The following is a 114,035-nucleotide window of genomic DNA, read 5'->3' as shown; positions in this document are numbered from 1 at the left end:
GTGTGGCTTGCCTGGTTGGCCTGGTTCTGCCTGTGCGCGGCGGCGGCGCGGCCGCTGCAACTGGGCGAACCCATCGCCCCACCGCAGCAGGCGCGGCAACTGATGCTGGCGGTGGATCTGTCCGGCAGCATGAGCGAGCCCGACATGACCCTGGGCGGGAGCGTGGTTGATCGTCTGACCGCGGCCAAGGCGGTGCTGGCCGACTTCCTCGATCGCCGCGACGGCGACCGCATCGGCCTGCTGGTGTTCGGCCAGCAGGCGTATGCGCTGACTCCGTTGACTGCGGATCTGGCCACGGTGCGCGACCAGTTGCGCGACAGCGTGGTCGGCCTGGCCGGGCGCGAGACCGCGCTGGGCGATGCGATCGCGTTGGCGGTCAAGCGCCTGCGCGAACAGAAGCAGGGCGAGCGGGTGCTGATCGTGCTCACCGATGGCGTCAACACCGCCGGCGTGCTCGATCCGCTGAAAGCCGCCGAACTGGCCAAGGCCGAACACGTGCGCGTGTACACCATCGCCTTCGGTGGCGATGGCGGTATGTCGCTGTTCGGTCTGCCGATTCCAGGCAGCGGCGGCGACGACCAGGTCGACGAGGACACGCTGCGCAAGATCGCGCAGGACACCGGCGGGCGCTTCTTCCGCGCCCGCGACACCGCCGAGCTGGCCTCGATCTATGCCGAACTGGACCGGCTCGAGCCGGTACGTTCGGCCGGTCCGGCGGTGCGGCCGCGGATCGAGCGCTACGCCTGGCCACTGGCCGCGGCGCTGGCGCTGGCGTTGCTGTCCTTCATCTGGCCCTGGAGGCGGCAATGACCCGCGCGATGGAGTTCCTCCAGGCATTGCACCTGTTGCGCCCCGAATGGCTGTGGGCGCTGCTGTTGCTGCCGTTGCTCGGCTGGAGATGGTGGCGCCGGCGGCGGCGCCATGACATCTGGCGGCGCACGGTGGACCCGCATCTGTTGCCGCATCTGCTCGCGCGTGGCGATGCCAAGGGCAGTGCTGGCCTGTTGCTGGGCGCGCTGGGCTATGCGCTGGCGGTGCTGGCGCTGGCCGGACCGAGCTGGCGCCAGGAACAGCAGCCGCTGTGGCAGGCGCGCACGCCGTTGGTGATCGCGCTGGATCTGTCCGCGCAGATCGACGCGCGCGACCTGCCGCCGTCGCGGCTGCTGCAGGCGCGGGCCAAGCTGGCGCGGCTGCTGCACGAGCGCGCCGGCGGCGAAGTGGCGCTGGTGGCCTACGCTGGCGAGCCGTACACGGTGGCGCCGCTGACCGACGATGCGGCGAACGTGGGCCTGTTCCTCGACGCGCTGTCGCCGCAGGTGATGCCGGTGGCGGGGCAGCGCACCGACCTGGCGATCGATTGGGCGGCGCAGTTGCTGCGCCAGGCCGGCTTCTCCCGCGGCGACATCCTGGTGCTCAGCGACCAGGCCGACGCGCAGGCGCAGCAGGCCGCGGCGCGCGCGGCCAGGCAGGGCTATCACGTGTCCGCGCTTGGGCTGGGCACGGCGCAGGGCGCGGCCTACCGCGACGACCAGGGTCGGCTGTCGCACGCGCAATTGGATGCGGGCGCGCTGCGCGCGCTGGCGGAAGCGGGCGCGGGCCGCTACGCGGCGTTGACGCCAGACGATACGGATCTGCGCGCGCTGGGCGTGCTGCGGCCGCAGGAAGCGGACGCCACGGCGGCCGACGAAAGCCATGGCCGCGTGTGGCTCGATCAAGGCTATTGGTTGCTGCCGCCGCTGATGCTGCTGGCCTTGCTCGCGTTCCGCCGTCGCGGTGGCGCCGCGGTGCTGCTGCTGGTGTTGGCGCCGCTGGCGATGCCGCTACCGGTGCATGCGCAGGCTCAGGCGCCAGCGCCAGCGCCGGCACCGGCACCTGGTCCTGTCGCAGGCGGGTGGTGGGAACGTGCCGACCAGGTCCGCCAGCAACGGCTCGATGCAGGCGTGCAGGCCTACCGCAAGGGCGATTTCGCCGCCGCGCAACAGCAGTTCGAAGGCATCGACAGCGACGCCGGCTGGTACAACCTCGGCAATGCGCTGGCACGGCAGGGCCGTTACGACGAGGCGATCGACGCCTACGACAAGGCGCTGAAACTGCATCCGCAGATGGCCGATGCGATCGCCAACCGCGCCGCGGTGGAGGCCGCGCGCAAGCGCCAGTCGTCGCAGGACTCCAAGTCCGGCCAGCAGGGCAAGGACGGCCAGCAGCAGAAGAGCGGGCAGTCGCAGAATGGCCAGCAACAGAACGGTCAACAGCAAAACGGTCAACAGCAGGCGGGTCAGCAGCAGAACGGCGCCCAGCAGAACCCGCAGCAGAAGAACCAGCAGCAAAACGGCCAGCAGCGCGACGGCCAGCAGGGACGCAATGGCGCCAAGGACGCGCGGCAGGCGCCGCCGAAGCCGGGCGATGCACAGGCGCAACAGCAGGCCGATGCGGCGCAGCGCCAGCAGATGCGGCAGGCGATGGCACAGCAGGGTGGCACCGACAAACAGGCCGCCGAGCGCGCCGCTGCCGCCGCGAACGAGACGCCGCAGCAACGCGAGCAGCGTCAGGCGGTAGAGGCGTGGCTACGGCGGGTGCCGGACGATCCGGGTAATCTGCTGCGCGCCAAATTCAGGCTGGAACACGAACGCAGGCAGCGGGAACAAGAGCCATGATCCACTTCAAGCGACTCGGCCAGGGGGCCCGCGCCTGCGCGGTGCTGATGGTGTTGGCCGCGCTGCTGCTGGCGCTGCCGGCGGCTGCCGCCACGCGCGCGTGGCTGGATCGCGACAACGTCGGCGCCGGCGAGGGCGTGACCCTCAACATCGAGACCGACCAGGCGGCGGCCACGCCGGACTACGCGCCGCTGCGCGCGGATTTCGCGCTCAGCAACGAGGTCAAGAGCCGGCAGATGCAGATCGTCAACGGCACGGTCTCGTCGAAGTCCTTGTTCGGGGTGATGCTGACGCCGCGCAGCACCGGCACGCTGGAGATTCCGTCGCTGCAGGTCGGCAACGAACGCACCGCGCCCTTGCGGCTGGAGGTGGCCGCGGCCAGTGCCGCCGCGCCGGCCACCGCCAATGCCGACGTGCCCGCGCAGGTGGGCAACGCCGACGTCTTCGTGCAGACCGTCGTCGACGACGCGCGGCCCTACGTGCAGCAAAGCGTGGGCGTGGTGGTGCGGCTGTATCTCGGCGTGCCGCTGAGCTCGGGCGAGCTGGACCTGGACGCGCCGGCCGGCGCGTCGCTGCAGCGCGTCGGCGACGACATCCAGAACCGCCGTCAGATCGACGGGCGCATGTACACGGTGGTCGAGCGGCACTACCTGCTGGTGCCCGAGCGCAGCGGCTCGCTGCTGTTGCCGGGCGCGCGTTTCAGCGGCCGCGGCCCCACCGGCTTCTTCGATGACTACTTCGGCCGCGGCGGCGAACTCAATGCGCGCGGTACCGCGCAGACCCTGCAGGTGCGCGCGCAGCCGGCCAATGCGCCGCAGCCGTGGCTGCCGCTGCACGAACTGCGCCTGCGCTACACCGCCACGCCGCAGCGTGCCAAGGCCGGCGAGGCTGCCGACATCGTGGTCGAGGCCACGGCAAGCGGCGCGACCCAGGCGCAGTTTCCCGAATTGCCCACGCCCAGTGTCGATGGCGCGCAGGTGTTCGCCGAGCCGCCGCAGGTGCAGGAACGCTTCGTCGATGGCGGGCCGCAGGTGACCGTCACCCGCCGTTACTCGATCGTGCCGCAGGCGGCCGGCCCGTTGCTGGTGCGTGGCCTGCGCATGCCCTGGTGGGACGTCGGCGCCGGCGCCGCGCGCGAGGCCAGCCTGCCGGACCTGACCCTGCAGGTGCAGCCCGGGCAGGGCGTGCCCGCGCCGGCCCCCGCCCCGGTCACCCCCGCGGCGCCGACGCTGAGCGTGGTTCCCGCTGACACTGCGGTGGCGCCGACGCATACCCTGCGGGGATGGCTCGCCTCGTCGCCGCTGTGGATGGCGCTGGCCGCGGGCTTTGCGGTGCTGTGGCTGGCGACCCTGGTCTGGGCCTGGCGCCGCTTGCGCCGTGCACGCGGCGTCGCAGCGCTGCCGGGCTCGGCGGCCAACGCTGCGCCGGGTGCGACATCGGCACCCGCGACGGCGCGCGCCGCATTGCCGGAATTGCGCAAGGCCCTGGACAGCGGCGGTCTGGACGAGGTTGCCGCGATCCTGTGCGCGCAGGCCGGCGTCGCCGACCTGGATACGGTGGTGCAGCGTCTGGACGATCCGGCGCAGCGCGACGCGGTGCTGCGCATGCAGCACGCACGCTGGGGCGGTGGCGGCGATGTGACCGGGGCGCGCGCCGCGATGCGCGCGGCGTTCGCGGCGGGGCCGCGCTGGCGCGTCGCCACGCGCGGGGCGGCGGAAGACGATCTGCCGCCGTTGTACCCGACCCGCAAGGCTTGAGCGGGGGCGTGCAGCCAGGCTCGATCTTGCGATCGCGGGATCGTGACTCGCCAGTCTTGGGTAGCGCCATCCGACGTTGCAGGTGAGACGCGGCAAGCCGATGCGCTCATCGCGCAGCCTGTGCCATCGTGTGATGGTCGATGTCTGCTCATGGTTTGTTAAGCTGAGCGCTCCTTTTCGCAAGGCGTACTCATGACCGACACCCCCGTGAAGGCCGAAACCGGCATGCCGTTGCATTGGAAAATGGCGATCGGCTTCGTCCTGGGGCTGGTGCTGGGGCTGGCGGTGCACATGAGCGTGGGCGGCGATGCGGCCTGGGTGCAGGCGCTGACCAAGTACCTCACCACGCCGTTCTCCAAGCTGTTCCTCAATCTGATCTTCATGCTGATCGTGCCGCTGCTGTTCTCGGCGCTGGTGATGGGCATTTCGGAGATGGGCGACATCCGCGCGCTCGGCCGGATCGGCTGGAAGACGCTGGGCTACACGGTGGTGCTGTCGGGTGTGGCGGTGCTGCTGGGTCTGGTGCTGGTGAACGTGCTCAAGCCGGGCATCGGCGTGGATCGCGAGCTGGCGCAGCAACTGCTGCAGCAGAACGTGGAGCGCACCGCGCAGATCGTCGACCAGAGCAAGCACCAGCCGCACGGCATGGACATGCTGCTGTCGATCGTGCCCGACAACGTGGTCGCTGCCGCGTCCAGCAACGGCGCGATCCTGTCGCTGATGTTCTTCGCGGTGATGTTCGGCGTGGGCATGGTGCTCAGCGAAGACGCCAAGGTGGCGACGCTGCGGCGCGGCATCGAAGGTGTGTTCGAGATCTCGATGACCCTGATCGGGCTGGTGATCCGCCTGGCGCCGTATGCGGTCGCCTGCTTCATGTTCAACCTGGCGGCGCTGTTCGGCTTCGAGCTGCTGGTGCGGCTGGGTGCCTACGTGGGCGTGGTGGTGCTGGCGCTGGGCCTGCACATGGTGGTGAGCTACGGCGTGGCGGTGCGCCTGGCCGGGCGCTCGCCGCTGTGGTTCTTCCGCGCCACCCGCGAGGCGACGGTGATGGCGTTTTCCACCGCGTCCAGCAACGCCACGCTGCCGACCGCGCTGCGCGTGGCCGACCAGATGGGGCTGCCGCACAAGGTCTCGCGTTTCGTGCTCACCGTCGGCGCCACCGCCAACCAGAACGGCACCGCGCTGTTCGAGGGCGTGACGGTGATCTTCCTGGCGCAGTTCTTCGGCGTGGAGCTGAGCATCGCGCAGCAGTGCATGGTGATGCTGGTCTGTATTCTCGGCGGCATCGGCACCGCCGGCGTGCCGTCCGGCTCGTTGCCGGTGGTGGCGCTGATCTGCGCGATGGTCGGGGTGGACCCGGTCGGCATCGGCATGATCCTGGGCGTCAACCATTTCCTGGACATGTGCCGTACCGCGCTGAACGTGACCGGCGACCTGGCCCTGACCACGATGGTGGCCAAGGGGGAGGATGGCGGGGATTCGGGAGTCGGGATTCGGGATTGATGAAGGCGGCAGCGTCGCGGCCTGAACCGGCCGCGCGTGAGAGCGGCCTCAGCCGCGATGGGCCTTGCGGTGAACGCCTGTCGCAGCTGAAGCCGCTCCTGCGCCATCTCAGGCGCCCAGCCGGTGACGCTACCAATCCCCAATCCCCGCCTGTGGGACAATAGTGGGCCCGACGCCACGCGCCCGCTTCCGACAGATCCCTCATGACGACGCCCACCCGCCGCGAACTCGCCAACGCGATCCGTTTCCTTGCCGCCGATGCGGTCGAGGCCGCCAATTCCGGCCATCCCGGCATGCCGATGGGCATGGCCGACATCGCCGAAGTGCTGTGGAACGACTTCCTCAGCCACAATCCGAACAACCCGCACTGGTTCAACCGCGACCGCTTCGTGCTGTCCAACGGCCACGGCTCGATGCTGCAGTACGCGCTGCTGCACCTGTCCGGCTACGACCTGCCGATCGAGGAACTCAAGCGCTTCCGCCAGCTTCACAGCAAGACCGCCGGCCACCCGGAGCGCAGCGAGACCCCCGGGGTGGAGACCACCACCGGTCCGCTCGGCCAAGGCTTCGCCAACGCGGTCGGTTTCGCGCTGGCCGAGAAGTTGCTGGCGCGGCGCTACAACCGCCCCGAGCACCAGATCGTCGACCACCGTACCTGGGTGTTCATGGGCGACGGCTGCATGATGGAGGGCGTGTCCCACGAGGCCGCGTCGCTGGCCGGCACCTGGGGCCTGGGCAAGCTGGTGGCGTTCTGGGACAACAACCATATCTCCATCGACGGCAACACCGCCGGCTGGTTCAGCGACAACACCCCGGCGCGGTTCGAGGCCTACGGCTGGCACGTGATCCGCGATGTCGACGGCCAGGATGCCGATGCGGTCAAGGCCGCGATCGAGGCGGCGATCGCCGAGAGCGAGAAGCCGACCCTGATCTGCTGCCGCACCACCATCGGCTTCGGTGCGCCGACCAAGGCCGGCAAGGAATCCTCGCACGGCGCCGCGCTGGGCAAGGAAGAGCTGGAGGGCGCGCGCAAGGCGCTGAACTGGCCGTACGCACCGTTCGAGATCCCGCAGGCGATCTACGACGGCTGGCGCGCCGGTGGTGCCGGCACGCTGCGCCAGGCCGAGTGGGAGCAGGCCTTCGACAAGTACGCCAAGCAGTACCCGGCCGAAGCCGCGGAACTGACCCGCCGTTCGCACGGCGAGCTGCCGGAAGACTTCCTCGCCCAGGCCGACGCCTACATCGCCAAGCAGGCCGCCGAAGGCCAGACCATCGCCTCGCGCAAGGCCTCGCAGATGGCGATCGAGGCGTTCGCGCCGCTGCTGCCGGAGCTGGTCGGCGGGTCGGCCGACCTGGCGCATTCCAACCTGACCCTGTGGAAGGCCAGCAAGTCGGTCGCCACGGATGATCCGAACGCCAACTACGTGTACTACGGCGTGCGCGAGTTCGGCATGACCGCCATCGCCAACGGCCTGGCGCTGCACGGCGGCTTCATTCCGTTCGACGCCACCTTCCTGGTGTTCAGCGACTATGCGCGCAACGGCGTGCGCATGAGCGCGCTGATCCCGGCGCATGCGATCCACGTCTACACCCACGACTCGATCGGCCTGGGCGAGGACGGCCCGACCCACCAGCCGGTGGAGCATCTGGCGTCGCTGCGCTACATCCCCAACAACGACGTGTGGCGCCCCTGCGACACGGTGGAGTCGGCGGTGAGCTGGAAGGCCGCGATCACCCGCAAGGACGGCCCGAGCTGCCTGGTGTTCAGCCGCCAGAACCTGCCGTTCCAGGCTCGCACTGAGGCGCAGATCAAGCTGATCGAGCGCGGCGGTTACGTGCTGGCCGATGCCGAGGGCGGCACGCCCGACGTGATCCTGATCGGCACCGGTTCGGAGGTGGGCCTGGCGGTGGAAGCCAAGCAGGCGCTGGATGCCGCGGGCCTGAAGACCCGCGTGGTGTCGATGCCCTGCACCGACGTGTTCGATCGCCAGGACGCCGCCTACCGCGAGTCGGTGCTGCCGTCGGCGGTGCGCAAGCGCGTGGCGGTGGAAGCCGGGGTCACCGCCTTCTGGCGCGCCTACGTGGGCCTGGACGGCGCCGTGGTCGGCATCGACAGCTTCGGCGCCTCGGCGCCGGCGAACGTGCTGTACAAGCACTTCCAGATCACCGCCGAGCATGTGGTGGCGGCGGCGAAGGCGCTGTAAGCCGAGAGCCACGATAGGGGACGAAAAAGGCCGGCGTATGCCGGCCTTTTTCTTGCCTGGATGGCGTGTGCCGTATGAGAGAGCGCGCATCTCGGAGGAGCGGCTTCAGCCGCGACCGAGGTTCCGTGTAACGCCCTACGCGGCTGATCCCCGAAAAGGGGACAAGAGCCGCTCCTACACGACGGTGTCGGTATCACGTGCATTGGCGATGCGATCAACCGCGCTTGCGCGGCTTGCTGCGGGATGTCGTCGGTTTGCCTGCGGCGCTGCCGGGGTGCTGCGGCTTCGCCAGTGCGCCGCCGTCGTGCAGTTGCTGCAGCCAGGATAGTGCATCGACGTAGGACAGGAAGTGCTGCAGGTAGCCGGGCGAGAGCGTGCGCATCAGCGCCAATGCGCGATGCACCAGCACGCCGGAGTTGAGCGGGCCGGCGTCGGCGGGGGCCGGTTGCAGCGACTGCCGCAATTGGCTGCGGCTGCGCAGTTCTGTCCACAGCCGGCGCGCGTCTTCGACCGCGGGCAGTTGCGGTGCGGTGAGTCGCGCCGCTGCGGTCGCTGCGGTGGGCAAGGGCGATGGTGCGGGGAGTTCTGTGTCGATGGCATCGGTCGCCGTGGGGGCTTCGTCGTTGGCCTCCAGGTTGGCGCCTTGGTCGTTGCCGGCGCGGATCGCAACCGCCGCGGCGCGGGACTGCGCCAGCAAGGCACCGAGCGGGCCTGGTTGCATCGCGCGCACCGCGGCGTCGGCCTCGGCATCGCCAGCACCTTGCGGCGCCGCGGCCAGCGCCGCGGCGTACGCGTCGAGCAACGCGGACAGCTTCTGCTCCAGCAGTTCCCGCGCCTTGCCCTGCTGCGCCTCGGTGCGGCGCGCCAGCGCTTCGAGGAAGCGGAAGCGCAGCGGGTCCAGCCGCTCGGCATGCTCAGCACGCCAGGCGGCGAGGCGATCGGTGGCGGCGATCCGATCAGGGCGCATGCGGTGTCGCGGCGCTCTTGCGCATGCGCGGCAGCGGCGCCATCTCCACGCGGCGGTTGCTGGCGCGTCCGGCCTCGTCCACGTTCGGCGCCACCGGCTGCTGCGCGCCGAAGGCGGCGGCGAAGACTGCATCGGCCGGTACGCCGGCCTCGATCAGCGCGCGGGTCACGGTCAATGCGCGCTCGGCCGACAGTTCCCAGTTGTCGGCGAACTGGCGATTGCTCTCGCGCACCTGGCGATCGTCGGTGAAGCCGCTGACCATCAGGATCTCGTCGCGCGCCTTGAGGTAGCCGGCTAGCGGCGCGGCCAGGCTCTTCAGCAGGTCGCGGCCTTCCGGCTGCAACTGGTCGGAGTTCAGCGCGAACAGCACGTTGCCGCGGATACCGATGCGGCCGTCGACCAAGGTCACCCGGCCGGCTGCCAGCGGTGCGGCCAGCGCCTGTTCCAGGGTCTTGCGCTGCTGCGCTTCACGCTGGCGCTGGCGCATCTCCGCATCCAGCTTGTTCGACAGCTGCAGTTGCACGCCGATCACGCCGATCAGGATCAGCACGAAGGCGCCGAGCAGTACCGACATCAGGTCGCCGAACACCGCCCAGACCGGGGCGCCGTTGTCGGCGTCCAGTTCCAGTTCGTCGCTCATGCCGCGTCGGCCTGGTCGGGCGCCTGGCGCGCGGCGAGCTGACGCAATTCCTCGGTGATCTGCTGCTGCGAGAGCATGCTCAGGTCGATCACCTCACGCGCCTGCGCCACGTAGTAGGCCAGTTGCTCGTCGCTGCGCGTCAGCGACTTGTCCAGCGCCTGCTCGATGCCCTGCAGGCGTTCCAGCAGGGCCATGTTGGATTCGCCGAAGGCCTGCACCGCGCCGGAGAACGCGTCGCCCAGGCTGACCACCTCGGTGACGCCGGCGACGACCTGCGCGGCAGCGTCGTCGAGCTTGCCGGTCTGGGCGTCGATCTGCTCGGTGAAGCGGCTGCCGACGCGCTCCAGCAGATCGGCCGACGTCGCGACCAGGGCGTCCACCGCGCTGCGCTGTTCGGTGGACGCGTGGTTGACCGCCTCCAGCAGGGTCTGCAGCGTGGCCAGCAGGCGGTTGCGCTCGTCGAGCATGGCGGTGTCGCGGACCATGCTGTCGGACAGCTTCTGGCGCAGTTCCGCGACCACGTCGGCCGCGGCCTTCGGCGCTTCCGAGGCCACCTGCACCAGCCGCTCGATCTCGGCGATGGTGTCGCGCGCCTGTGCCTGGCCCTGCTCGGACATCGCCGCCGCGGTTTCCTGCAGGGTGCTGCAGATCTCCTGCTGGCGCTGTGCGATGCGCTCGCCATGGTGCTCCCACTGTCCGCCGAGGGTCGCGGCCATGCTGGCGAAGCTGTCGGTCCAGGCACGCAGACGCGCCTGGTCGCGCGCTTCCAGTGCCTCCTGCAGGTCGGCATGGGCCTGCTGCAGCGTCTCGGCGAGGGCGGCGGCGCGCTGTTCCAGGCTGGCTGCGGCGGTATCCAACGCTTGCGCGTTGCGCGTGGCCAGGGCCTCGTTGACCTCGCGTTGCTGCGCCAGCGCCGCGCTCCATGCCTGTTGCACGGCCTCGACGGTGGCGTCCAGGCGGGTCGCCACGGTCTCCAGCGCCTGCGTCGTGTGCGTGGCGAGGGTGTCGTTGATCGCGCGCTGCTGTGCCATCGCAGCGTCCCAGCCCTGCTGTGCGGCCTCGGCGGTGGCGTCCAGCCGCGTCGCCACGGTGTCCAGTGCCTGCGCGTTGCGTGCGACCAGGGCCGCGTTGGCCTCGCGCTGCTGTTCCAGCGCCGTGCTCCAGGCTTGCTGGGCAGCTTCCGCGGTGGCATCCAGGCGGCTGGCCACCGTGTCCAGCGCCTGCGCCTGGCGCGCAGCGAGGCCGTCGTTCGCCTCGCGTTGTTGCGCCATCGCCTCGCTCCAGGCCTGCCTGGCGTCGTCGCTGGCGGCCTGCAGGCGTGCCGCGGTCGCCTCCACCAGGCTGGTGGCGCGCTGTTCCAGGCCGTCGCCGGCGCGTTGCAGCGCACTGCCTAGTTCCTGCAGCAGTGCGCCGTTGACGCGTTGCTGTTCGGCCAGCGCGCTGTCCCAGCGCTGCGTGGCCTGATCGGCGGCCTGGGCGAAGCCGCTGGCCAGGCCGTCCAGTTGCCGCTGCACTGCCTGGCCGACGCTGTCCTGCAGCGCGGCGGTCTCGCGTGCCACGCCGTCGAGCGTGCGTTGCACCACCGGCTCCAGCGCATCGCCGAACGCCCGCGCATGCGCGGCCACGCCGGCCTGCAGGGCGTGTTCGACCGCCCCGGCCAGGCGCGTGTAGGCGGCCTCGGTGCGGCTGTGGAAGGCGTCCTGGCTGCTGGCCAGGCGTTCGCCGCTGACCGCGCTGTGCTGTTCCAGCGCCGCCATCATCGTCTGCATGCGCTCGATCAGGCCGGGCATCAGCGTGGCCTGGGTCTGCAGCAGCTTGAAGGCCTCGTTGCGCTGGTAGGCCAACGAATGCGTGCGCAGCGCGGTCGCCGCGTGCAGGTCCAGGTGCTGCACCGCCTGCAGGCGCTCGCGCCGGCACAGCGCGGCGAGCAGGCCGAGCATCGCCGAGGCCGCGACGCCGGCGATGGAGGTGCCGAAGGCGAAGCCCAGGCCCTTCAGCGGCGCCGCCAGCGAGGCGCGGATGGCATTCAGATCGGTGGCGCTGTCCAGTGCCAGGCCGGTGCCGCGCAGGGTGGCCATCATGCCCAGGAAGGTGCCGAGCATGCCCAGCAGCACCAGCAGGCCGACCAGGTACGGGGTCAGCGCCGGCACCGGCAGGGCCGCGCGTTCGCCTTCGATGCGCAGGCGCACCGCGTTGCGCAGGCTCGGGTGCAGCCGTTGCAGCCAGCCGCCCAGGTCGTCGCGCGCGGCCTCGGCGTCGCTCAGCGCGGTGTGCAGGGTCGCCGTGGCCTGGCGGTAGCGGTACAGCTCGGCGATGCCGGCCAGGTAGCACAGGCCGATCAACGCGGCGAAGCTGGCGCCCAGCGGGTTGGAGCCGAGATAGCCGACGCCGATCCAGCAGACCACGGCGAGGCCGGCAAGGAACAGGACGGAATGGAGCAGGGTCTTGGGCATGAGGATCGGATCAACGGCTGCGAAGCGCGGCGAGCAGCGCTTCGATGGGATGGAAACGGACGTCCAGTTCGGCGCGCAGGACGCTGTGCAGGTCCTGGCGGAACAGGTCCAGCCAGGCCGCGTCGGACGGCGCCGGCGGAACGTCGGTGAGGGATGGATCGGGGGCGGGCGCGGCGGCCGCGCGCAGGCGCTGGAAATGCGCTTCCAGCAGGTTGGGCACCGTCGCCAGCAGGGTCTGCTCGCGCGGGCTCAGGGTCAGTTCCATCACCGCATCGACCTCGGCCAGCCGCGCCATCTCCGGCGAGAGCGGGACCAGGGCATCGCGCAGCAGGCCGCGCAGGCGCCCGGTCGCGGTCAGCATCGCGCGCTGCAGCGCCTGGTAGCGCTGGCGGAACGGCGCGTAGTCGATCGGTGCGTCGGGGTCGTGCTGGCGCTTGCCCACGGGCTTGCCGGTTTCCTTGGCGATGTCCAGGGCGATGCTCTCTTCCAGTGCAGCGCGCACGCGGCCGCATTCGGCCTCCAGGGCCGACGGTTCCGGCGCCCCGGGGGCATCTTCGGCAGGCTCGGGCAGTTTGCCGTCCAGCGCCCGCGACACCGCCACCGCGCGGTTCCAGTCGATCCATTGGCCGAGCCGGTCGGCCAGCGCGGGGCTGGACGCGGGCATCGGCGCATCGCTCAGGCGCGCCAGCAGGCGAATGAAGGCCGGGCCCGGGACGGGCGCCCGTGGAGGGGCTTTCGCCATGTGAGTGGTCAAAAACCCGCAATTTTACACGCGAATGACATCGGCTGCCCGGAGGCGGCCGATGCCGAACCGCGAGGAGACGCCAGCGACCTCAGCGCGCCTGGCGTTCGGTGCGAATGCGTTGCCTCATTTGCATTGCGGCTTGTTCATCTTGATGTCTTTCAGATCGGCAGCCGTATACAGCGCCGCGGGGCGGTTCGGGTCGTTCTGCATGTTCTGGTAGAGATTGGCCAGCGCCTGCAGATGGCCGTCTTCGCCGCTGCCGAAACGCTGCTGTTCCGAAGCCTTGGCGCCGTACAGGCCATTGCACAGCAGGGCTTTCCTGAAGATCTTCAGTACTTCAACGCGCGCATAGTAGGTCTGCAGGCGCTGTGCGGCGTCTTGCGGCTGGTGATTGATCTTCGCGTAGTTGCTGTTGCAACGCGGACCGAGGTCCATCGGATAGGCAGCGGCGATGCCCGCGCAACTGGCGACGGTGGCGGGCGGAGCGGCCAGCGCAGCAAAGGGCAGCAGTGTCGACAGCACGAGCAGAAGAGCGCGGAACGATGGGCGCATGTTCATCGAAGGGAATCCTTGGTCGCAATGGGATGGATGGTCGGCTTGCGCGCCATGCAGACATGGTCGTCGCGCAGCCACTGTCGCTGCGTGCCGATATGTGCGGGATCGGGAAATGTCCCTAGATGCCCGGGCCTTCAGCCCGAGGAAGCGCGATGCAGCTTGCGGAGGATTGCCGCACCCCTCGATGCTTCGGCGCCAGGAGTGGCCTCTGAGGGCGGGTCGCGGCGCTGGTGCATCCTGCCCAATGCCTTGCGTGCAGTCTGCACGCAAGGCACTCGCCGCAGCGGCGGAGGCAGGGCCGCGTCAGTAGGTATAGCTCAGCGTGAGCATGTACACGCGCCCGGTTTCCACGTAGGCGCCATCGGCACCGGGGTCGTAGGCCATGTAGCGGGTGGACTTGCCCTGGGTCTCGTAGAAGGTGGCCGAATTCAGCAGGTTCTTCGCGGCGATGCCGACGTCGATGCCGTGCGGCAGGTGGTAGGTGGCGGTGAAGTCCAGCGACTTGACCGGCTGCAGGTAGTAGTTGAGCCGGTCGCTGGTCAGGCCGAGCAGTTGCAGGCCGGTGTAGTTGTAGCTCAGGTCGGCGCGCAGACGGCTGTCGTCGTAGAACAGGTCCAGGTTGTAGATGCGCTCGGGCGCACGCGGCAGCCAGGTCTTTTCGGGCTGGTCGGCGCGCTTGCTGTCGGCGGAACTGTGTTGCAGGGTCAGGTTGGCGGCGATGCCGAAGTTGCCCCAGAACCCTGGCAAATCCTGCAGGCGCTTGCTGCCGGCCAGTTCCAGGCCGTACAGCGTCGCGGTGCCGCCGTTCTGCGGCATGGTCACCGGCACGCCGTCCTCGAAGGTGGTACCGGTCGGGACCAGGCCGCCGAGCGTGTTGTCGTTGCTGGTCGCCGACTGCGAGGTGTAGATGAAGCCGGTGATGCGCTTGTAGTAGGTCGAGGCGCTGAGCACGCCGCCGTTGCGGTCGTAAAACTCCGCGGACAGGTCGGCGTTGTCGGCCTTGCTCGGCTGCAGGTCGGGGTTGGGTTTGGAGATGCCGATGACCTTCTGGGTGGGGTCGACCGTGTACACGGTCTCGCCGGAGATCAGCCCGAACGCCGGGCGGCTGAAGCTGCGCCGCAGCGAGGCGCGGTAGACGGTCAGCTCGTCCGGACGATAGTTGAGGCTGATGCCCGGCAATACTTCGCCATAGCTGCGGCCGCTGCCGACGAAGCGGCCGTTGATGCCGTCGCCGTTCGATTGCCAGGCATCGGCGGAGTAGCGGGTCAGTTCGTAGCGCACGCCGGGCAGGAGGGTCACCGCGCCGACATGCAGCGTGGCCATCGCGTAGCCGGCGTAGATCGCCTCGGTACTGGAGGTGGTGTTGGCGTTGTAGTCGTTGGCGGTATAGATGCCGGCGCCATTGGGATCGTTGACGTACTTGTACGGCACCGCCTGCGCACGCACCCAGTCGCGGTCGAGGATCTTGAACGGGCCGGCGTAGTGGCCATCGAAGGCGGCGTAGGTGAGGCGGCCGGGCAGGGCGCTCAGCGGCGGGCCGCCGGCGTTGGGGAACACGTAGTTGCTGCCGCCGAAGTAGGGGCCGTTGTAGACGAAATTGCCGTCCTTGTGGAAGAACGGGTGATCGTAGGAGCCGCGGTCGGCGTGGTCGAGCGACAGGCCGGTCTTGACCTCGTCGAGCACGTCGCCGTCCACGCGGTAGCTGATGTCGGCATGCGCGCTGGCGCGGTTGTCGTGGCTGCCGGCATCGTGGCCCTGGGTCTTCCAGAACAGCGCCGAATCCAGGCTGTAGAAGAAGTTCTTCAGGGCCGGCGAACTCGGGCCGATGCTCGGATAGGTCGGGTCGCTCAGGTCGAACGCGAAGCTGCCCGGGGTGAAGCCGTACAGGCTCGCGGCGACGTAGTCCGGGCGGCTGCGCGTGCCGCGTCCGAAGGAACTGCCGTAATCGAAGCGCAGACGATCCAGCGTGGTCTGCCCGCCCAACTGCAGCGTGGCCAGGGTTTCCTTGATGTCGTGGGTGTTGAAGTAGCCGCCACGCACCGCGGTCGGCTGGTTGTTGACGGTTTCCAGGCGTGCGCTGGATTGGTCCTGCTGGCCGGTGACGTTGTAGCTGCCGTAGATGGCGCGCGCGAAAAGGGTGGTGTGCTCGCCCTGCCAGTCGAAGGCGAGGTTGCCGCCGTAGCGCTCGATCTGGCTGGTGTAGACGCTGTACTTGTAGCGGGCGCTGAGCAGCGGGCCGACATCGCGCAGATCCACTGCCTTGGCCTGCGCCGGATCCGCCGGGAAGTACGCGCTGTTGGGCGCCGGCGCCTGCGCCATGTTGTTGTTCTTGCCGTAGTAGGCCGAGGCATAGACGCCGAACGCGTGGTCGTCGCCGAAATTCCAGGCCAGCTCCTGTTGCAGCGTGCCGCCGGTGTGCTTGCCGCCGAGGTCGGAAGCGAGCGCGTTGAACTGGCCTTGCGCGGTGGTCTTGCCGTAGAAGTCGCCGTCGAAGTCGAACGCGCTGGGCGTGCGCATGTCGATCGCGCCGCCGATCGCGTCGCCCGGTAGGTCCGGGGTCGGCGACTTGGAGACCTTGACCGACTGGATGCCGAACGGCGCGAGCATGTTCAGCGAGATCGCGCGCGTGGACGAATCGGTCTCGGGCATGCCGAAGCCGTTGAGGCGGTAGCTGTTGTAGCTGGCATCCAGGCCGCGGATGCTGACGTAGGCGTTCTCGCCGGTGGTGGCCTGGCCCAGATGCATGTCGCTGTAGGCGGACAGCCCGGGCAGGTGCGCGACCACGTCGGCGATGCCGGCGGAGGGAATCGCGTCGATCTGCTGCTTGCTCATCACGCTGTTGACGCCGTTGGACAGGCGCTGTTCGTCCAGCGAACCCGGAGCGGTGGCCTGCGCGGCCTGGACGTTGACCGAGTCCAGGGTGGTGGTGCGTGCGCTGGCGTCAGCGGGATCGTCGGCGTCGCTGGCATGGGCGGCCGGCGAGAGCGCAAGCGCGAGGGCGATGGCACAGCACAGGGGGCGGGGGCGATGGATCGGGAGCATGGGGGTGGCTCGTTGGGGGAAACAGCGGTTGCGATCCGAAGTCCGGACACGCCGATGCCGGCGCGCGGATCGCCCAGGCCTTCCATTGCGTACGTGTGGGGCGTGGCCGCGACGTCGCGCGGCCAATGGCGTTCAGTGGCGCAGGTCGACGCCGTGGCAGTCGGCCTGCGGACGCTGCGGACGCTGCGGATTGCAGCGGGCGACGGCGTCGTCGGGGAAGCGCACCACGTAGCCGGAGGCGGCCGGTTCGTGATCGGGAAAGTCGGTGCTGAGCAGTTGCGCGCCGCTGGCGAGCATGGCGTCGCGTCGCGCAGTGTCGTTGCGCAGGGCTTCCTTGAGGTCCGCGTCGGTGCGGGTGCGCACCAGGTAGCCGGCCTTCACCAGCGTCGCGATCTCGTCGGCGCTGCCGTCGTTGCGCTCGACGAAGGCGGCGTCGTCGGCGCCGGGATCGGCATTGGTGAAGCACACGCGGCCGCGCAAGGACGGATGGCCGGCCAGGTAGGCCGGGCCGATCGAACGCTGGTCGAGCAGGAACACCACCTTGCCGCGCGCCGCGGAGAGCGCGGGCCAGCCCTGCGCGAGCACGGCGGCGTTGAGCGTGGCCGCGCTGCCGCGTACCTGGTCGGGGCTGATGTAGTCGTTCGCGGCGAACACCGAGCGCAGTTCGGCGTCCAGCGCGTCCAGCGCCTTGCCGTCGAACGGCTCCGGCTGCACCGTGGGGAAGGCCGCCGGCACGGTGGATTGCTTGGTTTCCAGCAGGATGAAGATCGGCAGATGCCCGGGGTGCCGTTGCGACCACGCCCGCACCTCACGCAGGCAGGCCAGCAGCGGCTGGCAGGTGCTGCGCTGGTCGAGGTCCTGGATGTGCATGACCTTGAAGCCCGGCCGCTGCATCACGCCCGGCGCGGCGATCGGCGGAGCCGGCGGCAGCCCGGCCTTGGCGAGCTGGTCGATCATCGCCGGGTGCGCGTAGCGTCCGCCCTTGGCGTCGGCGTAGATGTCTAGTTCGATCTGGCGCACGCCGTCGTCCAGTTGCTGCGTCAACGGCGGATGCCGGTAGTCCAGCACCGCGAACGTCGCTGGATCCAGGCGTTTCCACAGCGCCGCTTCGCTGGGCGCGAAGCCGGCGTGGTAGCTGTTGTGGCTGCCGATGTACTGCAGGTCGCCAAGCCTGGGTGCGGCGCACAGCGCAGATGGCAACAGCGCCAACACTGCCAGCAGGGCGCGCAGCGCAGCTGGCGCACTGCGGAGCTTCGACGACATCGGGACAGAACGTTGGGGGAACATCGTGGCCACGTTTGGTAACGATATCTCGACAGCATCCCGAGTGGAGTTGACGCGGGTGTTGCCAAATCGTGTCATGGCCGGCGGCGTGCCATGATCGTGCGCGATGTCCCATGCGTGCATGATCGTCGTCACGTTGTCGCGGCTGGTTTGGACAAGCACCGCCGGCGACGCGGTTTTGCTGCAACTCAGCGCGAAGTGTTGTCGTTATTGCGAGAGCGGCTCAGCCGCGACGGGTGTTTCCGATCGCGCGCGTTGCGGCTGTCGGCCCAGGGCACGTCGAGCCGCTTCTATACGTAAACCCTGCGTCGCCGGGTGGCTCCCTGCCGTTGCCGCGCGTGCGTCATTGCGGCGTGCGCGTGCGCTGCAGGGCGAATGCCAGCAACGTCGCGTCCAGCCGTTCGCCGAGGCTGCGCGGCGCGTCCAGCCCCATGCGCTGCATGCAGGCGGCATCCGCCGCGGGACGCGCCAGCACCGCGCTGGCCACCGTCTTCAGCTTGGCGCCGGTGCTGGCGGAGTGCTGCTGCAGCCAGGACAGGGCGCGCAGCAGGCGCTGCTCGACCTCGGTGAAATCGCTGCCCAGCGGATAGTCGGGCAGGGTGCCGTCGCGGCGGAACGGCGCCAGCGCGTCGCGCACGCGCGCAGCGTGATTGCGTTGCCAGTGCGTGGATGTTGCGAAGTCGGCGGCCAGCTTGCCGTTGGCCTTCGCCGTCTCCAGCAAGGCGGGTTGGGCCTGCACGTCGGCGATCCCGACCATCGCCGCGATGCAGTCCTCGTCGGTCAGGCCGCGCAGGTCGGCGATGCCGTACTCGTTGACGTAGAGGTCGCGCAGGTGCCGCGGAATGGTGGTGTGGCCGTAGTTCCAGCGTACGTTCGACTGCGTTGCGCCGGCATCGCTGCGGACGGCGCGGAACATCAGCACGCTGCGCGCGTCGTCCAGCGCGTGCGCCATGGACACGAAGTTGTACTGGCCGCCGACGCCGGACACCACGCGGCCATCGTCCAATGCATCGGACACCGCCGCGCCGAGCGCGGTGGCCATCATGCACGAGTTGAAGAAGCGCGCCTCGCGCCGCTGTACCCGGCGCAATGCCTCGTCGCCGTAGAGCTGGTTGATCTCGCTGATGCGGCGCATGCCGATCGCCGCGCGCGCCTGCGGATCCATGTCGCGCAGCCAGGCGTAGAACTCCGGCGAGCCCAGGTAGAACGCGCCCTGCAGGTATTCGCCCTCGCGCTCCAGGCGCCGCAGGTCCTGCGCATCGGCAGTGCCGTCGGCCACGCGCCGCAGCAGCGGCGCGTCGTCGAGCACCTTGCGCCGGATCACCCCGCACTGGACCAACTGCCTGAAGCCCTCGTTGAGCATCTCGCTGCAGCCGAACAGGCCGACCGCGAACGGCTCCAGGCCGCCGCATTCGCGTACCGCCGGATGCCGCTCCAGTTCCGGATCCAGCGCCGCCAGCACCTGCCGGTAGCGCGCGTTGTCGGTATGCCGCAGCACCAGCGCGTGGCACAGCGCATCGGCCAGGGTGCCGATGCCGATCTGCAGGGTGCCGCCGTCGCGCACCAGCGTGCTGGCGTACAGGCCGATGGCGTAATCGGCATCGGCGACCGGCTGCCGTGGCAGCCCGAACAGGCGCGGAGACGGCCCCGGCGGCGTCACCACCACGTCGAAGAAGCTCGGCTCCACCGCCGCGCAGCCGCCGATCCACGGCAACTGCGGATCGACTTCGGCCACCAGCAGCGGCCGCGGCAGGCCGCGCCGCTGCACTGCGGCCAGGGTGTCCTGGGTGATGTCGTTGTTGCACGAGAACGACAGCCGGGTGCCGTCGGGTTCGCGCGCCACCTTCTGCACGATCAGGTTCGGCGCACGCTGCGCCACCGCATCGGCGGCATGCGTGTAGTTGAGGCTGGTGTAGCTGCGCTGCGCCTGGGTCGAGCGCAGCAACGCGCCGGACTGCATGTAGAACTCTTCGACCTGGATGTGTGCCGGCAGCGCATCGCGCTGCATCGCCTGCACGTAGCGCAGGCGCGGGAAGTCCTCGCCGAAGTGGCGCTGCACGAACGGCCGCGCGAAACGGCCCTGCAGCCCGCCGCCGGGCGCCGGCGGATTGAGCGACAGCGCGGTGTAGATCTGCAGCGGCCGCGTCGGATCGTGTTCGATGCGCTCGTACAGCGCGTTGAGCAGGCGATGCGGTTTGCCCAGGCCCAGCGGTGCGCCCACGCGCAGCGGGCCGGTGATGCGCTGCAGGATCAGGTCGGCAGCGGCGTCGAGGTCGTCGAGGTGATCGGTCATCGGCATAGCTTAGAGGGTGTGCCGGCGATTGCGTCGATCGTGATGCGCGACCGATACGCGCGGTGCCGCGGCGTACGCGATTGGCGGCGACGACCTCCGGGCGTGGGGGCATGCCGATCGCCAGGGCATCGGTCGTTGCGCAAAAAACGCTTGACATGCGTTTTGTTTACGCGCGTAATCATTGAAAATTTACGGGCGTAAACGAAATGTCGATCAGCGATGCGGAAGCCGTGGTCATGGAGGTGCTGTGGGAGCGGCACCCGCTCAGCGCCGAGGAGGTGTTCGCCGCCTTGTCCGGGCATGGCGGCTGGGCCGAACCCACGGTCAAGACCCTGCTCAACCGCTTGCTCAACAAGGGCGCGATCCGCGCCGACAAACAAGGCCGCCGCTATCTGTACACGCCCCTGCTGCAGCGCGCGCAGTGGGTGCAGCAACAGAGCGAAGGCCTGCTCGACCGCCTGTTCGGCGGCCGTATCGCGCCGTTGGTGGCGCACTTCAGCGAACGCGGCAAGCTCAGCGATGCCGATATCGCCGAACTCAAACGACTGATCCAGGAGCTGGACGATGAGCATTGACGGGATCGTGAAGGACCTCGGGAGTACCGCGCTGGTCGTCAGCGTGGCCATCGCGGCGGTGCTGGCATTGCGCGTGCCGATGCGGCGCGCGTTCGGCGCCGGCATCGCCTACGCGCTATGGATCGCGGTGCCATTGGCGCTGCTGGCGGCACTGTTGCCCAGCGGCTGGCGTCCAGCGTTGCCGGCGGGCTTGGCGCTGGACATGCCGGCGGTGCTGGTCGGCGTGACACGGGCGCAGATGTCGGCAGGCGACGGCGTGTCGGCGAGCGGGCATGCCACGGTCTGGTTGCTGTCGTTGTGGCTGGCGGGTGCGCTGGCCTCGGCGGCCGTATTGTGGCGGCAGCAGCGCCGCTACCGGCGCAGCCTGGGTCGCTTGCAGCCTGGCGAGGATGGCGTGCTGGTCGCCGAGCATGCGCTGCATGGGCCGCTGGTGCTGGGTGCGTGGCGGCCGCAAGTGGTGGTGCCGATGGACTTCGCCGCGCGCTATCCGCCGCCGCAGGCGCAACTGGTGCTGGCGCACGAACGCATGCATATCGCCCGCGGCGACACCCGCAGCAATCTGCTGCTCGCCGTGCTGCGCTGCGTGTACTGGTTCAATCCGCTGCTGCACTGGGCCGCCACGCGTTTCCGGCTGGATCAGGAACTGGCCTGCGATGCCGCAGTGCTGGTTCGCCATCCCGGCACGCGCCGGCACTACGCCGAGGCGATGCTGCAGACCCAGTTGGACGCGTTGGCCTTGCCGGTGGGCTGCCATTGGCAGGCGGGCAGCGTCCTGTGCCAGCGCATTGCCTTGCTGCGGCGCCCGGCGGTGCGTGGTTGGCGGCGTCGTCTGGGCCTCGCGGCGGTGACGCTGGCCGCGTTGAGCGGGAGTGCGATGGCACTGGCGTTGCCAACTGGAACAGATGCCACGGGCGTGGCACGCGATCTTGCCGCGAGCGAGGTGGATGGCACGTCGGCACGATCGGTGCAGCAGGCGTCGGTGGTCGCCGCGCGGACCGGAGCGCAGCCTGCCACGGTGATCGACATGCCGCCCCCGAAATACCCGGATGAAGCGGTGCGTGCCGGCGTCTCCGGCAAGCTGGTCCTGCTGGTCGACGTGGATGCGCACGGGGCGCCGAGCGACGTGCGCGTGCTGGATCATGGCAGCGGTAGCGCAGTCTTGGATGCTGCCGCGGTTACCGCCGCCTGGAAGTGGCGCTTCTCGCCGGCGACTGCGCACGGACGCGCTGTGGCCAGCCGCGTGAAGATCCCGGTCGCGTTCGACGTGGAAATGTATCCCGAGGAGGCGCCGGCTGGCGTCGCCGATGCTGCGAACTACCGCTGGTATCGCCTGGGCGAGGATGCCGGCGACACTTTGGCGAGCTTGTGCGACAAGGTGTTCTCCGGCAAGGGCGGCGCCGCGCCGCTGTGCGGCATGGCGCGGACCGTGCGATGAGTGCGCACTTGCGGGCTGGCATGCTGCTGGCACTGGTCCTTTCCGGCTGCGCCAGCCACGTGCCGAAAGAGGCGCCGCAACCGACCCAGCGCATCGACTCGGTGGATCAGCGCATGTTGGAAACAGGATTCGGCGCGGCGCCCGGTGCGGCGGCGGTGCAGTCGTATCGGATGCAGCCGCAGGAAGTGTTCCGCATGCCGCAACCGCTGCAGGCGCCGACGCCGCAGTTGCCGACCGAGTCGCCGCGCCACACGCTGGCCCCGACCACGGTCTGCGTGCGGGTGATCCTGTCCGCGCAAGGCATTGTGGAGCGCAGCGCCCTGTTGAACGATCGCCCGGACTGCAGTGCGGGCGCGCAGCCGGAGATGGCCGATCTGCTGCAGGCGGTGCAGGACGCGGTCGCGCAGTGGCGCTTCGTGCCGGCGGCGATCTGCACCTATGCCGATCCGGCGCAGCGGCCGGCGCAGGACGGGCGCTGCGACGACGCGCAGTCGGTGCAGGAGGTGCCTGTGACGCTGGCCTACGCATTCACCTTCGAGGTCCGACAGGGCAAGGCCAGCGTGCAGTCGGGGCGCGTCGGCGGCGCGCGCTGAGCGCCGCGATCGCCGCGTGCGGTCTGCCTTGCCCGTTGCCGGGAACTACAGCATCTCCGGCTTGAACAGGCGCCGCCGCGAGATCTCCGCGCCTGACTGCATGAAGCGGCCGTCGCCCCGGTAGTGCAGGGTGCGCGGCCGCTTGGGCGAGGCGGCGACGTGCGCCTTGACCACCTCCCATACGAACAGGCCATGTTTGCCGATCTGGCTGCCGTCGTGCAGGCGGCATTCGAAGCTGGCGTAGCACTCGGCGATCAGCGGCGCCGCCACGTGCGTGGCGGGCACCGCGGTGAGGCCGAAGTGCGCGAACTTGTCCAGGTCCGCACCACTGGTATTGCCGATGCCGACCACGGTGTCGACCAGGTCGGCGGTGGGAAGGTTGATCACGCATTGCTTGCTGCGCCGGATCAGGTCGAAGCTGTGGTTGGCGCTGGAAATGCAGCAGGCGAGCAGCGAGGGCGAGAACTCCAGCACCATGTGCCAGCCCAGGGTCATCACGTCGCGCTGCTGCTTCCAGGCCGAACTGACCAGCACCACCGGGCCCGGCTCGAGGAAGCGGCGCACGTCCTGCGTGGGGAAGTCGAGCTTGCGGTAGCGGCGCATGCGCAGTCTGCCGTGGCGGGGCCTTCAGTCTCGCCGGCCCGGGTGAACGCGACGTCTGCGTCAGTCCAGCCGATGCACCGCGTCGGCGATGCGCGCTACTTCCTCGGCCTGGTGGCTGACGTAGAGCATCGGCAGGCGCACGTCGTCGCGCACGCGCTGCAGGTAGGGGATCAGTTCGCTGCGGCGGTCGGCGTCCAGCGCCGACAGCGGTTCGTCGAACAGCAGCAGCGACGGCTGCGACAGCAGTGCGCGGCCGATCGCCACGCGTTGCGCTTCGCCGCCGGAGAGCGTGTCGGGGCGCCGCTCCAGCAGCGCGCCGATGCCGAGCAACTCGACCACCGCGTCCAGTGCAAAGCGTGCCGGCTGGCCGCGGCCGTGGCGGCCGTAGCCGAGGTTGCGGCGCACGTCCATGTGCGGGAACAGGCGCGCGTCCTGGAACACGTAGCCGATGCCACGGCGATGCGCCGGCAGGTCGATGCCGGCAGCGCTGTCGTACAGCACCCGGCCATCGATGGCGATGCGCCCGCCGCGCGGCGGCAGCACCCCGGCGATGGCGTTGAGCAGGCTGGTCTTGCCGGCGCCGGACGGACCGACCAGGGCGACCACGCGCGCCCGTTCCTCGATGCGCACGTGGCGGGCGAAACGCCCACGCTGCAGGTGCAGGTCGATGCTCAGCATCGGTGTCGGCTCCGGGCGGTTGCGCGGCTCATGCGTCCACCTCGGTGCCGCGCTGGCGTCGCACCAGCCACTCGGAAGCCAGCAGCGCGCCCAGCGAGATCGCCAGCGCCACCGCCGCCAGCCGCCAGATGCCGGCTTCGGCGCCGGGCACCTGCAGCAGGCTGTAGATCGCCGAGGCCAGGGTCTGGGTCTGTCCGGGGATGTTGGAGACGAAGGTGATGGTGGCGCCGAACTCGCCCAGCGCCTTGGCGAAGCCGAGCACGCCGCCGGCGACCACGCCCGGCCATGCCAGCGGCAGGGTGATGGTGAAGAACACCCGCCATGGGCCTGCGCCGAGCGTGGCGGCGGCCGCTTCGAGGCGGCGGTCGGTGGATTCCAGGGCCAGGCGGATCGCCCGCACCATCAGCGGGAAGCCCATCACCGCGCTGGCCAGCGCCGCGCCGGTCCAGCGGAACGCGAACTGCACGCCTAGGTGCTCGAACAGCCAGCCGCCGATCGGCCCCTGCAGGCCAAACAGCTGCAGCAGCGCGTAGCCGGTGACGATCGGCGGCATCACCAGCGGCAGGTGCAGCAACGCGTCCAGCAACGATTTGCCGAAGAAGCGGCGCCGCGCCAGCAGCCAGCCGCAGGCCACCGCGAGCGGCAGGCTGGCCAGCGCCGCGACCAGCGCGACCTTGACGCTCAGCACGATCGCGGTCAGTTCCTGCGCAGTGAAGTCGAACAACGCCAGGCCTCAACGGGCGAGCGAGAAACCGTGGCGACGGAAGATCGCCTGCGCCGGCGGCGTGCCCAGCCAACGCACGAAATCGGCAGCGCTCTTCGCCTGCGCGCTAGCCCGCAGCGGCGCCACCGGATACACGATCGGCGCGTGGCTGTCGGCCGGAAAGGTCGCCACCACCCGCACCTTGGGCTCGGCCTGGGCGTCGGACCCGTAGACGATGCCCAGCGGCGCTTCGCCGCGCGCCACCAGCATCAGCGCGCTGCGCACGCTCTCGCTCTCGGCCAGGCGCGGCTGCACGCTGTCCCACTGACCCAGCGCCTGCAGTGCGGCGCGCGCGTACTTGCCGGCCGGCACACTGGCGGTCTGGCCGACCGCCAGGCGCCCCTGCGCGCCGAGCGCGGCGAGCAGCGCGCCGGGTTTGCGCAGGTCGACCTGGGCCTTGCTGGCGGCCGGCGCCACCAGCACCAGGGTGTTGCCGAGCAGGTCGCGGCGTAGTGCCGGATCGATCAACTTGCGCTGCTGCAGGTAGTCCATCCACTCCTGGTCGGCGGACACGAACACGTCCGCCGGCGCGCCCTGTTCCACCTGCCGGGCCAGCGTGGAGCTGGCGGCGTAGGACACCTGCACGGGGGTGCCGCTGGCGCGCTGGTAGGTGCTGGCGGCCTCGTCCAGCGATTCCTTGAGGCTGGCGGCGGCGAACACGGTCAGCGGCGTCTGCGCCGAGACCGGCGCGATCGCGGTGGCGACGATCAAGGTGCACAGGCACAGCAGGCGGCGCAGCGGTCGGGTCATGGGTCACTCCAGCGGGGGCAGGTAGGCGATGCGGCAGGGCGCGGCGGCGCACGCGTACGGTCGCGCAGCGCTGTCGCAACTCCGCATCCTAGCGCGCCGGCGGCGCGCTGCCTGCTCACGCCGCCGGCGGCGCCAGGTCGTCGGTGCGGCCGGCCTGGATGTTGGCGCGCACCGACGGCTGCATCAGCCGCGGCTCGGCCAGCGTCGCATCGCGCGCCTGGCGCAAGGCCACGAAGGCCGCTTCGTCGATGCCATCGCGCACATGGATGTTGCTGCGGCGCTGTTCGCCGATGCTGGTCTGGCAGGCCACCGCGCGGCCGCCTGCGCCGTAGTCGTGGCACACGAACACGCGCGTCGCCTCCGGCAGCGCGTACAGCCGCTGGATCGAACGGTACAGCGTGGCCGCGTCGCCGCCGGGGAAATCGCAGCGTGCGGTGCCGCTGTCGGGCATGAACAGCGAATCGCCCGGGAACAGCGCATCGCCGATCAGGTAGGCGACGCTGTCGCCGGTGTGGCCGGGCACGGCGATCACCTGCGCCTGCACATCACCGACCGCGAAGCGCTCGCCATCGGCGAACAGGTGATCGAAGCCGCAACGCGCCTGCGCGTCCGCGTCCAGGCCGAACTGTGGCGCGAAACGGGCGCGCACCTCGCGGATGCCGTCGCCGATCGCCAGCGTCGCCTGCGGCCATCGCTGCTTGAACCACTGCGCGGCGGAGACATGATCGGCGTGGGCGTGGGTCTCGAGAATCCAGCGCAGGTGCAGTCCGCGCGCGTCCAGGCACGCGGCCAACGCCTGCGCCGGTGCGTGGTCCAGTGCGCCGGTCTGCGGGTCGTAGCCCACCACCGGGTCGATCACCGCGGCGTCGTTGCCATCCTCGACCACGTAGCTCCAGGTGCCGGAACCGGCATGGTGGAAGGCGTGGACGTGCGGATGCTGGCTCATCGATCGCTCCGGGTGGCGGCAGGTGGCGCGGCGCTGCAGTAGATGCCGTGCAGCACCTCGAGGATGCGCTGCACCGGGCCGGGCACCAGCGAATAATAGATGGTCTGACCCTCGCGGCGGGTCTGCACCAGTCCATCCTCGCGCAGCAGCGCCAGGTGTTGCGACAGCGCCGACTGGCTGAGCTCCACACGTGCGTTGAGCTCGCCGACCGATTGCTCGTGGTCCACCAGCAGGCACAGCAGCAGCAGCCGCTTCTCGTTGCCGAGCGCTTTCAGCAAACGCGCCGCCTCGCTGGCGTGCGCGCGCATCGCGGCAGGGTCCAGGGCGGTTGCGGCGCGGCGCGGCATGGGCTCAGAAATCGACCGGGCCACCGGCCGCGGTCCAGCCCAGGAAGCCGCCGGTCAGCGAGCGCACCGCGGTGTAGCCTAGGTGCTGCAGGCTCAGTGCCGCCAGGGTGGAGCGGCCGCCGCTGGCGCAGTACAGCAGGATCGGCTGGTCGCGTCGGGCCAGCGCCGGATCGGCGTCGAGGCGGAATTCGAGGATGCCGCGCGGGATGTTGATGGCGTTGGGCAAATGGCCCATGGCGAACTCGCCGGGTTCGCGCACGTCGATGATCCACTCGCCGGGCAGCGGCGTGGCGGCGGCATCGGGGTGGACAGGGGTTTCGTGGATCTGCGCGCGCGCGCGGTCGACCAGGACTTGGGCGGAGGAGGCGGGCATTGGGGGTGCTCGGCGGGAAAGTGCGCCCATCATATCAGTTGACTCTAATATAAGAAAATTCTAATTTATCTCGCGGCCAGCCTCGGGCGGCCGCGCCCGATCTGCCGCGGTGGGGTGCCCACCGACGGCGCGGATGCGCCCTTTCCTCTGGAGTTCGATCATGCGTGTGCTTCGTTGGCCGATCCGCTGTGCCTGGCGTGCCGGACGGCTGCGCGGGACGCTTGCTGCACCTGCCGCTACGGCGGCCCGCGGCAACGGTCGTGCGCCCCTGGCGGGCGCGTTCGCGGCGCTGGCGATGCTGGCGCTCGCCGGCTGTCGGCATGACGCCGCCACGGTCGCGCCGCCGCCGTTGCCGGCGCTGGCGACCGTGCCGGTGGAGCCCGCGGCGATGGCATCGCGCTCCTGGGACGGCGTCGTGACCGCGGTGGAGTACGCCGATCTCAGCGCGCAGACCGGCGGGCGCGTGCGCAGCGTCGCGGTGGACGTGGGCGATCGGGTCGCCGCCGGCCAGGTGCTGCTGCAACTCAGCGCGGTGGAACAGCGCGCCGGCGTGACCAGCGCGCAGGCGCAAGTGCATGCCGCCACGGCCAGCGCCGACGAGGCCGAGGCCAGCTATCGCCGCTATGCGTCCCTGGCCGGGGCGCAATACGTGTCGCGCGCGCAATTGGACCAGGCCCGCGCCACCCGCGATGCGGCCAATGCCGCACGCGCTGCCGCCGCCGCGCAACTGGCGCAGGCGCAGCAGCCGGCCGACTACACCGTGGTGCGTGCGCCGTTCGCGGGCGTCATCAGTGCGCGCCAGGTGCAGCCGGGCGAGGCGGTGGCGGCCGGGCAGGCCTTGCTGTCGCTGTACGTGCCCGGCGCGCAGCGCATCGAGGTGCAGGTGCCGCAGTCGGATGCGGAAGCGGTCCGCAACGCGCCGCGCGCGCAGGTGCGATTGGACGATGGACGCCTCCTGCAGATTCCGCAGGTGACGGTGTTCCCCACCGCCGATCCGCGCAGCCACAGCGTGACGGTGCGGGTACCGTTGCCGGCGCTGCAACCGGCCCCGGCACCCGGTACCACGGCCAAGGTCGAGGTGCCGCTGGCTGCAGGCGATGCCGCGGAGGCGGCGCCGTTGCGCATTCCGCTGTCGGCGCTGCTGCAGCGGGGCGAACTCAGTGCGGCCTATGTGCTGGCCGACGGTCGGCTCAGCCTGCGGCAGCTGCGGATCGGTCAGCGCGATGCGCAGCGGGTGGAAGTGCTTGCCGGGCTGCGCGCGGGCGAGCGCGTGGCGCGCGATCCGGTCGCTGCCGGGCAGGCGCTGGCCGCGCAGCGGCGCGCGCTGGCGGAGCGTTGAGGTGGCCGCCGGTTTCGGGATGTCCGGTCGCCTGGCGGCGTTCTTCCAGGCCAATCCGCTGACGCCGGTGCTGGCCCTGCTCGGCCTGCTGCTCGGCCTGGCGGCGGTGGCGATCACCCCGCGCGAGGAAGAACCGCAGATCGACGTGACCATGGCCAACGTGTTCGTGTCGCTGCCGGGCGCCGATGCGCGCGAGGTCGAACAGCTGCTGAGCACGCCGCTGGAACAGAAGCTCGACGAGATCGAGGGCATCAAGCACGTGTACTCGGTGAGCCGCCCCGGGCAGGCGGTGTTGACCGTCGAATTCCAGGTCGGGGTGCCGCGGCAGACCGCGCTGGTGCGCCTGTACAACCAGGTGTATTCCAATCTGGACGTGCTGCCGACGCAGATGGGCGCCAGCGCGCCGCTGGTCAAGCCCAAGGGCATCGACGACGTGCCGGTGATGAGCGTGACCCTGTGGAGCGACGATCCGCAGCGCAGCGCCGCCGACCTAGGCGCGATCGCGCGCACCCTGGAGACCGACCTAAAGCGCCTGCCGGGAACGCGCGACATCTACAGCATCGGCGCGCCGCCGCGGGTGGTCACGGTGACGCTGGATCCGGCGCGGCTGGCCGCCTACGACCTCACCGTGGCCGACCTCGGCCAGGCGCTGCAGGGGGCGAACGTGGTGCGCCCGCTCGGCGACCGCATCGGCGGCGGCCGTGCGGTGCCGCTCAGTGCCGGGCGGTTCCTGGCCGATGCCGACGCCGTGCGCGAGCTCGTGATCGGCGTGCACGACGGCCGGCCGTTGCAGTTGCGCGATGTGGCACGGATCCAGGCCGGTGCCGACCTGCCCACGGCCTACGTGTGGTACGGCACGCCGCCCACGCGCGGCGGCCCGGCGCAGGGGCGCGCGCCGGCGGTGACCCTGGCCATCGCCAAGAAGCCGGGCAGCGACGCCTCGGCGCTCACCCGCGCGGTGAGCGCGCGCCTGCGGGCCTTGCGCGGCGAACTGCTGCCGCAGGGCGTGCATGCCGAGGTCACCCGCGACTACGGCGCCAGCGCGGCGGCCAAGGCCGCCAAGCTGATCCACAAGCTGGTGTTCGCCACCGCCTCGGTGGTGCTGCTGGTGCTGTTCGCGCTGGGCTGGCGCGAGGCCATCGTAGTCGGCAGCGCAGTGGTGCTGACCCTGGCGCTGACGCTGTTCGCCTCGTGGGCGATGGGCTTCACCCTCAATCGCGTGTCGCTGTTCGCGCTGATCTTCTCCATCGGCATCCTGGTCGACGATGCCATCGTGGTGGTGGAGAACATCCACCGCCATCTGCGCGCCGGCGGCAAGACCTTGCGCGAGGCGATTCCGCCGGCGGTGGACGAAGTCGGCGGCCCGACCATCCTCGCCACCTTCACCGTGATCGCGGCGCTGATGCCGATGGCATTCGTCAGCGGCCTGATGGGGCCGTACATGCGGCCGATCCCGATCAACGCCTCGGTCGGCATGCTGCTGTCGCTGGCGATCGCGCTGGTGGTGACGCCGTGGCTGGCGCTGAAGCTGCTGAAGCGGCACGTGCCGGCACGTGCCGGGCAGACGGTGACGGGGGGCGATGCGCCGCCGCGCCTGCAGCGCCTGTTCGCGCGCTTGCTGCACCCGTTCCTGGATCCGGGCCGCGGCGCGCGCCGGCGCGGCTGGCTGTTCGCCGGCATCGCGGCGCTGCTGCTGGCCGCGGTCGGCCTGGTCGGGCTGCAGTGGGTGGTGCTGAAGATGCTGCCGTTCGACGACAAATCGGAACTGCAGATCGTGGTCGACCTGCCCGAAGGCAGCACCCTGCAGGACACCGATGCGTTGCTGGTGGAGTTGGCCGGGGTGCTCGACCGCACGCCCGAGGTGCACGACTACCAGGGCTATGCCGGTACCTCGGCGCCGGTCAACTTCAATGGCCTGGTGCGGCAGTACTTCCTGCGCAGCGGCAACAACGTCGGCGACCTGCAGGTGAATCTGATCGACAAGCGCCAGCGCACGCGCCACAGCCATGCCATCGCCCGCGCGCTGCGGCCGCCGCTGGCGGCGATCGCACGCCGGCATGGCGCGTCGCTGAAGGTGGTGGAGCTGCCGCCGGGGCCGCCGGTGCTGTCACCGTTGGTGGCCGAGGTGTACGGGCCGGACTATCCGCGCAGCCGCCAGCTCGCCCTGGCGCTGGAGCGGCGCTTCCTGCGCACGCCGAACGTGGTCGATGTCGACACCAGCGTGGAGAGTGCCGCTACCCGCGAAACGCTGGTGGTCGACCGCGTGCGCGCCGCGCGCCTGGGCGTGAGCCAGGCGGCCATCGCCGATGCCCTGGCCACGGCGGTGCAGGGTCTGGACGTCACCTGGCTGCACGATGGCACGTCCAAGGTGGCACAGCCGGTGCGGTTGCGCCTGCCGGGCGCCGCGCAGGCCGCCAGCGCACGCCTGCTGGCGCTGCGCGTGCGCGGCGGCGATGGGCAACTGGTGCCGCTGTCGGAACTGGTCACGGTGCAGCGCCTGCCCTGGGACGACAGCATCGCGCATAAGGACCTGCGGCCGGTGGTGTACGTCACCGGCGACGAAGCCGGACGCCTGGACAGCCCGCTGTACGGCATGTTCGACCTGGTCGGGCAACTGCGCAGCCACCGGCTCGATGGGCAGACGCTGCAGCAGCATTTCATCGCGCCGCCGGTCGACACCGCCGACTTCGCGGTGAAATGGGACGGCGAATGGCAGATCACCTACGAGACCTTCCGCGACATGGGCATCGCCTACGCGGTGGGCCTGTTGCTGATCTATCTGCTGGTGGTGGCGCAGTTCCGCAGCTATCTGCTGCCGCTGGTGATCATGGCGCCGATTCCGCTGACGGTGATCGGGGTGATGCCGGGCCATGCCCTGCTCGGCGCGCAGTTCACCGCGACCAGCATGATCGGCATGATCGCCCTGGCCGGCATCATCGTGCGCAATTCGATCCTGCTGGTGGACTTCATCCGTCATGCCCTGGCGCAGGGGCGCAGCGCCGAGCAGGCGGTGATCGAGGCCTGTGCGGTGCGCGCACCGCCGATCGTGCTGACCGGCCTGGCGGCGATGCTCGGTGCGCTGTTCATCCTCGACGATCCGATCTTCAACGGGCTGGCGGTGGCGTTGCTGTTCGGCATCCTGGTCAGCACGGCGCTGACCCTGCTGGTCATCCCGTTGCTGTACTACCCGCTGGCACGGCGCGAAGCGGCGGCGTGAGCACGACACTGCGTCCACACGCCGTTACCGGTGCCGGCGTAGAGTCGGAAATCCTTTTCTGCGAAGTGGAGTTTCCACGATGCCCATCGGCGATCCGATCCGCGTCACCCTGGAGCAGGACACGGACTTCGCGTTCCGCATTCGCTTCGACGAAACCGCGCTGGAGCCCTGGCTGAGCGACGAAACCGCGCCACTGGGCCAGGAGCGCGGCCCCAATCCCACGCGCATCCTGCTGGCCGGCATCGCCAATTGCCTGGCGGCCAGCCTGCTGTTCGCGATGCGCAAATACAAGAACGATCCGGCCGGCGTGGTCGCGCACATCACCGCCACGCCGATGCGCAATCCGGAAGGGTTCTGGCGCATTCCGCAGGCCTCGGTGGAACTGCAGCTGCCCGGCGCCAACCAGGACTACGCGCAGCTGGAACGGATCCTGGCCCAGTTCGAGCGGTTCTGCGTGGTCACCCAGAGCGTGCGCCAGGGCATCGACGTGCAGGTCACGGTCAAGGATGCGCAAGGCACCGTGCTGCTGGGCGACAAGAGCATCGAGGCCGGCGCGTGACCGCGCCGCTGCATGTCGCCTGCCCACGCTGCGCCGCGCTCAACCGGGTGCCGGAGGCGAAACTGGCGGACGCGCCGCAATGCGGACGCTGCCATCGCGGCTTGTTCGACGCCACACCGGTCACGCTGACCGCCGAGACGTTTGCCGCGCACGCCGAACGCAGCGAGCTGCCGTTGCTGGTGGACGTCTGGGCGCCATGGTGCGGCCCATGCCGGACCATGGCCCCGCACTTCGCGGCCGCGGCCGCGCAGCTCGAGCCGCGGCTGCGCCTGGGCAAGCTGGACAGCGACGCGCAGCCGGCGTTGGCCGGGCGCTTCGGCATCCGCAGCATCCCGACGCTGCTACTGCTGCGGCAAGGTCGTGAGCTCGGCCGACACAGCGGCGCCATCGGCACCGCCGAGATCGTGCGCTGGGCGCGCGCGCAGTTGAATTCTGCGTAACGCTCTCGTCGGAGCGGCTTCAGCCGCGATGGGCTTGCCTGGGAAAGTCCATCGCGGCCGAAGCCGCTCCTGCACGGTGCGCCGGGCTTACTTGCCCAGCGCCGCGTTCAAGGTTGCCGCCAGGTCGGCACCGGCCTGGCGCAACTGCGCTTCGGCGACCGGGCGCCAGGTCGTCACGTAATCGGCCGGCAGCGTGGCACCGGGCGGATAGAAGCCCGGACGCAGCATGATCCTGCAGGAGGCCTCGGCCCACGCCGCGGCCGGTGGCGGCAGCGCGCTGCCCGCCGGCGAGGGCGCCGGCAACGGCTGCTTTTCCAGCTCGGCCAGGTAGGCCTGCTCGTCCAGCCCGCGGCTGCGCAGCAGGCCGCTGTCCCACAGCGAATGCAGATTGCTGCCCTTGCCCTCGAACTGGATCTGCACGGTGTTGGCACCCTTGTCGCGGGCGTAGCCGGCATGCAGCGGCTGCTGCACGTCGCCGGCGAAATGCACCACGAACTTCAGCGCCTGCGCGCGCGCGGCCTGCGGCTGGCTGCGGTCGGCGAGGATCGCGGCCTGGCGGCGCAGTGCCTCGACCGCGCAGTTGCCGTCCGGACAGTCGCGGGTCTGCTCGTAGTGGCAGTCGTTCTCGGCCAGGTTGACGTAGTGCCAGCGCGCGCTGCGCTTGCCCAGGTCGGGATCGTGTTCGCGGAGCTGGTCGGCCCAGTTGGCGACGCCGGCCAGGGTCGGGTCGGGTTCGCCCTGCAGCAGAGTGCGGACCTGCGCGCGGGCTTGCGGGGTGAGCTGGGTGTCGGCGAGATCGGCGACCAGGCGGTGACCCAGCGGGCCCCAGGCGAAGGCGGCGGACGGTGCGGCGGCGAGGGCCGCGGCGAGCGCGGTGCAAACGAAGGGAGAGATTTTCATGCGCCGATTCTAGCCGGCGCCGACGACGCGGCCATGACGCGCGTCAGGTCTGTTGCGTTGCCGCTCAGCACGGCGGACGCCGGTGCCAGACGGCGTCGCCGACCGCGCCGAGCCGCGTCCGAGGACACGACCCGGCTGCAGGCTCAGAAATACATCAGGTACGCGACGCCGTAGGTGACCGGATCGAGCTTGGCCTTGCCGAGCGTGCTGCCGTCCACTTTCACGTCGCTGCGCATGCCGGTCCAGCGCGCATCCACGCGGATCGCGCTGCGTTCGCCGACCGCGAAATCCACGCCGGCATGCAGCGCCGGACCAATGGTGTCCTTGAACTTCACGTCGTTGGACGAAAACGCGCCCTTGCCGTCGCTGCCGAGGAAGGCGGTGTAGTTGAGGCCGGCGCCGACGAACGGGGAGATGTCGCCGTTGCCGTTGAAGTGGTACTGCAGCGAGATGGTGGGCGAGAGCATCCAGGCGCTCCCGATGTCGCCGCCGCGGTCCACGCCGATCTTCTGCTGGCCGACCAGGCCCTGGATCTCCACGCCGAGGTTGCCGCGGAAGAAGTATTCGTAACTGAACGACACGGCCGGCGCGACGTCGGCGTCGAAGCGCTGGTCGCTGCCGCGCAGCGTGCCGTTGGACGACCCCGGCACCATGCCGTGCAGACCATAGCTGGTGGTGAAGTGGCCGGCCGACTGCGCCGCGGCGGGCAGGGCGATGCTGGCGAGGGCGGCGACGGCAAAGCGACGGAACAGGCGTGGCGGCATGGGAGACCCCGGTGGACGACGAGTGGGCGGATGCGAACCCCGTGTCGGCCCGGCGGGCACCGATCCACATCCGTGTGGCGCGTAGTCTGCCAGAGAAGCGCCGCGGACGCGCTGCGCACCGGCGAGGCCGCATATGCGGCCTCGCGGCGTCGATCCGGTACGGCCATGCTCCGGAATGGCGCCGCTGCGGCGAGCGGCGCCGATCCTGTTGCCGCCGGCGCCGCAGGTCGCAGCGGCGCCGGCGCCCGTCTCAGAACTTCATCACGTAGGCCAGGCCATACACCAGCGGATCGATGTGCGCGGTGCCCAGGTCGCTGCCGTTGACCTTGACCTTGCTGTCGATGTCGATCCAGCGCATGTCCACGCGCAGCGCCGACTTGTCGGTGAGCGCGATGTCCACGCCGGCATGTGCGGCCAGGCCCCAGGAGTCGTCCAGCTTGAGCTTGCTGCCGGCCAGCGCGCCGGTGGTCTTCTCGCTGAAGAAGGTGGTGTAGTTGAGGCCGGCGCCGACGAACGGCGAGACCTTGCCGGCGCTGTTGAAGTGGTACTGCAGCGACACCACCGGCGGCAGGTGCTTGGTGCTGCCGACCTTGCCCACGCCCTTGACGCTGATGTCGTGCTCGAACGGCAGCGCGGCCAGCACTTCCACGCCCAGGTTCTGGTGCACGAAGTACTCGAAGGTCACCGTCGGCCGGATGTTGCTGTCGATGCGCAGCGGCAGGGTGCCGCCGGCGAGCGTGCCGTTGTCGGACTTCGGGTTGACCTGGTGGGCGCCGATGCCGATGGTCCAGTCGCCTTGCGACTGCGCCAGCGCCGGCAGGGCGCACAGGGTCAGGGCGGCGGCCAGGCCGGCGAGCAGGAGGGGGGAGGTGGTGCGCATGGTGGAGTCTCGGTTGGGTGTGGGCGCAGTGTCCGGCGCGCCGCCCCATGCCGCCTTGATCCTGATCAAACCGGCGTGTCCGGCGTGGCGCGGCCGGCCTGCTAGAATGGGATTTCCCCTTCCATCCGCCGCGCCAGGCGCGGCCGCAGGAGCTACTGAAATGGCAATTAAGGTCGGCATCAACGGTTTCGGTCGCATCGGGCGCAACGTGCTGCGCTCGGCGGTGCAGAATTTCGGCAGCGACATCGAGATCGTCGCCATCAACGACCTGCTCGAGCCGGATTATCTGGCTTACATGCTGCAGTACGACTCCGTGCACGGCCGCTTCGAGGGCGAGGTGTCGGTCGACGGCGGGCACCTGCTGGTCAACGGCAAGAAGATCCGCCTGACCCAGGAACGCGATCCGGCCGCGCTGAAGTGGGGCGAGGTCGGCGTGGACGTGGTGATCGAGTCCACCGGCCTGTTCCTGACCAATGAAACCGCGCAGAAGCATCTGGACGCCGGCGCCAAGAAGGTGATCCTGTCGGCGCCGTCGAAGGACGACACGCCGATGTTCGTGTACGGCGTCAACGACAGCACCTACGCCGGCCAAGCCATCGTCTCCAACGCCAGCTGCACCACCAACTGCCTGGCGCCGCTGGCCAAGGTGATCAACGACAAGTGGGGCATCAAGCGCGGCCTGATGACCACCGTGCACGCGGCCACCGCCACCCAGAAGACCGTGGACGGGCCGAGCAACAAGGATTGGCGCGGCGGCCGCGGCATCCTGGAGAACATCATTCCGTCCAGCACCGGTGCGGCCAAGGCGGTCGGCGTGGTGATCCCGGAGTTGAACAAGAAGCTCACCGGCATGAGCTTCCGCGTGCCGACCTCGGACGTGTCTGTGGTCGACCTGACCGTGGAACTGGAGAAGCCGGCCACCTACGCCGAGATCTGTGCCGAGGTGAAGGCGCAGAGCGAAGGCGCGCTGAAGGGCATCCTCGGCTACACCGAAGACAAGGTGGTGGCTACCGATTTCCGCGGCGACGCGCGTACCTCGATCTTCGATGCCGATGCCGGCATCGCCCTGGACGGCACCTTCGTCAAGCTGGTGTCCTGGTACGACAACGAGTGGGGCTACTCCAACAAGTGCCTGGAAATGGTCAAGGTGGTGGCGAAGTAAGCCGCCTGGCGTCGTCCACAAAGAAAGCGCCTTGCGGCGCTTTTTTTGTGGGCGATGACGTGCCCGGATGGAATGGCGCAGGTCCTATGCCTGCCTGTTTCAGGGGACATGACAAGCTCCAGGTGTCGCACGCCGGCTTGCCGGACGGATCGTGCAAGTGCTTCCTGTCCCGGGTCGATGTTCGTGCGGTCGCGGCGGCACTGTTCAGGCTGGGGATCCGGATGGACTCAAGACCTGCCTGGCTTGAAGCCAATTCGATGCACTGCTATTGCCGGCATTGCTTCGCGAAAAGCTTCGGATAGTTCATTCTGGGATCGATGCTTTTCAGGGGAATGGGCGTGGTGTTTTCGATTTCCTTTCCATCGAGGCCGATAAGCCTTGCGTGACATTCCTTGTCGATCACCACAAGGCAGGTCTTGCCGAAGATGGATTTGTCTTTGACGAGCGTTGCGGATAGGTTGAAAAAAAGCCACGGACATTCGAATTCCGTCACGATCCTGCTGCCGTCCTCGTTGAGGATCGTCAGGCACGGCGGCTGATGATCGCGTACGGGCAGCGCAAGGCACAGAATTTTCTTGTCGATGTACTTCGGGTGTCTGGTCGAGGACTTGCCGAAATACGAGGGTTTCTGTCCTGCAATGTAATAAAAGTCCCCGTAGTTATTGCCTTTCCTGTCGATCAGTACATCGCATGCCTCATAGCGGTTGAAATACCAGTGCGAAGATATAAAAATGGGTTTATCCAGAATTCTGTGAGTGATTCCCATGCCTCGTTGTGAGAGGTCGAAACAGGTGTCTCCGCCGCCATGTCCCCAGGCCGTTTCAAAATCTACCAGCGGTTCTCCCTCGGCGGTATATAGCTGGAATACTTTGCGTGTGTAGTGATCGATGGGGTTTTCGTCGTCGCGAATCCAGATCGAAAAAAAGTGCTCCGCGCCGCGCACGCGATGAACAGAAAATGGTTCTTCCCGGTAAGGGCCTTCCCATAGTTCCCGGCGTTCGTTTCTAAGCGTGTCGTAGAGCTGGATGCTGACCTGGGACAAGGGATTGTCCTTGTCCTTGGCCACTTGCAGCAACAGTCGTTGCGGCGTTATGGGGACTGCATACAGGATGAGCTCGTCTTCAAGTAAGCGGACAAGGTTGCCGTTCCGAAAGGAGAAAATCGAGTTGGTAATGAATTTCCCTGAAAAATGGATTTCTATCCAGTAATCGATCTGACGGTTGAAATCCTTTTCCCACTTGTCCCAGTTGTAGGGGAAGTGGCTTCCATTCAAGTCGGCGAACGTCTTTTCGGGCGATTGGTAGACGATGTCTCCATTTCTTTCGATCAGGTATGTCTTGTTTTCTTCGCCGGCTGCGTAATACAGGCCAAGCTTTTCCAGCCAGAAGAAATAGAGGTCCGGGTACTTGTCCTGTAGCGTAAGGCAATCCATATCTGCTCGTTTTTTGAGTTGCAAATGGAGGGATGTTGGACGGTCATTGGCTGCGCATCGGCCTTGCGTGGCCAGTTTTCCGCCGTTTTCGTTGCGTCTTTATTGCTTTCCTCGACTTTCGCATGCAAGCCGGGGTGGTCGCTTGCCGCATCCATGATGATTGCATTGGTCCCAACGCGAGATCCACTCTTCATGGCCGGAGTGGTTCTGCGAGAGCCGATGGAGTCCTTGCGCCGTGTTTCAGGCCCACCAGCGCATGTCGTCACTGTGCTCGTGGGGTCGACACTGACCAGGGCCGGTTCGCTGAGGTGCGTGCGGCGACCTTGTCCAGGTGCTGGAGTGGTCTCGGCCATGCGACTGGCGGGATGCGTCTGTTCCCGTGCAGCGCTCGGCCCGTTCTGGCGCTGTCGCGTACACAGGTCGAGGCCACAACGCAAAAGGAGCGCTCACGCGCTCCTTTTGCGTTGTAGCGAGCCGCTGGCCCTGCCGCGGCGCGTCGGGTGCCGCAGGCTGGCTCGGCCTCGCGATTACAGCGCGTCGCGCGATTGGTTGCTTTCGGTCTGCTGGTAATCGGTGACCACGCCCTTGGCGTCGAATTCCACTTCCAGGTTATACGACTTGACGTTGCGTGCACCGACGCCGTGGTCCTGTGCCTCGTTGATCGCCTGGCCGGTGTAGAAACCCGGCAGCATGCGCTTGAGCACCGTCGTCGCGGTACCACGCACTTTTTCGCCGTGCGACTCGCCCGGGCTGTAGGTCCAGGACTTTTCGTAACCGCCTTCCTTTCCGGACGTCCTGTAGACGTGCTTTGGCTCGCCATAGATGGCGCGTACCTCTTCCTTGGTGGTCTTGCCGATGACGATGTTCTTCTTGACCGCATCGGCGGTGTAGAGATCCGGATTGTCGACCTTTTCGGCCAGGGCGGGAGCGGCGAAAGACCCGGCCAGCAGGGCCGAGATCAGCAGGGTGCGAAAGGGTTTCATGGTCATGTCCGTTTACCTGGGAAGTGGCGTCTGCAATCCAGAGTGCACCGGTCGCGTCGAGGCGATGCGTCGGGGCGGCATCAACGCGGCGCGACGAGCTTAGGCATGGCGAAATGACGCCGTCAATACAGTACGCACGGGCGTTCAGGCAGAGACGACGCCCTGCCGATGAGGTCGTCGCAGTCGTCGGCACACGGTCTGCGGGTGCCGCACAGGCGGCTGTGCTGATACCGCGCGCGGCAGCCTGTGATCCGCTGCCGCTTTTGCGGTGGGCGCCACTGCGTGCGGCTACAGTGCCTGCAGGATCAGCGAGTGCCAGCCGGTGCGGTACGTTTCGTAGCCGGGAGAGGCGGCGTGCGCGATGCAGTGCGGCCGGCCGTCGAGATCGATCAGCACGGCGCCGCGCGGCTGCTTGAACAAGGCGTCGCGGCCGTCGAAGTCGATCCGGTCCTGCAGCATGCGCCCGGCCGAGTCGGCCAGCACCCGGCCCTGCGCATCGACGATGCAGACGCGGCTGCGGCCCCATTCGGATTCGGACAGCGGCGTGCGCTGCACGATCGTCTGCGCCAGCGCGTCCCAGCGGAACACGATGCCCAGCACACCCAGCACGCGGCCATCGACGCGACCGCCGTCGCGCACCGTGCATGCGTACACCAGCACGCGCTCGCCGTCGGCCAGCGCACTGGCATGCACGTCCTGAAAGCCGAATTCCTCGCCGCTGCGCGTGCGCATCGCGTGTTCGAACCATGGCTGCGCGGAGACGTCGCTGCCGACCGAGCCGAACTGCCGCGGCCGGCCGTTGGCGCGGATGCGGCCATCGCTTCCGGCCAGGATCAGGTCGAAGTAGACCGTGTACGAATCCAGGATCTGGCCCATGCGCCGCGAGGCGTAGGCCAGCGCCTCGGCATCGCTGTCGGCACGCGCCGCGGCGACCACCGCCGCGTCGGTGGCCCACCAGCGCACGTCGCAACTGCGCTCGTAGAGGTTGCGGTCGATCAGGTCGATGTTGCTCAGGGCCAGCTCGCTGAGCCGCGTGCGACGCACGTCGTCCTGCAGGCGGTCCAGTGTCTGCCGCATCTCCGCGCTGGTGCGCGCGGCGACCTTGTCCAGGTCCTGGGTGGCCTCGGCCACGCGTCGCGACAGCCCGTCCATTTCCTGCGCGATCACGCTGAAGCCGCGTCCGGCGGCGCCGATCCGCGCCGACTCGATGCGCGCGTTCATGGAGATCATGTGGGTGGTGCGGTTGATCGCGTCGATCCCCTGCAGCGAGCGGCGCAACTGGCCGAGCAACTGGTCGGACAAGCCGATGGCGGCGCGAATATGGTCATCGATCCCCGCGTCGGCGGGGTGGACGGGTAGGTTCATTCATGCTGCCGGTGGGGTGGGAGAAAACAGCAGACGGACGACGCGATAAGGGGTGTAGCGGCCGCCGGTGCACTGGGCTTGAGGGTGGTGTGAAGACCGTTTGTCGGAACGTCGGGCCTTGCGCTGACTGGGCTGCGGCCTCGTCCGTGGGCCGATGTCGGCGCCGAACTCGTCTACCATCTGCGCCAGGTCCGGCGCCGCCGGGCTCCCGGTTCGCGCCACGGGCGCCGCGCCACCGCTTTTGGAGATGTGAGACGAATGGACAAGTTGGTCGTGCTGGTGGTGTTTGCGGCGCTGGTGGTGCTGGCGTTGCCACTGCTGTCGATCGTGGCGTTGGTCGGGCAGTCGCGCCTGCGCCAGCGGCTCGCCGCACTGGAGGCGCAGGTGGCGCGGATGGCCGCCGCCACGCCTGCCGCCGCAACGGATCGCGCCGATTCCGCGGCCGCTGTCGCAGAGGGCCAGGCCGCCGTCGCCGAACCTGAGCCCGAGGCGGAGGGCATGCCGTTCGTCGTAGGCCTCGACCTTCCGCGTCCAGACCCGTTCGCCGAGCGCGCCGCGGCGCCGCCGCCGCTGCCGCCGCCCTTGCCGGTGCCTCCCAGGGGCGAGGATTTCGCGACGCTGGCCGCCGCGGTCGAACTCGCCGAGCAGCAGCAAGCCCAGGCGCGCACCGCCGCGACGGCCCAGCCCGCTGCGCCGCGTGGGCCGGATCCGATCGAACGGCTGTTGGGCGGGATCAAACGCTGGTTCACCGAGGGCAATGTCCCGGTCAAGATCGGCATGCTGGTGCTGCTGGCCGGCGTCGCCGCGCTGCTGAAGTACGCCGGCGACCAGGGCTGGCTGCGCATGCCGATCGAGCTGCGCTACGCCGGCATCGCCGCCGCGTCGCTGGCCGGCCTGGCCTTCGGCTGGCGCCAGCGCACGCGCAAGCGCAGCTTTGCGCTGGCGCTGCAGGGCGGGGCGATCGGTGTGCTGCTGCTGACCGTGTTCGCCGCCTTCAAGCTGTCCGGGCTGATCCCCGCCGGCGCGGCGCTGGCGCTGAGCATTGCCCTGGTCGCGGGCATGTGCGTGCTGGCGGTGGCGCAGGAATCGCGCACGCTGGCGGTGCTGGGCACGCTGGCCGGCTTCTTCGCGCCACTGTGGCTGTCCACCGGCAGCGGCAACCATGTGGCGCTGTTCTCCTACTACGCGCTGCTCAATGCCGCGGTGTTCGCGATCGCCTGGTACCGGCCGTGGCGGGTGCTGAACCTGCTCGGGTTCGGCTTCACCTTCGGCATCGGCACGCTGTGGGGCGTGTTGCAGTACCGGCCCGAGAAGTTCGCCAGCACCGAGCCGTTCCTGCTGCTGTTCTTCGCCTTCTACCTGCTGATCCCGATCCTGTACGCGCGGCGCCAGGCAGCGCGCAGCACGCTGATCGACGGCAGCCTGGTGTTCGGCACGCCGCTGATCGCGTTTTCGCTGCAGGCGGGGCTACTGCGCGGCGACGGCCTGCCGTTGGCCCTGTGTGCGCTGGGACTGGCTGCGATCTATGCCCTGCTGGCGGCGGCGCTGATCCGGCGCGCGAGCTTCGCGGTGCTGGGGCAGGCGTATGCGGTGCTGGCGGTGGGGTTCGCCACGTTGGCGGTGCCGCTGGCGCTGTCCGCGCGCGCGACCGCCAGCGTGTTCGCACTGGAGGGTGCGGCGTTGGCGTGGCTGGGCCTGCGCCAGCGGCGCTGGCTGCCGCAGTTCAGCGGCGCCGGCCTGCAACTGGCGGCGTCGTTCGGTTTCCTGGTGGGCGTGGAGAACATCGCCCAGGACACCCAGGCGGTGGCCAACGCCACCTTCATGAGCGGGCTGCTGCTGGCGCTGGCCGGCTTCGCCAGCGCCTGGTGCTACCGCCGTGGGCGGGCCGCCGTGCCGGCGCTGGGCTACTACGTGTGGGGGCTGTTCTGGTGGTGCGGGATCGGCGTCACCGAGATCGTGCGATTCGTCGACGCCGACGCGCGTGCCGACGTGCTGCTCGCCTGGGTCGCGGTCAGCGGCTGGCTCGCCGCCGAGGCGCAGCGGCGCTGGCCGGCACTGGCGCTGGCCGCGACCACGCTGGGTGGCCTGGCCCTGGCCTTGCCGCTGGCGGTCTGGCAGGCCGATGTGCACGGGCAGCCGTTCGCCGGGCATGGCGCCTGGGCCTGGGCGCTGTTCGCGGTGCTCGGCGTGCGCAGCCTGCTGTGCCTGCGCGACAGCGGTGGCGGCGTCGCGCGTGCGGCGCAGTTCGTGTGGTGGCTGGTGTGGCCCAGCGTGGTCGGGCTGCTGTGCACCTGGATCGCGCTGCACAGCGAGCTCGCCGCCGGCTGGCGCTGGATGCTGTTGCTGGCGCCCTGGTTGCTGGCGACGGCGCTGTCGCTGTGGCGCTGGAACTGGCTGGCGGCTCCGCTGGGTGCGGCATTCGCGCCGTGCCGCAGCGCGCTGCAGAGCACCTACTTCGGCCTGCTGGCGGTGGCCTGGCTGTACAGCCTGGGCCTGCCCGGCAGCAGCGCGCCGCTGCCCTGGGTGCCGGTGCTCAATCCGCTGGAACTGACCCAACTGGCGCTGCTGGTCCTGGGCGTGCGCTGGACCCGCACCGCGGAGCTGCCGGCGCTGCTGCGGCCCTGGCGCACCCAGCTGTTGGCCGGTGCCGGCTTCCTGTGGATCACCAGCGTCACCCTGCATGCGGTGCATTACTGGGCGGCGGTGCCGTGGCCCGGCGTGCTCGGCAATGGCGTGGCGCAGACCAGCCTGACCGTGGTCTGGAGCGTGCTGGGCGTGCTTGGCTGGGTGCTGGGCTCGCGGCGCGGCCAGCGCGGCCTGTGGCTGGCCGGCGCGGTATTGATGGCGGTGGTGCTGGGCAAGCTGCTGCTGGTGGACCGCGGCAACCTCGGCAACGTCGCCGGCATCGCCTCGTTCATCGCGTACGGGTTGTTGTGTACGGTGGTCGGCTATCTGGCGCCGGCGCCGCCGCGCGCTGCCGAACCGGCCGAGGAGGCCACCCCATGATCCGACGTGCGCTGTTTCCGTTGTTGCTGGCCGGGTTGCCGCTGTGCGCGTTCGCCGCCAGCCAGCGCGACGACTACGCCCAGCAGTGGCCGCTGACCCTGCAGGACGCCGATGCCGGCGCCTATCGCGTGCAGCTCGACGATGCGGTCTACCGCAGCGCGCAGCGCGCCTCGCTGGGCGACGTGGAGGTGTTCAACGCGGCGGGCGACCCGCTGCCGGCGGCCCTGTTCGCCGCCGAACAGGCCGAGACGGCGCCGCGCCGGCAGCCGTTGCCGTGGTTTCCGCTGCCGGCGGCGCCCGACGGGCGGACCCCGGATCTGGAGCTGATCGCCGAGCGCGACAGCGACGGCAGTGTGCGCCGCATCCAGACCCGCGTGGCCGGCGCTGGCACCGACGCGGGCGCTGCCGGCTGGCTGGTCGATGCCAGTGCGCTGCATGCGCCGCTGCGCGCACTGTCGCTGCAATGGGCCGCCGCTGCGCAGCCACAGCAGGCGCGCTACCGCGTCGAGGGCAGCGACGATCTGCGCGACTGGGAGGTGCTGGTGGCCGATGCGACCCTGGTCGACCTCAGCAACCAGGGGCACCGGCTGCAGCAACTACGCATCCCCATCGGCCGGGAAGTGCGCTATCTGCGCCTGCTGCCGCTGGCCGGTGCCGGCGCGCCGCCGCTGACCGGGGTGGAGGCCGAACTGGCACCGACGCCGGTCGTCGCCGACTGGCATTGGCAACAACTGGACGCGGCGAGCACCGATCCCGCGCAGCACGGCTATGCCTTCGTGTCGCCGGGGCGCTACCCGGTGACGCGCGTCGACATCGCCTTGCCCGGCAACAACGCCATCGAATGGCGCGTGCAGAGCCGCGACAGCGCCGAGGCGCCGTGGCAGGACCGCGCCGGTCCATGGCTGGCCTACCAAGTGGGCGGCGGCAGCCGCTCGCCGCCGCAGGCGCTGACCGCGCCGGTGCGCGACCGCTACTGGCGATTGCTGGCGGCGCAGGACCCGGGCCGGCAGCGGCCGGCGCTGCGCCTGGGCTACCAGCCGGAGACGCTGGTGTTCCTGGCGCAGGGGGCGCCGCCTTATGCGCTGGCCGCCGGCAGTGCGCGCACCCAGCGTGCACAGGCGCCGCTGGCCGCGGCGTTGCAGGCCTTGCACACCCAGCGTGGGCCGCAATGGGCGCCGGCCACTGCCAGCCTCGGCGCGGCGCAGCCACTGGCCGGTGCCGCGGCGCTGCAGGTGCCACCGCCGCCGCGCGACTGGAAGACCTGGCTGCTGTGGGCGCTGCTGGTCGGCGGTGCGCTGCTGGTGGTCGGTTTCGCGCTCAGCCTGCTGCGCAAACCCGGCGCCGGCGAGGGCACGGGCTGATCGATCCCGCGGCGACGGCGCGCACGCCGCGCCGCGCGTGCGGGGCAGCGCACCGTCCCCCACCGATTTGCCGCTGTGCGGCCGACGCCGGACAATGGCGGTTTCGCCGCTGCGCGGCGATCGGCCGAACGGCGTGCACCCGACGTTCCGATGCCGACGCCGATACTGCACCGATGGCGCGGTTTTCCCTTTGCAACCCCACGAAAGCGAGCAATCACATGTCCATCCTGCGAATGACCGATCTCGACCTGTCCGGCAAGCGCGTGCTGATCCGGCAAGATCTGAATGTGCCGATCGACAATGGCCTGATCACCTCCGAGCAGCGCATCCTGGCCTCGGTGCCGACGCTCAAGCACGCGCTGGAACAGGGCGCGGCGGTGATGGTGACCTCGCATCTGGGCCGGCCCAAGGAAGGCGTGTGGACCCAGGAGGATTCGCTGGAGCCGGTGGCCATCCGCCTGGCTGCGCTGCTCGGCGTCGACGTGCCGCTGATCCGCGACTGGGTCGATGGCGTGGACGTGCAGCCCGGGCAGATCGTGCTGCTGGAGAACTGCCGCATGAACGTCGGCGAGGGCAAGGACGACGAGGCCCTGGCGAAGAAGTACGCGGCGCTGTGCGACGTGTTCGTGATGGACGCGTTCGGTACCGCGCACCGTGCGCAGGCGTCCACCCATGGCGTGATCAGGTTCGCCCCGGTCGCCGCCGGCGGTCCGCTGCTGATGGCGGAGCTGGATGCGCTGGCCAAGGCGCTGGAGCAACCGGCCAAGCCGCTGCTGGCCATCGTCGCCGGCAGCAAGGTCTCGACCAAGTTGGAACTGCTGTCCAACCTGGTGGACAAGGTCGATCAGTTGATCGTCGGCGGCGGCATCGCCAACACCTTCATCGCCGCGGCCGGGCATGCGGTCGGCAAGTCGCTGTGCGAGCCGGACCTGCTCGACACCGCGCGCAAGATCGTGGCCGACGCCAACGCGCGCGGTGCGGCGATCCCGCTGCCCAGCGACGTGGTAGTGGCCAAGCAGTTCATGCCCGACGCCGAGGCCACGGTGAAGGCGGTCACCGACGTCGCCGACGACGACCTGATCCTGGACATCGGCCCGCAGACCGCCGCGCACTACGCCGAGCTGATCGCCAAGGCCGGCACCGTGGTCTGGAACGGCCCGGTCGGCGTGTTCGAGTTCGACGCCTTCGGCAAGGGCACCGAGACCCTGGCGCGGGCGATCGCCGCCTCGTCGGCGTTCTCCATCGCCGGCGGCGGCGACACCCTGGCCGCGGTCGACAAGTACGGCATCGCCGAGCAGGTCAGCTACATCTCCACCGGCGGCGGCGCGTTCCTGGAGTTCCTGGAGGGCAAGACCCTGCCGGCGGTGGCCGCGCTGCAGGCGCGCGGCGCGTGAGCGCCGCCGACGTCCTGTTCTTCGACCTGGACGGCACGCTGGTCGATTCGGAGGTCGGCATCGTCGGCAGCCTGCGCCATGCCTTCGCCGAACTGGGCCAGCCGCTGCCGACCCCGGCGCAGTTGCGCGCCTGGATCGGCCCGCCGCTGCGCGACAGCTTCCAGCAGCACTTCGGCGGCGATGCGGCGTTGGTGGAGCAGGCCTTGACGCTGTACCGCAGCCGCTACGACAGCCACGGCTGGCGCGAGCACACGGTGTTCCCGGACATCGGCGCGGCGGTGGAGGCGGTGGCCATGGCAGGCCATCGCCTCGCGGTGGTGACCTCGAAGAACGAACGCTTCGCGCGGCGCATCGTCGAGCAGTTGCCGTTCGGCGCTCGCTTCGAGGAGATCGTCGGTGCCAGCGACGACGGCGCGCGCCGGGCCAAGCCGGACCTGATCGCGGAGGCGCTGCGGCGGCTTTCTGTCGTGCCGGCGCAGTGCCGCATGATCGGCGACCGGCGCATGGACATCGACGGCGCGCGCCATCACGGCATGCGCAGCATCGGCGTGCTGTGGGGCTTCGGCGATGCCGAGGAGCTGCGCCAGGCCGGTGCCGATGTGCTTGCGCAGTCGCCGGCGCAGTTGCCGGCGCTCGTCGCGGCCTGAATGGGCGCGTGCGCCGGTGCGTCCGGCGCACAGGGCGCTGGCTGCGCATGCTGCGTCGCCTGGTGTGAGCCTGCCCGCGCGGTGTCTGCGGGCCGGCGGCTGTTGGCGTGGCATGACCACATACTGTCCCGCATTGTCCGTTCGCTATGCCGTACCGCGCGTGCGTCTATGCCGAAATGCCATGCTGTGTGATGGGCGCGTGTGCTAGCTTTGAGCGCTTTTTCCAAGGATGCCATCATGATCGAACGCCAGCGCCGCACCAAGATTCTCGCCACCCTCGGTCCGGCCACCGACCCGCCCGGCGTGCTCGAGGATCTGTTCCGCGCCGGCGTCAACGTGGTGCGGTTGAACTTCAGCCACGGCGATCCGTCCGGCCAGGCCAAGCGCGCCGCCGAAGTGCGCGCCGCCGCGGCCCGCGTCGGCGCCGAGATCGGCATCCTCGCCGACCTGCCCGGTCCGAAGATCCGCATCGAGCGCTTTGCCCAGGGCAAGGTCTCGCTCAAGCTCGGCGACCGCTTCGACCTCATCGCCGACCCCAATGCCGCGCCGGGCGACGCCAGCCAGGTCGGCGTCAGCTACCTGGGCCTGCCGCAGGACGTGGCGCCGGGCGACGTCCTGCTGCTGGACGATGGCCTGATGCAGTTGAAGGTGGTCGAGGTGCAGGGCGAGCGCATCGTCACCAGCGTGCTCAACGATGGCGTGCTGTCCGATCGCAAGGGGCTCAACAAGCAGGGTGGCGGCCTGTCGCTGGGCGCACTGACCGAGCGCGACAAGGAACTGATCGGCATCGTCGCCAAGATCGGCGTGGACTTCATCGCGGTGTCGTTCTGCCGCAACGCCGAGGACATGAACGAGGCGCGGCGCATCGCCCGCGCGCACGGCTGCGACGCGGCGCTGGTGTCCAAGATCGAGCGCACCGAGGCGATCGAGAACCTGAGCGAGATCGTCGAGGCCTCGGACGTGGTGATGGTCGCGCGCGGCGACCTGGGCGTGGAAATCGGCGACGCCGAGCTGCCGGGCCTGCAGAAGAAGATCATCAAGGAATCGCTGGCGCAGAACAAAGTGGTGATCACCGCCACGCAGATGCTGCAGTCGATGGTGGAAAGCCCGATCCCGACCCGCGCCGAAGTGCTGGACGTGGCCAACTCGGTGATCGACGGCACCGACGCGGTGATGCTGTCGGCCGAGAGCGCCGCCGGCGCCTATCCGATCCGCGCGGTCGAGGCGATGGCGCGCATCTGCCTGGGCGCCGAGCGCCAGTTCGAGACCGAGACCGACTTCGGCATGGCCCCGCGCAACCTCGAGCGCGCCGACCAGGCCATCGCCATGGCCACGATGTTCCTGTCCCAGCATGTGGGCGTGCGCGCGATCGTGGCGATGACCGAATCCGGCGGCACGCCGCGCTACCTGTCGCGCTTCCGCGCCAAGGCGCCGATCTTCGCGGTGACCCGCCACGACGGCGCGCGCCGGCACATGGCGATGATGCGCGACGTGTTTCCGATCAACTTCGACAGCCGCGGCCTGACCCCGCGCGAGGCCGCGCGCGGCGCGATCCGCGTGCTGGTCGAAGCCGGCCTGCTGGCGCCGGGCGACCGCGTGGTGTTCACCAGCGGCGAGCACATGGAAACCCACGGCGCGACCAACACCCTGCGCCTGCTGGAGGTCGGCCCGGACGGCCGTGCCAGCGGCCTGGGCGAACTCTGAAGGACGCGGCGCGGCGGCTCCGGCCGCCGCGCCGTCGGCAATACCTGTTCGATCGCGCATGGAACGGCGCGGCGCCCTCCCGTTCCCTGATCGTGCGACACCCCCATGACGTCCCCAAGCGCGCACGCCGAACTCGGGCTGGACCTGCCCGAGCGCCCCGGCACGCATTGCCTTGAACACCTGATCCAGGCCTCGGCCACGCGCGAGCTGGTGGTCACCGAGGATATCCGCGACCGCCGCGGCATCCTGCTCGTCGCCAAGGGCCAGCGCATCAACGCCGGCCTGCGCGAGCGCCTGATCGCGCGGCGCCTGCTGCGTCCGCTGGAATCCTCGCTGGCCTTCTGCGAGGAACTGCGCCCGAGCGAAGTGCAGTTGGCCGCGCAGCGCGAACTGGACGAACACCCGCACCTGCGGCAATTGCTGGGCGAGCAGGCGCAGCCGGTGATGGCCATGCTGGCCCGCGCCCGCACGCTGGGCGCGCCGGGCACCTTGCTGACCACCCTCGGCCAGACCCGGCCGGCCGCGTTCTCGCACGCGGTGCGGGTGGCGATGCTGGTGTCCTGGCTGGCGGCGCTGCTGTCGCGCTCGGATGCGGCGATGCGCGAGGCCGCGGAAGTCGGCCTGCTGCACGATCTCGGCGAGATGTACGTGGATCCGGTGGTGCTGGAGATTCCGGAGGCGCAGCAGGACTTCGCGCAGTGGCGCATGCGCTGCGTGCACCCGGTGATCAGCGCCGCGCTGCTGGGCGAATCCGGCGTGTACTCGGCGCAGCAGGCCGCGGCTGCACGCGAGCACCACGAACGCATCGACGGCTCCGGCTATCCGGTCGGCGCGTCGGCGCTGTCGCCGTTGGGCCGGTTGATCTCCTGTGCCGAAGCGCTGGATGGGTTGTTCGAACGCGAGCAGGGCCATGCGCAGGCGCTGGCGCGGATGCGCATCGCGCTGCGCGTGGTGCCCGGACAGTTCCCGCGCGACGTGGTCGACCTGCTGACCGAGCGCCTGCGCGACTGCGCGCTGGAACAGGCGCCGGCGCACGATCCGCAGCACCTGCGCGAGGTGGTGGCCGCCCTGCTCGACGGCCTGGAACGGGCGCGCGACGAGGCGTTGCGGCTGCAGCGCGGCGGCGACCTGCGCGAGGACGAGCGCGCGGCCTTGCAGCATCTGCTGCTGTTGATCGTGGGCTACATCATGGCCATCCACGATTCCGGCGCCGGCAAGATGGTCGAGCAACTGCCGTGGCTGATCGCCGCGCCGGAAGCGGCCGAGGAAGTCGATCGCGTCTGCTGCGAACTGCGCTGGCAGCTGCCGGGGCTGCGCCGCCACGCCGCGTTGCTGGCGCACCGCCGCGCGCGCAGTGCCGACGACTGGCAGCCCTTGCTCGATGCGCTCGACATCGCCTTGCCGACAGCGCAGGGCGCGCCTGCGCCGGTGCCGGCCCTGGACACTGCGCCGCTGCAGACCGCGCAGGCCGAAGAAGAAGCGCAGTGTGACGCAATGACGGATGCACTTGGCTGACGTGCCGGGAACATGCACGGTCTACGCCTGTAACCGCTTGCAATTCCCGCGGTAACGGAATGCATGCAGGCCGGCCCGGTATAATGGGCGTTCCCCCGCTGCAGCCATCAGGAACCGTATGAGCATCGAACAGCTTGCCGAAACCGCACAGGCAATGGTCGCCCCGGGCAAGGGCATCATCGCGATCGACGAATCCACCAGCACCATCGCCAAGCGCTTCGCCGGCGTGGGCATCGAGAATGTCGAAGAGAATCGCCGTGCCTACCGCGAGCTGCTGCTGACCACGCCCAAGCTGAGCGACCACATCTCCGGCGCGATCCTGTACGACGAGACGATCCGCCAGAAGACCAAGGACGGCGTGCCGTTCGCCAAGTACATGGCCGAGCACGGCATCATCCCCGGCATCAAGGTCGACAAGGGCACGCATCCGCTGGCCGGCATGCCGGGCGAACTGATCACCGAAGGCCTGGACGGTCTGCGCGCGCGCCTGGAGGAGTACTACAAGCTCGGCGCGCGCTTCGCCAAGTGGCGTGCGGTCATCACCATCGGCGAGGACATCCCGTCGGGCGTGTGCATCGAGACCAATGCGCATGCGCTGGCCCGTTATGCCGCGCTGTGTCAGGAGCAGGGCCTGGTGCCGATGGTGGAGCCGGAAGTGCTGATGGACGGCGACCACGACATCGAGACCTGCTACGAGGTCACCGAAGCCACGTTGCGTTCGCTGTTCGGCGCGCTGTACGAGCAGAACGTGGTCCTGGAAGGCACCATCCTCAAGGCCTCGATGGTCATTGCCGGCAAGGACTGCGACGAGCAGGCCAGTGTCGAGGAAGTGGCCGAGTCCACCGTGATGTGCCTCAAGAGCACTGTGCCGGCGATCCTGCCGGGCATCGTGTTCCTGTCCGGCGGTCAGACCGACGAGCAGTCCACCGCGCACCTCAACGCGATGAACCAGCTCGGCAACCTGCCGTGGCCGCTGAGCTTCTCCTACGGCCGCGCCATGCAGCAGGCCGCGCTGAAGCTGTGGGCGCAGGACATGAAGGGCAATTTCGCCAAGGCGCAGCAGGTGGTGTACGAGCGCGCCAAGGAAAACGGCCTGGCCGCGCTGGGCAAGTGGCAGGGCTGATCGGCCCCGACATCGCCTTAGAGGAGAGAAAAACGCCGGCATCGCCGGCGTTTTTCGTTTCGGGGCCATCGTGTTGCGGGAGCCGGCAGCGGAGCTTGCGCACTGGTGGCCAGGCCGCAGGGCGCTTCGGCGAGGCACGCCGACGCGCTCAGGGTGCGATCGCCGCCGGTGCGTGGAAGCGATAGCCGCTGTTGCGCAAGGTCTTTACCGGCAGCGGGCGTCCGCTGATCTCCTCCACGCGGCGCCGCAGGCGGTACATCTGCGTGTCCAGCCGCCGCCGGTCGTACTCGAGGAAGTTCACCCCCAGCGCGTCGGCGATCTCGCGGTGGCCCACGCTCTCGCCGGCATGGCGCATCAGGCAGGCCAGCACCAGCAGATCCTGGCGCGACAGCGGCACCGGCGGCGCGTTGGGAACGTTCAGGCGTGCGGCAGCCAGTTCCAGGACCCAGCGCGCCGCCGGTGGCGGCAGGGCCAGGCGCCGGCCCAGCGACGCCAGGGTGGCGGCGAGTTCGTCCAGATCGACGCCCTTGCCCAGGTAGTGGTCCACGCCGAGTTCCAGTCCCGCGATGCGGTCGCTGGCGGTGTTGCGTGCACTGAACACCACGATGCCCAGCCGATGGCCGGCACGCCGCAGTTCACTGACCAGTTCCAGGCCGCTGCCGTCGGGAAGACCGACGTCGATCACGGCCATGGTGTGGCGCGCCGGATCGAATCGTTGCCGGAAGCCGGCGATGCTGTCCACGCAGACGGCGATATAGCCCAGATCCTGCAGGAACTCGCCGAGTTCCTCGCACAGCACCGGCTCGTCCTCGAGCAGGATCACTTCGGACATGGAGTCGCGTCCTCGCGCAGTGTGGTTTGCTGTAACGTCATCGGCTGGCAACGGTGCGGTATGGCGAATGATGGCGCAATGGTGGCGCTGGCTGGTGGGCGCATGGCTCGTGGTGGGCGTGGCCGTGGCCGCCGACGCGGCGCCATCCCCGGTCGCGGCGCTGCCGTTGACCAGCGCGCACCAGGATGCGAGCGGGTATCTGCAGCGCCTGGACGATCCGCACGGCCGACTGGACGTGGTGCAGGCCGCCGCCGCGACCGGCTGGACCCGGCTGCCCGACGGCCTCAACGCGGGATTCGCCGACGGTGCGGTGTGGCTGCGCCTGCCTGTTCATGTCCAGAGTGTACCGCCCGGCGGCTGGATGGTGCGATTGAGCAATGCCTTGCTCGACGACGTGCAGGCCTACGTGCGGCCCGAGGGCGGCGCATGGCGCGCGCTGGGGGACAGCGGCGAACGCGTGCCGCGGCGCGATTGGCCGGTGGATTACCGCAGCCCGGTCTTCCAGTTCGCGCCAACGCATGCGGGCGATTACGAGGTGCTGCTGCGGTTGCGCAGCAAGAACGCGTTGGTCACCCGTCTGGACGTCTGGCAACGCCTGCCCTTCGATAACCACTCGCGGCGCGAGGGGCTGCAGTTCGGCCTGTATTTCGGCTTCTACCTGTTGCTGCTGTGCCTGCACGTGTTGTTCTGGCTCGCCACGCGCGCGCGCATGAGTGGCCTGTTCGTGGCCTATCTCGGCGGCTGCGTGTTCAACGAAGCGATGTCCATCGGCCTGGTGCAGCAGGTCACCGGCATGCCAATGGCGTGGAGCGACACGCTGTTGGGCATCAGCATCGCCTGCAGTCTGCCGGTGGGATTCCAGGTCGCCAGCCGGCAACTGAACCTGCGCGCCTTTCATCCGCGGCTGGTGCGCTGGGGCACACGTCTGCTGTGGGCGGTCGCGTTGGGTTGCGCCGTGTTCGTGCTCGCCGGCCACTACGCCTGGGGCATGCAGCCGGTGCAGTCGCTGGGTCTGCTGGAGATCCTGCTGCTGGCGGGGCTGGGGCTGCACCTGCTGTGGCGCCGCTATCGGCCGGCGCTGTTCTTCGTGCTCGCGTTCTTTCCGTTCTATCTGGGGGTGATGCTGGGCTTCCTGCGCAACCTCGGATTCGTCCCGGTCAATGCGTGGACCCAGTACGCCACCACGTTCGGCACCATGCTGCACATGACGCTGCTGAGCGTGTTCCTCATCGGCCGTTACGAGCGGCAGCGCCGATTGCGCGAACGACGGCATGCCGAGGCCGCGGTGGCACTCGCGCGCAGGCACGGTCTGGCGCTGGAGCGTGACGTGGCCTTGCGCACCGCAGAGCTGCGCAACGAAATCGGCAGGCGGCAGGCGCTGGAGAACGACCTGCGCGGCTTGCTGCAGACCGAGCGCAAGGTCATGCAGGAGCAACGCGATTTCGTGGCGATGGTGTCGCACGAGTTCCGCACGCCGCTGGCCGTCATCATGACCTCGGCGCAACAGCTGGCGCGCAAGCTGGATGCGCCGCCGGAACGCAATCGCGTGCGCTGCGGCAACATCCGCGACGCGGCGCAACGGCTGCTGGCGCTGGTGGACGAGTATCTCGCCGACGACCGCATGGGCGAGGCGGCTTCGGAACTGCGGCTGCAGCCGTGCGCCCTGCGCGTGCTGCTCGACGACCTGTGCGGTGACTTCCAGCCGCAGCGCGTGGTCTGCGAGGTTCTCACCGACGACGATGGTCTGCTCACCGACACCGGACTGCTGCGTGTGGCCGTGCGCAACCTGCTCGCCAATGCCGACCGCCATTGCCCGGCGGGCATGGCCATCCGCGTGCGCGTCCGCGGCAGTGCCGGAGGGCTGCGGCTGGAGGTCGCCAATCCGGGCGAACGCATCGCGCCTGCCGAACGCGAGCGGCTGTTCCAGAAGTACTACCGCGGCGAAAGCGCGCGGCATGCGCCGGGCGCGGGGCTCGGTCTGTACCTGGTGCGGCGCATCGCCGAGCGTCTTGGGGGATGGGTAGGCCTGGCCAGGCAGGCACCCGACGAGTCGGTCTGCTTCGTATTGCTGCTGCCGCGCCGCCCGGATGCACAGCTCGCAGTGTCGCGCGTGCCGCCGGCGACGGATGCCTGATCGCAGGCGGCCGTGCGTATCCCGACGCACGCTCTGCGCCAACAGCAAAAACAATCGGGCGCGGCGGCGACCGATCGCCGCGCGTTCGTGCAGAGAGCCCGGTGCCGATTCGTGTGCCGGCGAGGGCCGTGACGAAAGCGGTGCCATGACCCGACGACACCGCCGCGCGGTGTCGTCAGGTCATTCCCGGCTACTGCCGGATGATGCAGCTGTCCGCGGAGGCGTTGGACGCGCCCGGGCTGCAGGCGACCGCCGGGGCGCGGATGCCGCCGTCGACGATCAGGATCGAGTCGGTGGCGGCCGTCACGGTGCCGCTGCTGCCGCCATGTGCCGCGGCCGCCAGTTGCCTGGCCGTCTCGTCGGCCTTTTGCGGACTGGTCTCTGTCGTGCTGCCGGCATCGCTGGTCACCGTGGCGGCGGCGACCGAGGTGTTGATCGCCTGCACGGTGGTGGTCGGCAACTGGACAGCGCCGCCGCCATCGCCGTTGCCGGCGACCACGTTCAACAGGCCATCGACGTAGCTGATGGTGTAGTTGGACAGCCCTGCGCCGGTGGCGCCGGAGGCGGTGATGGCGTAGTTGCCGACCGCAGCGCCGCTGCCGGCACCGGCACTGTTCAGGGCGACGCCGGAGACGGTGTCGCGGTTGAGCAGGCCGGAGACACGGTAGCCGGTGAGGGTGGCGGTGCTGCCGGCGGTCTTGCTGGCATCGCTGGCGACGATGCGCAAGGTGGCCGGATCGACGCGCAGGCTGCCGTCGACGTAGTTGACGACGTAGTTGGACAGCCCTGCGCCGGCCGCGCCGGAGGCGGTGATGGCGTAGTTGCCGACCGCGGCGCCGGCACCGGCGCCGGCGCTGCCCAGGGCGACGCCGGAGACGGTGTCGCCGTTGAGCAGGCCCGAAACGCTGTAGCCGCTGAGGTTGACGGTGCCGCCATAGGTCTTGTTGGCGTCGTTGGCGACGATGCGCAGGGTGGCCGGATCGACGCGCAGGCTGCCGTCGACATAGGTCACGACGTAGTTGGACAGCCCGGCGCCGGTCGCGCCGGAGGCGGTGATGGCGTAGTTGCCGACCGCGGCGCCGGCACCGGCGCCGGCGCTGCCCAGGGCGACGCCGGAGACGGTGTCGCCGTTGAGCAGGCCCGAAACGCTGTAGCCGCTGAGGTTGACGGTGCCGCCGTAGGTCTTGTTGGCGTCGTTGGCGACGATGCGCAGCGTCGCCGGATCGACGCGCAGGCTGCCGTCGACGTAGTTGACGACATAGTTGGACAACCCTGCGCCGGTCGCGCCGGAGGCGGTGACGGCATAGTTGCCCACTGCGGCGCCGCTACCGGCGCCCGCGCTGCTCAGCGCGACCCCGGAGACGCTGTCGCTGCCGATCAGGCCGGAAACGCGGTAGCCGCTGAGGTTGAGGGTGCTGCCGTAGGTCTTGGAGCCCGAGGTCGCCGTCACCGTCAGCGTCGCCGGGGTGATGGCGATGCCGCCGGAGACCACGTAGCCGATGTCGTAGCCCTGCTGCGAGGACGCCAGGCCACCGATCTGCAGCATGCCGTTGCCGGTGGTGTAGCTGCCGACGCCATTGCCTGCGGTCGCGTAGCGCAGCGACGATCCGAACAGCAGGCTCGGGTCGAAGGCGCCGCCGGCCGTGTAGGACGAGATCGTGCCGCTGACACCGTTGCCGTCGTAGGTCTTGTCGAGCCCGGAGAGGCTGGTGCTGATCGTCAACGGGGTCAGGAAGCTGCGCAGCAGCGGCGTGCCCATGTGTTCGTACAGGCGCCAGGTCTGGCCGGTGCCGCCGCGGTTGTCGATCGCCCAGCCGGCATCGGTGAAGGTGGACAGCGTGTTCAACGCGCTCCAGGACCTGCCGCCGCTGATCGCATCGATGCTGCCGGTGTTGCTGCCCGCCAAGCGCAGGCCGGCGTTGATCGGATTACCGCCGATGTCGGTGGGGAAGAAGCTGGCGTTGATCGTGCCACTGTTGGTGCCGACCAGGCCGCCGACGGCGTTGCTGCCGCCTATGTCGCCGATGGCGTAGCTGGCGTTGATGATGCCGCCATCGTTATAGCCGACCAGACCGCCGAGATACTCGGTGCCGATCACGCCACGGCCGCCGGCATAGGCCGCGTTGATGGTGCCGGTCAGGTTGTAACCGACCAGGCCGCCCGCATACTCGGTGGCGGCGATGAAACCAGTGGCATAGACACGGGCCAGGCTGCCTCGAGAGTTGTACCCGACCAGCCCGCCGATGTACGACGTGCCGGAAACATCGCCGACGGCGTAAGCGTCGCTGAGGCTTGTGCTGAAGAGGTTACCGACCAGTCCGCCGACATAGTTGACTCCCGATGCGCCACCGGTCGCGTGCGCGTTCGTGATGGTCCCCCTGTTCGCCACTCCGATCAGCCCGCCGACGTAGTTCGAGCCGGAGACGCTCCCGCTGGCCTGCACATTGGTGAGGGTAGCGGTGGACGCCTGGCCTAGCAGACCGCCCGCATGCGTGGTGGTCGCGGTGACGTTGCCGCTGGCCGAGGCGTTCTGGATCTGGCTCTGATTGGCGTTGCCGATCAGCCCGCCGACATGGTCGCCGCTGGCGGTGCTGGTGCTGGTCGCGCTGCCGCTGGCCTGCACGTTGCTGTAGTTGCCCTGGTAGTCGTTGCCGACCAGGCCGCCGACACTGCTGCCGCCGGAGACCGTGCTCGACGAGGACGACGCGTTGATCGTGCCGCCAGCGTTGCTGCCGATCAGTCCGCCGACGTAGTTGCCGCTGTAGGGGCCGCCGCTGCCGACCACGCTGCCGCTGGTCTGCGCGCCGGTGATCGTCCCGGCGTTGTTGTAGCCGGTGAGGCCGCCGATGAAGTTGCCGGTGCCGCTCATGGTGCCGGTGACGCGGATGCCGCTGAGCGTGCCGGCATTGAAGCCGGCGACGCCGCCCACGTAGGCAGTGCCGGTGACGGTGGCGCCGGTCAGGGCGAGGTTGACGATCCGGCTGGCAGCGCCGGTGTTGCCGAACAGGCCGACGTAGGACGTGCCGCCGCGGGCGATGGTCAGCCCGGAGATCGCGCGGTTCGCGCCGTCGAGGCTGCCGGTGAAGGCGTTGTTGCTGTCGCCGACCGGGCTGAAGCCGGCGCTGCTCCACATGCCGCTGGCGTTGCTGCCGGCGGTCTGGCTGGCATCGATGTCGGCCGACAGGCTGTAGTTGGCCGCCAGGTTGTACGCCATCAACTGCAACTGGTGTGCGTTGCCGATGGTGGTGCTGTACTCGCTGGCCAGGAACGGGCGCGTCTGCCCCTCGATCATGATCCAGGCCGGACTGCCGACGCCATCGCTGGCGACGTAGACGTTGCTGGTGCCGGCGAGCAACGCCCAGGTGCCGAGATTGCCGTACGTGGCGTGGTTGTAGCGGTTGCCGCTGCCGAAGCTGGTCAGATTGGTGACGCTGCCGCCGCCCCCGCCGCTGATGGCATTGGCCTGGCCGGTGCTGTCGACGTCCCACGACGCATTGCTGACGCTGCCCGAATTGGCGCCGATCAGTCCGCCCACGTTGTTGTTGGTGGTGCTGATGACGGCACCCGTGGCGTAGCTGTTGCTGACGCTGCTGGAGCTGACGCTGGCACCGCCCGCGTTATTGACGCCCACGAGCCCGCCCACCGAGGCCGTTGCGGTGACGCTGCCGGTGGCGTAGGTGTTGGCGATGGTGCTCTGGTAGTTCATGCCGACCAGCCCGCCGACCATGGAACTGCTGCCGGTCACGCTGCCGGTGGCGTAGCTGTTCTTGATGGAGCCGGCGTTCTGGTTGGTTCCGACCAGGCCGCCGACGGAACTGGTGCCGCTCACGGTGCTGGTGGAATACGTGTTAGTCAGGCTGCCGCCGTCGTTGTAGCCGACCAGGCCGCCGGTGTTGCTGGAGCTGCCGGTCACGCTGCCGGTGCTGTGGGAATTGCGGATCGTGGCGCCGACGTTGTTGCCCGCCACGCCGCCGACGGCGCTCTGCCCGTTGACGCTGCCGACGAACGCGCTGTTGTCGATCAAGCCCAGGTTGTAGCCGGCCAATCCGCCGACGCCGCCGGAGCTCCCGGTCACACTGCCGTCGACGGTGACGTTCTTGATCGCGCCCTGGCCGTAGCCGACCAGGCCACCGACGTAATAGCCGCCGGAGATGGAGACGTTGCCCAGGTGCACATCGCGGATGAGGCTGTTGCTGCTGGTGGTGCCGAACAGGCCGACGTAGCCGCTGGCGCCGGAGATGGTCAGGTTGTTGATGCTGTGGCCCAGGCCGGCCAGCTTGCTCTGGAAGGAGGACACCAGGGCGCTGCTGCGGGTGACGCCGGCCAGGTCGATGTCCTGGGCCAACGCATAGGCGCCGGGGCTGTTGAAATAGGTAGCCGCGTCGGCCAGCGAGTGGATCAGCGTGTACGCCTGCCCGTTGATCGCCAGGCTGGCGTGCGCGCCGCCGAGCGAGACGGGGGTGTTGACGTAGTAGTCGCCCGTGCCGCCGACGGTGCCGTTGTCGGTGTAGCCGCCGTAGTTCAGCACCAGGCCGGCCGTGTTGCCGGTGGCGGTGACGGCGGCATTGAGATAGATGCTGTGGTAGGCGTCCAGGGTCAGCGTGGAGTTGCCGCTCCAGCCGATCGCCGCATTGACGTTGATGTCGCCGCTGCCGTTGCTCACGGTGCCCGGGCCGCTGGCGTTGGTGCTGGAGGTGAGCAGGGTGACGTTGGTGCCGCCGTTCAACGCGCCGCTGATGGTGCTGGCGGCCGCGCTGTCCACGGTCAGGTCTTCCGGGTCGACCAGCCAGGTGCCGGCGCTGCCGGGGCCGGCGCCCTTGGCGCCGACGGCGATGCCGGAGAAGTCGACGGTGTGGCCGCTGGTTTCGAGCAGGCCGCCGCTGCCGCTGCCGGCCGCGTTGGCGCGCAGCGCGCCATGCACCGCGGTGTGGCCATCGGACCAGACCACGATGGAGCCGCCGTTGCCCTGGCCGGTCGCGCTGGCATCGAGCAGCGCGCCGTCGGCGACCGTGGCCGCACTGGCGTGTTGCAACTGTTCGCCGCCCTGGTAGCCGCCGCCGATGCGCACGCTGCCGCCGGCCGCGGTGCCGCTGGCGTCGATGCGGCCAGCGACGTTCACCGCGCCATCGGACAGCACCTGCACGCTGCCGCCGTGGGTGCCGGAGACATCGATGCGGCCGCTGCTGGCCACGTCGCCGCCGCTGCCGACCAGGCGCACGCTGCCGCCGGAGGTGTCGATGCCGGTGGCTTCGAGCGCGCCGGTGTTGTTGACCAGCAACTGCGACAGCCCGGTGCTGCCTGCCTGCAGCAGGATCTGCCCGCCATTGGCGCGCAGCGTGCCGCTGTTCTCCACCGCCGCCGCCGCGCCGTCCATCGACTGGCTGGCCGCCGCGACCATCTGCATGCCGATCGCGCCGGCCGCGTCCATGGTCACCTTGACCTGATCGGCGGAGAGCAGGCGGATGGCGCCGCCGTCGGCGCTGATGCTGCCGCGGTTGGCGACATGGTTGCCGACGAGATTGACCGAGCCGCCGTTGCCGGCGCGGATGCTGCCCTGGTTGACCACGCTGGCGGCGCCATGGTCGCCCCGCCCGAGCAGGTAGCCGTTGTCGTCGTCGCCGGCCAGGCCCAGCGAACTGGCGACCAGGCCGCCGACGTTCACCTGCGCGTGGTTGCCGAACAGGATGCCGGCGGAGTTGATCAGGAACACATTGCCGTTGGCGCGCAGGCTGCCGTCGATGACGCTGGCGCCGCGGCTGGCATCGATCAGGTTGAGCGCCACCGCCGAGCTGGACGGCTGCACGAACACCACGCTGGCGTCCTTGCCGACGTTGAAGCTGTTCCAGTTCAGCACCGCCTTGGCCGCGTTCTGGTCGATCTGCAGGGTGCCGCCGTTCTGCGACACGGTGGCGCCGGTGGCGCTGGACAGCGACGGCACGCCGCTGGCGTGAGCCGGCGCGGCCAGCGCACAGGCCAGGGCGAAGGGCAGCAGCGGCGCGGCCAGGCGCGCCGCGCCGTTGCCGGTGGCGCCGGCGTGGCCGGTGGCGACTTCGGAGGCGACCTGGAGCACGCCGAGGTGGCGGTTGAAGACGAGGCGGTAGATGCGGTTCATGGAGATCCCCAGGTCAGAAGGTCAGGCCGAAGCGGGCCCAGTAGCGCACATCCTTGCCGTCGCCCGGCTTGGTGGTGCCGGTGGGCTTGGCCGCGGCCAGATCGAACGAGAGTCCGTGCCAGTCGGGCAGCCGGAAGCTGAGGCCGACGCCGGCGCCCTCGAAGGTGGTGACGCTGTCGTACACCGCGCGGTTGGCGCCGTTCGGGTAGACCCGGCCGTAGTCGTAGAACACGCTGGCGGTCAGCAGCTGACCCCAGGCGCGGCCGCCGAACGGCGAGGCGGCGCTGGCGAAGCCTGGTGCGTCCACCTGGTACTCCAGGCCGGAGTCGAAGCCGCGGTCGCCGAGCGCGGCGCCGAGCGGGAAGGCGCGCACGCTGGTCGGTCCGCCCAGCGAGAACTGTTCCAGCGGGGTCAGGGTGTCGTCGCTGTACTGGCCGTTGACGCGCAGCTGCAGCCGCTGCGTGGCGGTCAGCCCCTGCAGCCGGGTGTAGCTCAGGCGCGCGACGGTGAAGTGGCGGTCGTGGCGGGCGTACAGGTAATCGGTCTGCGGCGAATCGTCGTCGAGCGCGCCGCGCACGCTGAGCTGCAGCAGGTCGATGCCGTGGAGCCGGCGGTCGTCGTGGCGCACGCTGGTGCCGAGTTCGGCCACGTCGAATTTCTGCTTGGACAGCAGCACGCCCAGGCCCTGCAGGCGCGAGCTTTCCTTGACCAGGTGCAGCCAGCTCTGCACGCGCCAGGCATCGGAATTGACGAACTTCCAGTCCAGGCCCAGCGCGCTCTGCTGGGTCGGGCCCTGGATGTCGAGCGCGGCGAACGCGCCGTTGTCGAGGTTGACCACGCTGCGCGTGTAGGACGCGCTGGCGCTGAGGCCGTCGACGCCGGCGATCGGCACCTGGTAGGCGAGGCTGCCCTGCCAGGTATTGGCCGGATCCAGCGCATAGGCATAGCTGGCCGACAGGTGGTCGCCCAGACCGAGCGGGTTGTTCCAGTCCACGCCGAGCTGCGCGCGGTAGCGGCCGATGCTCGGGGTGCCGTAGTTGCTGGCGCCGACGCTGACCTGCAGCGGGCGCTCCTCGCTGGCCTGGATCACCACGTCGGTCTCGCCGGGGTTGGCGCCGGGCTTGAGCACGGAGGTGGCGGACACGCCCGGCAGGTCGCGGGTGTACAGCAGCGCCGACTGCAGATCCTGCTGGCGCAGGATCTGGCCCTGAAGGGCCAGGGCAGGGCTGGCGATCAGGCGGTCGTCGTAGCGGCGCGTGCCCTCGACGGTGATCTTGCCGACCCGGCCCTCGACCACGCGGATCTCGACCACCTGGTCCGGCCCCAGGGTCTGCACCGGCAGATATGCCCGGGCGACCAGGAAGCCGGCCTGGCGGTAGGCCTGGGTCAGCGTGTCGGCGATCTGCTGCAGTTGCGCGAAGCTGAGCTGGGCCGGCAGCGTGCCGCCGCCGAGTGCGCGCAGGCGCGCGTCGGCCAGCGCCTGCAGGCGCGCCGGATCGATCTGCTCGCGCGGATGGTCGCCGACCCCGGTGACGCGGATCGCCTGTACCGCGATCGGGGCCGCGGCGTCGGTGGTGCTGGTGCTGGTGCCGGTGGCCGGGGCGGCCTCCTGGGCCAGTGCCGTCGCACAGGTCAGCGTCAAGGCCAGGCCGGCGGCCCACGGAAGCACGAACAGGGCATTCGCCAGCGTACTCGGACGCGGACGGCAAGAAATCGTCATGATGTTAAGGTGGCGTTAGGGTTGAGGCTCGCGCAATGTAGCCTTCCCACCGCCGATCAATCTGAGCGAATCTGAGCGCGCGATCACTCTTTGCACGGTCCCCCGACACGGTGTCGGGATAATCCCCACAGCACGCTGTGCCAGCGCCGGGCGCTGGGCGGCCGCCATCTCAGTGAATCAGGGCGTGCCTGCGCCCGGGTGGAACGCAGGCCCTGTGGTGATTCGCGGGTAGTCGCCGGATCTCTGAGAGCGTCCGGGTCGACCGCTCAGGCTGCAGTGGCGCACTGCGCGTCGCGCAACGCCTGCCGGTACGCCTTGGCGGTGGCGTCGTTGTAGGCCACCAGGATGATCCGCTTGGGCACCGCATGCGCGCGCTGCCAGGCGTCGGTCTCGGCCACCGCGATACGCGCGGCCTGGTGCAGCGGGTAGCCGTAGACGCCGCAGCTGATCGCCGGGAACGCCACCGAGTGCAGGCCCATCTGTTCGGCCATGCGCAGGGCGCGCCAGTAGCAGTTGGCCAACAGGGCCGGTTCGTTGTGGGCGCCGTCGCGCCACACCGGACCGACGGTATGCAGCACATGCCGCGCCTTGAGCTGGTGGCCCGCGGTGGCGCGCACCTCGCCGACCGGGCAGCGTACGCCCGGCTTGAGTTCCGGCAGGCGCCGGCATTCTTCCAGCAATTCCGGGCCGGCGGCACGGTGGATGGCGCCGTCCACGCCGCCACCACCGAGCAGGGACTCGTTGGCGGCGTTGACGATCGCGTCCACGTCGAGCTGGGTGATGTCGCCTTGCCAGATTTCGATCTTCATGCGCCGATCTTTAGGGGAGCCGAATGATGGATGCGTGAGGGTGTCGCCACCCGCCGCCGCGCGCTGCCACGGCCGCTTAACCGGCCAGCGGCAAGACTGACGCGCCCCCATCTCAGCACTTGCGACATGAACCCGAACCCGCCGCCGCCACAGGTCGCCGATGCCCTCGCGCAGGGCCAGATCATCAAGGCGATCAAGCTGCTGCGCGCGCACAGCGGCATGGACCTGCGCAGTGCGAAGGAACAGGTCGATGCCTGGCTGCTGGCCGGCGCGGCGCGCACGGTGACGGAGATGCTCGACCGCCACGCCTCCGGTGCGGCAGCGGGGGCGACGTCGGCGACCGGGGCGCAGGCGCCGGTGGCGGCCGAGGAACGGCGCCTGCCGCCGGCGGCGGAACTGGCGCTGCGCCGCGGCGAGCGGCGCACGGCCGCCAAGCTGGTGTTCGAGCACTATCCGGACATGTCGCTGCGCGAGGCGCTGGAGATGGTACAGCGGCATCTGCGCTCGGCGCCGACGCTGGGGGCTGCCTCGACCGTGGCCGCCGGCGACCGCGGCGGGGCCTGGCGTTGGGTGCTGCTGGTGCTGTTGCTGGCTGCGGCGGCGGCCTGGTGGCTGGCGCGCTGAGGCATGCCGACGCGGCCAGTGGCTACAGCCAGCGCGCGACCTGCGCGCAGTAGCGCGCATAGGCACTGCCGAAGCGTTCGCGCAGGCGCGCTTCCTCGTAGGGGATGACCACCCGCTGCAAGGCCAGCAGCGGCAAGGGCAGCAACAGCGCCGACCACGGCCAGCCGATCTGCACGCTCAGGCCGAGGTAACTCAGGGTCAGGCTGACGTACATCGGGTTGCGGGTCAGCCGGTAGGGCCCGTGGCAGACCAGGTGCGAGGGCGCGCGCTCGGGCAGCAGGGTGGTGCGGTCGCGTGCGAACAGCACGAAGCACCAGCACGCCAGCAGCAGGCCGGCGAGCGCGACGGCACCGCCGCCCAGTTGCAGCCAGGCCAGTGCAGCGCCCTGCGGCAACGGCAACGGCAGCGCGTGCTGCAGGCTGGCGCCGAGCAGCAGCGCCAGCAGGAAATGCGCCGGCGAGGTCGTGCGCACCAGCAACGGCACGCGCGCCTGCGCGCGTGCGGGCGGTGGATCGGTGCGGTCGGTTCGGTCGTGCATGCAGTCCTTCCCTGGTTCGGTTGCGGCCGCGCAAGTTTACGCGGCTGCCCACGGCGTCCGCGCGCGCGCGCGTCACGAATGGGCACGGGCGCGACCCGGCAGTGCCTCGTCGTGCGTGGCAGTGCGCGCAAACCCGATTACCCTAGCGCCCGTGCGGCACGTCGCAGACGCTTGCGTTCGACGTGTCGCGTCGTTCCGCGTCGATCGCACCCGACGCGCCGGTCGTTCCCCTTCCGCCACCATTGTCCCGCCTCATGCCAATCGCTTCCGCCAGCAGCACCGCCGCCCCGCGCCGCCGGGTCATCCTCGAAGACGACATCGACGGCTTCACTCCTGCGCAGCTGTTGCTGCTGCAATCGCCCGAGGTGGAGGTGCTGGGCATCTCGGTGGTCAGCGGCAACATCTGGCGCGACGAAGCGCTGGCGCATACCCGGCGCCTGCTCGAGATCGCCGGGCGTGGCGAAGTGCCGGTGCTGCCCGGCCCGGTGTTCCCGCTGCTCAACAGCGAGGTGGCCACCGAACGCTGGGAAGCGCTGTACGGCAAGTTGCTGTGGAAGGGCGCCTGGACCCGGCAGTGGGTCGAGCACGACACCGTGCAGAGCGCGCCGCGCTACCACGCCCACGACGTGGTCCCGGACCTGCCGCTGGGCAATCCCACCGTGGTGCAGGCGGCCAGCGAGCCGGCGGCGCTGTTCATGATCCGCAAGGTGCGCGAGTTCCCCGGCGAGGTCAGCATCGTCGCCACCGGGCCGTTGACCAATCTGGCCTTGGCGCAGCGGCTCGATCCCGACTTCGCCACGCTGGCCAAGGAGTTGGTCTACATGGGCGGCAGCCTCAATCCGCGGCAGCGCCGCGACAGCGTGTCGGCGGCGCAGTTCGCGCGCGAGTTCGTCAATTCGCCGCGGCGCGAATTCAACATCCGCTGGGACCCGGAAGCGGCCAGCATCGTGATGCGCGCGCCGTGGCGGCGCATGGTGATGGTGCCGGTGGATCCGTCCACCGCCACCGAACTGACCCCGCAGCTGCTGGCGCGGATGGGCGCCGCCGACACGCCGATCGGCCATGCGCTGCGCCGGCGCGAGCCTGGCTTCCCGATGTGGGACGAACTGGCCACCGCGGTGTGGCTGCGCCCGGAGCTGGCCACCGTCAGCGAGACGCTGTACGTGGACACCAACACCGAGTTCGGCGCCGGCTATGGCGACATCCTGTCGTGGGCGCCGGGCTATCAGCCGGGCCTGGGCGAGCAGGCGCAACAGGTGGTGCGCGAGGTCGACGTGGAAGCGATCGAACAGTTGCTGATCGAGCGCCTGACCGCGCCGCAGCCGCCGGCGCTGGGCGCGCCGCTGCCGGTCTGAGGCATGGCGCACGCGGATTTGCAGTCCGGTGCACGCCACGTCGTCCTGCCGCTCGCGTGCGGGGCAGGCGGGACGCCGGCCTGCGGTGTGCCGGCATGAGCGCATCCGTGCCCGACGACCGCCTCGCGCAGGCGAAGGCCTTGGTCATGGCAGCGTTCCGGGAGCCGCAGCGTGCCGATGCGCTGCTGGCCGAGGCCGAGGCACTTGTGCGCGCCGCGGCCAGAGCGGCACCCGCCGATCCACGCCCGCTCACCTGTCTGGGCGCGGTGCTGTGCGATCGCGGGCACTACCGGCGGGCAGCGGCGGCACTGCGCCGCGCCGTGCGCCTGCAGTCCGACGATCGCAGTACCTACTTCAATCTGGGCGTGGCCTTGCTCAACGTGGGCCAGCAGGCCGAAGCCATGGCCGCGTTCCGGCACGCGGCCAGCCTGCGCGCCGCGCCGATATCGTGGACGGCGTACTTCGATCCGCACGCACAGTAGCGATGCCGCGCCGATGCGGCAGCGCCAGGGCGCATGCCTGCCGCTGCGCGTTTACGGCAGGCCGGCCAGCCAGTCGTCGTCGCTGCCTTCGTTGATGTCGGCGAACAGCGGCGTGGAGAAGTAGCGTTCGCCGGTATCCGGCAGCATCGCCAGGATCACCGCGCCGGGCGCCGCGGTCTCGGCCACGCGCAGCGCGGTGGCCACCGTGCCGCCGCCGGAGATGCCGGTGAAGATGCCTTCCTCGGCGGCGAGGCGGCGCGACACCGTGATGGCGTCGGTGTCTTCGACGCTCAGCACCTCGTCGTAGACCTCGCGATTGAGCACCTCGGGCACGAAATCCGGCGTCCAGCCCTGGATCTTGTGCGGCTTCCACTCCTGGCCCTGCAGCAGGGCCGCGCCGGCCGGTTCGGTGGCGGTGATGTGCACTTCCGGACGCGCGAGCCGCAGCACTTCGCCGACGCCGGTGAGGGTGCCGCCAGTGCCCCAGCCGCTGACGAAATGGTCGAGCCGGCGGCCGGCGAAGTCGCGCAGGATCTCCGCGGCGGTGGTGCTGCGGTGGTAGGCCGGATTGGCCGGGTTGGCGAACTGCCGGGCCAGGAACCAGCCGTGCTGCCTGGCCAGTTCCTCGGCCTTGCGCACCATGCCGCTGCCGCGCTCGGCGGCGGGGGTCAGGATCACCTTGGCGCCGTAGGCGCGCATCAGCTTGCGGCGCTCGATCGAGAAGGTTTCCACCATCGTCGCCACGAACTTGTAGCCGCGTGCGGCGGCGACCATCGCCAGCGCCACGCCGGTATTGCCGGAGGTCGCTTCGACGATGGTGTCGCCGGGCTTGAGCAGGCCGCGCGCCTCGGCGTCGAGCACGATCGCCAAGGCCAGGCGGTCCTTGACCGAGCCGCCGGGATTGAACGCCTCGACCTTGACGTACAGGTCCACGTGCGCCGGCGCCAGCCGCTGCAGCTTGACGATCGGGGTGTGGCCGATGGTGTCGAGGATGTTGTCGTAGATGGCCATGGGCAAGGTCTCCGGGAATGGGGGGCGGGTCAGGCGGCGTGGGCCAGGGTAGGCGCCGCCTGCTTCGGGGAAGGTGAGGGCAGCGCGTGCAGCGGTGCGGCGCCGAACCAGTGCAGGGTGTCGGCCAGCGCGGCCACCTCGCCGAGGATCAGCAGCGCCGGCGCACGCACCGCATGCGCGCGGGCGGTATCGGGCAGGTCGGCGAGGGTGCCGCGCACCACCCGCTGCTCGGCACGCGAGCCGTTCTCCACCAGCGCAAACGGCGTGCCGGCGGCGCGGCCGGCGGCGAGCAGGCGCGTGCGCACCGTGTCCAGGCCGGCCACGCCCATGTACACCGCCAGGGTCTGCCGTTCCTGTGCCAGTGCGGTCCAGTCCAGGGTGTCCAGCGAGGCCTTGCAGTGCGCGGTGACCAGGCGCAGCGATTGCGCGTGGTCGCGATGGGTCAGCGGGATGCCGGCATAGGCGGCGCAGGCCAGCGCGGCGGTGATGCCGGGCACCACCGCGTAGTCCACGCCGTGCGCGCGCAGGTATTCCAGTTCCTCGCCACCGCGGCCGAACACGAACGGGTCGCCGCCCTTCAGCCGCACCACCCGGCGTCCGCGCTGCGCGTGTTCCAGCAGCAAGGCATGGATCTGCTCCTGCGCCACGCTATGGCCATCGGCCGACTTGCCGACGGCGATGCGTTGGGTACCCGCCGGTATGAGTTGCAGGATCGCGGCGCTGACCAGGCGGTCGTGCAGGACCACGTCGGCCTGGCGCAGGGCGTGCAGCGCGTGGCCGGTGAGCAGGCCGGGATCGCCGGGCCCGGCGCCGACCAGGGTCACGCTGCCTGGGCGCAGCGGCAGCGCCTGCTGTACGGCGGTCTCGGCGGCAGCGGCATTGGCCGCGGACGCCGGCTCGGCCGGCACGGCTTGCGCCAGCACCCGCCGTGCGGCCGCGGCCTGCAGCGCCTGGCGGTTGGCCATGGCGTCCTCGCTCGCGGCGATCAGATACCAGACGCTGTCCAGCCAGGCGCTGTCGAAGGCGCCTGGCAGCCAGACCAGCCGTCCCTGCGCGGCCAGCGCATGCAAGCCCGGGGTCAGGGTCGGCGCGGCCACCCGTGGCAGGGCGCCGGCGGCGAGCAGTGCCTGCACCTGGCGCTCGGCGGCCGCGCCGCCGCCGATCACCAGCACGGCCCGGTCGCGCAGGTCCGGATACAGGGCAATCGGGGCTGGACTCACAAGGACGGCTCGCGACGCAGGGCAGGAGGGAGCGACGACCGTAGCGCCGGCTCATAGCCCCAGGAAATGACTTCATGCCCAAGGCAGATAGCTTTCCGTTATAAGGTGAAAGGCCGAATTCCACTACAGTCGAGCGTCCCGCCTGGCGGCGCCTCGCCCTCGTCCCGATGACGCTGACCCAACTCCGCTACCTCGTCGCCATTGCCGATGCCGATCTGAACATCACCCTGGCGGCGGCGCGCGTGCACGCCACCCAGCCCGGGCTGTCCAAGCAGCTCAAGCAACTGGAGGACGAACTGGGATTCCTGTTGTTCGTGCGCAAGGGCCGCAGCCTGGAAACGGTGACCCCGGCCGGGCGCGAGGTGATCGAGCGCGCGCGCGCTGTGCTGGCCGAGGCCAACAACATCCGCACCTACGCGGCCAACCAGCGCCGCGAGAGCCAGGGCCAGCTGACCCTCACCACCACCCACACCCAGGCGCGCTTCGTGCTGCCGCCGGCGGTGGCGCAGATCAAACAGGCCTATCCGCAGGTCAGCGTGCATCTGCAGCAGGCCGCCGAGAGCGCGGCGCTGGACCTGCTCAGCCAGGGCGACGCCGACATCGCCATCGTCAGCACTGCCGGTAGCGCGCCGGCGGCGGGCATCGCCGTGCCGCTGTACCGCTGGCGGCGGCTGGTGCTGGTGCCGCGCGGGCATGCGTTGGACGTGCCCAGGCGGGTGCCGGACATGGCCGCGTTGGCGGCGCAGCCGCTGATCAGCTACGAATCCTCGACCCGCGCCGGCTCCTCGCTGCAGCGCGCCTTCGGCCGGCTCGGACTGGAGCCGCGGATCGCGCTGACCGCGCTCGACGCGGACCTGATCAAGACTTATGTGCGCACCGGTCTCGGTGTGGGGTTGCTGGCGGAGATGGCGGTGAGCGCCAACGACACCGATCTGCGCGCGTGGCCGGCGCCGCCGGAGATTCCCGACTGCATCGCCTGGGCGGTACTACCGCGCGACCGCGTGCTGCGCGACTACGCGCTGGAGCTGGTGCACGTGCTGGCGCCGCAGATCGACACCCGCGACCTGCGTCGGGTGATGGAAGGCAACCAGCAGCCGGATTGGCCGGCGCCGCCGAGCTGGGAAGATCTGACTCAGACCATTACCAGTTGAAGCCGGGAATGTTGAAGCCGGGAATGGGGAATCGGGATTGGGGAATCGGGATTGGGGAATCGGGATTGGGGAATCGCGACAGCGGCGTCCTTTGATCGATACGTCGATTGGCTTCGGACAGACGTCTGGCAAAAGAAGTAAGGGCAACGGCGTCGCGGCCTTCACTGGAATGAAGACCCCGCACTGGCGTGGTTGCCTGCCGTGCGCGTTGCCGCGGCCGCAGTCGCCCCCTATCATGCGGCCCGCGCTGCCGCCCGGCAGACCGCGACCCTGGACGTGCCGGCGGCTGTCGGCACCGCGCCGCCGCTGTGCGGCCGTCGCCCAGGGCGCGTCGACTTTCCCAACGCAAGGACGCCCGATGCATCCTGTTCTCCAGCACAACCTGTTCTTCGTCAAGGAACAGGTCGGCATGTTCAAGGCCGCCAACAACTACGACGTGTTCGATCCGCACAGCAACCGCAAGCTGCTGGAATGCCGCGAGCCGAACCTGGGCGTGTTCACCAAGATCTTCCGGTTCACCGACTACAAGCGCATGACCCCGTTCCAGGTGGAAGTGCGTACTCCGGATGGACAGAAGGTGCTGACGGTCAAGCGCGGCTTCTCGCTGTTCCTGTCCAAGGTCGAGGTGCTGGACGAGCGCGATCGGCTGGTCGGTTCCTTCAGCCAGAAGTTCTTCTCCATCGGCGGCAAGTTCGACGTGCTCGATGCCCAGGGCGCGCCGGTGTGCACCCTGCGCGGCAAGTGGACCAGCTGGGATTTCCGTTTCGTGCAGGGCGAGCGCGAACTGGCGCAGGTCTCGAAGAAGTGGGCCGGGCTGGGCAAGGAACTGTTCACTAGCGCCGACAACTACATGCTGTCGATCGCCGAGAGCCTGCCGGCCGAGGATCCGCGGCGGATCCTGATCATGGCGGCGGTGCTGTGCATCGATATGGTGTTGAAGGAGTGACTTTGAAGCCGGGATTGGGGAATCGGGAGTGGGGAATCGCGGTGAAGCCGGGAATGGGGAATCGGGAGTGGGGAATCGCAAAAGCGGGATTCCCGCGGCGGCGGCTCCCCGGCCCCTCACACTGAGCGGCCGTGGCCATTGTGGGAGGGACTTCAGTCCCGACTGCAGGCTGCCGGAAGACCTTGGTACCTCACTGTTCCCTGCCAAGCCTTAGCGACTCAACGCTGCGCGGCTGCGCTTGACATCTTCCTTCTCCCCCCGGGAGAAGGTGCCCCGAAGGGGCGGATGAGGGTACGGTCGCCAGTGCCAGTACCCGCGCGCAGCGCAGCGCAGTTCAGGCGTCTCACACTGAGCGGCCGTGGCCATTGTGGGAGGGACTTCAGTCCCGACTGCAGGCTGCCGGAAGACCTTGGTACCTCACTGGTCCCTGCCGAACCTTAGCTGCTCAACGCTGCGCGGCTGCGCTTGACATCTTCCTTCTCCCCCCGGGAGAAGGTGCCCCGAAGGGGCGGATGAGGGTACTGGCGCCAGCACAAGTACACCTGCGCCAGCGTGGCTCGGGCGTCAGGCGTCCGTGCTCGCCGCCGGCAGCAGCACAGTGAAGCGGCTACCGTGGCCCGGCTGGCTGCGCACTTCCACCGTGCAGCCCAGGGTCTCGGCGGCGCGGCGCACGATCCACAGGCCCAGGCCGAGGCCGTCGCTGCGCGGGTCGGCCTGGCGGAAGGCCTGGAACAAGGTGCGCAGGCCCTCTTCGTCCATGCCGATGCCGCGGTCGATGATCTCCACCGCCACCTGGTCGCCGCGGCGCCGGCAGCCGATCAGCACCTTGCCCTGCGCGGTGTACTTGACCGCGTTACCGAGCAGGTTGCCGAGCAACGTGGACAGCAAGGCCGCGCTGCTGCGCACGCGCAAGGACGTCGGCACGCTGCGCAGCTGCACGTCCTTGGCCGCGGCCTGCGGCTGCCAGGTGGCCAGGATCGGTGCCAGCACGTCGGCCAGGGCCAGGGTCTGCAGCGCCGGCAGGCGCAGCTCGCCGGCGGCGGCGTTGGTGGCGAGCTGGTCGAGCCCGCTGGCGACCTGGTTCAAGGCGGTACGTGCGGTCTCCAGCGCACCATCCTGCGCCGCGTCCTGCTGGCGCTGCAGCTTGCTCAGCGCGTACGACGCGGTGCGCAGCGGGGTCTTCAGGTCGTGGCCGGCGATGGCCATCAGGCGACTGCGGTAATGGTTGGATTCCTGTGCCAGATGCAGCGCCTTGCGCAGTTCCAGTTGGCCCATCGCCTGCCGCGCCAGCGCGCGCAGCGCTTCGATCTGCTCGTAGCTGAGCTGGCGCGGGCGCCGGTCCAGCACGCAGACGGTGCCCAGGGCCAGGCCGTCGGAGGTCTTCAGCAGCGCGCCGGCATAGAAGTGCAGGCGCATCTCGCCGGTGACCAGCGGATTGCAGGCGAAGCGCGGATCCTCGCGGGTATCCGGCACCAGCAGCAGGTCGTCCTCGAGCAGGGCGTGCGCGCACAGCGAGGTCGCCAGCGGCGTTTCGCGCGTGCCCAGCCCGATCTCGCTCTTGAACCACTGGCGCTCGCTGTCGATCAGGTTGACCACCGCGATCGGCGCCTGGCAGATCAGCCCGGCCAGCCGGGTGATGTCGTCGAACGCCGGCTCGCGCGGGGTGTCCAGGATCGCGTAGCTGTGCAAGGCGTCCAGCCGCAGCGCTTCGTTGCGGGGCTTGGCCGCGCAATAGACCGGGTCGGCGGCGGGTTCGACGGGAGACATGCGGCGCGACTCGGGCGGAAAGGCACGCAGTCTATGGTACCTGTCACGGTTTTTGCCGACGCGGCGTTCACACGGTGCTCGCGTGCGCTGCACCTGCGCTTAGCGAATCGGCTGCGCCGGCGGTGTCGCCTGGTCAGCCCACCCAGCGGCCCTCCGCGTCGACCAGCGGCGTCCCGTCCTCCTTGGCAAAGGCGCCGCGCTGCGGCGACGGCAGGATCTCCAGCACGGTCTCCGAGGGCCGGCACAGGCGCGTGCCCAGCGGGCTGACCACGATCGGCCGGTTGAGCAGGATCGGGTGCTGCAGCATGGCCTCCAGCAGCGCGGCATCGTCCAGCGTCGGGTCGTCCAGCCCCAGCTCGGCATAGGGCGTGCCCTTCTGCCGCATCAGGTCGCGCAGCGGCAGCCCGCTGGCCGCCGCCAGCGTCTGCAGGGTGGCGCGGTCGGGCGGGGTCTTCAGGTATTCGATCACGGTCGGCTCGACGCCGCTGTTGCGGATCAGCCCGAGCACATTGCGCGAAGTGCCGCAGGCGGGGTTGTGGTAGATCGTGATGGTGGGCATGGGCGGCTCGCTGAGTGGGACGGAACAAGGGCGGCCGTGCCGAAATCCTGCACGCGGCCGCGGCCGATGGTGCCGCAATCGGGGCGCCATGCAAGCGCCGGGCACGGCGGTGCGCGGCGCCCGCGATGGTCGCCGCCGCGTCGGAAACGCCGGCCCGTCGTCGATCTGCAGAGAGCGCATGGTCCGGCCAGGCAGCGGATGGACCACCTTGCCGGGCGCCTGGGCGGCGGAAGGACGATGGCGATGCGGCCGTGCTCCGGGGGCGGTAGCGGCCGCTGGGGCTTCGGTCTACCGACCGAGGACGCTGCCGGTCCGGCACCGCCACGACGTGCATGCGTCACTTCGCCGCACACGGCATCGCACGCGTTTCAATGGCCGTCGCACCCTCTAGAATGCGCCGATGGTCCGTCTCCGCCAGCTGCCGTCGTGTTGGGCCGCGCTCGCCGCGCTGGCGCTCGGCCTGCTGCTGCTGGTGCCGCCGATCAGCCAGTGGCGGCAGGCGCAGGCCGAGGCGGCGGCGTTGCAGGACCAGGCGCTGTGCACCAGTAGCGGCCTGCGTCTGGCGGCGCTGGCGGGAGCCGTCTCGGCGGCGCATGGCGGCCACCACGACGATGCCGGCCCGGCGCACGCGCCAGCCTGCGATTACTGCCTGCTCGCCGCGCGGCTGCTGCCGTGGGTAGTGCTGTTGCTGGCGTTGCTGCCCTGGCGCTGTCCGCCGGCCCCGGGCGCGGTGCTGCGCAGCCATGTCGTCACGTTCACCGCGCGCCGCGCACACCCGCCGCGCGGGCCACCGCTGTTCTCCTGATCCACGGGTTGCCGTTCCCGTGCCGCGGCATCGCTGCGGCACGCCCTCGTGCCGATGGAGTTTTCGCCATGTTCCGTTTTCCTGCCATGCCACCGGTGGTGGCGTGCTGTTGTGTGTGTCTCGCCGCGCCCGCCCATGCCGCCGACGCGCCGCCCGGCGCCGCCGGCGATTCCGTGCTGACCCTGGGCAAGGTCCAGGCCACCTCGCCGCTCGCCGCCGGTTCCAGTGCGCGCAGCGTGTTCAGTTCCGTCGACATCCTCGGCGGCGATCTGCTGCAGGACCAGCATGTGGACTACAGCTGGGAGTTGCTGATGCGCGCGCCCGGCGTGCAGGTGACCCAGTTCAAGATGGGCACCGACGCCGGGCGCTTCTCCTTCCGCGGCTTCAACGGCGAAGGCCGGATCAATGCGGTCAAGTTGCTGATCGACGGAGTGCCCAGCAACGACAATGCCGGCGCCATGCCGTACCTGGATGCGGTGTTCCCGCTGGACATCGCCGCGATCGAGATCGTGCGCGGTACCAACGACCCGCGCTACGGCCTGAACGCGATCGCCGGCAGCGTCGACGTGCTGACCCGCAGCGGCGGCAACGACGGCCGCGCCAGCGTCACCGTCGGCAGCTTCGGCACCCGCGAGGTGCAGGCGACGCAGGGCATCGAGCGCGGCGCCTGGAGCCAGAACTATTTCGCCGCCTGGCGCGACAGCGACGGCTACCGCGACCATGCCGACGCGCGCAAGCATGCGTTCGCCGGCAAGTGGTTCTACACCGATCCGGACGGGCGCTGGCGTGCCGGACTCAGCGCGCGCGACTACCGCAACACGGCGCTGGAGGCGGGGTATCTGGACTACGCCACCGCGCAGCGCGCGCCACGCAGTTCGCCCGACTACGCGCGCGACGACCGCAGCCAGCGCCACACCACGCAGGTGTCGCTGCACCTGGATGCGCGTCTGGCCGAGACCGTGCAGGGCAGCGCCAAGGCGTACTGGAACCGCTACGACAACCAGCGCTGGGTGCGCTTCACCGCGGCCGGCGCGCAGCAGGAACGCGACACCGACGAGCGCCAGCGCGGCATGCTGGCCAGGTTCAGCTGGCGCCCGGCGCTGGCGCGTGCCGACGCCTTTGCGCTGGAGGGTGGGGTCGACGCGCAGTGGCAGGACAATATCTCGCAGCGCTACCGCACCGTGGCGCGCGTGCGCACCGCGCCGCTGCGCGACTGGGACTTCGATCTGCATACCGAAGGCGCCTACGTGCAGGCGGTGCTGCGCCCGACCGAACGCCTGCAACTGGTGCCGGGCTATCGGGTGGATCGCGTCGGCGGGCAGTTCCGCGACCTCGCCAGCGGCGCGCGCTATCCGGCCTACGCCTACGGCACGATCCGCCAACCCAAGTTCAGCGCGGTGTACGCGCTGACCGCGCAGGCCAGCCTGTACGCCAACATCGGCCGCACGTTCCAGATCGGCAGCGGCAACGTCGCCTACCGTACCCAGGCGCGCAACCTGGCACCGTCCTACAACGATGGCTGGGAGACCGGCCTGAAGTTCGCCGGTGCGCAGCAGCGCTGGGACGCACGCGTGGCTTACTGGGAGCAGCGTGCGTCCGACGAAGTGGCCACGATCCTGGGCGTGAACGGCAGCGTCGGCACCGGCGAGGTCGGCAACGTCGGCAAGACCCTGCGCCGCGGCTGGGATGCGCAACTGAACCTGCGTCCGGACGAGCGCTGGACGCTGTGGCTGGCGTATTCGCGGCAGCGCGCGGTCATCGTCACCCCCGACCCGAGCGCGCCGGCCACACGCGGCAAGGAAATCGAGAACGTGCCGCACTACCTGTCCAACGCCGGCATCGACTGGCAGGTCACGCCGCGGCTGACACTGTTGGCCTGGGGAAACGCACAGGGCGATTACTACGTGGAGCGCAGCAACACCCTCGGCCGCTACGGCGGCTACGCGCTGGCCAATCTCGGTGCGACTTGGCGCTGGCGTGCGCAGCGCGAGGTCTCGCTGCAACTGAAGAACCTGACCGATCGGCACTACGTCTACGCCTGGTACGACAGCGGGTCCTCCGGCTACTCGCCCGGCGACGGCCGCGCGCTGTACGCCACGCTGAGCTGGGGCTGGTGATGGCGACGCACTCTCCCGCGTCCGCTGTGGCGCCGGCACGCTTCTACCGCGCCGTGTGGCGCTGGCATTTCTATGCCGGCCTGCTGGTACTGCCGCTGCTGGTCTGGCTGGCGCTGACCGGTGCCGCCTTCGTCTATCAGCAGCCGATCGACGGCTACTTCCACCGCGCGCTGAAGACCGTGCCGGTAGCCGCCCACGCGCAGGCACTGGCGCCGCAGCGGCTGCTGGACGCGGCGCTGGCCGCGCAACCCGGCCAGGCACTGCGCTACACCACGCCGCCGCGGCGCGATGCCTCGGCGGAAGTGACCATCGCCACCGCCGATGGCCGCCGCGAGGTCGTGTACGTGGACCCGTACCGGGCGCGGGTGCTGGGGCAGTTGCCCGAGCACGGCACCGTGGCCTGGACCATCCGCCGCCTGCACAGCCTCGACTACGTCGGCTGGTTCGCCAACGCGCTGATCGAGGTGGCCGCCGGCTGGGCGATCCTGCTGGTGTTCACCGGCGTGTACCTGTGGTGGCCGCGCGGGCGCCGCGGCGGCGTGACCACGGTGCGCGGGCGGCCGGCGCAGCGCGTGTTCTGGCGTGACCTGCATGCGCTCACCGGCAGCGTGGTCGGCGTGCTGCTGCTGTTCCTGGCGCTGACCGGGATGCCGTGGTCGTGGTTCTGGGGCGCGCAGGTCAACCGCCTGGCCAATGGTCATCACTACGGCTACCCGTCCGGGCTGCGGGTGGACCTGCCGATGTCGACGCAGCGGCTGAGCGACAGCGAGGTGCCGGCGTGGTCGCTACGCCAGGCGCGCCTGCCGCAGTCGTCGCCGCCGGCCGCGGACCCGCACGCGGCGCACGGCGCGCATGGCGGACACGAGGAGCATGGCGAACATGGCGGCATGGCCGACATGCCGGACGCCATGCCGGCGGCGGGCGCGATCGGCCTGGATGCGGCGGTGGCGCGGTTCCAGGCGCGCGGCATCGCACCGGGCTACAGCGTGGCGCTGCCGCGCGGCGTGCGCGGGGTCTATACCGCCTCGGTGTATCCGCCGGAACTGGCACAGCAACGGGTGATCCATCTGGACCAGTACAGCGGCCAGGTGCTGCTGGATATGCGCTATGCAGACTACGGCCCGCTGGCCAAAACGCTGGAGTGGGGCATCAACGTGCATCTGGGCCAGGAGTACGGTGCGCTCAACCAGATCGTGCTGATCGTGGCCTGCCTGGGCATCGTGCTGCTGTGCGTGAGCGCGGCGGTGATGTGGTGGAAGCGGCGCCCGCAGGGCGGGCTCGGGGTGCCGCCGCTGCCCGCGGACCGGCGCACGCTGCGCGGCGTGGTTGCGCTGCTGGTGCTGGGCGGGATGCTGTTTCCGCTGGTGGGTGTGTCCTTGCTGCTGATGCTGGCGCTGGACTGGGTGCTGGTGCTGCGGCGGGAGCCGGTGGTGGGGGCTTAGCGGGTCGATTTCGGAATGTGCTTTGATGCTGCCGCGATAAGCCGATCCATCGGCGCATCCGACTTGTTGCAGTCGGGACTGAAGTCCCTCCCACAAGGCGCAGCCAGTGCTGTCGGCACCCGCAGGAGATAGGGATTCTGAGCCGTAGAAGCGGCTTCAGCCGCGACCGGGCGTTCCCATGAAACCCGGTCGCGGCTGAAGCCGCTCCTAAGGAAAAGACGCGGTGTGGCCGGTAACGCCTGTCGCAGTTGACGCCGCGCCTACAAAAAGCCCGAACATGTGCTGGCGCGTCTCACAGATCCTCGTGGATCCCGCATTCGCGCTTGAGGCCGAAGAAGCGGGTGTCTTCCTCGCGCATGCCCGGTTCCCAGCGGCGGGTGGTGTGGAAATCGCCGATGGAGACGTAGCCCTGTTCCCACAGCGGGTGATAGGGCAGGTCGTGCTGCTGCATGTATTGCCACAGGTCGCGATCGCTCCAGTCGGCGATCGGATTGATCTTGTAGCGATCGCCGCGCTTCTGCACGAACGGGGTCTGCGCGCGGCTGTCGGACTGGCTGCGGCGCAGGCCGGTGAACCAGGTGCCGACCCTCAGTTCGTCCAAGGCGCGACGCATCGGCTCGACCTTGCGCAGATTGTTGTACTGCTCGATGCCGACCATGCCCTGTTCCCACAGGCGGCCGTGGCGCGCTTCCATCCAGGCGCGGCTGACCAGCGGGCGGTAGATCTTGAGATTGAGCTTGAGCCGCTCGGTCAGCGCGTCGGCGAAGCGGTAGGTCTCGGCGAACAGGTAGCCGGTGTCGATCAGGATCACCGGGATGTCCGGGCGCTGCCGGGTCAGCAGGTGCAGGGTGGCGGCCGATTGCGCGCCGAAGCTGGACGACAGCGCCGCTTCGGCCGGGCCGTGCTGCAGCGCCCAGGCCACGCGCTCGGGCGCGGACAGCGTCGCCAGCAGCGCATTGGCGGCATCGAGATCCAGGGCCGGCACCGGTGCGTTGGCGGAGGCGTCTTGGGAGGCGGCGGGCAGAGCGCTCATGCGTGCAGTTCCGACGGAATCAGGTGACGGTGGGTGGGATAGGCGGGCAACTCGACCACGCCGGTGCGGTGCAGGAAATCGCCGAAGCGCTCGTCCTCATGCCGCTCGTTGGCATAGCGCGCGAACAGCGGTTCCAGCGCGGCGAGGATCTCCGGCTCGGCGATGTTCTCGCGGTACAGGGTGTTGAGGCGCTGCCCGCGGTGGTCGCCGCCGAGCATCAGGTTGTAGCGGCCCGGCGCCTTGCCGACCAGGGCGATCTCGGCCAGGTAGGGCCGCGAGCAGCCGTTCGGGCAGCCGGAGAGGCGCAGCAGGATCGGCGCGTCCTGCAGGCCGTGGCGCGCCAGCAATGGCTGCAGCTGCGCGGCGAACGCCGGCAGGTAGCGCTCGGCCTCGGCCATCGCCAGGCCGCAGGTGGGCAGCGCCACGCAGGCCATGGCCGCGCGCGCCAGCGCGGTGGGTGCGCGGTTGCCGGCGTCCAGCGCATGCGCGCGCACCAGCGCGTCGATCGCCTCGCGTTGCGCCGCGGGGATGCCGGCGATCACCAGGTTCTGGTTCGAGGTCATGCGGAAGTGCGCGCCGTCGCCGGCGTCGCGCAGCTGCGTGGCGATCGCGCGCAGGCCGCTGAGGTGCTGCGCGCCGTCGGCATGGTCGGCGATGCGCCCGGCCGGCAGCGACAGGGTCAGGTGCCAGCGGCCGTCCTCGCCGGTCTGCCAGCCGGCGCGGTCGCCGTTGTGCTCGAAGGCGAAGTCGCGCGTGGGCTGCAGGCGCACGCCGGCACGGCGCTCGATCTCCGCCAGCACCGTGTCCAGGCCGTGGTCGTCGATGGTGTACTTGAAGCGCGCGCGCTTGCGCACGGTGCGGTTGCCCAGGTCGCGCTGGGTGGTCACCACCGCGGTAGCGACATCGAGCAGGTGCGCGCGGTCGATGAAGCCGACCACGTTGGCCACGCGCGGGTAGGTCTCCGCATCGCCGTGGCTGGCGCCCATGCCGCCGCCGAGACTGACGTTGTAGCCGGCCAGCGTGCCGTCGGCGTCGAGCACGCCGATGAAGCCCAGGTCGTTGGCGAACACGTCGACGTCGTTGATCGGCGGCAGCGCGAAGCCGATCTTGAACTTGCGCGGCAGGTAGGCGTTGCCGTAGATCGGCTCCTCCTCCTGGCCGCTGCCGGCGACCTGCTCCTCGTCCAGCCAGATCTCGTAGTAGGCGCGGGTATTGGGCAGCAGGTGTTCGGACACGCGCGCGGCGTCGGTGTAGAGCGTGGCGTGCGCCTGCGAGGCGAGCGGATTGGCGGCGACCTGCACGTTGCGATTGACGTCGCCGCAGGCGGCCAGGGTGTCGATCAGCGCGGCGTTGATCGCCTGCATGGTCGCCTTCAGTTCGCGCTTGATCACCCCGTGGAACTGGAACGCCTGGCGCGTGGTGACGCGCAGCGAGTGGTTGCCGTAGGTGGTGGCGATGGCGTCGAGCTTGAGCCACTGCGCCGGATCGACCACCCCGCCCGGGGTGCGCGTGCGGATCATGAACTGGTAGGCCGGCTCCAGCTTCTGCCGGCGCCGCTCCTCGCGCAGGTCGCGGTCGTCCTGCTGGTAGCTGCCGTGATACTTGATCAGGGTCTGATCGTCCTCGCGCAGCGCCCCGGTGACCGGATCGGCCAGGCTCTGTAGCAGCGACCCGCGCAAGCGCTGGCTGTGGTGCTTGATGTCTTCGACGGAGTGGGACATTGGGCAGGGAATCGAGAATAGGGAATAGGGAATTGCAAGAGCGGGTGCGTCGGATTACGGAAAGCCCGTCGAGGCCGGCTGTTGCCCATTCCCCATTCCCGTTTCCCGATTCCCCGCCTCAATAGACATCACGCGCATACCGCCCCTCCCGCTGCAGTTGGCTGAGGTAGGCGGCGGCGTCCTCGGGGCTGTGGGCGCCGTGTTCGGCGACGAGCTCCAGCAGGGTGGCGTGCACGTCCTTGCCCATGGCGATGGCGCCGCATACGTACAGGTGCGCACCGTTCTGCAGCCAGTCGTAGACCGCGCGGCCGTGTTCGCGCAGGCGCTGCTGCACGTAGACCTTGGAAGGAGCGGTGTTCCCGCGCAGCGGTTGCACGTCGCGCGAGAACGCCAGGTCCAGCCGGTGCAGTTCGCCGCTACGCAGCGCCTGTTGCCATTCGGCCTGGTAGAGGAAGTCGCGGTTGAAGTGGCGGGCGCCGAAGAACAGCCAGTTGCGGCCGCTGGCGCCGCTTTCGGCGCGCTCCTGCACGAAGCCGCGGAACGGCGCCACGCCGGTGCCGGGGCCGATCATCAGGATGTCGCGGCTGGCGTCGGCCGGCACCCGGAAGCGTTCGTTGGGTTCGATGTACACCGGCGCGCTCTCGCCTTCGGCCAGGGCGGCCAGGTAGCCGCTGGCGGCACCGCCGTGGGCATGGCCGTGCGCGTCGTAGGCCAGCACGTCGACGGTGAGGTGGGCTTCGTCGCCGACCCGCTTGCGGCTGGAGGCGATCGAGTACAGGCGCGGGACCATCGGCCGCAGCGCCTGCAGCAGCGCGGCGTGGTCCCAATCCGCCGGCCAGCGACGCAGCACGTCGATCACTTGGTGATCGGCGAGCAGCGCCGCCAGGCCGGCGGTCTGGGTGGGGTCGAGCAGCTCGGTCAGCGCGGTCGCGCCGGCGCGTTCGGCAACCGCGCTGAGCAACGGGCGCGAGGCCCGGGTCAGTTCGCGGTGGCCGCTGAGCCACTCGTGCAGGGACAGTGTCTGCCCATCGGCGGTGAGTTCGACGTGACCGTCCAGTCGCGTCGCGGTCAACACCGCCTCGACCAGTGCAGGCGGGTTGCGATGGCGCACGCCCAGGGCATCGCCGGGTTCGTAGTGCAGGCCGCTGCCGGCCAGCGACAGCTCCAGGTGGCGTACGTCCTTGTCGGCCGGGCCGTGCGCGGCGTAGCGCGGTCCCTTGAAGTCGCGGCCGCTGATCGGCTGGTTGGCCAGCACTTCGGCGGCGAACGGCTGGGTGCGGCTCCACGGCGCGGCCACAGCGCCGCGCAGCGGGGTCACCGTGGCCGACGGCGCCGCGGGCGTGTGGCGACCCAGCACGTCGCGTGCCTGCGCCAGCGCCTGCACGCGCCATGGCGCCGCTACCGTCTCGATCTCCAGGTCGGCCTCGCCCAGCGGCAGCAGGCGCTGCGCGCCGAGTTCGGCCAGGCGCGCGTCCAGGCGCCGGGCGATGCCGCAGAAATCGGCGTAGCTGGAATCGCCCAGGCCGAGCACGGCGTACTGCAGCTGCGGCAGCTTTGGCGCGCGCCGGCTCTGCAGGAACTCGACGAAGCCGATCGCATCGTCCGGCGGGTCGCCCTCGCCCTGGGTGCTGATGACCACGTACAGCAGGCGTTCGTTGCCCAGTTCGCGGGTGGGATAGACGTCGGCGCGCAGCAGGCGCACCGCCAGCCCGGCGGCTTCGGCCTCGGCGGCGACCTGTTCGGCGGCGCGGCGCGCGTTGCCGGTCTGGCTGCCGTAGACGATGCTCAACTGCGGCGCGGGCGAGGGTGACGCGGCGGCACCGGCGACCACGGCCAGCGCCGGCGTTGTCGGCCCCTGCGCCTGGGCCAGGCCGGCGGCGTAGCCGGACAGCCACCACAGGCCGGCCGCGTCCAGGCCCTCCACGGTCCGCGCCAGCAGTGCCTTGCGCTCCTCGGGCAAGGGGCTGGGCGGCAACGCGGGCGAGGCGGCGGTCATGGCCGGTCCGGGTGTTGGGAAGGGATGACCGATGTTAGGGAAGCGTTGCGCGGTGCAGAAAGGAACAGGGGTTATCGGCTCATGCCCGGGGCTTATTTCTGCCGGGCGGCCGGCGCGACGCACACTGCCGCCCCGACTGCCACGACCGCTGCTACGCTTCGGTCCGGTCTCCCACTGCCTGCCGCCGCCGTCTCGATGAGTGCGTTCCCCCTGTCCCACCTCGACCGCCTAGAGGCCGAGAGCATCCACATCCTGCGCGAGGTCGCTGCCGAGTTCCGCAACCCGGTGCTGCTTTATTCGGTGGGCAAGGACAGCTCGGTTCTGCTGCACCTGCTGCTCAAGGCGTTCGCGCCAGCGCCGCCGCCGATCCCGCTGCTGCACGTGGACACGCGCTGGAAGTTCCGCGAGATGATCGCCTTCCGCGACCGCCGCGCCGCCGAGACCGGCGTGGAGCTGCGCGTGCACATCAATCCCGACGGCGTCGCCCAGGACGTCGGCCCGTTCAGCCACGGCGCCAGCGTGCACACCGACGTGATGAAGACCCAGGCGCTCAAGCAGGCGCTGGACCTGTGGAAGTTCGATGCCGCCATCGGCGGCGCGCGCCGCGACGAGGAGAAGGCGCGCGCCAAGGAGCGCGTGTTCTCGTTCCGCAACGCGCACCACCGCTGGGACCCCAAGCAGCAGCGTCCGGAGTTGTGGAATCTGTACAACCCGCGCATCCATCCCGGCGAGAGCGTGCGCGTGTTCCCGCTGTCCAACTGGACCGAGCTGGACATCTGGCTATACATCTACCGCGAAGCGATTCCGGTGGTACCGCTGTACTTCGCCGCCGAGCGTCCGGTGGTGGAACGCGACGGCGCGCTGATCATGGTCGACGACGCACGCCTGCCGTTGCGTCCCGGCGAAACCCCGCAACTGCGCCGCGTGCGCTTCCGCACCCTCGGCTGCTACCCGTTGACCGGCGCGATCGAGTCGCAGGCCGACACCCTGGAGAAGATCATCGCCGAGATGCTGCAGGCCACCACCTCCGAACGCCAGGGCCGGATCATCGACCAGGACCCGGGCGCCTCGATGGAGCAGAAGAAGGTGGAGGGGTATTTCTGATGGGTTGGGAATCGGGAGCAGGGAATCGGGAATCGCAAGTGCAAAAGCAAGCATCGCCGCCATCTGGCGCGTCGCAGGAGACCGCTGTTTCCATTCCCCATTCCCCATTCCCTATTCCCGTAGGCGGCGACGCAGTCGCCGCCTACCTGCAGCAACACGAACACAAGCCGCTGCTGCGCTTCATCACCTGCGGCAGCGTCGACGACGGCAAGAGCACGCTGATCGGTCGCTTGCTGTACGACAGCAAGCGGCTGTTCGACGACCAACTGGCTGCGCTCGGTGTCGACAGCAAGCGCCACGGCACCCGCGGCGGAGCCATCGACTATGCGCTGCTGCTGGATGGCCTGGCCGCCGAGCGCGAGCAGGGCATCACCATCGACGTTGCCTACCGCTATTTCGATACCGACCGGCGCAAGTTCATCGTCGCCGACTGCCCCGGGCATGCGCAGTACACCCGCAACATGGCCACCGGCGCCTCCACCGCCGATGTGGCGGTGGTGCTGGTCGATGCGTCCAAGGGCGTGCTGACCCAGACCCGCCGGCACAGCTACATCGTCGCGCTGCTGGGCATCCGTCACGTGGTGCTGGCGGTCAACAAGATGGACCTGGTCGAGTTCGCGCAGGCGACGTTCGACGCGATCGCCGCCGAGTACCGCGCGCTCGCCACGCAGTTGGGCATCGCCGACGTGCAGTGCATTCCGCTGTCGGCGCTGGAGGGCGACAACCTGTCGCAGCGTTCGGCGCGCATGCCCTGGTATGCCGGCCCGGCACTGCTCGAACATCTGGAAGGCGTGCAACTGGACGCGCGCGGCGGCGACGGCGGCCTGCGCCTGCCGGTGCAGTGGGTCAACCGGCCGCACGCGCAGTTCCGCGGCTTCGCGGGCACCGTGGCGGCCGGCGCGGTGCAGCCTGGCGATGCGGTGGTGGTGTTGCCGTCGGCGCGGCGCGCGCAGGTCGCGCAGGTGCTGATCGGCGCCGAGCCGGTTCCGCGCGCGGTCGCCGGGCAGGCAGTGACCCTGACCCTGACCGAGGAGATCGACGTCAGCCGTGGCGATGTGATCGCCGCTGCCGGCGATCCGCCGGAGGTGGCCGACCAGTTCGCCGCGCACGTGCTGTGGATGGACGATGCCGCGCTGCTGCCCGGTCGCCCGTACTGGCTGAAGATCGGTGCGCGCACCGTGGCCGCCAGCGTCACCGAGATCAAGCACCGCATCGACGTCAACACGCAGGAGCGGCTGGCGGCCAAGCGCCTGGAACTCAACGAGGTCGGTTACTGCAACCTGGCGCTGGACCAGCCGATCGCCTTCGCCCCGTACGCTCAGGACCGCGCGCTCGGCGGCTTCATCCTGATCGACCGCCACAGCAACGCCACCGTCGCCGCCGGGACCCTGGATTTCGCGCTGCGCCGCGCCGGCAACGTGCATTGGCAGCACCTGGACGTGGACAAGGCCGCGCGCGCGCGGATCAAGGGACAGACACCGAAGGTGCTGTGGTTCACCGGCCTGTCCGGCGCCGGCAAGTCGACCATCGCCAACCTGGTCGACAAGCGCCTGCACGCACTGGGCTACCACACCTTCATTCTCGATGGCGACAACGTGCGCCATGGCCTGAACCGCGATCTGGGCTTCACCGACGAGGATCGCGTGGAAAACATCCGCCGCGTCGCCGAGGTGGCCAGGCTGATGACCGACGCCGGCCTGATCGTGCTGGTCAGCTTCATCTCGCCGTTCCGCGCCGAGCGGCAACTGGCGCGCGAGCGCTTCGGCGAGGGCGAGTTCCTCGAAGTGTTCGTCGACGTGCCGCTGCCGGTGGCCGAGGCGCGCGACGTCAAGGGCCTGTACGCCAAGGCGCGCGCCGGCCTGATTCCCAACTTCACCGGCATCGACTCCCCGTACGAGGCGCCGGAGCGGCCGGAACTGCACCTGCACGCCGATGGCGACAACGTCGAAGCGCTGGCCGCGCAGGTGCTGGCGGCGCTGGGGTTGCAGGACTGAGGCGGGGGCGGGGCGTTGCGAGGGTCGATCGCCTTCCCGATGCCGCCGCACTGTAGGAGCCAACTGTCATGCAGTCGCGCCGAAGAGCGCCCGCCAGGCACCCGACCTCGAGGCGTCGGGACTGAAGTCCCTCCCACAGTGCACCCAGCCAACGTGTCGCAAGTCTCGGCGTGAGCTGTTCCGTCACACGCGAATAGTGCTCGCTGTTGCGGAAATCAGCGTTGTTGTGTGTCCATCAGGATCAGCAGGCAATAAGCGCCACCACGCGCAGCGCATTTGTTGGCGGACACGGCAATGACTCAGGCGTGCGCAGCAGTCGCAGTTGCTTCGGTCTTTGCTGTTGGCCTTTGTTGTTGATGTTGCTCTGGTTTTTGATTGACCGGATTCCCTTCCGCAGTGGCGGCCATCGCAGGGGAAAACCCCGCAGGGGTGGCGCACATGGACGTGCCCCGTTCGCGGCAGGGGCGGGATGCCTCTTCCGCGAATCCCCGGGATGGACGCGGACCCGGAGCGCGTCAGCGCGGAGGGCGCAAGGCAGGGTGTGCTTTACCACAGCCGAAGGCTGATCAAAGTGACTCGCCGCAAGGCGAAAGCCCTGGCTGTTGCTTGAGATGTAGGGGCCGGACGTGAAGAGCCTCCACAATGCCCGCGGCCTAAATCACGGGTGGTCATCACGTGACAGCCGCGGCCGCGCATGCTTAAGTCGTCGCCCTCCTCATCGGCGAAGGCCCGTCCATGCCAGCTCTGTCCCGTCGCATGCTGTTCTCCGTCCTCGCGCTGTGCTGCGGCGCGGCCTGCGCGCAGGCGCCCGACGCGGTGCCGAGCGGGCGCCTGCCGAATTGGGCGGTGCCGGAGCACTATGCGCTGGACTTGAAGATCGATCCGGAGCGCACCGACTTCGACGGCACCGCCACCGTCCGCGTGCGCCTGGAGCGCGCCTCCGATCATCTGTGGCTGCACGGCAAGGAGCTACGGGTGAGCAAGGCCACGCTGCGCACCGCCGATGGTGCGTCGTTCCCGGTGCGCTACACCCAGGCCGACGCGCAGGCCGGCGTGGCCCGCATCGCCTTCGGGCGCACGCTGCAGCCGCAGGAACTGATCCTGACCATCGTCTACAGCGCGCCGTTCAACCAGCAGTTGCAGGGCCTCTACCAGGTCAAGGCGCAGGGGCATGCCTATGCCTTGACGCAGATGGAGCCGATCAGCGCGCGCTACGCTTTCCCCGGCTTCGACGAGCCGGCGCTGAAGACGCCGTTCGCGCTGCGCCTGACCGTGCCCGAGGGCGAGCAGGCGCTGGCCAATACCCGCGCCGAGTCCACCGAGCCGGCGGGCAAGGGCTGGAAGACCGTGCGCTTCGCCGAGACCGTGCCGCTGCCGACCTACCTGGTGGCTTACGCGGTGGGGCCGTGGGACGTGGTCGACGGGCCGGCATTGCCGGCCACGCCGCAGCGCCCGCAGTCCACCCCCTTGCGCGGCGTCGCTGCACAAGGACAGGGCCCGCGCATCCGGCGCGCGCTGCAGCAGACGCCGGAGATCATCACCGCGCTTGAGGACTACTACGACTTCGGCTATCCGTTCGACAAGCTGGACCTGGTGGCCGCGCCGGATTTCTCCGCCGGCGCGATGGAGAACCCCGGCTTCGTCACCTTCCGCGACTGGCTATTGCTGCTGGACGACCATTCGCCGCGGCACAACGTCGAGGGCTCGTTCAACGTCACCGCGCACGAGCTGGCGCACCAATGGACCGGCGACACGGTGACCATGGCCTGGTGGGACGACCTGTGGCTCAACGAGGCCTTCGCCACCTGGATGCAGCAGAAGATCACCATGCGCCTGCGGCCGCAGTACCGCGCCGACCTGGACCGCATCAGTGCCGCGCATGACGCGATGAACAACGACAGCCTGGTCAGCGCGCGCAAGATCCGCCAGCCGATCACCGGCAACGGCGACATCGAGACCGCCTTCGACAGCATCACCTACCGCAAGGGCGCCGCGGTGCTGGGCATGTTCGAGCAGTTCGTCGGCGAGGATACCTTCCGCAGCGGCATGCGCAGCTACATTCGCGCGCACCGCTTCGGCAACGCCACTGCCGACGACCTGGTCGATGCCATCGCCGCCGCGGCCGGCAAGGATGAGGAGTTCAAGGCCGCGTTCCGCAGCTTCCTCGACCAGCCCGGCGTGCCCTATCTGCAAGCGCAGCTGCAGCCCGAGGCGGGCGGCGCGGTGCTGCAACTGCACCAGCAGCGCTTCCTGCCGCTGGGCTCGCGCGGCAACGCCGCACAGACCTGGGGCGTGCCGGTGTGCGTCAAGTACGGCACGCGCCAGGGCGTGCGCCGCGCCTGCCAGATGCTGTCTTCCGGCGACGGCCGCCTCGCGCTCGCTGGTGCCGATGCCGACAGCTGGGTGATGCCGAATGCCGGCGGCACCGGCTACTACCGCTTCGCCCTGCCCAAGCCGCAGCTGGCCGCGCTCGGTCGCCATCTCGATGCGCTCGACGATGCCGAGAAGCTGGCCTATGCCGATGCCATCGACAGCGCGTTCCGCACCGGCGAGGCCGATACCGCGGACGTGATCGCGGCGATGCAGCAACTGGCGCCGGCCAAGGCTACGGCGGTGGCCACCGCGATGAACGACCGCATCGCCTGGATCTGGCGGGTGCTGGCGCGTGACGAGGCGCAGCGCGCCATGCTGCGCCAGGCCACCGACGCCGCGTTCGGCGCACGCCTGCGGGCGCTGGGCGATCGGCGCCGCGCCGGCGACAGCGATGACGACGTGGCGCTGCGCTCCACCCTGGCCGAACTGCTCGGGGTGACCATGGGCGTGCCGGCGGTGCGGCAGGCGCTGCTGGCCCAGGGCGATGCGGTGCTGGCCGGCAAGGGCGGTGCGCTGGATTTCGCCGCCGCCAACCCGGATCTGCTTGGCGCAGCGCTGACGGTGGCGGTGCAGGCGCGTGGCGCGCCCGCGGTGGACGCATTGATCGCCGCCCTGCGCGGTCACGGCGAACCGGCCCAGCGCAATGCGATGATCGAAGCGCTCGGCGCCGTGCAGGATCCGAAGCAGTTGCAGAAGGTGCGCGATTTCGCCCTGACCGATGCGATCAAGGTCGGCGAGATGAACAGCCTGCTGATGGGCGCGCATGCCGAGCCGGCCACGCACGCCTCGATGTGGCCCTGGTACACCGCGCACTTCGATCGCATCGTGGCGCGCTCCGGTTCCTTCGACGGCGGTCGCTTGCCGGCGCTGGCGGCCAGCGGTGGCTGCGATGCCGCCGAAGCGGACCGGCTGGAGGCGTTCTTCACGCCGCGCCTGAAGGCACTCAGCGGCGCTGACCGCGGCCTTGCGCAGACCGCCGAGACGATTCGCCTGTGCAGTGCGCTGCAGGCGCGACAGCGCGCCGCTTTTTCGCCGCACTGATTGCAGTTGCCAGGTTCCTGCGCCGCCCGCATGCTATGCGGCGCGCACTCGCGTGGCAGGCGCAGGGATGGCGGATTGGGTGGCGGACGACGCTGCCGGGCAACGTTCAGGGGGGAACGCATGGATCCGAAGCTGCATGACGTGTTGGCCAGAACCAATGTGGCCGAACTGGTCCAACCGGCGTGCGCCGAACAGGTGACGCATCAGCCGGTGCAGCCGGAGCCAGCGCCGCCGCCGCCGCCCAGATACGCCACCTCCGATCCGTTCCAGTACCACCTGGCCAGCACAGAGGTCGTCGGCAAATTAGCCGAGGGGCGTACGTCGCCGGCGCTGCGCTTTTTCGGCTGGTTGGTGTTCGGGCTGCCAATGGCCTCGTTCGGATTGATGATGCTGCACGCGATCTGGTATGACGCGTCGGCGCATTCCCTGTATGTGCCGCACACCCTGGGGCAGGCGGTGCGCATGCTGCTTGGGACTGCATCGGCGCTTGCCTTCGTGGTGGCCTATCCGTACTTCACCCGGCGTCGTACCGGCAAGACTGATTGAGCGGCCCAAGCCGCGCCACGCGTGCGCTGCGTCTCATCGCGCAGCGCATGCGTTGGCCGGCAAGGGTCGTCGGTCATGGTCGCGACGTGTCAACGCCCGTCACGCCAGGCCGTTAGACTGGGTCGAACTCCACGCGTCCGGGATCTCCATGCCGCACCGACCACGCGCCGGCGTCCGCCTGGTGTGCCTCCTGTTGTCCTCGCTCGCGCTCGCCGGTTGCGGCAAGGCCCCGGCGCCGGCCGCAGCCAGTGCCGCGATTCCGGTGACGCTGCAGACGGTGCAGCCCCGTGAGTGGAACGACAGCCTGGCCGCGCTGGGCACGGTCAAGGCCCGCGAGTCGGTGACGCTGACCGCCAAGGTCAGCGAGATCGTCGAGCGCGTGCATTTCGAGAGTGGCCAGGAAGTGGCGGCCGGCGCGCCGCTGGTGACGCTGCGCGGGCAGGGCCAGCAGGCGGCGTTGCGCGAGGCGGAGGCCACCTACACCGAGGCCGAGCAACTGTATCGGCGGCAGAGCGAACTGGTCGGGCGGCAACTGGTGTCGCGCGCGCAACTGGACACGCAACGCGCGCTGCGCGATGCCGCGCAGGCGCGGGTGCTGCAGATGCGCGCGGAGATCGGCGACCGCAGCGTGCGCGCGCCGTTCGCCGGCGTGCTCGGCCTGCGCCAGGTCAGCCCCGGCGCGCTGCTGACGCCCGACGCGACCATCGCCACGCTCGACGACGTGGCCCAGGTCTACGTGGATTTCCAGGTGCCGGAGGCGGCGCTGTCCACGGTGAAGCCTGGCGACGTGGTCGGCGGCCGCAGTGTGGCCTACCCGGGGCGCGCGTTCGAAGGCAATGTCGCCACGGTGGATGCGCGCGTGGACAGCGCCACCCGCGCGGTCACCGTGCGCGCGGCTTTCGACAATGCCGACCGCGCGCTGCGCCCGGGCATGCTGATGGACGTGCGCCTGTATCGGCCCGCCCGGCAGGCGCTGGTGATCCCGGAGATCGCGGTGGTGCAGGTGGGGCGCGACGCTTTCGTCTATCGCGTCGGCGTCGACGCCACCGTGGCGCGCACCGACGTGCGCACCGGCGCGCGCCGCGACGGCCTGGTCGAGATCGTCGACGGCCTGCAGCCCGGCCAGCGCATCGTGGTCGAGGGCACCGGTAAGCTGCGTCCGGGCGTGGCCGTGGTCGATGCCGCCGCCGGCATGAACGGCGGCGGCGCGCGCAGCGGCAGCGCCGCGGCGGACCTGGCGCGATGAAGCTGTCCGACGTCTCCATCACCCGGCCGGTGTTCGCCGCGGTGATGAGCCTGTTGCTGGTGGTGCTGGGGGTGATGGCGTACAGCCGGCTGACCCTGCGCGAGTTGCCGGCGATCGATCCGCCGATCGTGTCGGTGGAGGTGCGTTACCCCGGCGCCTCGGCGGCGGTGGTGGAGAGCCGCATCACCCAGGTGCTGGAGGACGCGCTGGCCGGCATCGAAGGCATCGAGACGATCCAGGCGCGCAGTTCCAACGGCGTGGCCGACATCAGCATCGAGTTCCGCGCCACCCGCGACATCGAGGCCGCCGCCAACGACGTGCGCGACGCGGTCAGCCGCGTGCTCGACCGCCTGCCCGACGAGGCCGACGCGCCGGAGATCGCCAAGGTCGAGGCCGATGCCGACGCCATCCTGTGGCTCAACATGAGCTCCAGCACGATGGATGCGCTGCAGCTGTCCGACTACGCCGAACGCTACGTGGTGGATCGCCTGTCCAGCATCGACGGCGTGGCCCAGGTGCGCCTGGGCGGGCGCCAGCGCTATGCGATGCGGATCTGGCTGGACCGCGACCAGTTGGCCGCGCGCGACCTCACCGTGGCCGACGTGGAGAACGCGTTGGCTCGCGAGAACGTCGAACTGCCGGCCGGCCGCCTGGAGTCGGCCGACCGCGACTTCACCCTGCGCGTGGAGCGCAGCTACCGCGCGCCGGCGGATTTCGCCACGATCCCGCTCGGCAAGGGCCGCGACGGCTACGTGGTGCGGCTGGGCGACGTGGCCAAGGTGGAACTGGCCTCGGCCGAGCGCCGCGCCTACTTCCGCAGCAACGGCGTGCCCAACGTCGGCCTGGGCATCGTCAAGACCTCCACCGCCAACAGCCTGGATGTGGCCCGCGCCGCGCGCGCGGCCGCGCAGCAGATCCAGCAGACCCTGCCCAAGGGCACGCAGATCTTCGTCGCCTTCGATTCCACCGTGTTCATCGATGCCTCGGTGGAACGCGTCTACCACACCCTGATCGAGGCGGTGTTGCTGGTGCTGGTGGTGATCTGGCTGTTCCTGGGCAGCGTGCGCGCGGCGCTGATCCCGGCGGTGACGGTGCCGGTGTGCCTGGTGGCCGCGTTCATCGCGCTGTATGCGTTCGGCTTCTCGATCAACCTGCTGACCCTGCTCGCCCTGGTGCTGTGCATCGGCCTGGTGGTGGACGATGCGATCGTGGTGGTGGAGAACATCCAGCGTCGCGTCGACCTGGGCGAACCGGCGCTGGTGGCGGCGCGGCGCGGCACCGCGCAGGTCGCCTTCGCGGTGATCGCCACCACCGCGGTGCTGGTGGCGGTGTTCCTGCCGGTCGGTTTCCTCGAAGGCAACACCGGGCGCCTGTTCCGCGAATTGGCGGTGGCGCTGGCCGCGGCGGTGGCGATTTCCGCCTTCGTCGCGCTGACCCTGACCCCGATGATGTCGTCCAAGCTGCTCAAGGCGCACGCGCGCGAGCAGCCCAACCGCGTGCATGGCTGGGTCGAGGCGCGGCTGCAGGGGCTGAGCGCGCGCTACCGGCGCGTGCTCGAGCGCCACGTCGGCCGCGCCTGGGTGTTCGGCGCGCTGCTGCTGGCGGCGCTGGCGGCCAGCGCGCTGCTGGCGCGGGTGATTCCCTCGGAGCTGGCGCCGGCCGAGGACCGCGGCTCGTTCCAGGTGATGATCGATGCGCCGGAAGGCGCCGGCTTCGACTACACGGTGGGGCAGATGCACCAGGTCGAGACCATCCTCGACCGCCACCGCGGCGACGGCCAGCCGATCGCACGCGCCAATCCGCGCGTGCCCGGCAGTTTCGGCGCCAGCGAGGAGATGCACACCGGTCGGGTCAGCGTGTTCCTGCGCGACTGGAGCGAGCGCGACGTGGCCACCGCCGACGTCGCCGCGACGCTGCAGGAGGAACTGCGCGCCTTGCCCGGCGTGCGTGCGCGCACCCAGGTCGGCGGCGGCCTGGTCAACAGCCGCGGGCAACCGTTCCAGATCGTGCTCGGCGGCCCCGACTACGCCGAGATCGCGCAGTGGCGCGACCGCCTGCTCGCGCGCATCGCCGACAACCCCGGGCTGGTCGGGGCGGACTCGGACTACAAGGAAACCCGGCCGCAGATGCGCGTGGAGATCGACCGTCAGCGGGCAGCCGACCTCGGCGTGCCGGTGACCGAGATCGGCCGCGCGCTGGAGACGCTGATGGGCGCGCGCCAGGTCACCACCTTCGTCGACAACGGCGAGGAGTACGACGTGATGCTGCAGGCCAGTCGCGACGGCCGCGCCGATCCGGCCGACCTGGCGGCGATCCGGGTACGCGCCGACAGCGGCCAGCTGATCCCGCTGTCCAACCTGGTGACCCTGCGCGAAGTCGCCGAGCCGGGCAACCTGCACCGCTTCAATCGCCTGCGTGCCATCACCATCAACGCCGGCCTGGCCCCGGGCTATCCGCTCGGCGAGGCGATCGCCTGGGCGCAGCAGGTGGCGCGCGAGGAACTGCCCGATTACGCGCAGCTCGACTGGAAGGGCGAATCGCGCGAGTACCAGAAGGCCGGCGGCGCGGTGCTGCTGACCTTCGCCCTGGCCTTGCTGATCGTGTACCTGGTGCTGGCGGCGCAGTTCGAGAGCTTCATCCACCCGCTGGTGATCATGCTGACCGTACCGCTGGGCGTGCTCGGCGCGCTGATCGGCCTGGCGATCAGCGGCGGTACGCTCAACCTGTTCAGTCAGATCGGCATCGTGATGCTGGTCGGGCTGGCGGCCAAGAACGGCATCCTGATCGTGGAGTTCGCCAACCAGTTGCGCGATGCCGGGCGCAGCGTGCGCGACGCGATTGTAGAGGCCTCGGCGGTGCGCCTGCGGCCGATCCTGATGACCTCGCTGGCCACCGTGGTCGGCGCGATCCCGCTGGTGGTCGCCGGCGGCCCCGGATCGGCCAGCCGCGCCACCATCGGTATCGTGGTGATCTTCGGCGTATCGGTGTCCACGCTGCTGTCGCTGTTCGTGGTGCCGGCGTTCTATGCCCTGCTGGCGCCGTACACGCGCTCGCCGGACGCGGTGCAGCAGCGCCTGCAGCAACTGGAAGTGCAGACGCCGTCGGTCGGCGGCCACGCCTGAGCCGGGCCGCTCAGGCAGCCGCGCTCAGGCCGGATCGACGCGCGACGGCGCCAGCGGCTGCGGCGCGCAGCGCGGCTGCTGCAGCAGGTGTACGAACTGCGCGGCGATCACCGCGCCACCGAAATGGCGCTGCACGAAGTCGCGCCCGGCCTGGCCCATGCGCTGGCGCCGTTCGCCGTCGCACAGGCGCAGGATCGCATCGCGCCAGCCGTCCACGTCGCCGGGCGTGAGCAGTTCGCCGCTGACCCCGGGGTCCAGCGTCTCCGCGGTGCCGCCGACGTGGCTGGCCAGCACCGGCACGCCGCTGGCCTGCGCCTCCACCGAGACCCGGCCGAAGGTTTCCGGCGCCAGCGACGGGAACGCCAGCATCGACATCGCGTTGTAGTAGGGCGTGGTGTCGTTGACCCAGCCGACGAAACGGTGGCGCTGGCCGTGCGGCTGGGCCGCGGCCTGCGCCTGCAACTGCGCCGCGTCCGGGCCGTCGCCCAGCCACAGGCAGTGCAGCCGCGGCTCCTCCGCCATCGCCGCCCCAGCGGCTTCCAGCAGCGGGAAGATGCCCTTGCCGGCATGCATGCGCCCGCTGTAGCCAAGCACGATCGCATCCTCGGGCAGGCCCTGGGCGGCGCGGATGGCGCGGCCGCGCTCCGGATCCGGGCGCAGCCGTTCCATGGTCACCGGGTTGTACAGCACCTGCACCAGCGCCTCCGGCACGCCGCGCTCCAGGTAGGCCTGGCGCGCGTAGTGCGACACCGCGAAGAAGCGCGCCGCCAGGCGCGGGATCGCATAGCCGGACAGCGCACTCATCGCCGGCGTGCGGTGGCGGAACAGCGTGACCGGGATGCCCAGCACGCGTCCGGCCAGCAGCAGCGGCCAGTATTCCTTGCCGAAGTTGCCCACCAGCCAGTCCGGCCGGCTGCGCCGCGCCACGCGCAGCAGCGGCCGGTAGCCGTCCGGGTCCAGCACGTTGCGGAAGTGCCCGACGTGCACGGTGATGCCGCTGCGGCGCAATTCGTCGGCGATCAGGCCGCCCTCGCAGGCGATGACCTCGACCTGATGACCGACGCCGGCCAGCGCCTGCGCCAGCGCCACGAAATGGGTGGCCGCGCCGGTGTTTTCGGGATTGGTGCCGACGAACAGGAATTTCATCCGCGCCGGTCCTCGTAGGCGGTGAAGGCGCGCAGCGCGAACTGCGGCAGCAGGTGATGACGCGCGACCTGGATGCGCGGATAGCGCATCGGGTCCGAGCCGGCCGGGGCGCGGCCGCGGCGGGTGCTGGTGGCGGCGGTGTAGCCGGCCTCGCGCACCACGTCGGCGACGCGGTCGTCGACGTCGCCGTAGGGATAGCAGAACTGCGGCACCGCCTCGCCGAGCAGGTCCTCCAGTTCGCGCTTGCAGCCGCCGATCTCCTCGCGCAGCGCCGCATCGCTGCAGCCGGTCAGGTGCGGGTGCGAGCGGGTATGCGCGCCGATCTCCATGCCGCCGGCGCGCCACTGGCGCAGCTCGGCGAGGTTCATCAGCGGCTTCTCGATGCCCAGCTTCTGCGCATCCCACACGTTGTGGCGGCCGATGCAGCCGCTGACCATGTACACCGTGGCGGTGAAACCCAGCCGCTGCAGCACCGGCAGCGCCGCGTGCAGGTTGTCCAGATAGCCGTCGTCCAGGGTGACCACCGCGACCTTGCCCTGGCGCTCGCCACGCAGATAGGGCATGGCGTCGGACATGGACACGCCGCGGTAGCCCAGCCGCTGCAGCAGGCGCATCTGCCGGGCGAAGCGGCCCGGGCTGACGTACAGGCTGCGGTACACCTGCAGGTGCCGCGGCGCCTCGGCCACGTTGTGGTACATGAAGATCGGAATGCGGGCCGTGGCGGCGGTGTCGGAAGGCATCGGGGAACGGCTCTTTGGACGGAAGGGCGAGGTGCGGCGCGGGAGTCTACCGGGCCTGGCTTTCGCTGGTCTGTCGGGTAAAACCCTCAGCCGTAGACGATCGCGCCGCCGTGCAGGCCGCGGCCGGCAGCTATGCTGCGCTTCCCTTGCCGCAGGAGCCGCCGATGTCCGAGACCGCCGCTGTCGACCCCTGGCGCGGCCTGCAACTGCATCTGGAGGGCATCGTGCTGCGGCGTTGGCGTACCTGCGACCTGGATGCGCTGGTCCGCCACGCCGACGACGCCCAGGTGGCGCGCGGGCTCAGCCGGCGCTTTCCGCATCCCTACACGCGCGCCGACGGCGAGGCCTTCCTGGGCGGGCAGGTGATCGACCTGAACGACCCGGTGCTGGCGATCGAGATCGGCGGCGAGGCCTGTGGCGGGATCGGCCTGCATGCAGCGGCGCAGCCGGCGCCGGAGCGGGCCGAGCTCGGCTACTGGCTCGGCCGCGCGCACTGGGGCCAGGGCCGGATGACCCGCATCGTCGCCGCCTACCTGGACTGGGCGGTGCCGGCGTTGCGCCTGCAGCGGATCGAGGCGTTGACGCTACCAGACAACCATGGCTCGGCGCGCGTGCTGCAGAAGAACGGCTTCGTTGAGATCGGCACGCGCCGCGAACTGTCGTTGCGCGATGGACAGCCGCGCGATTTGCGCCTGTTCGCGCGGACCCGGGCGGCGGCCTGAGTCGCGCGTCGCCCGTGCGAGCGACGCGCGCGGGCCACGGCTTCAGTAGGAAATGGTGGCCGAGGTCGCGGTGGTGTCCACCGCGTAGTTGCATTGCACGTCCAGGCCCGAGCTGTCGCTGTACGACACCCACGCCGGCGACGCCACCTTCTGCATGCGGTAGTCGTAGACGCCGATCGCATCGAAGGTGATGCTCCCGTCCGGCGGATACTGGTCGCAGCTGTCCACCGCATAGACTTCCAGCGCGCCGCCCACCACCAGGTGCGTCCGGGAGTTGATGTCGTAGGTGGTGCTGAGCCGCACGCTCTGGCCGGTGGTGACGTTGCGCGTGTCCACGTTCCAGTTCGTGCAGGGCAGGCCGTTGTTGCAGGTGGCGTAGGTGTCGCCGACGATCCGGTCGCCGGCCCTGGCCGCGATGAAGTCGCTGTGCCACACCATGCCGTCCTGGCAGCAGTTCCAGCTGCTCAGGTCCCAGCTGTCGTTGTAGCCGCGGTAGCCGAGTACCGGCTGCAGGATCGTGGGATCGTCGCTCTGCATCCCCGGGAAGAAGTACACCGTCTGCTGCGCCACGTTGGTCGGGTTCTGCGGCACCGTCCAGCTGGCCACGATGCGCCCCATCTTGTTGCCGGTCACGTCGATGGCCGACTGCACCCAGTCGTGGGTGATCGGCGGCGGCACCGCGCCGTGCGCGCGTGCTGCCCGCAGCGCCGCGCCAGCGCGGATCGGCTGGCCGTCCAGGCCACGTCCGTCGGGGTGGACGCGGGTGCCGTTGGGGGTGAAGTTGTCCTGGGTGCAGGCCTGCGCCTGTTCGCGCGCGCCATCGGCATGCTGCAGGGCGCCGTCGGCGAGCACGCGGTCGCTGCGATGGACCTGGCGCACGCAGGCCGGCGCGAAGTAGCCGAACGGCGTCTGGATGTAGCCGTCGGGGACGTTGGTGGGCTTGTGCGCGGCGGGCAGGGCGCCGACCCGCGCCAGGCGGGCGTCGGGCGCGGCGGTCTGGGCCAGTGCGCTGGCGCTCAGGCCGAGCAGGGGCAGCATCAGCAGCAGGGCGGCGTGCACGCAGCGGCGTGCGGACGAGGAAAACGGACGGATGTCGGAGTGCATGGGAATCGCCTTGTCGTGAGAATGCGGAGTGCGTTCTCGGGAGCCCGCGGGACACGGCGCTGCGCGATGCGGCGGCGCAGGCCATCGCAGGTATCCCGTCTGCGAAGCGAATGGCACGGTGATGGTGGGTCGATGGCGCCTGCGTGGTGGCGGAAGAAGCGGCGACAATGGACCCGATGCGCACGTCAGGCTTGTCGGATTTGCGCATGCGCTGCCGCGAATTCCGCACGGTGGAAGGCGGGAGCGAACCACTTCACGGTGCGGCCGGAATGCGGGTTGCGCTTTGCGGTGCATGACGTAGACAAGTCTCGGGGCCGCGCTGCGTCATGCCGGGGCAGCCAGTGGGGCGCGGATGAGCGAAAATCCCCGCAGCGCGCCGTCCCGGGCGCGCGCCCCGTGCGTTTTTCAGGAGAGTCCCATGCGTCATGCCCTTCGTTCCCGCTGTGCCGCGTCGGCGCGGTGCGCCTGCGCCGCGGGCGTGCGCCGATGACCTCGCCCTGGGGCAACCGCCCGCGCGGTGGGAATCCTCCCTCTCCCCCCGGGAGAGGGGCCGGGGGCGAGGGTGCGGCGGCGACCAACCGCAACGAACTGCGCCTCTACGGCCTCAACGCGGTGCGCGCGGTGTACGCGCGGCGGCCGGAGGCGATCCGCAAGCTGTACCTGAGCGAGGCGCGGATCCCGGCATTGCAGCCGCTGCTGAAGTGGTGCGTGGCCAACCGGGTCGGCTACCGCGTGGTGGACGAGGCCGATCTGCACAAGCTCGCCGCCAGCAGTCACCACGAGGGCGTGGTGGCCGACGTGCTGCGCGTCGCGCCGCTGGCCCTGGCCGACTGGCTGCAGGCGCTGGCGCCGGGTCCGGCGCTGGCGCTGTGGTTGGATGGCGTGGGCAATCCGCACAATTTCGGCGCGATCCTGCGCTCGGCGGCGCACTTCGGCGTGGGCGCGATCCTGTTGCCGGAGCAGGCCGCACTGGCGCTGTCCGGTGCCGCCGCGCGCGTGGCCGAGGGCGGCGCCGAGGCGGTGCCGCTGGTGCGGCTGCCGCCCACGATGCAGGCGCAGACGCAATTGCGCGGCGCGGGCTTCGCCCTCGCGGCGACGCTGGTGGACGGCGGCGACGATCTGTTCGCCACTGCCTTGCCGCAGCGCCTGGTCTACGTGATGGGCGCCGAGAGCGACGGGATGGACCGCGACTTCGCGCAGGCCTGCGATCTGCGCCTGTCCATCCCCGGCAGCGGCGCGGTGGAAAGCCTCAACGTCGCCGCCGCCACCGCGGTGTTGCTGGGCACCTGGCGCAGCCGGCATCCGCACGGGCGTGCGGCGCGCTGAGCACGGCGTCACGCGCTGAGATGCGGCTGCATTTGGCTACGCAATAGTGTGCGCGCCGGCCGGTTTCGGGTTTGCGAGGGGCCTGCCGGCGGCGTAGCGTGCAGGCGCGCCTCGCCGATGCGATCGCGCCACGCGCGCTGGCGTCGGCGAAACCGCGCAGTCCCCCGCCCGAAAGGGCCATCGTCACTCCTGCGGAGATGTCGCTCATGAAGCTGCTGTTCTCCATCAAGCACCTGCTGTCGTCGAAGAAGCCGCTGAAGTCGTACGCCTGGTACATCTGGTACTGAGCGCCGTGTGCGATGCCGCGCGGCATGCCGTGCGGCCGGTGCCCGGCGGATGCACTGCGCCGGGCGTCGTTCCTCCAGGAGACTGGCGATGTCCGCCACCATGGTCGACCGCGATGCGCGCGCCACGGTCTTCGCGCCGCGTCTGCAGGCGTTGCTGCGCGCGCATGTGGGGCAGGACGCGTTCCGCCTGGATGCCGACACGGTCGGTGTCGCCGGCGCCGCGCTGAGCGACCGCCTGCTCGCGGCCCGGCCCGCCACCGAACACGAACGGCCGACCTTCAAGCCGTTGCACGGCCGCTCGATCGCGCGCAGCGAAGCGGCGAAACTGATGCAGGCGATCGGCCGCGACGTGCGCGAGGCGCTGAAGCGTCCGCCGCCGCCCACGCTCGATCTGTCCGGCCCATGGCCGCACATCGGCCATGTCTATCTGCGCGACCTGCTGCTCGGCGGCGACCCGTGGCGGCTGCGCCTGCTGATGGACCGCACCCTGGAACTGACGCCGCGCCTGACCTGGGCGGTGATCGCCGCCGGCGCGCTCGCAGCGCTGGCGCCGGGCGCGGAGGCCTCGGCGTTGGCCACGCTGCTGTCCGCGGCCGATGGCTACCGCGCGCGCCGCGATGCGATGGGCCTGTACCGGCGCACCGCCGCGCCGGTGTGCTTCACCATTTCCACGCTGGTCGCCAACGCGCTGTGGCTGGGGTCGCCGTTCGACGCGCGCGTCTGCAACCGCAACATCCTCTACGAAACCCTGCGCCTGCTGCCGCCGTCCTGGAACATCCTGCGCAATGCCTCGCCCGAGTACGGTGCGCTGGATCCGCGTATCGGCGCCGCCGACGACGTGCTGGTGCTGCCCTTGCTCAGCCATCGCGATCCGGCGCTGTGGGAGGAGCCGGAGGCGTTCCGGCCCGAGCGCTGGGACGGCGTGGATCCTGATGCGTTGCCCGGCTACCTGCCGTTCGGCCATGCCTCCGAGCGCTGCTGGGGCCGGCACATGGTCATGCCGCTGGCGGAGCGGCTACTGGACCTGCTGCGCGGTCAGGACCTGGTCGCGGACCCGCAGCAGCGTCGCGCCACTGTGCCGTTGACCGGGCTGCTCGGTGTGGCCCAGGTCGACGTGATCCGGCACACGCGCGCGAGGCGTCGCCTGCCGCACGCGGTGACGGCGCTCAGCGCGGTGCGGGCGGCGCGGTGGACCCGCGCGTGACCAGGGTGTAGTCCAGCACCTGATGGGTACCGCGGCTGGGCAGTCCGTCGCGGCGTTGGCGAATTTCGCCGAGCAGCAGCGTCACCGCGGCCCTGCCCATCGCCGCGACCGGCTGGTGGATGGTGGTCAGCTCCGGCCAGATCGTGGTGGCCACCGGCGTGTCGTCGAAACCGGCGATCGACAGATCTTCGGGCACGCGCAGGCGCAGTCCGTGCGCGATCGCCAGCGCTGCCGCGGCCATGTCGTCGTTGCTGCACAGGATCGCGCTGGGACGCGGGGCGACCTGCAGCAACGCAGTGGCCGCGAGCAGGCCGGAGCGGTAGGTGAACAGGCCTTCGGCCACGCGCTCCGGCGCCACCTTCAGCCCGGCCCCGGCCATGGTGTCGAAGAACGCGCGGCTGCGCAGCGCGCTGGGCGTGTGCCCGGGATCGCCGCTGACGAAGCCGATGTCGCGGTGGCCCAGGTCGAGCAGGTGCCGGGTGAGCGCGCACGCCGCCTGGTAGTCGTCGATGCGCACCGAGCTGACCCCGGGCATCGGTGCGCCCGTGGCGACCGCCACCAGCGGAATGCCGCGCGCATCCAGTTCGGCGATGGTCTGCCGCGCATCGCACAGCGGCGGCGGCAGGATCAGGCCATCGGCACCGGCCGCGAGCAGGCGTTCGGTGGCGGCGCGCTGGCTGTCGCTGTCGTCGCTTTTTTCCACCAGCACCTGGCAGCCTTCCAGGCTGCTCTGCTCGAGCATGCCGAGCATGAACTGGTTGAGGTAGGCCGCGCTGGGATTGCTGTAGAGAACGCCGATGCGCGCCAGTCCTGCGGTGCGCAGCGAGCGGCCGGCGAGGTTGGGGCGGTAGCCGAGCGCCTTGATCGACGCTTCGACGCGCTCGCGCATGGTAGCGCTCACGCGCGGGTGGCGATTGATCACGCGCGAAGCAGTCATCGGCGACACGCCCGCATGGCGGGCTACATCCAGCAACGTCACCGCTGAGCCCGCGCGACGTTGCCGTATGCCCATCAAAGGTCCTGGCGCTGCTGCGGAGGGGAAGCCCCTGCGCGCGTCCTGCGCAGGTCCGGTTTACTTTACTCCCTGGGCGGTTCCACTGTCTTGGCCTGGCTGCCGAAACCGCCGTCGGCCTGCGCCGCCAGATATGCGAACACCGCATACGCGGCGAGGTTCTGCGCCAGCGCCTTCGGGTCGATCTTGTCCAGGGTGTCGTCGGCGGTGTGATGCAGATCGAAGTAATCGCTGCCGTCCTGCGCCAGCCAGGCCCAGGCGCCGCCCTTGGCGGCGAGCGGCCCGACGTCCGGGCCGGGGCCGCCGGCGTCCGGCGCATAGGCGATGCCGAGCGGTGCCAGCGCCTCGGCGATCTGCCGGGTCGCCGCGCGCGAGCCGGCGGCATCGCCGGAGCCGGTGTTGAAGGCATAGATGCGGCCGGCGCCGAAGTCGCTCTCGGCGGCGATCTGGTGCCGCGCCACGTCCTTGGCATGCGCCTGCGCATAGGCCTTGCCGCCGTACAGACCCTGCTCCTCGTTGGCGAAGGCGACCACGCGGATGCTGCGCTTGGGCGCCTGCTTGAGCTGGCCGATCAGATGCCCGGCAGCCATGCTGATCGCCACGCCGGCGCCGTCGTCGATCGCGCCGGTGCCCAGGTCCCAGGAATCCAGGTGCCCGCCGATCAGCACCACCTCGTTGGGCAGCGTGCGCCCGGTGATCTGCCCGATCACGTTGTAGGAAGTCGCGGTGCCGTCCCAGCCGCAGTCCAGCGCCAGGCGCAGGCGCACCGGGCCGCGCGCGAGCAGGCGCGCCAGCTGGTCGGCATCGGGCACCGACAGCGCCGCCGCCGGCACCGGCGTCAGTCCTTCGTCGAAGCGGGTGATGCCGGTATGCGGCACGCGGTGCGAATCGGTGCCGGCCGAGCGCATCACGAAACCGATCGCGCCCTTGCGGATCGCTTCCGACGGCCCCTTGCTGCGCACCGCGCCGCCGTTGCCGTAGTCCTTGCCATCGCGGGTGCGCAGCATCTGGTAATCGACGAAGGCGATCTTGCCGCGCAGCGCATCGGCCGGCGCCGCCTGCAACGCGGCCAGGTCGGCGAAGCGCACCACCTCGGCCTCGACCGTGCCGCCTGGGCTGCCGCCCAGCGCGGTGACGGTGAGCGGTTGCGCATGCGCGCCGAGCACCTGCGCGTGTTCGCTGCGCCGCTCCCATTTCGGGAACGTCACCGGCTCGGTCCACACCTTGTCGAAGCCGAGTGCCTTGAATGTCGCCGTGGCCCAGGCCACCGCGCGTGCGTCGGCCTCGCTGCCCGCCATTCGCGGGCCGATCTCGGTGGTCAGCGACTCGACCACCTTCCAGCCGGTGTCGTCGGCCAGTGCCCGCTCGCGCAAGGCCGCCGCGTCGCGGAGTGCCGCCTCCGGGATGCGCGTGGCCTCGGCGGCAACCGCAGGAGAGGACAGACTCAGCACAGCAGCGATGACGACGGCAAGACGACGCATGGAAAACTCCGCGGACACAGGAACCGCGAGCTTAGCAGTGCCTCACCGCCGTGCACGACGCGGCCTCCATGGCGGAAGCCGCGTGTGCCGTCGCGCTTACTCCGGGCGCGGCTCGTGCTTGAGCGAATCGCGGATCTCGCGCAGCAGCAGCACTTCCTCGGTCGGGGCCTTCGGCGCCGGCGGTTCCTTGCGGGCGATGCGGTTGATCGCCTTGACCAGCATGAAGATGGCGAAGGCCACGATCACGAACTGGATGATGGTGTTGAGGAAATCGCCGATGCCGATCACCACGGCCGGTACCGGCTTGCCGGCGGCGTCCACCGTCGCCGCCTTCAGCGTCCATGCCCAGCGCGAAAAATCCACGCCGCCCACGAGCAATCCGATCGGCGGCATGATGATCTTCTCGACCAGCGCGGTGACGATCTTGCCGAACGCGGCGCCGAGCACCACGCCGACCGCCAGGTCCAACACGTTGCCGCGCATGGCGAATTCCTTGAATTCGCGGATCATGCTCATCGGGACTCCTCTCTTGTCAGTGCGGGCCTGTCGCCGCGGCGCTAGCCTAGCGCAGTCGCCGTGGTGGTCGAATCACAGGCGCGCGTATGTCGCGCGACAGGCGCGTCCTCAGCCGATAATGCGGCCGTGCCGCTCGGCCACGTTCTCCAGGCGCGCGCTGAAGCGGTCGCCCGGGCGCAGCGCGGCCACGCCGGCCGGCGTGCCCATGAACACCAGGTCGCCGGCGCGCAACGCGAACAGCTTGGACAGCTCGTGCAGGATCTCCGGCACGTTCCAGATCATCTGCTCCAGCAGCGACTGCTGGCGCACCTCGCCGTTGACTTCCAGCGAGAGGTTCAAGGCCTCCAGCGCCCCGACCTCGCCGGCCGGGATCAGCTCGCTGATCGGCGCGGAGGCGTCGAAGCCCTTGGCGATGTCCCACGGCAGGCCCTTGGCCTTGGCCGCGGCCTGCAGGTCGCGACGGGTCAGGTCCAGGCCCACGCCATAGGCCACGATCAGCGCCTCGGCGCCGTCCACCGGCAGCACGCCGACGGGCGCGTCCTGGCCCAATGCCACCACCAGTTCCACCTCGTGGTGCAGGTCCTGGGTCGCGGACGGGTAGGGGACGGCCTCGTCGCCGATCACCAGCGCATCGGCCGGTTTCATGAAGAAGGTCGGCTGGCCGCGCTCGGCCTTCGAGGCCGGCGCGCTGGCGCCCATCTCACGCGCGTGGTCGGCGAAGTTGCGACCCACGCAGTAGATGCGATGCACCGGAAACAGGCCCTGCCCACGCACGGGAACGCGCGGAGCCTCGGCAGCGGCGAACAGATCTTTCATGAGCATGCATCCAACGAGAGGGGATGCCGCAGTTTAGCGGGTTGGGTTCAACCCGATTCCAACAGGGAAGCGGATGTCGCTCTCACGATTCCCCAATCCCGATTCCCCATTCCCAGCTCTAAAGCGGCAAGGCCGGCTTGCGCACCACCCGATACTCGCCATCGACCACATGGCGGCGCGCGGTGGCCGGGCGCTTGCCGCGCTGGCTCAGCAGCTTCATCGCGATGCCGCCCAGGATCATCGCCGCGCCCACGAACACGCTGACGAACACCAGCCCGGCCAGGATCGCCAGGCCGAGCAGGCCCACGGCCAGCTTGACCAGCGGATGGCGCGGCTTGCGCGGCGCGAAGACGTGCCGGAATTGGTCGAAATTGAAGAGGCGAGCGCGCATGGCAGAACTCTGTTTCAGTTTGAACCGAAGGCGCGCAGTATCGACGCTGTTTTATGTGACGGAGTGAAAACTTCGTTAAGCGAAAAATTAACACTTTGCGGTCAGGGGCTTGCATGTGCTCGCCGGGTGAAGGGTGTGCGGCGTCACGGGTTCCGATCGCCCATGCCAGAATGACCACCCCTTGCTGCCCGCGCTGCGTTCCATGACCGAATCATCTGCCGTGCTGGCGCCGCTGCACGCCCTCGTTTCCGGCGAGCTGGCCGAGGCCGAGACGCTGATCGGCGGCGAGTCCGAATCGCTGCTGCTGTACCGCGAGGGCGACCGCGTGCGCGCGTGGTTGAACGTGTGTCCGCATGCTGGACGCCGCCTGGACTGGGCGCCGGGCCAGTTCCTGAAAAGCCGCGAGGGCCACGTGGTGTGCGCCGCGCATGGCGCCGCGTTCGAACTGCAGGGCGGCGAGTGCGTGTCCGGCCCCTGCCGCGGCCAGAGCCTGCATGCGGTGCCGGTGGACGTGCGCGACGGGCAGGTGGTGCTGGTTTAGCGCGCAGCGCAGGTGCTTGCGACGAGCCGCGCTACAGCGCGTGCCACCAGCCCATCGACATCAGGTTGACCATCAGCACCACCACCAGGGTGTAGACCAGCGACAGTGGGCCGCCGACGCGCCACAGTTCGCGCGGCTGGTAGTTGGCCGGGCCGGTGATCATCGAGATCACCGGATTGGACGCGGTCATCAGGTTATTGGACGCCGACAGCGCCACGATCAGCGCGAACGCGGTGGGATTGCCGCCGGCCGCCAGCGCCAGGTTGACCGCGATCGGCACCATCACGATGGTCGCGCCGACATGGCTGATCACCAGCGAGAACGCGGTGGTCAGCAGGCCCAGGGCGATCTCCAGCGCCCACACCGGCATGCCCTCGGGTAGTCGCGCAATGGTATGCCCGGCAACCCAGGCCGCCGCGCCGCTGCTGTCCATCGCCCAGCCCAGCGGGATCAGCCCGGCCATCAGGAACACGGTCTTCCAGTTGATCGCCGCGTAGGCCTCGTCCATGCGCAGCACGCCGGTCAGCAGCATGCCGGCCACACCGGTCATCAGGGTCAGCGCCACCGGCAGCCTGGAGGTCAGCGCGATCAGGATGGTCAGGGCGAAGATCGTCATTGCGATCTTGAACTTGTGCGGGCGGTGCTCGCCCTTGGGGTAGTCGGTGACCACCACGAAATCGCGGCTTTCCGAGGCCTGCGCCAGGTCCTGCCAGATGCTGTGGAACACCAGCATGTCGCCGGCGCGCAGCGGCACCTTGCGCACGTCCTCGCGGATCACCTGCTTGTCGCGGTTGATCGCCAGCAGGCTGATCCCGGCCTGCTTGCGCAGGCGCAGCTCGGCCGCGCTCTTGCCGATGAAGCGCGAGGTCGGCGGGATCACCGCCTCGGAGATGCCGGCGCGGCTGGGGTTGAACAGGTCGCCGAGGTTGCGCAGGCGCGAGGACAGGCGCAGGAACTGGTTCTGCGCGAAATCGGCCACCTGCTGGCGCGCGCCCATCACCCCGAGCACGCTGCCGACCCAGATGCGCATGTCCGCCGGCGGCGCCAGGCGGGTGTCGTTGCCGGTCTTCAGGGCCAGCAGCAGCGGCGCGTTGTGCACCGTCTCGGCCTCGCCCAGGGTCATGCCGACCAGCGGGCTGTCGGCACTGACGATCAGCTCGAACACGTCGCCTTCGATGCCGTAGGTGCGGGCGAAATAGCTCTCGGTGCGCGCCGGGGTGACGCCGTCGTTGATCAGTCGCTCTTCTTCGGCCAGCGCCTTGTCGCCACGCACGCGGAAATAGATCAGCGAGGCCGCCAGCAGCGCCACGCCGATCGGCAGCGGCGCGAACATGCGCAGCGGCTCGATGGTGGCCATGCCCGAGGGCAGGTTGTTGTTGGCCGACTGCAGCAGGTCGTTGAGCAGGATCAGCGGCGAGTTGCCGACCATGGTCAGCGCGCCGCCCATCACGATGGCCGCGGCGATCGGCAGCAGCAGCCGCTGCAGGGTCAGCCCGGTGCGCCCGGCCAGGCGCGAGGCCACCGGCAGGTACAGCGCCATCACCGAGGGGTTCTGCATGAACGAGGAGTTGAGCCCGGCGATGGCGGTGGTCAGCAGCATCAGCCGCTCCTCCACCCCGCGTGCGCGGCGCAGCAGCCACGACGCCAGCCGGTTCAGCGCGCCGGTGCGCTCCAGCCCGGCGCCGAGGATGGTGGTGGCGATGATGCTCATCACCGCGTTACCGGAGAAGCCGCTGAACAGCTCCTCCGGCGCGATCAGACCGGTCACCCCGAGCACCACCAGCACCACCAGCGCCACCACGTCGGCGCGGATCCGCTCGAACACGAACATCGCCATGGTGAAGCCGACCAGCCCGAGCACGAGCTTCATATCGGTGGTCAGCGTCAGCGCGGTGTCCATGCGAGGCCGGGAATGGGGAATCGGGAATGGAGAATGGCAGAAGCGGCCGGTCGTCGCAGGTCGTCGCTATCGGGGGGCGGCAGACGAGGGCTCTTCCGATTCCCCATTCCCCGTTCCCGATTCCCGGTCGTACAGCAAATCCCACACCCCATGCCCCAGATTCTGGCCACGGGTCTCGAAGTGGGTCTGCGGGCGCCAGTCCGGGCGCGGGACGTGGCCGCGCGGGCCGGCGCGGTTGACCAGGCCGGGGGTGGCGTCGAGCACGTCCCACATCTGTTCGGCGTAATCGGCCCAGTCGGTGGCGCAGTGCAGGCGGCCGCCGTCGCGCAGCTTGCGCACCAGCAGCGCGGCGAAGGCCGGCTGCAGCAGGCGCCGCTTGTTGTGGCGCTTCTTGTGCCAGGGGTCGGGGAAGTAAATGCGCACTTCGTCCAGGCTGCCGTCGGCGATCTCGTGCTGCAGCACCTCCACCGCATCGTGGTGGTACAGGCGCACGTGATCGGCGCCGTCCTCGGCCAAGGCGTTGAGTAGGCGGCCCACGCCCGGCGCGTGCACCTCGATGCCGATGTAGTCGCGGCTGGGGTCGTGCTGCGCGGCATGGCGCAGCGCGGCGCCGTTGCCGAAGCCGATCTCCAGCACCTTGGGCGCGGTGCGGCCGAAAGTGGCGTCCAGATCGCGCGGCTGGCCGCTGTAGTCCAGGCCGAAGCGCGGCCACAGCGCGTCGAATGCGCGCTGCTGCGCCGGCGTGAAGCGCCCCTGGCGCAGCACGAAGCTGCGCACCTGGCGATGGCCTTCCTCGACGGTGAAGGGTTTCGGCGGGGTCTTGGCGCCGGCGCTGGAGAACGGATCGGTCATGCCTGCGGCCTCACCCGATCAATCCGTCGACCGGCGAGGAGGCGCTGGCGTAGCGCTTGCGCGGGATGCGCCCGGCCAGGAACGCCTCGCGGCCGGCCTCCACCGCCTTGCGCATGGCGCTGGCCATCAGCACGGGGTTGCGCGCGCCGGCGATGGCGGTGTTCATCAGCACGCCGTCGCAGCCCAGCTCCATCGCGATCGCCGCGTCCGAGGCGGTGCCGACGCCGGCGTCGACGATGATCGGCACCTTGGCGTTGTCGATGATCTCCAGCAGGTTGTAGCGGTTCTGGATGCCCAGGCCGGAGCCGATCGGTGCGGCCAGCGGCATCACCGCCACGCAGCCGATCTCTTCCAGGCGCTTGGCCAGGATCGGGTCGTCGCTGGTATAGACCATCACCTCGAAGCCGTCGGCGACCAGGATTTCCGCGGCCTTGAGGGTCTGCACCACGTCCGGGAACAGGGTGCGCTGGTCGCCCAGCACTTCCAGCTTGGTCAGGTTGTGGCCGTCGAGCAGTTCGCGCGCCAGCCGGCAGGTGCGCACCGCGTCCTCGGCGGTGTAGCAGCCGGCGGTGTTGGGCAGGATGGTGTACTGCTCCGGCGGCAGCACGTCGAGCAGGTTGGGCTCGCCCGGATTCTGGCCGATGTTGCTGCGGCGGATCGCCACGGTGACGATCTGCGCGGCGGCGGCCTCGGTGGCCAGGCGGGTCTGTTCGAGATCGGCGAACTTGCCGGTGCCGGTGAGCAGGCGCGAACGGTAGGGTTTGCCGGCGATCACCAGCGCATCGTGGGGGGCGGGAGCGTTCATCGGCGGATTATCGCCCATCGCACCGGCCCTGCCGAGCCCGCGCACGGCGGTGAGATTCAGCCGCCGCCCAGCGCGTGCACGATCTCGACCCGGTCGCCGGCGTGCAGTTCGTGCTCGGCATGCGCGCCGCGCGGCACGATCTCGCCGTTGACCTCGACCGCCACGCGCCGCTGGCCCAGCCCTTCGGCCTGCAGCAGCGCGGCCACGGTGGTGGCCGGCGCCAGCGTGCATTGTCTGCCGTTCAATTCGATGTTCATGCCATCATTGTGCAATGCGCGCCGTGGGCGTGCGAGTCGCAATCTTGCGGCAGTGCAACGTGAGCGTGTCCGGCAGAGGTGGAATGATGTCGGCCATGCGGCTACGTATGGTGCGGCCGCTCCCCCGTTTCGCTGCATTTCTCGTGTTCCATTTCTGCCCGGGAGGGCTTCCATGACTTCGTCCATCCGTCCGCTCCGTTCGCTGCTCGCCGCCGCGATCGTGCTCGCCGCCGCGCCTGCGTTCGCGCAGTCCACCTACAGCCGCACCGTGTTCTTCGGCGACAGCCTGACCGACGCGGGCTACTACCGTCCGCTGCTGCCGGCCTCGGTGCGTGCGGTGACCGGCCAGTTCACCACCAACCCCGACTTCGTCTGGGCGCAGTACGTGGCCGAGTATTACGGCACCAACGCCGCCGCCAACGGCAACGGCCAGATCGGCGACGACTATGCCGCCGGCAATGCCCGTGTCGGCGTGGCAAACCCGAGCGCGCTGGGCGTGGCGCCGTCGCTTGCGACCCAGGCCAGCAACTACCTGGCTGCCAACGGCGGCAAGGCCGACCCGAACGCGCTGTATTCGGTGTGGGGCGGTGCCAACGACCTGTTCGCCATCGCCGGCGGTGCGCCGGTGCAGGCCACCATCGGCAATGCCGTGACCGCCGAAGTGGGCATCGTCGCCAGCCTGCAGAACGCCGGTGCGCGCTATGTCATGGTCAACAACCTGCCGGACGTCGGCATCACCCCGCGCTTCCGTGCCGGCGGCGCCGCGGCGATGGCGCAGGGCACCGCGCTCGCCACCGCCTACAACACCGCGCTGTTCTCCGGCCTCAAGAGCGCCGGGCTGCGGGTGATCCCGGTCGATACCTTCCACCTGCTGCAGGAAGTGGTGGCCAACCCGGGCGCCTACGGCTTCACCAACGTCACCGGCACCGCCTGCCAGCCGCAGATCACCGCGCAGTCGCTGACCTGCAACCCGACCAGCTACGTAAGCGCCGATGCCGCCGACACCTATGTGTTCGCCGACGGCGTGCACCCGACCGGCCGCACCCACGAACTGCTGGCGCAGTACGCGCTGTCGATCCTGGAAGGCCCGCGCACCCAGCAGATCCTGACGCACTCGGCGCAGATGGTCGGCCGCTCGCGCGCCGACCAGGTCGCCTGGCACGTCGACGGCCGCCCGGAAGCGGATGGCGTGCGCTGGTGGGGCAACCTGCGCGGCGACATGCAGCGCTACCAGCACGGCGACCTGTACGACGGCATGGCCCCGGCCGGTCTGTTCGGCGTGGACTGGTCGCGTGGCGAGTGGGTGTTCGGCGGCTTCGGCGGCTTCGGTCGCACCGATGCCGACTTCGGCAACCGCGGCGGCGACTACACCCAGGACGACAGCACCCTCGGCGGCTTCGCCGGCTGGTACGGCGAGCATGCCTGGGTCAACGCCCAGGTCAGCTACACCTGGCTGAGCTACGACGTCACCCGCAAGGTCAACCTCGGCCCGGCCACCATCGAGCACAAGGGCTCGCCGGACGGCAGCAACCTGACCGCGGCGCTGCAGGGCGGCTACGAGTTCGGCGAAGGAAGCTTCAAGCACGGCCCGGTGGCCGCGGCGATCTGGCAGAAGGTCAAGCTCGACGGCTACACCGAGAGCAACCCGAACTCCAGCGCGCTGGGCTACAGCGACCGCGACGTCGAGTCGATGGTCGGCCGCATCGGCTGGAAGGCCAGCATCGATGCCGGCACGGTGAAGCCGTACCTGCAGGCCACCTACGACCACGAGTTCAAGAAGAACCAGGAAGCCACCGCGTGGCTGCAGACCATGTCCGACCTGGGCGAGTACGCGGTGCCGGGAATCAACTTCGACCGCAACTACGCGTCGGTGGTGCTGGGCGCGCGGACCAAGCTGTGGGGCTTCGAGAGCAACGTCGGCCTCGCCACCACCACCGGCCAGTCGCGCGCACACGACACCTCGCTGTTCGTGAACTTCGGCGGCAGCTTCTAAGCACTGCCCGACGTTGCCTGCCTTGCCCGGCTGTGTGCCGGGCAGGGTAGGGCAGATGGGGTGACGTAAACCAATGGGATTGGATGCCAGTTGTGGGAGGGGCTTCAGCCCCGACGCCTCGGAATGCGAGCCGTCGGGACTGAAGCCCCTTTCGCATTTGCCGGGCCATCATCGCCGGCCGCTTCGGGAACATGGCGCGCTGCAGCCGCATCGCGCCGATTTCTTGCGCAACCCCCGGCCCAGCGCATAGACTGCACCGGCAACGCGGGCGTAGCTCAATGGTAGAGCTGTAGCTTCCCAAGCTACTGACGTGGGTTCGATTCCCATCGCCCGCTCCACGTTCCAACTTAGTCTGCAAGTGATTGACTGGGTTGAAGATTCAGGCCGATTGATGATTCCGAGCGATGCCCTCCGAGGTATCAATCGAGGTATCAATCTTGCCCAAGCCTCTTATCATTTTGCGCTCGGCTGGCCTGTGTGCGCGCTTCTTTGTTCCCGCTGATCTGAAGCCCATGGTCGGCGCACGCTACGTCTTTTCGACCAAGGCGAGTATTTTGGAACCATCCAAGTTACTGGCTTGATTTTCTATAGGTCGGGCTTGGCGGACTATCGCGTGGGTTGAGAAGTGGAGCGCGCTTTGAGGGGCATGAAAGACGTATCGCTTTGGTGCGTCTTGACCACATTCGGAAATCGGTTGTCTCCGGCAAGACAAGAGTGAACTTCATTTTGCAAATTTCAAGCGAGAATATGAATCTGGCCTCAATAGACGAGATTTTCGTCGGTCGGGGGTTTTCAAGTATCCAGGGCGAGATGTCTCTGGCGACCGCAGTTTTTGGGTCTGATAGCTATCAAAAGTTTATCAAAAATCAGTCCTTTCCAGAATTCTTTGTTGCCGCTAAGGAGCGTGAGAGTGAGCTTGGCGTCCGACTCGCGGAGTGGAATGCCACCTCTCGAGAAGAGGTTAGTAAGGCCATTGAGCTTATCTTGGATGATCCTATTCTCGATTTCTTGCGAAAGCGTGATTTGTTCGTGCGGTTCTTTCCTGAGCAACTCGGACAGATGCTCTCTGTGCATCTGCCGGCATATCAAGAAAGCGTCGAGCAGGAGGTTGAAAATCTCTGCATCGTCACGCGTGGAGCGGTCATCGATTTGAAGGGAGGCGAAGCGATTGTTGCGCGGAAGCAAATATTCAATGAGGTGGCGAGAGACGCCTTTGCGAAAATTGGGCTATCTGTTGCCGGCGAGAAGGATGGGCTGCTTCACTTTTCTGGGGTGGGAAACGACGGTGCCAAGTTTTCGGCGCAGATGGAGCCTTCATCCCTCACTAGAATATACTTGACGTATATGTGGCCGACCATTCGATACTGGCCTTTGATGTATTTTAGCTTGGTCGTTAAGAAGAGAGTAAAGGGCGAGAAGAAAGCGGCGATCATGATGCCGCCCGGCGTCCAGTCATTGGCAGCGCTGCGCTTGGGCAAATACGAAGACAGTCACTCGCTAGAAATTGCTGTGCGCGCCTTGGCGCTCTGGATCGAACTGGGATTTTTCGGTGGCCCAGCCAAAAAGAACTGTTGAAATGATCAGAACTTTGAGCTTTTCCGGGTGTCTGGTTGCGCTCTGCTCAGAGCAGGCCTTCGCAGTCACATGCACGACAGTGCCTTCCAAGGCCGGAAACAAGCGCATTGGACTGCACTAGGCGCGAAGTCCGAGCGTGTGATGGGTTTCGTTGAGGCGATAGAGGGTGAAGTTATTTTCTTCGATCACGATTTCATTCACGCAGCACGGCTCCTGCTTGATGCGCCAATAGCGCCTCAGCGGAAGTCCTAGGCATTGCAGCAGAAGCACCCGATTGATGCTGTCGTGGCCGACGAGGACCACGGTCTGGCCGCTGTGATGGTGCAGGATGTGCTGTAGAACCCGCATGGCGCGAACCAGGACATCCGCCAGCGTTTCGCCCCCCGGAATCACAGCCAGGTCCGGCATCGCAAACCAGGTCCGTGCGATGTCGGGCCAGCGCGCAGCCACCTCTTCGTGCGTCAGTCCCTGCCACTGGCCGTAATGGATGTCGGACAGGTCGTCCAGGATCGTGGTCGGCACGCCGGTCGCTTGCGCGATCGCTGCACCGGTCCGCACGCACCGCGACAGCGGACTGGTGCAGATCGCGTGCGGTGTCCAGCTTTGCGCGACGCGCGTCGCCAAGGCTGCGGCCTGCAGTTCGCCAAGCTGCGATAGCGGCAGTTCCGCACGCCCGCGGAACCGCTCGGGTGCAATCCAGTCGACATGCCCATGGCGGGCGAGGATCAGGGTGGTCATGGCCCCTTTCTCTCATTGTCTTGTCGAACCAGCGCTGAGCGGTCGCGAGCCAGCCGAGACAGCCGCCGGCTCACTGTCAAACTCGCTTCATCGACCAGCGCTAGCCTGGCCGACGCCTGAGCGTTCGCTCGTTGCCGGTGTTGCTTCTCGTGGTCGATCACAGTCGTCGTCGTTTTCTCACCCGCACGTCCATGGCCCTCGGGGCCGGCGCGACCATGCCGCTGTTGCCGGGCGTCATCCGCAGTGCGCTGGCGGTGCCGCCGGCGCGGGTCACCGGCACGCTGCAGGACGTGCAGCATGTGGTGATCCTGATGCAGGAGAACCGCTCCTTCGATCATTACTTCGGCTGCCTGCGCGGGGTGCGCGGCTATGGCGATCCGCGGCCGCTGCGGCTGCCCAGCGGCAAGCCGGTCTGGTACCAGCCCGAGCGCAAGGGCAGCGATCGTTACGTGCTGCCGTTCCGGCTCAACAGCCAGACCAGCAGCGCGCAGTGGATGAAGGATCTCAACCACGACTGGAAGGGCTCGCACGAGACCTGGAAGCACCACGATGCCTGGATCGCGCAGAAGAGCGCGATGAGCATGGGCCACTTCCAGCGCGAGGACCTGCCGTTCTACTACGCGCTGGCCGACGCCTTCACCCTTTGCGACGGCTACCACGCCTCGCTGTTCGGCCCGACCAATCCCAATCGCATGTACATGTTCACCGGCACCAGCGGCCTGAGCGTCGGCAACGACGGCGAGCAGGCGGTGAACAACCGCGACGACGGCAACTGGACCGGGGACATGGCGCGCGACAATCCGCGCTTTCCCGGCTACACCTGGAGCACCTACTCCGAGCGCCTGCAGCAGGCCGGCATCAGTTGGCAGGTCTATCAGGAGTTCGACAACTACGGCGACAACAGCCATCCGTACTTCGCCAACTTTCGCAAGCTGGACCGCGCGTCGCCGTTGTACCGCCGCGGCCGCGCCATCGTGCCTGGCTCCACCGCCGACAACGCCAAGGCCTCGCGCGGCGAACACCTGGTGGCCGCGTTCGAGCGCGACGTGCGTGCCGGTACGCTGCCGCAGGTGTCGTGGATCGTCGCGCCGTACCTGCTCAGCGAGCATCCCGAGGCCACCCCGGCCTATGGCGAATCCTTGAGCGCGCGGCTGCTGGAGGTGCTGGCCGCTTCGCCGGAGGTCTGGTCGAAGACCGTGTTCCTGATCAACTACGACGAGAACGACGGTTTCTTCGACCACGTGCCGCCGGCGTTGCCGGCGATCCGGCCGGAGCTGGGCGCCAGCAACGTGGACCTACATGGCGAGGACTACCACGGCGTGCCGGTCGGGCTGGGGCCGCGGGTGCCGATGCTGGTGGTGTCGCCGTGGAGCCGCGGCGGCTGGGTGAACTCGCAGGTGTTCGACCACACCTCGGTGCTGCGCTTCCTGGAGCAGCGTTTCGGCGTGATGGAGCCGAACATCAATCCCTGGCGCCGCGCGGTTGCCGGCGATCTGACTTCCACGTTGGACTTCGTCGGCCACGATTCGGCGCCGGTGGCCTTGCCGGACACCCGCGACTACATCGCCCGCATCGATGCCACCGCGACGCTGCCGCCGCCACAGCGCCCTGCCCAGCAGGCGCTGCCGGTGCAGGAGCCCGGGCAGCGCCCGGCACGCGCGCTGCCCTACGATTTCGATGTGCGGCTGCAGGTGCAGGCAGACGCGCGCGTGTTGCGCATGCGCAACCGCGGCACGGCCGGCGTTGCGCTCAATGCCTATGCCGACGAGGGTGTGGCCGGGCCCTGGTTCTACACGCTGGCCGCCGGCAGCGAGCTGCAGGATGCGCGCCCCTGGCGCGGCGCTGCCGCCGATGCCGGCTACGCGCTGCGCGTGCATG

General features: G+C 69.7%; 89 protein-coding genes and 1 tRNA gene (2 of these 90 only partly in view). 44 read left to right on the top strand and 46 right to left on the bottom strand.

What is annotated here, in order from left to right:
• From SLW52_RS15400 to tkt, 5 genes are all read left to right on the top strand, one after another.
• Nucleotides 1-810, top strand: partial view of a VWA domain-containing protein gene (locus tag SLW52_RS15400; protein WP_320740532.1) — the 3' portion only. 213 nt of this gene lie to the left of the window's left edge; only the last 810 of its 1,023 coding nucleotides appear in the window; its start codon lies beyond the left edge, outside the window; its stop codon occupies nt 808-810.
• On the top strand, nt 807-2,654 hold the full coding sequence (locus SLW52_RS15395; protein WP_320740533.1) for a tetratricopeptide repeat protein: 1,848 nt from the start codon (nt 807-809) through the stop codon (nt 2,652-2,654). Before SLW52_RS15400 ends, SLW52_RS15395 begins: the two co-directional genes overlap by 4 nt.
• A 47-nt stretch (nt 2,655-2,701) precedes the next feature.
• Nucleotides 2,702-4,411, top strand: a complete 1,710-nt coding sequence (locus SLW52_RS15390; RefSeq protein WP_320740646.1) for a BatD family protein — start codon at nt 2,702-2,704, stop codon at nt 4,409-4,411.
• Between the two features lie 192 nt (nt 4,412-4,603).
• Complete coding sequence (locus SLW52_RS15385) at nt 4,604-5,914, top strand: dicarboxylate/amino acid:cation symporter (RefSeq protein ID WP_153750746.1); 1,311 nt, start codon at nt 4,604-4,606, stop codon at nt 5,912-5,914.
• Nucleotides 5,915-6,117: 203 nt separating this feature from the next.
• Nucleotides 6,118-8,118 carry a transketolase gene (tkt, locus tag SLW52_RS15380; protein WP_320740534.1) on the top strand — a complete coding sequence of 667 codons (2,001 nt, stop codon included), beginning with the start codon at nt 6,118-6,120 and terminating at the stop codon, nt 8,116-8,118.
• Nucleotides 8,119-8,332: 214 nt separating this feature from the next.
• On the opposite strand, the gene SLW52_RS15375 is transcribed toward tkt, so the two are convergent.
• The 8 genes from SLW52_RS15375 to SLW52_RS15340 form a co-directional block, all read right to left on the bottom strand.
• Nucleotides 8,333-9,085, bottom strand: coding sequence for a DUF2894 domain-containing protein (locus SLW52_RS15375; protein ID WP_295938189.1), 753 nt, complete (start codon nt 9,083-9,085; stop codon nt 8,333-8,335).
• Nucleotides 9,075-9,725, bottom strand: a complete 651-nt coding sequence (locus tag SLW52_RS15370; RefSeq protein ID WP_295963368.1) for an OmpA family protein — start codon at nt 9,723-9,725, stop codon at nt 9,075-9,077. Before SLW52_RS15370 ends, SLW52_RS15375 begins: the two co-directional genes overlap by 11 nt.
• Nucleotides 9,722-12,178, bottom strand: a complete 2,457-nt coding sequence (locus SLW52_RS15365; RefSeq protein ID WP_320740535.1) for a DUF802 domain-containing protein — start codon at nt 12,176-12,178, stop codon at nt 9,722-9,724. The genes SLW52_RS15370 and SLW52_RS15365 overlap by 4 nt, the downstream gene beginning before the upstream one ends.
• A 10-nt stretch (nt 12,179-12,188) precedes the next feature.
• A complete protein-coding gene (locus tag SLW52_RS15360) occupies nt 12,189-12,920 on the bottom strand; it encodes a DUF3348 domain-containing protein (RefSeq protein WP_017917358.1) in 732 nt (243 codons plus the stop codon).
• Nucleotides 12,921-13,046: 126 nt separating this feature from the next.
• A complete protein-coding gene (locus SLW52_RS15355; RefSeq protein ID WP_320740536.1) occupies nt 13,047-13,481 on the bottom strand; it encodes a hypothetical protein in 435 nt (144 codons plus the stop codon).
• Nucleotides 13,482-13,781: 300 nt separating this feature from the next.
• Complete coding sequence (locus SLW52_RS15350) at nt 13,782-16,520, bottom strand: TonB-dependent receptor (protein ID WP_320740537.1); 2,739 nt, start codon at nt 16,518-16,520, stop codon at nt 13,782-13,784.
• Between the two features lie 132 nt (nt 16,521-16,652).
• Complete coding sequence (locus tag SLW52_RS15345; RefSeq protein ID WP_320740538.1) at nt 16,653-17,783, bottom strand: phosphatidylinositol-specific phospholipase C1-like protein; 1,131 nt, start codon at nt 17,781-17,783, stop codon at nt 16,653-16,655.
• A 364-nt stretch (nt 17,784-18,147) separates the two neighbouring features.
• The gene (locus tag SLW52_RS15340; RefSeq protein ID WP_320740539.1) at nt 18,148-20,103 is read right to left on the bottom strand and encodes an acetyl-CoA hydrolase/transferase C-terminal domain-containing protein; all 1,956 of its coding nucleotides are present in this window, start codon (nt 20,101-20,103) and stop codon (nt 18,148-18,150) included.
• Nucleotides 20,104-20,303: 200 nt separating this feature from the next.
• Here SLW52_RS15340 and SLW52_RS15335 point away from each other — a divergent pair, with 200 nt between their 5' ends.
• From SLW52_RS15335 to SLW52_RS15325, 3 genes are read left to right on the top strand one after another with little or no spacing between them, the layout of a single operon-like run.
• The gene (locus SLW52_RS15335; protein WP_010340889.1) at nt 20,304-20,672 is read left to right on the top strand and encodes a BlaI/MecI/CopY family transcriptional regulator; all 369 of its coding nucleotides are present in this window, start codon (nt 20,304-20,306) and stop codon (nt 20,670-20,672) included.
• A complete protein-coding gene (locus tag SLW52_RS15330) occupies nt 20,662-22,107 on the top strand; it encodes a TonB family protein (RefSeq protein ID WP_320740540.1) in 1,446 nt (481 codons plus the stop codon). Before SLW52_RS15335 ends, SLW52_RS15330 begins: the two co-directional genes overlap by 11 nt.
• Nucleotides 22,104-22,700 (top strand): hypothetical protein, encoded by a 597-nt coding sequence (locus SLW52_RS15325; RefSeq protein ID WP_295921759.1) that lies wholly within the window; start codon nt 22,104-22,106, stop codon nt 22,698-22,700. The genes SLW52_RS15330 and SLW52_RS15325 overlap by 4 nt, the downstream gene beginning before the upstream one ends.
• A gap of 45 nt (nt 22,701-22,745) precedes the next feature.
• Here the strand turns inward: SLW52_RS15325 and SLW52_RS15320 are convergent, their stop codons facing one another.
• The 7 genes from SLW52_RS15320 to SLW52_RS15290 form a co-directional block, all read right to left on the bottom strand.
• Entirely contained in the window at nt 22,746-23,303 is a 558-nt protein-coding gene (locus tag SLW52_RS15320) for a flavin reductase family protein (RefSeq protein WP_320740541.1), read from the bottom strand.
• Nucleotides 23,304-23,363: 60 nt separating this feature from the next.
• Nucleotides 23,364-23,981, bottom strand: a complete 618-nt coding sequence (locus SLW52_RS15315; RefSeq protein WP_320740542.1) for an ATP-binding cassette domain-containing protein — start codon at nt 23,979-23,981, stop codon at nt 23,364-23,366.
• Between the two features lie 28 nt (nt 23,982-24,009).
• Nucleotides 24,010-24,705, bottom strand: a complete 696-nt coding sequence (modB, locus tag SLW52_RS15310) for a molybdate ABC transporter permease subunit (RefSeq protein ID WP_320740543.1) — start codon at nt 24,703-24,705, stop codon at nt 24,010-24,012.
• 9 nt (nt 24,706-24,714) lie between these two features.
• The gene (gene modA / locus SLW52_RS15305) at nt 24,715-25,494 is read right to left on the bottom strand and encodes a molybdate ABC transporter substrate-binding protein (RefSeq protein ID WP_320740544.1); all 780 of its coding nucleotides are present in this window, start codon (nt 25,492-25,494) and stop codon (nt 24,715-24,717) included.
• A gap of 115 nt (nt 25,495-25,609) precedes the next feature.
• Nucleotides 25,610-26,440 (bottom strand): MBL fold metallo-hydrolase, encoded by an 831-nt coding sequence (locus SLW52_RS15300; protein ID WP_320740545.1) that lies wholly within the window; start codon nt 26,438-26,440, stop codon nt 25,610-25,612.
• Nucleotides 26,437-26,787: a metalloregulator ArsR/SmtB family transcription factor gene (locus SLW52_RS15295; RefSeq protein ID WP_017917369.1), complete on the bottom strand. Its 351-nt coding sequence runs from the start codon at nt 26,785-26,787 to the stop codon at nt 26,437-26,439. The genes SLW52_RS15300 and SLW52_RS15295 overlap by 4 nt, the downstream gene beginning before the upstream one ends.
• Nucleotides 26,788-26,791: 4 nt before the next feature.
• Nucleotides 26,792-27,160: a rhodanese-like domain-containing protein gene (locus SLW52_RS15290; protein ID WP_320740546.1), complete on the bottom strand. Its 369-nt coding sequence runs from the start codon at nt 27,158-27,160 to the stop codon at nt 26,792-26,794.
• A 160-nt stretch (nt 27,161-27,320) separates the two neighbouring features.
• Between SLW52_RS15290 and SLW52_RS15285 the strand changes: the two genes are divergently transcribed.
• From SLW52_RS15285 to trxC, 4 genes are all read left to right on the top strand, one after another.
• Nucleotides 27,321-28,499, top strand: coding sequence for an efflux RND transporter periplasmic adaptor subunit (locus tag SLW52_RS15285; RefSeq protein WP_320740547.1), 1,179 nt, complete (start codon nt 27,321-27,323; stop codon nt 28,497-28,499).
• Between the two features lie 19 nt (nt 28,500-28,518).
• On the top strand, nt 28,519-31,716 hold the full coding sequence (locus SLW52_RS15280; RefSeq protein ID WP_320740548.1) for an efflux RND transporter permease subunit: 3,198 nt from the start codon (nt 28,519-28,521) through the stop codon (nt 31,714-31,716).
• A 79-nt stretch (nt 31,717-31,795) separates the two neighbouring features.
• Nucleotides 31,796-32,275, top strand: coding sequence for an OsmC family protein (locus tag SLW52_RS15275; RefSeq protein ID WP_267123789.1), 480 nt, complete (start codon nt 31,796-31,798; stop codon nt 32,273-32,275).
• Nucleotides 32,272-32,715 carry a thioredoxin TrxC gene (gene trxC / locus SLW52_RS15270; RefSeq protein ID WP_320740549.1) on the top strand — a complete coding sequence of 148 codons (444 nt, stop codon included), beginning with the start codon at nt 32,272-32,274 and terminating at the stop codon, nt 32,713-32,715. The genes SLW52_RS15275 and trxC overlap by 4 nt, the downstream gene beginning before the upstream one ends.
• An 87-nt stretch (nt 32,716-32,802) precedes the next feature.
• On the opposite strand, the gene SLW52_RS15265 is transcribed toward trxC, so the two are convergent.
• From SLW52_RS15265 to SLW52_RS15255, 3 genes are all read right to left on the bottom strand, one after another.
• Complete coding sequence (locus tag SLW52_RS15265; RefSeq protein ID WP_267099938.1) at nt 32,803-33,615, bottom strand: S1/P1 nuclease; 813 nt, start codon at nt 33,613-33,615, stop codon at nt 32,803-32,805.
• Nucleotides 33,616-33,758: 143 nt separating this feature from the next.
• Nucleotides 33,759-34,379 (bottom strand): OmpW family outer membrane protein, encoded by a 621-nt coding sequence (locus tag SLW52_RS15260; RefSeq protein ID WP_295914679.1) that lies wholly within the window; start codon nt 34,377-34,379, stop codon nt 33,759-33,761.
• A gap of 250 nt (nt 34,380-34,629) precedes the next feature.
• Nucleotides 34,630-35,259 (bottom strand): OmpW family outer membrane protein, encoded by a 630-nt coding sequence (locus tag SLW52_RS15255; protein ID WP_267083760.1) that lies wholly within the window; start codon nt 35,257-35,259, stop codon nt 34,630-34,632.
• Between the two features lie 160 nt (nt 35,260-35,419).
• On the opposite strand from SLW52_RS15255, the gene gap reads away from it, so the two are divergent.
• Nucleotides 35,420-36,421 carry a type I glyceraldehyde-3-phosphate dehydrogenase gene (gap, locus tag SLW52_RS15250; protein ID WP_320740550.1) on the top strand — a complete coding sequence of 334 codons (1,002 nt, stop codon included), beginning with the start codon at nt 35,420-35,422 and terminating at the stop codon, nt 36,419-36,421.
• A gap of 265 nt (nt 36,422-36,686) precedes the next feature.
• On the opposite strand, the gene SLW52_RS15245 is transcribed toward gap, so the two are convergent.
• The 3 genes from SLW52_RS15245 to SLW52_RS15235 form a co-directional block, all read right to left on the bottom strand.
• Nucleotides 36,687-37,853 carry a hypothetical protein gene (locus tag SLW52_RS15245; protein WP_320740551.1) on the bottom strand — a complete coding sequence of 389 codons (1,167 nt, stop codon included), beginning with the start codon at nt 37,851-37,853 and terminating at the stop codon, nt 36,687-36,689.
• A gap of 527 nt (nt 37,854-38,380) precedes the next feature.
• The gene (locus tag SLW52_RS15240; protein WP_320740552.1) at nt 38,381-38,836 is read right to left on the bottom strand and encodes a hypothetical protein; all 456 of its coding nucleotides are present in this window, start codon (nt 38,834-38,836) and stop codon (nt 38,381-38,383) included.
• 288 nt (nt 38,837-39,124) lie between these two features.
• Nucleotides 39,125-40,201 carry a cache domain-containing protein gene (locus SLW52_RS15235; RefSeq protein WP_267123784.1) on the bottom strand — a complete coding sequence of 359 codons (1,077 nt, stop codon included), beginning with the start codon at nt 40,199-40,201 and terminating at the stop codon, nt 39,125-39,127.
• A gap of 258 nt (nt 40,202-40,459) precedes the next feature.
• Between SLW52_RS15235 and SLW52_RS15230 the strand changes: the two genes are divergently transcribed.
• From SLW52_RS15230 to SLW52_RS15200, 7 genes are all read left to right on the top strand, one after another.
• On the top strand, nt 40,460-43,207 hold the full coding sequence (locus SLW52_RS15230; RefSeq protein WP_320740553.1) for a DUF2339 domain-containing protein: 2,748 nt from the start codon (nt 40,460-40,462) through the stop codon (nt 43,205-43,207).
• A complete protein-coding gene (locus SLW52_RS15225; protein WP_320740554.1) occupies nt 43,204-44,568 on the top strand; it encodes a DUF3999 domain-containing protein in 1,365 nt (454 codons plus the stop codon). The genes SLW52_RS15230 and SLW52_RS15225 overlap by 4 nt, the downstream gene beginning before the upstream one ends.
• 218 nt (nt 44,569-44,786) lie before the next feature.
• On the top strand, nt 44,787-45,962 hold the full coding sequence (locus SLW52_RS15220) for a phosphoglycerate kinase (protein ID WP_026144302.1): 1,176 nt from the start codon (nt 44,787-44,789) through the stop codon (nt 45,960-45,962).
• Nucleotides 45,959-46,609, top strand: a complete 651-nt coding sequence (locus tag SLW52_RS15215; protein ID WP_320740555.1) for an HAD-IA family hydrolase — start codon at nt 45,959-45,961, stop codon at nt 46,607-46,609. Before SLW52_RS15220 ends, SLW52_RS15215 begins: the two co-directional genes overlap by 4 nt.
• 237 nt (nt 46,610-46,846) lie before the next feature.
• Nucleotides 46,847-48,313 carry a pyruvate kinase gene (gene pyk / locus SLW52_RS15210; protein ID WP_010341498.1) on the top strand — a complete coding sequence of 489 codons (1,467 nt, stop codon included), beginning with the start codon at nt 46,847-46,849 and terminating at the stop codon, nt 48,311-48,313.
• Nucleotides 48,314-48,418: 105 nt separating this feature from the next.
• Nucleotides 48,419-49,828, top strand: coding sequence for an HD domain-containing phosphohydrolase (locus tag SLW52_RS15205; protein WP_267099934.1), 1,410 nt, complete (start codon nt 48,419-48,421; stop codon nt 49,826-49,828).
• A gap of 118 nt (nt 49,829-49,946) precedes the next feature.
• Nucleotides 49,947-50,951: a class I fructose-bisphosphate aldolase gene (locus SLW52_RS15200; RefSeq protein WP_010341500.1), complete on the top strand. Its 1,005-nt coding sequence runs from the start codon at nt 49,947-49,949 to the stop codon at nt 50,949-50,951.
• A 148-nt stretch (nt 50,952-51,099) separates the two neighbouring features.
• Here the strand turns inward: SLW52_RS15200 and SLW52_RS15195 are convergent, their stop codons facing one another.
• Entirely contained in the window at nt 51,100-51,783 is a 684-nt protein-coding gene (locus tag SLW52_RS15195) for a response regulator transcription factor (protein WP_152236161.1), read from the bottom strand.
• A 94-nt stretch (nt 51,784-51,877) separates the two neighbouring features.
• Here SLW52_RS15195 and SLW52_RS15190 point away from each other — a divergent pair, with 94 nt between their 5' ends.
• Nucleotides 51,878-53,917 (top strand): sensor histidine kinase, encoded by a 2,040-nt coding sequence (locus tag SLW52_RS15190; RefSeq protein ID WP_226978496.1) that lies wholly within the window; start codon nt 51,878-51,880, stop codon nt 53,915-53,917.
• A gap of 190 nt (nt 53,918-54,107) precedes the next feature.
• Here the strand turns inward: SLW52_RS15190 and SLW52_RS15185 are convergent, their stop codons facing one another.
• The 3 genes from SLW52_RS15185 to SLW52_RS15175 form a co-directional block, all read right to left on the bottom strand.
• Complete coding sequence (locus SLW52_RS15185) at nt 54,108-60,029, bottom strand: MBG domain-containing protein (protein WP_320740556.1); 5,922 nt, start codon at nt 60,027-60,029, stop codon at nt 54,108-54,110.
• Between the two features lie 13 nt (nt 60,030-60,042).
• Nucleotides 60,043-61,749 (bottom strand): ShlB/FhaC/HecB family hemolysin secretion/activation protein, encoded by a 1,707-nt coding sequence (locus SLW52_RS15180; RefSeq protein ID WP_320744250.1) that lies wholly within the window; start codon nt 61,747-61,749, stop codon nt 60,043-60,045.
• 266 nt (nt 61,750-62,015) lie between these two features.
• A complete protein-coding gene (locus tag SLW52_RS15175; RefSeq protein ID WP_152181057.1) occupies nt 62,016-62,558 on the bottom strand; it encodes an O-acetyl-ADP-ribose deacetylase in 543 nt (180 codons plus the stop codon).
• Between the two features lie 126 nt (nt 62,559-62,684).
• On the opposite strand from SLW52_RS15175, the gene SLW52_RS15170 reads away from it, so the two are divergent.
• Entirely contained in the window at nt 62,685-63,182 is a 498-nt protein-coding gene (locus SLW52_RS15170) for a hypothetical protein (RefSeq protein ID WP_152181058.1), read from the top strand.
• 22 nt (nt 63,183-63,204) lie between these two features.
• Here the strand turns inward: SLW52_RS15170 and SLW52_RS15165 are convergent, their stop codons facing one another.
• Nucleotides 63,205-63,720 carry an isoprenylcysteine carboxylmethyltransferase family protein gene (locus tag SLW52_RS15165; protein WP_017908605.1) on the bottom strand — a complete coding sequence of 172 codons (516 nt, stop codon included), beginning with the start codon at nt 63,718-63,720 and terminating at the stop codon, nt 63,205-63,207.
• A gap of 254 nt (nt 63,721-63,974) precedes the next feature.
• Here SLW52_RS15165 and SLW52_RS15160 point away from each other — a divergent pair, with 254 nt between their 5' ends.
• Together SLW52_RS15160 and SLW52_RS15155 are read left to right on the top strand one after the other, a co-directional pair.
• Nucleotides 63,975-65,075 carry a nucleoside hydrolase gene (locus SLW52_RS15160; RefSeq protein WP_152181059.1) on the top strand — a complete coding sequence of 367 codons (1,101 nt, stop codon included), beginning with the start codon at nt 63,975-63,977 and terminating at the stop codon, nt 65,073-65,075.
• A gap of 95 nt (nt 65,076-65,170) precedes the next feature.
• On the top strand, nt 65,171-65,557 hold the full coding sequence (locus SLW52_RS15155) for a tetratricopeptide repeat protein (RefSeq protein WP_152181060.1): 387 nt from the start codon (nt 65,171-65,173) through the stop codon (nt 65,555-65,557).
• Between the two features lie 51 nt (nt 65,558-65,608).
• On the opposite strand, the gene cysK is transcribed toward SLW52_RS15155, so the two are convergent.
• On the bottom strand, nt 65,609-66,568 hold the full coding sequence (gene cysK, locus SLW52_RS15150; RefSeq protein WP_017908608.1) for a cysteine synthase A: 960 nt from the start codon (nt 66,566-66,568) through the stop codon (nt 65,609-65,611).
• A gap of 29 nt (nt 66,569-66,597) precedes the next feature.
• Nucleotides 66,598-67,788: a uroporphyrinogen-III C-methyltransferase gene (cobA, locus tag SLW52_RS15145; RefSeq protein WP_320740558.1), complete on the bottom strand. Its 1,191-nt coding sequence runs from the start codon at nt 67,786-67,788 to the stop codon at nt 66,598-66,600.
• Nucleotides 67,789-67,955: 167 nt separating this feature from the next.
• On the opposite strand from cobA, the gene SLW52_RS15140 reads away from it, so the two are divergent.
• Entirely contained in the window at nt 67,956-68,939 is a 984-nt protein-coding gene (locus SLW52_RS15140; protein WP_017916788.1) for a LysR family transcriptional regulator, read from the top strand.
• A gap of 358 nt (nt 68,940-69,297) precedes the next feature.
• Complete coding sequence (locus SLW52_RS15135; RefSeq protein WP_017908488.1) at nt 69,298-69,885, top strand: phospholipid scramblase-related protein; 588 nt, start codon at nt 69,298-69,300, stop codon at nt 69,883-69,885.
• Between the two features lie 564 nt (nt 69,886-70,449).
• On the opposite strand, the gene SLW52_RS15130 is transcribed toward SLW52_RS15135, so the two are convergent.
• Nucleotides 70,450-71,652, bottom strand: coding sequence for a GAF domain-containing sensor histidine kinase (locus SLW52_RS15130; protein WP_320740559.1), 1,203 nt, complete (start codon nt 71,650-71,652; stop codon nt 70,450-70,452).
• 133 nt (nt 71,653-71,785) lie between these two features.
• Complete coding sequence (gene arsC / locus SLW52_RS15125) at nt 71,786-72,211, bottom strand: arsenate reductase (glutaredoxin) (protein WP_320740560.1); 426 nt, start codon at nt 72,209-72,211, stop codon at nt 71,786-71,788.
• Nucleotides 72,212-72,611: 400 nt separating this feature from the next.
• On the opposite strand from arsC, the gene SLW52_RS15120 reads away from it, so the two are divergent.
• The 3 genes from SLW52_RS15120 to SLW52_RS15110 all read left to right on the top strand — a co-directional run bounded on the left by SLW52_RS15120 (nt 72,612) and on the right by SLW52_RS15110 (nt 76,575).
• A complete protein-coding gene (locus tag SLW52_RS15120; RefSeq protein ID WP_267122111.1) occupies nt 72,612-73,016 on the top strand; it encodes a DUF2946 family protein in 405 nt (134 codons plus the stop codon).
• Nucleotides 73,017-73,084: 68 nt separating this feature from the next.
• Complete coding sequence (locus SLW52_RS15115) at nt 73,085-75,133, top strand: TonB-dependent receptor (protein WP_320740561.1); 2,049 nt, start codon at nt 73,085-73,087, stop codon at nt 75,131-75,133.
• Entirely contained in the window at nt 75,133-76,575 is a 1,443-nt protein-coding gene (locus SLW52_RS15110) for a PepSY domain-containing protein (protein WP_320740562.1), read from the top strand. The genes SLW52_RS15115 and SLW52_RS15110 overlap by 1 nt, the downstream gene beginning before the upstream one ends.
• A gap of 292 nt (nt 76,576-76,867) precedes the next feature.
• Here the strand turns inward: SLW52_RS15110 and SLW52_RS15105 are convergent, their stop codons facing one another.
• From SLW52_RS15105 to SLW52_RS15095, 3 genes are all read right to left on the bottom strand, one after another.
• Complete coding sequence (locus SLW52_RS15105) at nt 76,868-77,608, bottom strand: phosphoadenylyl-sulfate reductase (protein WP_152236174.1); 741 nt, start codon at nt 77,606-77,608, stop codon at nt 76,868-76,870.
• Complete coding sequence (gene cysI / locus SLW52_RS15100) at nt 77,605-79,329, bottom strand: assimilatory sulfite reductase (NADPH) hemoprotein subunit (RefSeq protein WP_320740563.1); 1,725 nt, start codon at nt 79,327-79,329, stop codon at nt 77,605-77,607. The genes SLW52_RS15105 and cysI overlap by 4 nt, the downstream gene beginning before the upstream one ends.
• A 118-nt stretch (nt 79,330-79,447) precedes the next feature.
• Nucleotides 79,448-81,325 carry an assimilatory sulfite reductase (NADPH) flavoprotein subunit gene (locus SLW52_RS15095; RefSeq protein WP_320740564.1) on the bottom strand — a complete coding sequence of 626 codons (1,878 nt, stop codon included), beginning with the start codon at nt 81,323-81,325 and terminating at the stop codon, nt 79,448-79,450.
• 195 nt (nt 81,326-81,520) lie between these two features.
• Between SLW52_RS15095 and cysD the strand changes: the two genes are divergently transcribed.
• The 6 genes from cysD to SLW52_RS15065 all read left to right on the top strand — a co-directional run bounded on the left by cysD (nt 81,521) and on the right by SLW52_RS15065 (nt 92,751).
• On the top strand, nt 81,521-82,429 hold the full coding sequence (gene cysD, locus SLW52_RS15090; RefSeq protein ID WP_017910600.1) for a sulfate adenylyltransferase subunit CysD: 909 nt from the start codon (nt 81,521-81,523) through the stop codon (nt 82,427-82,429).
• Nucleotides 82,429-84,423, top strand: a complete 1,995-nt coding sequence (gene cysN, locus SLW52_RS15085) for a sulfate adenylyltransferase subunit CysN (protein ID WP_320740565.1) — start codon at nt 82,429-82,431, stop codon at nt 84,421-84,423. Before cysD ends, cysN begins: the two co-directional genes overlap by 1 nt.
• Nucleotides 84,424-85,158: 735 nt before the next feature.
• The gene (locus SLW52_RS15080) at nt 85,159-87,837 is read left to right on the top strand and encodes a M1 family metallopeptidase (RefSeq protein ID WP_320740566.1); all 2,679 of its coding nucleotides are present in this window, start codon (nt 85,159-85,161) and stop codon (nt 87,835-87,837) included.
• A 120-nt stretch (nt 87,838-87,957) separates the two neighbouring features.
• Nucleotides 87,958-88,383, top strand: a complete 426-nt coding sequence (locus SLW52_RS15075) for a hypothetical protein (protein ID WP_320740567.1) — start codon at nt 87,958-87,960, stop codon at nt 88,381-88,383.
• A gap of 148 nt (nt 88,384-88,531) precedes the next feature.
• Nucleotides 88,532-89,629 (top strand): efflux RND transporter periplasmic adaptor subunit, encoded by a 1,098-nt coding sequence (locus SLW52_RS15070; protein WP_267122118.1) that lies wholly within the window; start codon nt 88,532-88,534, stop codon nt 89,627-89,629.
• Nucleotides 89,626-92,751, top strand: a complete 3,126-nt coding sequence (locus tag SLW52_RS15065) for an efflux RND transporter permease subunit (protein ID WP_320740568.1) — start codon at nt 89,626-89,628, stop codon at nt 92,749-92,751. Before SLW52_RS15070 ends, SLW52_RS15065 begins: the two co-directional genes overlap by 4 nt.
• Before the next feature lie 24 nt (nt 92,752-92,775).
• On the opposite strand, the gene SLW52_RS15060 is transcribed toward SLW52_RS15065, so the two are convergent.
• Together SLW52_RS15060 and SLW52_RS15055 are read right to left on the bottom strand one after the other, a co-directional pair.
• On the bottom strand, nt 92,776-93,897 hold the full coding sequence (locus SLW52_RS15060; RefSeq protein ID WP_148828493.1) for a glycosyltransferase family 4 protein: 1,122 nt from the start codon (nt 93,895-93,897) through the stop codon (nt 92,776-92,778).
• Nucleotides 93,894-94,637, bottom strand: coding sequence for a polysaccharide deacetylase family protein (locus SLW52_RS15055; RefSeq protein ID WP_010341794.1), 744 nt, complete (start codon nt 94,635-94,637; stop codon nt 93,894-93,896). Before SLW52_RS15055 ends, SLW52_RS15060 begins: the two co-directional genes overlap by 4 nt.
• Nucleotides 94,638-94,801: 164 nt before the next feature.
• Between SLW52_RS15055 and SLW52_RS15050 the strand changes: the two genes are divergently transcribed.
• Nucleotides 94,802-95,359, top strand: a complete 558-nt coding sequence (locus SLW52_RS15050) for a GNAT family protein (protein ID WP_267083733.1) — start codon at nt 94,802-94,804, stop codon at nt 95,357-95,359.
• A 42-nt stretch (nt 95,360-95,401) separates the two neighbouring features.
• Here SLW52_RS15050 and SLW52_RS15045 read toward each other — a convergent pair whose 3' ends face one another.
• Complete coding sequence (locus SLW52_RS15045) at nt 95,402-96,463, bottom strand: hypothetical protein (RefSeq protein ID WP_295930520.1); 1,062 nt, start codon at nt 96,461-96,463, stop codon at nt 95,402-95,404.
• Between the two features lie 486 nt (nt 96,464-96,949).
• Here SLW52_RS15045 and SLW52_RS15040 point away from each other — a divergent pair, with 486 nt between their 5' ends.
• From SLW52_RS15040 to SLW52_RS15030, 3 genes are all read left to right on the top strand, one after another.
• Nucleotides 96,950-97,789 carry a TrmH family RNA methyltransferase gene (locus tag SLW52_RS15040; RefSeq protein WP_267083732.1) on the top strand — a complete coding sequence of 280 codons (840 nt, stop codon included), beginning with the start codon at nt 96,950-96,952 and terminating at the stop codon, nt 97,787-97,789.
• Between the two features lie 197 nt (nt 97,790-97,986).
• Nucleotides 97,987-98,076: a tryptorubin family RiPP precursor gene (locus SLW52_RS15035; protein WP_017911958.1), complete on the top strand. Its 90-nt coding sequence runs from the start codon at nt 97,987-97,989 to the stop codon at nt 98,074-98,076.
• 88 nt (nt 98,077-98,164) lie between these two features.
• Entirely contained in the window at nt 98,165-99,280 is a 1,116-nt protein-coding gene (locus SLW52_RS15030; RefSeq protein WP_320740569.1) for a cytochrome P450, read from the top strand.
• On the opposite strand, the gene SLW52_RS15025 is transcribed toward SLW52_RS15030, so the two are convergent.
• The 5 genes from SLW52_RS15025 to SLW52_RS15005 all read right to left on the bottom strand — a co-directional run bounded on the left by SLW52_RS15025 (nt 99,243) and on the right by SLW52_RS15005 (nt 103,496).
• Entirely contained in the window at nt 99,243-100,295 is a 1,053-nt protein-coding gene (locus SLW52_RS15025; RefSeq protein ID WP_295976353.1) for a LacI family DNA-binding transcriptional regulator, read from the bottom strand. The two genes, SLW52_RS15030 and SLW52_RS15025, sit on opposite strands and share 38 nt — an antisense overlap.
• 62 nt (nt 100,296-100,357) lie before the next feature.
• Entirely contained in the window at nt 100,358-101,773 is a 1,416-nt protein-coding gene (locus SLW52_RS15020) for a M28 family peptidase (protein WP_295976355.1), read from the bottom strand.
• Between the two features lie 96 nt (nt 101,774-101,869).
• Nucleotides 101,870-102,289 carry a large-conductance mechanosensitive channel protein MscL gene (mscL, locus tag SLW52_RS15015; protein WP_017910415.1) on the bottom strand — a complete coding sequence of 140 codons (420 nt, stop codon included), beginning with the start codon at nt 102,287-102,289 and terminating at the stop codon, nt 101,870-101,872.
• Between the two features lie 108 nt (nt 102,290-102,397).
• The gene (locus SLW52_RS15010) at nt 102,398-103,105 is read right to left on the bottom strand and encodes a fumarylacetoacetate hydrolase family protein (protein ID WP_295976356.1); all 708 of its coding nucleotides are present in this window, start codon (nt 103,103-103,105) and stop codon (nt 102,398-102,400) included.
• Between the two features lie 118 nt (nt 103,106-103,223).
• Nucleotides 103,224-103,496, bottom strand: coding sequence for a hypothetical protein (locus SLW52_RS15005; RefSeq protein WP_017910413.1), 273 nt, complete (start codon nt 103,494-103,496; stop codon nt 103,224-103,226).
• Between the two features lie 202 nt (nt 103,497-103,698).
• Here SLW52_RS15005 and SLW52_RS15000 point away from each other — a divergent pair, with 202 nt between their 5' ends.
• Nucleotides 103,699-104,037: a Rieske (2Fe-2S) protein gene (locus SLW52_RS15000; protein ID WP_267122961.1), complete on the top strand. Its 339-nt coding sequence runs from the start codon at nt 103,699-103,701 to the stop codon at nt 104,035-104,037.
• Nucleotides 104,038-104,068: 31 nt separating this feature from the next.
• On the opposite strand, the gene SLW52_RS14995 is transcribed toward SLW52_RS15000, so the two are convergent.
• From SLW52_RS14995 to thiS, 4 genes are all read right to left on the bottom strand, one after another.
• Nucleotides 104,069-105,937, bottom strand: coding sequence for an SLC13 family permease (locus SLW52_RS14995; protein WP_010341810.1), 1,869 nt, complete (start codon nt 105,935-105,937; stop codon nt 104,069-104,071).
• Nucleotides 105,938-106,003: 66 nt separating this feature from the next.
• A complete protein-coding gene (gene trmB, locus SLW52_RS14990; protein ID WP_295976358.1) occupies nt 106,004-106,789 on the bottom strand; it encodes a tRNA (guanosine(46)-N7)-methyltransferase TrmB in 786 nt (261 codons plus the stop codon).
• Nucleotides 106,790-106,799: 10 nt separating this feature from the next.
• On the bottom strand, nt 106,800-107,594 hold the full coding sequence (locus SLW52_RS14985) for a thiazole synthase (protein WP_017910410.1): 795 nt from the start codon (nt 107,592-107,594) through the stop codon (nt 106,800-106,802).
• A 56-nt stretch (nt 107,595-107,650) separates the two neighbouring features.
• Nucleotides 107,651-107,851, bottom strand: coding sequence for a sulfur carrier protein ThiS (gene thiS / locus SLW52_RS14980; RefSeq protein ID WP_017914741.1), 201 nt, complete (start codon nt 107,849-107,851; stop codon nt 107,651-107,653).
• A gap of 172 nt (nt 107,852-108,023) precedes the next feature.
• On the opposite strand from thiS, the gene SLW52_RS14975 reads away from it, so the two are divergent.
• The 3 genes from SLW52_RS14975 to SLW52_RS14965 all read left to right on the top strand — a co-directional run bounded on the left by SLW52_RS14975 (nt 108,024) and on the right by SLW52_RS14965 (nt 111,419).
• Entirely contained in the window at nt 108,024-109,844 is a 1,821-nt protein-coding gene (locus SLW52_RS14975; protein WP_017910408.1) for an autotransporter domain-containing esterase, read from the top strand.
• Nucleotides 109,845-110,108: 264 nt separating this feature from the next.
• Nucleotides 110,109-110,182 (top strand) — tRNA-Gly (locus SLW52_RS14970).
• 328 nt (nt 110,183-110,510) lie between these two features.
• Nucleotides 110,511-111,419 (top strand): hypothetical protein, encoded by a 909-nt coding sequence (locus SLW52_RS14965; RefSeq protein ID WP_295976360.1) that lies wholly within the window; start codon nt 110,511-110,513, stop codon nt 111,417-111,419.
• A gap of 117 nt (nt 111,420-111,536) precedes the next feature.
• Here SLW52_RS14965 and SLW52_RS14960 read toward each other — a convergent pair whose 3' ends face one another.
• Nucleotides 111,537-112,157 (bottom strand): histidine phosphatase family protein, encoded by a 621-nt coding sequence (locus SLW52_RS14960; RefSeq protein ID WP_295976362.1) that lies wholly within the window; start codon nt 112,155-112,157, stop codon nt 111,537-111,539.
• Nucleotides 112,158-112,348: 191 nt separating this feature from the next.
• Here SLW52_RS14960 and SLW52_RS14955 point away from each other — a divergent pair, with 191 nt between their 5' ends.
• Nucleotides 112,349-114,035, top strand: the 5' portion of a protein-coding gene (locus tag SLW52_RS14955) for a phospholipase C, phosphocholine-specific (protein WP_267122122.1). It continues 362 nt past the right edge of the window; only the first 1,687 of its 2,049 coding nucleotides appear in the window; it begins with the start codon at nt 112,349-112,351; the stop codon falls past the right edge of the window.

The organism is Xanthomonas sp. LF02-5, from assembly GCF_034105325.1.
In the GTDB taxonomy this organism is placed as follows: domain Bacteria; phylum Pseudomonadota; class Gammaproteobacteria; order Xanthomonadales; family Xanthomonadaceae; genus Xanthomonas_A; species Xanthomonas_A sontii.
This window is presented reverse-complemented; position numbering and strand designations above follow the sequence as displayed.

What these genes read in the sequence shown, in the direction of transcription:
- SLW52_RS15230 (WP_320740553.1), top strand. Translation starts at nt 40,460, where the DNA reads ATGGACAAGTTGGTCGTGCTGGTGGTGTTTGCGGCGCTGGTGGTGCTG.
- SLW52_RS15280 (WP_320740548.1), top strand. Translation starts at nt 28,519, where the DNA reads ATGTCCGGTCGCCTGGCGGCGTTCTTCCAGGCCAATCCGCTGACGCCG.
- SLW52_RS15350 (WP_320740537.1), bottom strand. Translation starts at nt 16,520, where the DNA reads ATGCTCCCGATCCATCGCCCCCGCCCCCTGTGCTGTGCCATCGCCCTC.
- SLW52_RS15365 (WP_320740535.1), bottom strand. Translation starts at nt 12,178, where the DNA reads ATGCCCAAGACCCTGCTCCATTCCGTCCTGTTCCTTGCCGGCCTCGCC.
- SLW52_RS15065 (WP_320740568.1), top strand. Translation starts at nt 89,626, where the DNA reads ATGAAGCTGTCCGACGTCTCCATCACCCGGCCGGTGTTCGCCGCGGTG.
- SLW52_RS15030 (WP_320740569.1), top strand. Translation starts at nt 98,165, where the DNA reads ATGTCCGCCACCATGGTCGACCGCGATGCGCGCGCCACGGTCTTCGCG.
- SLW52_RS15120 (WP_267122111.1), top strand. Translation starts at nt 72,612, where the DNA reads ATGGTCCGTCTCCGCCAGCTGCCGTCGTGTTGGGCCGCGCTCGCCGCG.
- SLW52_RS15115 (WP_320740561.1), top strand. Translation starts at nt 73,085, where the DNA reads ATGTTCCGTTTTCCTGCCATGCCACCGGTGGTGGCGTGCTGTTGTGTG.
- SLW52_RS15370 (WP_295963368.1), bottom strand. Translation starts at nt 9,725, where the DNA reads ATGAGCGACGAACTGGAACTGGACGCCGACAACGGCGCCCCGGTCTGG.
- SLW52_RS15060 (WP_148828493.1), bottom strand. Translation starts at nt 93,897, where the DNA reads ATGAAATTCCTGTTCGTCGGCACCAATCCCGAAAACACCGGCGCGGCC.
- SLW52_RS15390 (WP_320740646.1), top strand. Translation starts at nt 2,702, where the DNA reads ATGGTGTTGGCCGCGCTGCTGCTGGCGCTGCCGGCGGCTGCCGCCACG.
- SLW52_RS15335 (WP_010340889.1), top strand. Translation starts at nt 20,304, where the DNA reads ATGTCGATCAGCGATGCGGAAGCCGTGGTCATGGAGGTGCTGTGGGAG.
- SLW52_RS15165 (WP_017908605.1), bottom strand. Translation starts at nt 63,720, where the DNA reads ATGCACGACCGAACCGACCGCACCGATCCACCGCCCGCACGCGCGCAG.
- SLW52_RS15340 (WP_320740539.1), bottom strand. Translation starts at nt 20,103, where the DNA reads ATGCCGATGACCGATCACCTCGACGACCTCGACGCCGCTGCCGACCTG.
- SLW52_RS15255 (WP_267083760.1), bottom strand. Translation starts at nt 35,259, where the DNA reads ATGCGCACCACCTCCCCCCTCCTGCTCGCCGGCCTGGCCGCCGCCCTG.
- SLW52_RS15235 (WP_267123784.1), bottom strand. Translation starts at nt 40,201, where the DNA reads ATGAACCTACCCGTCCACCCCGCCGACGCGGGGATCGATGACCATATT.
- SLW52_RS15105 (WP_152236174.1), bottom strand. Translation starts at nt 77,608, where the DNA reads ATGAGCGCTCTGCCCGCCGCCTCCCAAGACGCCTCCGCCAACGCACCG.
- SLW52_RS15325 (WP_295921759.1), top strand. Translation starts at nt 22,104, where the DNA reads ATGAGTGCGCACTTGCGGGCTGGCATGCTGCTGGCACTGGTCCTTTCC.
- SLW52_RS15110 (WP_320740562.1), top strand. Translation starts at nt 75,133, where the DNA reads ATGGCGACGCACTCTCCCGCGTCCGCTGTGGCGCCGGCACGCTTCTAC.
- cysN (WP_320740565.1), top strand. Translation starts at nt 82,429, where the DNA reads ATGGGTTGGGAATCGGGAGCAGGGAATCGGGAATCGCAAGTGCAAAAG.
- SLW52_RS15010 (WP_295976356.1), bottom strand. Translation starts at nt 103,105, where the DNA reads ATGAAAGATCTGTTCGCCGCTGCCGAGGCTCCGCGCGTTCCCGTGCGT.
- SLW52_RS15005 (WP_017910413.1), bottom strand. Translation starts at nt 103,496, where the DNA reads ATGCGCGCTCGCCTCTTCAATTTCGACCAATTCCGGCACGTCTTCGCG.
- SLW52_RS15300 (WP_320740545.1), bottom strand. Translation starts at nt 26,440, where the DNA reads ATGAGCCAGCATCCGCACGTCCACGCCTTCCACCATGCCGGTTCCGGC.
- SLW52_RS15205 (WP_267099934.1), top strand. Translation starts at nt 48,419, where the DNA reads ATGACGTCCCCAAGCGCGCACGCCGAACTCGGGCTGGACCTGCCCGAG.
- SLW52_RS15170 (WP_152181058.1), top strand. Translation starts at nt 62,685, where the DNA reads ATGAACCCGAACCCGCCGCCGCCACAGGTCGCCGATGCCCTCGCGCAG.
- mscL (WP_017910415.1), bottom strand. Translation starts at nt 102,289, where the DNA reads ATGAGCATGATCCGCGAATTCAAGGAATTCGCCATGCGCGGCAACGTG.
- SLW52_RS15220 (WP_026144302.1), top strand. Translation starts at nt 44,787, where the DNA reads ATGTCCATCCTGCGAATGACCGATCTCGACCTGTCCGGCAAGCGCGTG.
- SLW52_RS15135 (WP_017908488.1), top strand. Translation starts at nt 69,298, where the DNA reads ATGCATCCTGTTCTCCAGCACAACCTGTTCTTCGTCAAGGAACAGGTC.
- SLW52_RS15355 (WP_320740536.1), bottom strand. Translation starts at nt 13,481, where the DNA reads ATGAACATGCGCCCATCGTTCCGCGCTCTTCTGCTCGTGCTGTCGACA.
- SLW52_RS15195 (WP_152236161.1), bottom strand. Translation starts at nt 51,783, where the DNA reads ATGTCCGAAGTGATCCTGCTCGAGGACGAGCCGGTGCTGTGCGAGGAA.
- SLW52_RS15050 (WP_267083733.1), top strand. Translation starts at nt 94,802, where the DNA reads ATGTCCGAGACCGCCGCTGTCGACCCCTGGCGCGGCCTGCAACTGCAT.
- SLW52_RS15200 (WP_010341500.1), top strand. Translation starts at nt 49,947, where the DNA reads ATGAGCATCGAACAGCTTGCCGAAACCGCACAGGCAATGGTCGCCCCG.
- SLW52_RS15040 (WP_267083732.1), top strand. Translation starts at nt 96,950, where the DNA reads ATGACCTCGCCCTGGGGCAACCGCCCGCGCGGTGGGAATCCTCCCTCT.
- arsC (WP_320740560.1), bottom strand. Translation starts at nt 72,211, where the DNA reads ATGCCCACCATCACGATCTACCACAACCCCGCCTGCGGCACTTCGCGC.
- modA (WP_320740544.1), bottom strand. Translation starts at nt 25,494, where the DNA reads ATGACCCGACCGCTGCGCCGCCTGCTGTGCCTGTGCACCTTGATCGTC.
- SLW52_RS15245 (WP_320740551.1), bottom strand. Translation starts at nt 37,853, where the DNA reads ATGGATTGCCTTACGCTACAGGACAAGTACCCGGACCTCTATTTCTTC.
- SLW52_RS15265 (WP_267099938.1), bottom strand. Translation starts at nt 33,615, where the DNA reads ATGAAAATCTCTCCCTTCGTTTGCACCGCGCTCGCCGCGGCCCTCGCC.
- SLW52_RS15345 (WP_320740538.1), bottom strand. Translation starts at nt 17,783, where the DNA reads ATGTCGTCGAAGCTCCGCAGTGCGCCAGCTGCGCTGCGCGCCCTGCTG.
- SLW52_RS15095 (WP_320740564.1), bottom strand. Translation starts at nt 81,325, where the DNA reads ATGACCGCCGCCTCGCCCGCGTTGCCGCCCAGCCCCTTGCCCGAGGAG.
- SLW52_RS15260 (WP_295914679.1), bottom strand. Translation starts at nt 34,379, where the DNA reads ATGCCGCCACGCCTGTTCCGTCGCTTTGCCGTCGCCGCCCTCGCCAGC.
- SLW52_RS15035 (WP_017911958.1), top strand. Translation starts at nt 97,987, where the DNA reads ATGTCGCTCATGAAGCTGCTGTTCTCCATCAAGCACCTGCTGTCGTCG.
- SLW52_RS15075 (WP_320740567.1), top strand. Translation starts at nt 87,958, where the DNA reads ATGGATCCGAAGCTGCATGACGTGTTGGCCAGAACCAATGTGGCCGAA.
- pyk (WP_010341498.1), top strand. Translation starts at nt 46,847, where the DNA reads ATGATCGAACGCCAGCGCCGCACCAAGATTCTCGCCACCCTCGGTCCG.
- thiS (WP_017914741.1), bottom strand. Translation starts at nt 107,851, where the DNA reads ATGAACATCGAATTGAACGGCAGACAATGCACGCTGGCGCCGGCCACC.
- SLW52_RS15315 (WP_320740542.1), bottom strand. Translation starts at nt 23,981, where the DNA reads ATGCTGAGCATCGACCTGCACCTGCAGCGTGGGCGTTTCGCCCGCCAC.
- SLW52_RS15240 (WP_320740552.1), bottom strand. Translation starts at nt 38,836, where the DNA reads ATGAAACCCTTTCGCACCCTGCTGATCTCGGCCCTGCTGGCCGGGTCT.
- SLW52_RS15020 (WP_295976355.1), bottom strand. Translation starts at nt 101,773, where the DNA reads ATGCGTCGTCTTGCCGTCGTCATCGCTGCTGTGCTGAGTCTGTCCTCT.
- cysI (WP_320740563.1), bottom strand. Translation starts at nt 79,329, where the DNA reads ATGTCCCACTCCGTCGAAGACATCAAGCACCACAGCCAGCGCTTGCGC.
- SLW52_RS15000 (WP_267122961.1), top strand. Translation starts at nt 103,699, where the DNA reads ATGACCGAATCATCTGCCGTGCTGGCGCCGCTGCACGCCCTCGTTTCC.
- SLW52_RS15130 (WP_320740559.1), bottom strand. Translation starts at nt 71,652, where the DNA reads ATGTCTCCCGTCGAACCCGCCGCCGACCCGGTCTATTGCGCGGCCAAG.
- SLW52_RS15395 (WP_320740533.1), top strand. Translation starts at nt 807, where the DNA reads ATGACCCGCGCGATGGAGTTCCTCCAGGCATTGCACCTGTTGCGCCCC.
- SLW52_RS15055 (WP_010341794.1), bottom strand. Translation starts at nt 94,637, where the DNA reads ATGCCTTCCGACACCGCCGCCACGGCCCGCATTCCGATCTTCATGTAC.
- SLW52_RS15375 (WP_295938189.1), bottom strand. Translation starts at nt 9,085, where the DNA reads ATGCGCCCTGATCGGATCGCCGCCACCGATCGCCTCGCCGCCTGGCGT.
- trmB (WP_295976358.1), bottom strand. Translation starts at nt 106,789, where the DNA reads ATGACCGATCCGTTCTCCAGCGCCGGCGCCAAGACCCCGCCGAAACCC.
- SLW52_RS15180 (WP_320744250.1), bottom strand. Translation starts at nt 61,749, where the DNA reads ATGACGATTTCTTGCCGTCCGCGTCCGAGTACGCTGGCGAATGCCCTG.
- SLW52_RS15360 (WP_017917358.1), bottom strand. Translation starts at nt 12,920, where the DNA reads ATGGCGAAAGCCCCTCCACGGGCGCCCGTCCCGGGCCCGGCCTTCATT.
- SLW52_RS15160 (WP_152181059.1), top strand. Translation starts at nt 63,975, where the DNA reads ATGCCAATCGCTTCCGCCAGCAGCACCGCCGCCCCGCGCCGCCGGGTC.
- SLW52_RS15275 (WP_267123789.1), top strand. Translation starts at nt 31,796, where the DNA reads ATGCCCATCGGCGATCCGATCCGCGTCACCCTGGAGCAGGACACGGAC.
- SLW52_RS15320 (WP_320740541.1), bottom strand. Translation starts at nt 23,303, where the DNA reads ATGCGCCGCTACCGCAAGCTCGACTTCCCCACGCAGGACGTGCGCCGC.
- SLW52_RS15140 (WP_017916788.1), top strand. Translation starts at nt 67,956, where the DNA reads ATGACGCTGACCCAACTCCGCTACCTCGTCGCCATTGCCGATGCCGAT.
- SLW52_RS14960 (WP_295976362.1), bottom strand. Translation starts at nt 112,157, where the DNA reads ATGACCACCCTGATCCTCGCCCGCCATGGGCATGTCGACTGGATTGCA.
- SLW52_RS15070 (WP_267122118.1), top strand. Translation starts at nt 88,532, where the DNA reads ATGCCGCACCGACCACGCGCCGGCGTCCGCCTGGTGTGCCTCCTGTTG.
- SLW52_RS14985 (WP_017910410.1), bottom strand. Translation starts at nt 107,594, where the DNA reads ATGAACGCTCCCGCCCCCCACGATGCGCTGGTGATCGCCGGCAAACCC.
- gap (WP_320740550.1), top strand. Translation starts at nt 35,420, where the DNA reads ATGGCAATTAAGGTCGGCATCAACGGTTTCGGTCGCATCGGGCGCAAC.
- tkt (WP_320740534.1), top strand. Translation starts at nt 6,118, where the DNA reads ATGACGACGCCCACCCGCCGCGAACTCGCCAACGCGATCCGTTTCCTT.
- SLW52_RS15080 (WP_320740566.1), top strand. Translation starts at nt 85,159, where the DNA reads ATGCCAGCTCTGTCCCGTCGCATGCTGTTCTCCGTCCTCGCGCTGTGC.
- SLW52_RS14995 (WP_010341810.1), bottom strand. Translation starts at nt 105,937, where the DNA reads ATGGACACCGCGCTGACGCTGACCACCGATATGAAGCTCGTGCTCGGG.
- SLW52_RS15330 (WP_320740540.1), top strand. Translation starts at nt 20,662, where the DNA reads ATGAGCATTGACGGGATCGTGAAGGACCTCGGGAGTACCGCGCTGGTC.
- SLW52_RS15285 (WP_320740547.1), top strand. Translation starts at nt 27,321, where the DNA reads ATGCGTGTGCTTCGTTGGCCGATCCGCTGTGCCTGGCGTGCCGGACGG.
- SLW52_RS15155 (WP_152181060.1), top strand. Translation starts at nt 65,171, where the DNA reads ATGAGCGCATCCGTGCCCGACGACCGCCTCGCGCAGGCGAAGGCCTTG.
- SLW52_RS15295 (WP_017917369.1), bottom strand. Translation starts at nt 26,787, where the DNA reads ATGCCGCGCCGCGCCGCAACCGCCCTGGACCCTGCCGCGATGCGCGCG.
- SLW52_RS15290 (WP_320740546.1), bottom strand. Translation starts at nt 27,160, where the DNA reads ATGCCCGCCTCCTCCGCCCAAGTCCTGGTCGACCGCGCGCGCGCGCAG.
- SLW52_RS15185 (WP_320740556.1), bottom strand. Translation starts at nt 60,029, where the DNA reads ATGAACCGCATCTACCGCCTCGTCTTCAACCGCCACCTCGGCGTGCTC.
- SLW52_RS14975 (WP_017910408.1), top strand. Translation starts at nt 108,024, where the DNA reads ATGACTTCGTCCATCCGTCCGCTCCGTTCGCTGCTCGCCGCCGCGATC.
- SLW52_RS15045 (WP_295930520.1), bottom strand. Translation starts at nt 96,463, where the DNA reads ATGCACTCCGACATCCGTCCGTTTTCCTCGTCCGCACGCCGCTGCGTG.
- SLW52_RS15175 (WP_152181057.1), bottom strand. Translation starts at nt 62,558, where the DNA reads ATGAAGATCGAAATCTGGCAAGGCGACATCACCCAGCTCGACGTGGAC.
- cysK (WP_017908608.1), bottom strand. Translation starts at nt 66,568, where the DNA reads ATGGCCATCTACGACAACATCCTCGACACCATCGGCCACACCCCGATC.
- cysD (WP_017910600.1), top strand. Translation starts at nt 81,521, where the DNA reads ATGAGTGCGTTCCCCCTGTCCCACCTCGACCGCCTAGAGGCCGAGAGC.
- SLW52_RS15225 (WP_320740554.1), top strand. Translation starts at nt 43,204, where the DNA reads ATGATCCGACGTGCGCTGTTTCCGTTGTTGCTGGCCGGGTTGCCGCTG.
- SLW52_RS15385 (WP_153750746.1), top strand. Translation starts at nt 4,604, where the DNA reads ATGACCGACACCCCCGTGAAGGCCGAAACCGGCATGCCGTTGCATTGG.